General features: G+C 57.7%; 101 protein-coding genes and 3 pseudogenes (2 of these 104 cut by a window edge). 48 read left to right on the top strand and 56 right to left on the bottom strand.

Features of this window, described 5'->3' with window-relative positions; translation table 11 throughout:
* The 4 genes from ACGK9W_RS13190 to gpmM all read right to left on the bottom strand — a co-directional run.
* A protein-coding gene (locus ACGK9W_RS13190) for a divergent polysaccharide deacetylase family protein (protein WP_405417120.1) crosses the window boundary here: on the bottom strand, positions 1-710 show its 5' portion. 106 nt of this gene lie to the left of the window's left edge; only the first 710 of its 816 coding nucleotides appear in the window; the start codon lies at positions 708-710; the stop codon falls past the left edge of the window.
* Positions 707-2,113, bottom strand: coding sequence for a S41 family peptidase (locus tag ACGK9W_RS13185; protein ID WP_008169320.1), 1,407 nt, complete (start codon positions 2,111-2,113; stop codon positions 707-709). The genes ACGK9W_RS13190 and ACGK9W_RS13185 overlap by 4 nt, the downstream gene beginning before the upstream one ends.
* A gap of 97 nt (positions 2,114-2,210) precedes the next feature.
* Positions 2,211-3,344, bottom strand: coding sequence for a murein hydrolase activator EnvC (locus ACGK9W_RS13180; RefSeq protein WP_008169321.1), 1,134 nt, complete (start codon positions 3,342-3,344; stop codon positions 2,211-2,213).
* Positions 3,345-3,364: 20 nt separating this feature from the next.
* Entirely contained in the window at positions 3,365-4,912 is a 1,548-nt protein-coding gene (gene gpmM / locus ACGK9W_RS13175; protein WP_405417118.1) for a 2,3-bisphosphoglycerate-independent phosphoglycerate mutase, read from the bottom strand.
* A gap of 147 nt (positions 4,913-5,059) precedes the next feature.
* Between gpmM and ACGK9W_RS13170 the strand changes: the two genes are divergently transcribed.
* Entirely contained in the window at positions 5,060-5,476 is a 417-nt protein-coding gene (locus ACGK9W_RS13170; protein ID WP_008169323.1) for a rhodanese-like domain-containing protein, read from the top strand.
* A gap of 144 nt (positions 5,477-5,620) precedes the next feature.
* Positions 5,621-6,124 (top strand): protein-export chaperone SecB, encoded by a 504-nt coding sequence (gene secB, locus ACGK9W_RS13165; protein WP_405417116.1) that lies wholly within the window; start codon positions 5,621-5,623, stop codon positions 6,122-6,124.
* A 49-nt stretch (positions 6,125-6,173) separates the two neighbouring features.
* Here the strand turns inward: secB and trmL are convergent, their stop codons facing one another.
* From trmL to traF, 5 genes are all read right to left on the bottom strand, one after another.
* Positions 6,174-6,638, bottom strand: a complete 465-nt coding sequence (gene trmL / locus ACGK9W_RS13160; RefSeq protein WP_008169325.1) for a tRNA (uridine(34)/cytosine(34)/5-carboxymethylaminomethyluridine(34)-2'-O)-methyltransferase TrmL — start codon at positions 6,636-6,638, stop codon at positions 6,174-6,176.
* A gap of 5 nt (positions 6,639-6,643) precedes the next feature.
* Complete coding sequence (locus ACGK9W_RS13155; RefSeq protein ID WP_008169326.1) at positions 6,644-7,822, bottom strand: acetyl-CoA C-acetyltransferase; 1,179 nt, start codon at positions 7,820-7,822, stop codon at positions 6,644-6,646.
* Between the two features lie 125 nt (positions 7,823-7,947).
* On the bottom strand, positions 7,948-8,694 hold the full coding sequence (locus ACGK9W_RS13150; protein WP_008169327.1) for a pteridine reductase: 747 nt from the start codon (positions 8,692-8,694) through the stop codon (positions 7,948-7,950).
* A gap of 9 nt (positions 8,695-8,703) precedes the next feature.
* Positions 8,704-9,825, bottom strand: a complete 1,122-nt coding sequence (locus tag ACGK9W_RS13145; RefSeq protein ID WP_104270735.1) for a multifunctional CCA tRNA nucleotidyl transferase/2'3'-cyclic phosphodiesterase/2'nucleotidase/phosphatase — start codon at positions 9,823-9,825, stop codon at positions 8,704-8,706.
* Between the two features lie 175 nt (positions 9,826-10,000).
* On the bottom strand, positions 10,001-11,302 hold the full coding sequence (traF, locus tag ACGK9W_RS13140) for a conjugal transfer protein TraF (RefSeq protein WP_008169329.1): 1,302 nt from the start codon (positions 11,300-11,302) through the stop codon (positions 10,001-10,003).
* A 248-nt stretch (positions 11,303-11,550) separates the two neighbouring features.
* Between traF and ACGK9W_RS13135 the strand changes: the two genes are divergently transcribed.
* Positions 11,551-12,099 carry an LPP20 family lipoprotein gene (locus ACGK9W_RS13135; RefSeq protein ID WP_405417112.1) on the top strand — a complete coding sequence of 183 codons (549 nt, stop codon included), beginning with the start codon at positions 11,551-11,553 and terminating at the stop codon, positions 12,097-12,099.
* A 36-nt stretch (positions 12,100-12,135) separates the two neighbouring features.
* Complete coding sequence (locus tag ACGK9W_RS13130; RefSeq protein WP_014578231.1) at positions 12,136-13,341, top strand: flagellar assembly protein T N-terminal domain-containing protein; 1,206 nt, start codon at positions 12,136-12,138, stop codon at positions 13,339-13,341.
* A gap of 12 nt (positions 13,342-13,353) precedes the next feature.
* On the opposite strand, the gene ACGK9W_RS13125 is transcribed toward ACGK9W_RS13130, so the two are convergent.
* The 8 genes from ACGK9W_RS13125 to yegQ all read right to left on the bottom strand — a co-directional run bounded on the left by ACGK9W_RS13125 (position 13,354) and on the right by yegQ (position 21,547).
* Complete coding sequence (locus ACGK9W_RS13125; RefSeq protein WP_008169334.1) at positions 13,354-13,824, bottom strand: SufE family protein; 471 nt, start codon at positions 13,822-13,824, stop codon at positions 13,354-13,356.
* Positions 13,825-14,367, bottom strand: coding sequence for a putative Fe-S cluster assembly protein SufT (gene sufT, locus ACGK9W_RS13120; RefSeq protein WP_008169336.1), 543 nt, complete (start codon positions 14,365-14,367; stop codon positions 13,825-13,827).
* A 39-nt stretch (positions 14,368-14,406) separates the two neighbouring features.
* Positions 14,407-14,760: an iron-sulfur cluster assembly accessory protein gene (locus ACGK9W_RS13115; protein ID WP_008169339.1), complete on the bottom strand. Its 354-nt coding sequence runs from the start codon at positions 14,758-14,760 to the stop codon at positions 14,407-14,409.
* Between the two features lie 13 nt (positions 14,761-14,773).
* Positions 14,774-16,027, bottom strand: coding sequence for an aminotransferase class V-fold PLP-dependent enzyme (locus ACGK9W_RS13110; protein ID WP_008169340.1), 1,254 nt, complete (start codon positions 16,025-16,027; stop codon positions 14,774-14,776).
* Between the two features lie 6 nt (positions 16,028-16,033).
* Positions 16,034-17,320: a Fe-S cluster assembly protein SufD gene (gene sufD / locus ACGK9W_RS13105; protein WP_008169342.1), complete on the bottom strand. Its 1,287-nt coding sequence runs from the start codon at positions 17,318-17,320 to the stop codon at positions 16,034-16,036.
* A gap of 12 nt (positions 17,321-17,332) precedes the next feature.
* Positions 17,333-18,106, bottom strand: coding sequence for a Fe-S cluster assembly ATPase SufC (gene sufC, locus ACGK9W_RS13100; RefSeq protein ID WP_008169344.1), 774 nt, complete (start codon positions 18,104-18,106; stop codon positions 17,333-17,335).
* A 195-nt stretch (positions 18,107-18,301) separates the two neighbouring features.
* Positions 18,302-19,750 carry a Fe-S cluster assembly protein SufB gene (gene sufB, locus ACGK9W_RS13095; protein ID WP_008169346.1) on the bottom strand — a complete coding sequence of 483 codons (1,449 nt, stop codon included), beginning with the start codon at positions 19,748-19,750 and terminating at the stop codon, positions 18,302-18,304.
* A gap of 477 nt (positions 19,751-20,227) precedes the next feature.
* A complete protein-coding gene (gene yegQ, locus ACGK9W_RS13090; protein WP_053112987.1) occupies positions 20,228-21,547 on the bottom strand; it encodes a tRNA 5-hydroxyuridine modification protein YegQ in 1,320 nt (439 codons plus the stop codon).
* A gap of 158 nt (positions 21,548-21,705) precedes the next feature.
* Here yegQ and ACGK9W_RS13085 point away from each other — a divergent pair, with 158 nt between their 5' ends.
* On the top strand, positions 21,706-22,062 hold the full coding sequence (locus ACGK9W_RS13085) for a helix-turn-helix transcriptional regulator (protein ID WP_014578227.1): 357 nt from the start codon (positions 21,706-21,708) through the stop codon (positions 22,060-22,062).
* Between the two features lie 6 nt (positions 22,063-22,068).
* Here ACGK9W_RS13085 and fabB read toward each other — a convergent pair whose 3' ends face one another.
* Together fabB and fabA are read right to left on the bottom strand one after the other, a co-directional pair.
* Positions 22,069-23,280: a beta-ketoacyl-ACP synthase I gene (fabB, locus tag ACGK9W_RS13080; protein ID WP_008169352.1), complete on the bottom strand. Its 1,212-nt coding sequence runs from the start codon at positions 23,278-23,280 to the stop codon at positions 22,069-22,071.
* Positions 23,281-23,291: 11 nt separating this feature from the next.
* The gene (gene fabA, locus ACGK9W_RS13075; protein WP_008169354.1) at positions 23,292-23,801 is read right to left on the bottom strand and encodes a bifunctional 3-hydroxydecanoyl-ACP dehydratase/trans-2-decenoyl-ACP isomerase; all 510 of its coding nucleotides are present in this window, start codon (positions 23,799-23,801) and stop codon (positions 23,292-23,294) included.
* 223 nt (positions 23,802-24,024) lie between these two features.
* On the opposite strand from fabA, the gene ACGK9W_RS13070 reads away from it, so the two are divergent.
* Positions 24,025-24,540 (top strand): SRPBCC family protein, encoded by a 516-nt coding sequence (locus ACGK9W_RS13070; RefSeq protein WP_008169356.1) that lies wholly within the window; start codon positions 24,025-24,027, stop codon positions 24,538-24,540.
* Positions 24,541-24,548: 8 nt separating this feature from the next.
* Here the strand turns inward: ACGK9W_RS13070 and ACGK9W_RS13065 are convergent, their stop codons facing one another.
* Positions 24,549-25,733 carry an NnrS family protein gene (locus ACGK9W_RS13065; protein WP_273085739.1) on the bottom strand — a complete coding sequence of 395 codons (1,185 nt, stop codon included), beginning with the start codon at positions 25,731-25,733 and terminating at the stop codon, positions 24,549-24,551.
* A 122-nt stretch (positions 25,734-25,855) separates the two neighbouring features.
* Here ACGK9W_RS13065 and ACGK9W_RS13060 point away from each other — a divergent pair, with 122 nt between their 5' ends.
* Positions 25,856-26,227, top strand: a complete 372-nt coding sequence (locus ACGK9W_RS13060; RefSeq protein WP_041645567.1) for a SirB2 family protein — start codon at positions 25,856-25,858, stop codon at positions 26,225-26,227.
* 1 nt (position 26,228) lies between these two features.
* On the opposite strand, the gene ACGK9W_RS13055 is transcribed toward ACGK9W_RS13060, so the two are convergent.
* Positions 26,229-27,050, bottom strand: a complete 822-nt coding sequence (locus tag ACGK9W_RS13055) for an ion transporter (protein WP_405417104.1) — start codon at positions 27,048-27,050, stop codon at positions 26,229-26,231.
* A 211-nt stretch (positions 27,051-27,261) separates the two neighbouring features.
* Between ACGK9W_RS13055 and ACGK9W_RS13050 the strand changes: the two genes are divergently transcribed.
* Positions 27,262-27,744 (top strand): hypothetical protein, encoded by a 483-nt coding sequence (locus ACGK9W_RS13050; RefSeq protein ID WP_273069452.1) that lies wholly within the window; start codon positions 27,262-27,264, stop codon positions 27,742-27,744.
* A gap of 24 nt (positions 27,745-27,768) precedes the next feature.
* Here ACGK9W_RS13050 and ACGK9W_RS13045 read toward each other — a convergent pair whose 3' ends face one another.
* Positions 27,769-28,227, bottom strand: a complete 459-nt coding sequence (locus ACGK9W_RS13045; RefSeq protein WP_273086078.1) for an EVE domain-containing protein — start codon at positions 28,225-28,227, stop codon at positions 27,769-27,771.
* Between the two features lie 100 nt (positions 28,228-28,327).
* Positions 28,328-29,689 carry a nitrate/nitrite transporter gene (locus tag ACGK9W_RS13040; RefSeq protein ID WP_405417101.1) on the bottom strand — a complete coding sequence of 454 codons (1,362 nt, stop codon included), beginning with the start codon at positions 29,687-29,689 and terminating at the stop codon, positions 28,328-28,330.
* A gap of 309 nt (positions 29,690-29,998) precedes the next feature.
* Between ACGK9W_RS13040 and ACGK9W_RS13035 the strand changes: the two genes are divergently transcribed.
* Entirely contained in the window at positions 29,999-30,460 is a 462-nt protein-coding gene (locus ACGK9W_RS13035) for a universal stress protein (RefSeq protein ID WP_008175475.1), read from the top strand.
* Between the two features lie 46 nt (positions 30,461-30,506).
* Complete coding sequence (locus ACGK9W_RS13030) at positions 30,507-32,009, top strand: MFS transporter (RefSeq protein ID WP_008175473.1); 1,503 nt, start codon at positions 30,507-30,509, stop codon at positions 32,007-32,009.
* 105 nt (positions 32,010-32,114) lie between these two features.
* On the opposite strand, the gene ACGK9W_RS13025 is transcribed toward ACGK9W_RS13030, so the two are convergent.
* The 3 genes from ACGK9W_RS13025 to ACGK9W_RS13015 all read right to left on the bottom strand — a co-directional run bounded on the left by ACGK9W_RS13025 (position 32,115) and on the right by ACGK9W_RS13015 (position 35,681).
* Positions 32,115-32,531, bottom strand: coding sequence for a globin (locus ACGK9W_RS13025; protein ID WP_053112978.1), 417 nt, complete (start codon positions 32,529-32,531; stop codon positions 32,115-32,117).
* A gap of 162 nt (positions 32,532-32,693) precedes the next feature.
* Positions 32,694-34,286 (bottom strand): antiporter, encoded by a 1,593-nt coding sequence (locus ACGK9W_RS13020; RefSeq protein WP_405417099.1) that lies wholly within the window; start codon positions 34,284-34,286, stop codon positions 32,694-32,696.
* Between the two features lie 258 nt (positions 34,287-34,544).
* Positions 34,545-35,681: an NnrS family protein gene (locus ACGK9W_RS13015; RefSeq protein WP_039882112.1), complete on the bottom strand. Its 1,137-nt coding sequence runs from the start codon at positions 35,679-35,681 to the stop codon at positions 34,545-34,547.
* A 94-nt stretch (positions 35,682-35,775) separates the two neighbouring features.
* Between ACGK9W_RS13015 and ACGK9W_RS13010 the strand changes: the two genes are divergently transcribed.
* Entirely contained in the window at positions 35,776-36,339 is a 564-nt protein-coding gene (locus tag ACGK9W_RS13010; protein WP_008175464.1) for a Yip1 family protein, read from the top strand.
* On the opposite strand, the gene ACGK9W_RS13005 is transcribed toward ACGK9W_RS13010, so the two are convergent.
* On the bottom strand, positions 36,340-37,029 hold the full coding sequence (locus tag ACGK9W_RS13005) for a hemolysin III family protein (RefSeq protein ID WP_008175461.1): 690 nt from the start codon (positions 37,027-37,029) through the stop codon (positions 36,340-36,342).
* Between the two features lie 166 nt (positions 37,030-37,195).
* Here ACGK9W_RS13005 and wrbA point away from each other — a divergent pair, with 166 nt between their 5' ends.
* Entirely contained in the window at positions 37,196-37,795 is a 600-nt protein-coding gene (gene wrbA, locus ACGK9W_RS13000) for an NAD(P)H:quinone oxidoreductase (protein ID WP_008175459.1), read from the top strand.
* Between the two features lie 86 nt (positions 37,796-37,881).
* Here wrbA and ACGK9W_RS12995 read toward each other — a convergent pair whose 3' ends face one another.
* Entirely contained in the window at positions 37,882-38,589 is a 708-nt protein-coding gene (locus ACGK9W_RS12995; RefSeq protein ID WP_008175457.1) for a Crp/Fnr family transcriptional regulator, read from the bottom strand.
* Positions 38,590-38,762: 173 nt separating this feature from the next.
* Between ACGK9W_RS12995 and ACGK9W_RS12990 the strand changes: the two genes are divergently transcribed.
* On the top strand, positions 38,763-39,680 hold the full coding sequence (locus ACGK9W_RS12990) for an AEC family transporter (RefSeq protein ID WP_405417095.1): 918 nt from the start codon (positions 38,763-38,765) through the stop codon (positions 39,678-39,680).
* On the opposite strand, the gene ACGK9W_RS12985 is transcribed toward ACGK9W_RS12990, so the two are convergent.
* The 3 genes and pseudogenes from ACGK9W_RS12985 to ACGK9W_RS12975 all read right to left on the bottom strand — a co-directional run.
* Positions 39,677-40,330: a cation transporter gene (locus tag ACGK9W_RS12985; protein WP_008175454.1), complete on the bottom strand. Its 654-nt coding sequence runs from the start codon at positions 40,328-40,330 to the stop codon at positions 39,677-39,679. The genes ACGK9W_RS12990 and ACGK9W_RS12985 overlap by 4 nt on opposite strands.
* Before the next feature lie 86 nt (positions 40,331-40,416).
* Positions 40,417-40,875, bottom strand: coding sequence for a Cd(II)/Pb(II)-responsive transcriptional regulator (cadR, locus tag ACGK9W_RS12980; protein WP_008175452.1), 459 nt, complete (start codon positions 40,873-40,875; stop codon positions 40,417-40,419).
* A pseudogene (locus ACGK9W_RS12975) lies at positions 40,872-42,089 on the bottom strand (sensor histidine kinase); the annotation flags it as partial. The gene cadR and the pseudogene ACGK9W_RS12975, both read right to left, overlap by 4 nt.
* Between ACGK9W_RS12975 and ACGK9W_RS12970 the strand changes: the two are divergent.
* Together ACGK9W_RS12970 and ACGK9W_RS12965 are read left to right on the top strand one after the other, a co-directional pair.
* Positions 42,075-43,091, top strand: a pseudogene (locus ACGK9W_RS12970) (multicopper oxidase domain-containing protein); the annotation flags it as partial. The pseudogenes ACGK9W_RS12975 and ACGK9W_RS12970 sit on opposite strands and share 15 nt — an antisense overlap.
* Positions 43,088-43,831 (top strand): copper resistance protein B, encoded by a 744-nt coding sequence (locus ACGK9W_RS12965; RefSeq protein ID WP_053112969.1) that lies wholly within the window; start codon positions 43,088-43,090, stop codon positions 43,829-43,831. The pseudogene ACGK9W_RS12970 and the gene ACGK9W_RS12965, both read left to right, overlap by 4 nt.
* 49 nt (positions 43,832-43,880) lie before the next feature.
* Here the strand turns inward: ACGK9W_RS12965 and ACGK9W_RS12960 are convergent, their stop codons facing one another.
* From ACGK9W_RS12960 to ACGK9W_RS12950, 3 genes are read right to left on the bottom strand one after another with little or no spacing between them, the layout of a single operon-like run.
* A complete protein-coding gene (locus ACGK9W_RS12960) occupies positions 43,881-44,576 on the bottom strand; it encodes an SPOR domain-containing protein (RefSeq protein ID WP_405417093.1) in 696 nt (231 codons plus the stop codon).
* Between the two features lie 15 nt (positions 44,577-44,591).
* Positions 44,592-45,329 carry a HupE/UreJ family protein gene (locus ACGK9W_RS12955; RefSeq protein ID WP_008175443.1) on the bottom strand — a complete coding sequence of 246 codons (738 nt, stop codon included), beginning with the start codon at positions 45,327-45,329 and terminating at the stop codon, positions 44,592-44,594.
* 48 nt (positions 45,330-45,377) lie between these two features.
* Positions 45,378-45,707, bottom strand: coding sequence for a hypothetical protein (locus tag ACGK9W_RS12950; protein ID WP_405417091.1), 330 nt, complete (start codon positions 45,705-45,707; stop codon positions 45,378-45,380).
* 318 nt (positions 45,708-46,025) lie between these two features.
* Here ACGK9W_RS12950 and ACGK9W_RS12945 point away from each other — a divergent pair, with 318 nt between their 5' ends.
* Positions 46,026-46,553 carry a hypothetical protein gene (locus ACGK9W_RS12945; protein ID WP_405417089.1) on the top strand — a complete coding sequence of 176 codons (528 nt, stop codon included), beginning with the start codon at positions 46,026-46,028 and terminating at the stop codon, positions 46,551-46,553.
* A 14-nt stretch (positions 46,554-46,567) separates the two neighbouring features.
* Here ACGK9W_RS12945 and ACGK9W_RS12940 read toward each other — a convergent pair whose 3' ends face one another.
* The 4 genes and pseudogenes from ACGK9W_RS12940 to ACGK9W_RS12925 form a co-directional block, all read right to left on the bottom strand.
* Positions 46,568-48,085, bottom strand: a complete 1,518-nt coding sequence (locus ACGK9W_RS12940) for an FAD-binding domain-containing protein (protein ID WP_405417087.1) — start codon at positions 48,083-48,085, stop codon at positions 46,568-46,570.
* The gene (locus ACGK9W_RS12935) at positions 48,082-48,228 is read right to left on the bottom strand and encodes a DUF2256 domain-containing protein (protein WP_008175434.1); all 147 of its coding nucleotides are present in this window, start codon (positions 48,226-48,228) and stop codon (positions 48,082-48,084) included. The genes ACGK9W_RS12940 and ACGK9W_RS12935 overlap by 4 nt, the downstream gene beginning before the upstream one ends.
* Positions 48,229-48,313: 85 nt before the next feature.
* Complete coding sequence (locus ACGK9W_RS12930; RefSeq protein ID WP_008175432.1) at positions 48,314-48,910, bottom strand: SCO family protein; 597 nt, start codon at positions 48,908-48,910, stop codon at positions 48,314-48,316.
* A pseudogene (locus tag ACGK9W_RS12925) lies at positions 48,907-49,681 on the bottom strand (cytochrome c oxidase assembly protein). The gene ACGK9W_RS12930 and the pseudogene ACGK9W_RS12925 overlap by 4 nt, the downstream one beginning before the upstream one ends.
* A 126-nt stretch (positions 49,682-49,807) precedes the next feature.
* Here ACGK9W_RS12925 and ACGK9W_RS12920 point away from each other — a divergent pair.
* A complete protein-coding gene (locus ACGK9W_RS12920; RefSeq protein WP_405417084.1) occupies positions 49,808-51,496 on the top strand; it encodes an HAD family hydrolase in 1,689 nt (562 codons plus the stop codon).
* 29 nt (positions 51,497-51,525) lie between these two features.
* Here ACGK9W_RS12920 and ACGK9W_RS12915 read toward each other — a convergent pair whose 3' ends face one another.
* Positions 51,526-53,058 carry a cryptochrome/photolyase family protein gene (locus ACGK9W_RS12915; protein WP_273083375.1) on the bottom strand — a complete coding sequence of 511 codons (1,533 nt, stop codon included), beginning with the start codon at positions 53,056-53,058 and terminating at the stop codon, positions 51,526-51,528.
* Positions 53,059-53,263: 205 nt separating this feature from the next.
* Here ACGK9W_RS12915 and hemN point away from each other — a divergent pair, with 205 nt between their 5' ends.
* Positions 53,264-54,682, top strand: a complete 1,419-nt coding sequence (gene hemN / locus ACGK9W_RS12910) for an oxygen-independent coproporphyrinogen III oxidase (RefSeq protein WP_405417082.1) — start codon at positions 53,264-53,266, stop codon at positions 54,680-54,682.
* Positions 54,683-54,795: 113 nt separating this feature from the next.
* On the opposite strand, the gene ACGK9W_RS12905 is transcribed toward hemN, so the two are convergent.
* Positions 54,796-56,823, bottom strand: a complete 2,028-nt coding sequence (locus tag ACGK9W_RS12905; RefSeq protein WP_405417080.1) for a methyl-accepting chemotaxis protein — start codon at positions 56,821-56,823, stop codon at positions 54,796-54,798.
* A gap of 326 nt (positions 56,824-57,149) precedes the next feature.
* Here ACGK9W_RS12905 and ACGK9W_RS12900 point away from each other — a divergent pair, with 326 nt between their 5' ends.
* The gene (locus ACGK9W_RS12900; RefSeq protein ID WP_405417079.1) at positions 57,150-60,281 is read left to right on the top strand and encodes an EAL domain-containing protein; all 3,132 of its coding nucleotides are present in this window, start codon (positions 57,150-57,152) and stop codon (positions 60,279-60,281) included.
* A gap of 18 nt (positions 60,282-60,299) precedes the next feature.
* Here ACGK9W_RS12900 and ACGK9W_RS12895 read toward each other — a convergent pair whose 3' ends face one another.
* The gene (locus tag ACGK9W_RS12895; RefSeq protein WP_405417077.1) at positions 60,300-61,853 is read right to left on the bottom strand and encodes a methyl-accepting chemotaxis protein; all 1,554 of its coding nucleotides are present in this window, start codon (positions 61,851-61,853) and stop codon (positions 60,300-60,302) included.
* Positions 61,854-62,211: 358 nt separating this feature from the next.
* Between ACGK9W_RS12895 and ACGK9W_RS12890 the strand changes: the two genes are divergently transcribed.
* The 3 genes from ACGK9W_RS12890 (at position 62,212) to ACGK9W_RS12880 (ending at position 64,586) form a co-directional block, all read left to right on the top strand.
* Positions 62,212-63,207: a peptidase U32 family protein gene (locus ACGK9W_RS12890; protein WP_405417075.1), complete on the top strand. Its 996-nt coding sequence runs from the start codon at positions 62,212-62,214 to the stop codon at positions 63,205-63,207.
* Between the two features lie 13 nt (positions 63,208-63,220).
* Positions 63,221-64,114, top strand: coding sequence for a U32 family peptidase (locus ACGK9W_RS12885; protein ID WP_288366616.1), 894 nt, complete (start codon positions 63,221-63,223; stop codon positions 64,112-64,114).
* A 109-nt stretch (positions 64,115-64,223) separates the two neighbouring features.
* Positions 64,224-64,586, top strand: coding sequence for a DUF488 domain-containing protein (locus ACGK9W_RS12880; protein WP_008175419.1), 363 nt, complete (start codon positions 64,224-64,226; stop codon positions 64,584-64,586).
* Between the two features lie 77 nt (positions 64,587-64,663).
* Here ACGK9W_RS12880 and ACGK9W_RS12875 read toward each other — a convergent pair whose 3' ends face one another.
* The gene (locus tag ACGK9W_RS12875; RefSeq protein ID WP_081467548.1) at positions 64,664-64,990 is read right to left on the bottom strand and encodes a carboxymuconolactone decarboxylase family protein; all 327 of its coding nucleotides are present in this window, start codon (positions 64,988-64,990) and stop codon (positions 64,664-64,666) included.
* A 785-nt stretch (positions 64,991-65,775) separates the two neighbouring features.
* Between ACGK9W_RS12875 and ACGK9W_RS12870 the strand changes: the two genes are divergently transcribed.
* Positions 65,776-67,764: a bifunctional diguanylate cyclase/phosphodiesterase gene (locus tag ACGK9W_RS12870; protein WP_008175413.1), complete on the top strand. Its 1,989-nt coding sequence runs from the start codon at positions 65,776-65,778 to the stop codon at positions 67,762-67,764.
* Between the two features lie 10 nt (positions 67,765-67,774).
* On the opposite strand, the gene ACGK9W_RS12865 is transcribed toward ACGK9W_RS12870, so the two are convergent.
* From ACGK9W_RS12865 to ACGK9W_RS12855, 3 genes are all read right to left on the bottom strand, one after another.
* Complete coding sequence (locus ACGK9W_RS12865; RefSeq protein ID WP_288366612.1) at positions 67,775-68,266, bottom strand: SCP2 domain-containing protein; 492 nt, start codon at positions 68,264-68,266, stop codon at positions 67,775-67,777.
* A 68-nt stretch (positions 68,267-68,334) separates the two neighbouring features.
* Positions 68,335-68,994: a two-component system response regulator NarL gene (gene narL, locus ACGK9W_RS12860; protein WP_273083364.1), complete on the bottom strand. Its 660-nt coding sequence runs from the start codon at positions 68,992-68,994 to the stop codon at positions 68,335-68,337.
* 17 nt (positions 68,995-69,011) lie between these two features.
* A complete protein-coding gene (locus ACGK9W_RS12855) occupies positions 69,012-70,871 on the bottom strand; it encodes a histidine kinase (RefSeq protein WP_288366610.1) in 1,860 nt (619 codons plus the stop codon).
* A gap of 181 nt (positions 70,872-71,052) precedes the next feature.
* Here ACGK9W_RS12855 and ACGK9W_RS12850 point away from each other — a divergent pair, with 181 nt between their 5' ends.
* From ACGK9W_RS12850 to ACGK9W_RS12780, 15 genes are all read left to right on the top strand, one after another.
* A complete protein-coding gene (locus tag ACGK9W_RS12850; protein WP_008175406.1) occupies positions 71,053-72,321 on the top strand; it encodes a nitrate/nitrite transporter in 1,269 nt (422 codons plus the stop codon).
* Positions 72,322-72,441: 120 nt separating this feature from the next.
* Entirely contained in the window at positions 72,442-76,185 is a 3,744-nt protein-coding gene (locus tag ACGK9W_RS12845; protein WP_008175404.1) for a nitrate reductase subunit alpha, read from the top strand.
* Positions 76,182-77,756 carry a nitrate reductase subunit beta gene (gene narH, locus ACGK9W_RS12840; protein ID WP_008175403.1) on the top strand — a complete coding sequence of 525 codons (1,575 nt, stop codon included), beginning with the start codon at positions 76,182-76,184 and terminating at the stop codon, positions 77,754-77,756. Before ACGK9W_RS12845 ends, narH begins: the two co-directional genes overlap by 4 nt.
* A 10-nt stretch (positions 77,757-77,766) precedes the next feature.
* The gene (gene narJ / locus ACGK9W_RS12835; RefSeq protein ID WP_008175401.1) at positions 77,767-78,507 is read left to right on the top strand and encodes a nitrate reductase molybdenum cofactor assembly chaperone; all 741 of its coding nucleotides are present in this window, start codon (positions 77,767-77,769) and stop codon (positions 78,505-78,507) included.
* A gap of 23 nt (positions 78,508-78,530) precedes the next feature.
* Positions 78,531-79,208, top strand: a complete 678-nt coding sequence (gene narI / locus ACGK9W_RS12830) for a respiratory nitrate reductase subunit gamma (RefSeq protein ID WP_039882107.1) — start codon at positions 78,531-78,533, stop codon at positions 79,206-79,208.
* A 64-nt stretch (positions 79,209-79,272) separates the two neighbouring features.
* On the top strand, positions 79,273-80,079 hold the full coding sequence (locus tag ACGK9W_RS12825) for a peptidylprolyl isomerase (RefSeq protein WP_273083356.1): 807 nt from the start codon (positions 79,273-79,275) through the stop codon (positions 80,077-80,079).
* A 341-nt stretch (positions 80,080-80,420) separates the two neighbouring features.
* Positions 80,421-81,170: a Crp/Fnr family transcriptional regulator gene (locus tag ACGK9W_RS12820; RefSeq protein WP_008175395.1), complete on the top strand. Its 750-nt coding sequence runs from the start codon at positions 80,421-80,423 to the stop codon at positions 81,168-81,170.
* A 43-nt stretch (positions 81,171-81,213) separates the two neighbouring features.
* Positions 81,214-81,600, top strand: coding sequence for a putative zinc-binding protein (locus ACGK9W_RS12815; protein WP_053112952.1), 387 nt, complete (start codon positions 81,214-81,216; stop codon positions 81,598-81,600).
* 36 nt (positions 81,601-81,636) lie between these two features.
* Positions 81,637-82,038 (top strand): hypothetical protein, encoded by a 402-nt coding sequence (locus tag ACGK9W_RS12810; RefSeq protein WP_053112951.1) that lies wholly within the window; start codon positions 81,637-81,639, stop codon positions 82,036-82,038.
* Positions 82,039-82,195: 157 nt separating this feature from the next.
* Positions 82,196-84,295 carry a transcriptional regulator NosR gene (gene nosR / locus ACGK9W_RS12805; RefSeq protein WP_405421067.1) on the top strand — a complete coding sequence of 700 codons (2,100 nt, stop codon included), beginning with the start codon at positions 82,196-82,198 and terminating at the stop codon, positions 84,293-84,295.
* 64 nt (positions 84,296-84,359) lie between these two features.
* Positions 84,360-86,255 carry a TAT-dependent nitrous-oxide reductase gene (gene nosZ, locus ACGK9W_RS12800; protein WP_008175382.1) on the top strand — a complete coding sequence of 632 codons (1,896 nt, stop codon included), beginning with the start codon at positions 84,360-84,362 and terminating at the stop codon, positions 86,253-86,255.
* A gap of 225 nt (positions 86,256-86,480) precedes the next feature.
* Positions 86,481-87,749, top strand: a complete 1,269-nt coding sequence (locus ACGK9W_RS12795; RefSeq protein WP_008175381.1) for a nitrous oxide reductase family maturation protein NosD — start codon at positions 86,481-86,483, stop codon at positions 87,747-87,749.
* Positions 87,746-88,678, top strand: a complete 933-nt coding sequence (locus tag ACGK9W_RS12790) for an ABC transporter ATP-binding protein (protein ID WP_008175379.1) — start codon at positions 87,746-87,748, stop codon at positions 88,676-88,678. The genes ACGK9W_RS12795 and ACGK9W_RS12790 overlap by 4 nt, the downstream gene beginning before the upstream one ends.
* Entirely contained in the window at positions 88,675-89,505 is an 831-nt protein-coding gene (locus ACGK9W_RS12785) for an ABC transporter permease (protein ID WP_008175377.1), read from the top strand. The genes ACGK9W_RS12790 and ACGK9W_RS12785 overlap by 4 nt, the downstream gene beginning before the upstream one ends.
* Positions 89,506-89,519: 14 nt before the next feature.
* Complete coding sequence (locus ACGK9W_RS12780; protein WP_273069409.1) at positions 89,520-90,074, top strand: nitrous oxide reductase accessory protein NosL; 555 nt, start codon at positions 89,520-89,522, stop codon at positions 90,072-90,074.
* A 68-nt stretch (positions 90,075-90,142) separates the two neighbouring features.
* Here the strand turns inward: ACGK9W_RS12780 and moaA are convergent, their stop codons facing one another.
* Together moaA and ACGK9W_RS12770 are read right to left on the bottom strand one after the other, a co-directional pair.
* The gene (gene moaA, locus ACGK9W_RS12775) at positions 90,143-91,135 is read right to left on the bottom strand and encodes a GTP 3',8-cyclase MoaA (RefSeq protein WP_092032036.1); all 993 of its coding nucleotides are present in this window, start codon (positions 91,133-91,135) and stop codon (positions 90,143-90,145) included.
* Between the two features lie 144 nt (positions 91,136-91,279).
* Entirely contained in the window at positions 91,280-93,571 is a 2,292-nt protein-coding gene (locus ACGK9W_RS12770) for a nitric-oxide reductase large subunit (RefSeq protein ID WP_405417067.1), read from the bottom strand.
* 262 nt (positions 93,572-93,833) lie between these two features.
* Here ACGK9W_RS12770 and ACGK9W_RS12765 point away from each other — a divergent pair, with 262 nt between their 5' ends.
* Genes ACGK9W_RS12765 through ACGK9W_RS12755 form a run of 3 tightly spaced genes read left to right on the top strand, consistent with a single transcriptional unit; the run spans position 93,834 to position 94,940 of the window.
* Positions 93,834-94,058, top strand: coding sequence for a hypothetical protein (locus ACGK9W_RS12765; protein ID WP_008175371.1), 225 nt, complete (start codon positions 93,834-93,836; stop codon positions 94,056-94,058).
* Positions 94,059-94,081: 23 nt separating this feature from the next.
* On the top strand, positions 94,082-94,474 hold the full coding sequence (locus tag ACGK9W_RS12760; RefSeq protein ID WP_008175367.1) for a YbaN family protein: 393 nt from the start codon (positions 94,082-94,084) through the stop codon (positions 94,472-94,474).
* Between the two features lie 28 nt (positions 94,475-94,502).
* Positions 94,503-94,940: an Rrf2 family transcriptional regulator gene (locus ACGK9W_RS12755; protein WP_008175365.1), complete on the top strand. Its 438-nt coding sequence runs from the start codon at positions 94,503-94,505 to the stop codon at positions 94,938-94,940.
* A 42-nt stretch (positions 94,941-94,982) separates the two neighbouring features.
* Here ACGK9W_RS12755 and ACGK9W_RS12750 read toward each other — a convergent pair whose 3' ends face one another.
* The gene (locus tag ACGK9W_RS12750; RefSeq protein WP_008175363.1) at positions 94,983-96,056 is read right to left on the bottom strand and encodes an acyl-CoA desaturase; all 1,074 of its coding nucleotides are present in this window, start codon (positions 96,054-96,056) and stop codon (positions 94,983-94,985) included.
* A 54-nt stretch (positions 96,057-96,110) separates the two neighbouring features.
* Positions 96,111-97,214: a ferredoxin reductase gene (locus ACGK9W_RS12745; RefSeq protein WP_104270710.1), complete on the bottom strand. Its 1,104-nt coding sequence runs from the start codon at positions 97,212-97,214 to the stop codon at positions 96,111-96,113.
* 196 nt (positions 97,215-97,410) lie between these two features.
* Here ACGK9W_RS12745 and ACGK9W_RS12740 point away from each other — a divergent pair, with 196 nt between their 5' ends.
* The gene (locus tag ACGK9W_RS12740; protein ID WP_014578194.1) at positions 97,411-98,037 is read left to right on the top strand and encodes a TetR family transcriptional regulator; all 627 of its coding nucleotides are present in this window, start codon (positions 97,411-97,413) and stop codon (positions 98,035-98,037) included.
* Between the two features lie 12 nt (positions 98,038-98,049).
* Here the strand turns inward: ACGK9W_RS12740 and ACGK9W_RS12735 are convergent, their stop codons facing one another.
* Positions 98,050-99,519, bottom strand: a complete 1,470-nt coding sequence (locus ACGK9W_RS12735; protein ID WP_008175360.1) for a wax ester/triacylglycerol synthase family O-acyltransferase — start codon at positions 99,517-99,519, stop codon at positions 98,050-98,052.
* 216 nt (positions 99,520-99,735) lie between these two features.
* On the opposite strand from ACGK9W_RS12735, the gene ACGK9W_RS12730 reads away from it, so the two are divergent.
* The 5 genes from ACGK9W_RS12730 (at position 99,736) to ACGK9W_RS12710 (ending at position 105,320) form a co-directional block, all read left to right on the top strand.
* Entirely contained in the window at positions 99,736-100,620 is an 885-nt protein-coding gene (locus tag ACGK9W_RS12730) for a bile acid:sodium symporter family protein (RefSeq protein ID WP_008175359.1), read from the top strand.
* Positions 100,621-100,635: 15 nt separating this feature from the next.
* On the top strand, positions 100,636-101,016 hold the full coding sequence (locus ACGK9W_RS12725; protein WP_008175358.1) for a CidA/LrgA family protein: 381 nt from the start codon (positions 100,636-100,638) through the stop codon (positions 101,014-101,016).
* Positions 101,009-101,746: an LrgB family protein gene (locus ACGK9W_RS12720; protein ID WP_008175357.1), complete on the top strand. Its 738-nt coding sequence runs from the start codon at positions 101,009-101,011 to the stop codon at positions 101,744-101,746. Before ACGK9W_RS12725 ends, ACGK9W_RS12720 begins: the two co-directional genes overlap by 8 nt.
* Before the next feature lie 101 nt (positions 101,747-101,847).
* Positions 101,848-103,923, top strand: coding sequence for a TonB-dependent receptor (locus ACGK9W_RS12715; RefSeq protein ID WP_288366583.1), 2,076 nt, complete (start codon positions 101,848-101,850; stop codon positions 103,921-103,923).
* A gap of 38 nt (positions 103,924-103,961) precedes the next feature.
* A complete protein-coding gene (locus ACGK9W_RS12710) occupies positions 103,962-105,320 on the top strand; it encodes a TrpB-like pyridoxal phosphate-dependent enzyme (protein WP_008175355.1) in 1,359 nt (452 codons plus the stop codon).
* Here the strand turns inward: ACGK9W_RS12710 and ACGK9W_RS12705 are convergent, their stop codons facing one another.
* The 5 genes from ACGK9W_RS12705 to tmpT form a co-directional block, all read right to left on the bottom strand.
* Entirely contained in the window at positions 105,321-106,808 is a 1,488-nt protein-coding gene (locus tag ACGK9W_RS12705) for an alkaline phosphatase D family protein (protein WP_338354518.1), read from the bottom strand.
* A gap of 440 nt (positions 106,809-107,248) precedes the next feature.
* Positions 107,249-108,808, bottom strand: a complete 1,560-nt coding sequence (locus tag ACGK9W_RS12700; protein WP_338354517.1) for a SpoVR family protein — start codon at positions 108,806-108,808, stop codon at positions 107,249-107,251.
* Positions 108,805-110,094, bottom strand: coding sequence for a YeaH/YhbH family protein (locus tag ACGK9W_RS12695; protein ID WP_206748289.1), 1,290 nt, complete (start codon positions 110,092-110,094; stop codon positions 108,805-108,807). Before ACGK9W_RS12695 ends, ACGK9W_RS12700 begins: the two co-directional genes overlap by 4 nt.
* A 39-nt stretch (positions 110,095-110,133) precedes the next feature.
* A complete protein-coding gene (locus ACGK9W_RS12690) occupies positions 110,134-112,056 on the bottom strand; it encodes a PrkA family serine protein kinase (protein ID WP_008175348.1) in 1,923 nt (640 codons plus the stop codon).
* A gap of 385 nt (positions 112,057-112,441) precedes the next feature.
* Positions 112,442-113,095 (bottom strand): thiopurine S-methyltransferase, encoded by a 654-nt coding sequence (gene tmpT, locus ACGK9W_RS12685; RefSeq protein WP_008175346.1) that lies wholly within the window; start codon positions 113,093-113,095, stop codon positions 112,442-112,444.
* A gap of 93 nt (positions 113,096-113,188) precedes the next feature.
* Between tmpT and ACGK9W_RS12680 the strand changes: the two genes are divergently transcribed.
* A complete protein-coding gene (locus ACGK9W_RS12680) occupies positions 113,189-114,124 on the top strand; it encodes a D-2-hydroxyacid dehydrogenase (protein ID WP_008175345.1) in 936 nt (311 codons plus the stop codon).
* Between the two features lie 48 nt (positions 114,125-114,172).
* Here the strand turns inward: ACGK9W_RS12680 and ACGK9W_RS12675 are convergent, their stop codons facing one another.
* Positions 114,173-114,220, bottom strand: the 3' portion of a protein-coding gene (locus ACGK9W_RS12675; RefSeq protein ID WP_405417059.1) for an OmpP1/FadL family transporter. It continues 1,206 nt past the right edge of the window; only the last 48 of its 1,254 coding nucleotides appear in the window; the start codon falls outside the window, past its right edge — the gene reads right to left on this strand; the stop codon is at positions 114,173-114,175.

Below are 114,220 nucleotides of genomic sequence, written 5' to 3'. Positions count from 1 at the left end.
GCGATACCCTGCTCATCCAGCTTTGGCAGGTGCTTCTCCAGGTAATCCACGGTGACCTTGTGAGGGTGCCCTATGCCTATGGCACTGCCATTTTCCCGCGCACGCTTGATCAGCAATTTGAACTGGCGGTCCACAAACTCCTCGGTTTGCTCATGGTCGAGAAACACGTCCCGGGTCATGGTTGGAATCCGGTAGGCAGCGGCGACATCACCGGCAACGGACGAGGCGATGGTGCGGCTGTCGATAAAGTACACCGGGTAGCGGAACAGCTCCTTCATCACCCAGTCCATGGGCTGCAGCTGCTGTGTCAGCAGGCTACCCATGTGGTTGTTGACCCCCTGCACGTGTGGGATGGACTGGAGTGCCCTGCGCAGGGTGGTCACCATGTTCTGTTCGTCCATATCCGGTGTTAGGCCACCGGGGCCGAGGCCATAATTGCGGGTGTTGGCCATGGGCGCATGCAGCATGATTTCCTTGTGCTGCTTGTGGGCGAGCCTGGCAAGGCTGTCCGTATGCCTGCGATAGGGCAGGAATGCCAGGGTGAGCGGCTGATCCAGGTTTGCCAGTCGCTCACCTTCAACAAGGCTGTGACCCATGTCATCAATAATAATGGCAATGGTTGGGGGCAGAGCCGTTCTTGCCGGCTCTGCCGAAACCGCGCCGGCGGCAATGCAGAATGCCAGGGCCAGCAGAGTACTCACTACTCTCACTGATCGCTTCCTTCTGCCTTGGCGCTCTTGTTCGGGTTCAGAATCCTGATTCCCTTGAGCAGGTTCAGTGCCGAGCGTAGCTGATAATCCCGGTCGGCAAGAGAACCGGTTGCGTTCTGGGCATCATCGTTTCCATCCTGGTCCTGCCCCTCGTTCTGCCCTTCAAGGTGCCCGCTCAGATCCGCTTCGGTGAAGAACGGCTTGCTGTCGAGCTCCTTGAGTTCCGCCGGCCGTACTTCAATATCGGGTTTGATGCCGGTGGCCTGGATGGAGCGGCCATCCGGTGTGTAATAGCGCGCGGTAGTCATCTTGATGGCGTGGGTCTCATCCAGCGGAATGACCGTCTGGACGCTGCCCTTGCCAAAGGACTTTGTGCCCATCACCACAGCGCGCTCATGGTCCTGAAGCGCGCCGGCGAGGATTTCTGAAGCAGAGGCGGAGCCGCCGTTGATCAGCACGACAATAGGCGTGCCTTCCATGATGTCGCCCGATCGCGCGCTGAAGCGCAGGCGGGAACTCTGGATGCGGCCCTCGGTGTAGACGATCAGTCCGTCATCAAGCAGGGCATCTGCGGTCTCTACGGCCGCCTGCAGCACCCCGCCCGGGTTGTTGCGCAGGTCGATAACAAGGCCGTCAAGATCGCGTCCGAGTTCGTCTTCCAGTCCGTTGAGGGCATCCTTGAACTGCGAGCCGGTATCCGCCTGGAACTGGGTAATGCGAACATAACCGTAACCATTTTCCAGCATTCGGGATTTCACGCTGGTGACCTTGATAACGTCCCGTTCCACTTCGATTTCGATGGGAGCGCTTTCCCCCTCACGCATAATGGTGAGCGTCAGGATCGAGCCGGGTTTGCCCCGCATTAGCTGGACAGCCTCTTCCAGGCTCATGCCTTTAACCGGTTTTTCATCCAGCTTGATGATCAGGTCCCCCGCCTGAACCCCTGCCTTCTGCGCTGGCGTGTCGTCGATGGGGGCAATCACTTTCACAAAGCCGTTTTCCATGCCCACTTCAATGCCCAGCCCGCCGAACTCGCCGGAGGTGCTCTCTTCGAGCTCTTCGTAGTCCTTGGGTGCCAGGTAGGTGGAGTGAGGATCGAGGTCTGACAGCATGCCTTTAATGGCGCTTTCGAGGAGTTTGCGATCGCTTACTTCCTCGACGTACGCATCTTTGATGCGGCTGAATACCTCGGTGAACTTGCGGAGGTCTTCCAGTGGCAGCTGCTTCTCCGGATCCGGCAGGCTTATTTCCACGCGTTCGCCGTTCTGGATGCCTTCCAGCAGCTGCTCGGTGGCGGCGTCTTTATCCTGGGCCCAGGCCAGTCCGGAAGCGGTTGCGAAACAGGTAGCGAGAGCAATGCTGCGTAATGGCAAGGCGTGGAGTGTACTTCTGACCCGTTTCATTCACATATCCCGTTTTTATTCCGATAGTTGGACTGGTTTCCCTGACTCCGAACAGTATGGCGTTACCTGCGGCGTTTGTCAGCCCTCCCGGGGGCTCTCAGTTTGCCAGCCATCGGCCAGGGTTGTCGGGTTTACCATTGTGCCGGACTTCAAAGTAGAGCGCCGGGGAATCTGTGCCGCCGGTACGGCCCGCCTGGGCAATGGGTTCGCCGGCAGCCACCCAGTCGCCTGGGCTGGTAAACAAGCTGCTGCTGTGGCCGTACAGGGTCATGTAGCCGTCGCCGTGGTCGATGATGGTGATCAGGCCAAAGCCCCGAAGCCAGTTGGCAAACACCACCCGGCCATAGTGTATGGCACGGATCTCCGCTTCGTCCCCGGTTCCGATCAGCAGGCCGTTGCGACGGAGTTTGCCGTCGGCATAGCGCTCTCCGTAGCGGCTCAGGACCTGTCCCTTTACGGGCCAGGGCAGTTTGTTACGTAATGAGGCGAAGGGCTGGGATTCATTGGGTGAGGGGATGTTGTTGATCGCCTGCTGCACTTCCGCCAGCAGGTTTTCAAGCCGTTTGCGGTCGGATTCCAGTTCTTCCCGCTCGCTGCGCCGGTTCTGGATGTCGGCATTGAGGGCGGCCAGTGTCTGTTGGCGCTCCTTTCTCGATGCCGTCAGTTCCTGCTGGCGTTTAGCGACGTTTTCCTCAGTTCTGGCCAGTTCAACCCGGGTTGATTGCACGGCAGCCTGTGTGCTTCTGAGTTCTTGCAGGCTTTGTCTGAACGCCTCCAGGCGGTCGACTGTGTCCTTGCTAAGGTATTCGTAGTAGGTCATGGTCCGGGCGATCTTGTCCGGATCAATTTCGTTAAGCAGTACCTTTACGGCTGGCGCATCGCCTTCCATCCAGGCGGCGCGGATCTGCTTCTTGAGACTGTCCCGCTGGCGGTCAAGGGTTCGGGTGAGCTCCTGCGCCTCGCTTTCCAGTTCACGGAGCCTCTGCTGCTGCTGTTCGGCCTGCTGGCGCAGAGAGCGGCGTTCACGGGTCAGGCGGCTGATATTCTTTTCGGTCGCGGCAAGTTGCCGCTCCAGGGAGGAGCGGTCCTCTTCGGCGTCCTCCAGCCAATCGTCGATGTCCTCAATGCGTTCCTTGAGTTCCTCGATCTGAGCCGGGGTTACATCCTGTTGGGCTGTAGCCGGCGCTGCGCCCAGAAGGAGGGCGAGCGCCAGAATCGCGTGGAGTTGCAAGGGTTGGTTCCGTTCCCGGATCAGCCGATCTCAACCAGGCTGTGCCCGGTCATTTCCTTCGGTTGCTCCATTCCCATCAGGGCTAGGAGAGAGGGCGCAACGTCGCTCAGGCTGCCGTCGTTCTTCAACACAACTTTGCGGTGGCCGGTGTATACCAGTGGCACCGGGCCGATGGTGTGGGCAGTGTGAACCTGGCCTGAATTCGGATCGGTCATCTGTTCGCAGTTGCCGTGGTCAGCCGTGATCAGAGCTTCGCCGCCTACCTCATCCAGGGCCTCGACAACGCGTTTCACGCATTCGTCCAGGCATTCGGCCGCCTTGATTGCAGCGTCCAGCTTGCCGGTGTGACCAACCATGTCGCCGTTGGCATAATTGCAAACAACCAGATCGTACTTGCCGCTCTTGATCGCTTCCACCAGCTTGTCGGTTACCTCTGGTGCGCTCATTTCGGGCTGCAGATCGTAGGTCGCCACCTTGGGGGAGGGCACAAGAATGCGCTCTTCACCGTCGAACGGTGTTTCCAGGCCGCCATTGAAAAAGAAGGTTACGTGGGCGTATTTCTCTGTTTCGGCGATGCGCAACTGGGTCTTGCCCTGCTTCGCCATGTATTCGCCAAGGCCATTGGTAAGCTGTTCGGGCGGGTAGGCGCAGGAAGTTTTGATGTCCGCCGCATACTCGGTCAGCATCACGAAGTCGGCCAGTTCGGGGTGCTTCTTGCGCTCGAATCCGTCGAAGTCCTTCTCCACAAAGGTGCGGGTCATTTCCCGGGCACGGTCGGCACGGAAATTCATGAACAGTACCGTGTCGCCATCGTTGATGGTGCCTTCCGGCTCCCCGGCGGCGTGGATGCGGGTTGGTGCTACAAACTCGTCGTTCTCTCCGCGCTCGTAAGCCTGTTCCAGCCCGGATACCGGATCGGATGCGGTGAATTCTGCGGTGCCCTGGGTCATCAGGTTGTAGGCGGCTTCCACACGGTCCCAGCGGTTGTCGCGATCCATGGCATAGTAGCGGCCCACGATCGAGGCAACGCGGCCGACACCGAGGCTCTTGAGTCTGGCCGCGGCTTTCTCCAGGGATGGTTTTGCGCTGCGGGGCGGCATGTCACGGCCATCGAGGAAGGCGTGGATGTAAACTTCCTTCGCGCCACGTGCGGCGGCAAGTTCGGCAGCGGCAATAATGTGGTCTTCGTGGCTGTGTACACCACCGGGCGACATCAGACCCATGAGATGAACGGCTCGGCCGCTTTGGACAGCCTTGTCGATCGCTGAGCAGAGCACTTCGTTCTGCTGGAAAGTGCCTTCTTCCAGATCTTTGTCGATACGAGTAAGGCTTTGATAGACCACGCGCCCTGCGCCCAGGTTCATGTGGCCAACTTCCGAGTTACCCATTTGCCCTTGCGGCAGCCCAACAAACATACCCGATGTATTGATCAGGGTTTTGGGCTGGTTTTGCCAGAGTTTGTCCCAGAACGGGGTGCTGGCATTGCTGATGGCATTGTCTTCAGCCGGGTCGCGATGGCCCCAGCCGTCCAGGATAATCAGTGCAGTCGGCTTGCGCATTGCAGTCATCATTAAGTCCGGAAGTAAAATGTTAGTAAATTTACTAAAACGAAAACGAAGTTTATCTATTTTCGCATTTACTGGCCACTTTCGTCACCTTCTGTCCGGGGAGCAGGCTGTGTATAATCCCGCCAAACTCATTATCAGGGTAAATTCATGGACCGGTTGTTTGAATTTGTCGTTAACCACTACATTCTTGTGTCGCTGTTCGTGGCATTCCTGGTTGCCATTCTCATTCTGGAGTCCCGTCGTGGCGGTGCCAAGATCTCGGCCCAGGGTGCGGTCAATCTGATCAACAAGGATGAAGCCGTTGTAGTCGACATCCGGGACCGCAAGGAGTTTGGTGAGGGCCGCATTACCGGCTCGATCAACATTCCCCTGAACAGCCTGAAGAGCCGGGTTGGTGAGCTGAGCAAGTTCAAGGACAAACAGATCATCGTTGCCGACAAGATGGGCCAGCATTCTGCCATGGCGGTTAAACAGCTGAACGCGGAAGGCTTCAGCAATGTGGTTCGCCTGAACGGCGGCGTTGCCGACTGGAAAGCCAGCAATCTTCCGCTGGTGAAGAAATAGAGCGGCCCTTGATCTGAAGATCATTCTGCCGCACTGTTTCACATAAGCCGGCCCGGCGCCAACGTAAAATGTCCCGGCAGCACACTTCATAACATCCCATAACAGCGGGCCCCGAGCCCATGATCGAGAACGAAAGGACTGAAAATGGCTGAGAATCAGCAAGCCGCAGCAGGCAGTGACAACCAGAACCAACCCCAGTTTGCCCTTCAGCGCATCTATGTGAAGGACCTGTCTTTCGAGTCGCCCAACTCTCCAACTGTATTTCAGGAGCAGTGGAAGCCGCAGGTTAACCTGGATCTGAACACCTCCCACAACAAGGTCAGCGACAACCAGTATGAGGTTGTGCTTTCCCTGACCGTCACCGCGAAAGTGGGTGAGAAGGTAGCTTACATCGTCGAGATCCAGCAGGGCGGCGTGTTCCTGGTGCAGGGCATCGAAGGCCAGCAGCTGGGCCAGATGCTGGGCGCCTACTGCCCGACCATCCTGTTCCCGTATGCGCGCGAAGCGATCGACGGTATTGTGAGCAAGGGCAGCTTCCCGGCCCTGATGCTGGCGCCGGTGAACTTCGACGCCATCTATGCCCAGGCGCTCAAGCGCAAGCAGGAAGAAGCTGCTGGCGAGGCAAGCGAAGAGCAGCAGACTCACTGATCCGAACCACTGTGATCAGATATAAAAAAACCGGCTCAGGCCGGTTTTTTTATGTCGCTCCGTTAAACCCCAGCTGCCGCCAGGCCTCGTAAACCGCCAGGGCTGCGGTATTGGAGAGATTCAGGCTGCGGCTATGCGGTTGCATGGGAACCCGCAGGCGATGCTCAGGCAGCAACCCCTCGCGGACATCAGCGGGAAGGCCGCGGGTTTCCGGGCCGAACATCAGGTAGTCGCCATCCTGGTAGCTCACTTCGTGGTAATGGGCGCTGCCTTTGGTGGTGAACCCGAACAGGCGTCCGGGTTGCTCGCTGGCCAGGAAGTCCTGGTAACTCTTGTGGATCCTGACCGTTGCGTACTCGCTGTAATCCAGCCCGGCCCGCCGCATCTGTTTGTCTTCCAGGTTAAAACCCAGCGGTTCAATCAGATGCAGCTGGCAACCGGTGTTGGCGCAGAGCCGGATGATGTTGCCGGTGTTCGGCGGTATCTCCGGCTCGTACAGCACAACGTGGAGCATGAAGCTTAGCGCTCGACGGCCAGGGCAACGCCCATGCCGCCACCGATGCACAGTGTGGCCAGGCCCTTGTGAACATCGCGGCGAACCATTTCATGCAGCAGGGAGACCAGAATGCGGCAGCCGGATGCGCCGATGGGGTGGCCCAGGGCAATGGCGCCGCCGTTCACGTTAACCTTGCCGGTGTCCCAGCCCATGTCGCGATTTACAGAAATAGCCTGGGCTGCGAAGGCTTCGTTGGCTTCCACCAGGTCCAGATCTTCCGTGCTCCAGCCGGCAAGCTTCAGACACCGCTGGCTGGCCGGGATCGGGCCGGTGCCCATAATCGTCGGGTCCACGCCTGCGTTGGCGTAGGCCTTGATGGTGGCGATCGGAGTCAGCCCCAGTTCTTTCGCTTTCTCGGCACTGCAGACCATCACGGCTGCGGCGCCATCGTTGAGGGATGAGGCGTTGCCGGCGGTAACGGTGCCGTCTTTCTTGAAGGCCGCACGGAGTTTGCCAAGCCCCTCGGCAGTGACGCCGTCGCGGGGGCCTTCATCGCGGTCAACGACAATCGGGTCGCCCTTACGCTGGGGAATGGAGACCGGAACAATCTGCCCATCGAAATAGCCGGCTTCGCGAGCGGCGGCGGCCTTCTGCTGGGACGCCGCTGCAAACTCGTCCTGCTCGTCCCGGCTGATGCCGTATTTCTCGACGATGTTCTCGGCCGTGATGCCCATGTGGTAATCGTTGAAGGCGTCCCACAGGCCGTCCTTGATCATGGTATCCACCATGGACCAGTTGCCCATCCGCTGGCCATTCCGGCTGTTGGGCAGCACATGGGGCGCCTGGCTCATGCTCTCCTGGCCACCGGCGATCATCATCTCGGCGTCGCCACAGCGGATGGCCTGTACCGCCATGTGAACCGCTTTCAGCCCTGAGCCGCAGACCTTGTTGATGGTCATGGCGGGCACCGACGCTGGAATGCCGGCGTTAATGGCAGACTGGCGAGCCGGGTTCTGGCCAACACCGGCGGTAAGAACCTGACCCAGTACCACCTCGTTGATCTGGTCACCGGCAACGCCGGTTTCTTCCATTAGTGCCTTGATGACGGCGGTTCCCAGCTGGTCTGCGCTCAGGCTGGAAAGACCTCCGCCAAAGGTTCCGATAGCAGTACGGCGGGCGGCAACAATAACGACATCACGCATGGGAATTCTCCGGATCAGTGGCGCGCGCGGGATTGGGGCCGGCGCGAACAGGATTGAAAACTGCTGGCATTGTATCCGGAAAGCGGTCACCGGCCAAAGATCAGGTCCGTCATGCGCGGGTTGTACTACATGTTCAGGCTTCGGCCGCCATCAACAGAGACGATTTGCCCGGTGATAAAGGGCGCATCGCAGATCAGGAACGCAATGGTTTCGGAAATATCGTCAGGGTTGCCGGTGCGGGCCAGTGGCGTCTTCTGAAGGATTGCCTGTTGGGCGGATTGATCCATCTCGGCTTCGCCCTCTGGCCAGAGGATTGCGCCTGGCGATACGCCGTTCACGCGCACGTCCGGCGCCAGGTCTTTTGCCCAGGAGCGCGTCAGGGCAGCCAGGCCGGCCTTGGTGGCGCAGTACAGCGGGTGATCATCGATAGGCCTTTCACTGTAAATATCGATCAGATTTACGACGCTGCCGCGGTTTCGCCGAAGTTCGGCCAGGCATCCCTGAAGCAGGAAAAATGGGGCCCGTAGGTTGGTGTTCAGGATTGTGTTCCAGTCGTCTTCGGTGGCGTCTGCGGTCGGGGTGGGGTAGAAGACCGATGCATTGTTCACCAGTGCGTCCAGTCGGCCCCACTGTGCGATGGCGTCACTGGCCAGCCGGTCCACTCCAGTTAACTGGCTCAAATCCGCCTGCAGGGCGCAGGCGGAGTCGGGCCGTTGGCGGTTCATCTGCGCAATCAGTGAGTTCGCCTGCTCTTCCCGGGTCCGGTAGTGAATCACCAGGTTCCACCCTCTTTCGTGAAGTGTCCGGGCAGTCTGTGCGCCAAGACGGTGGGCTGCGCCGGTGATCAGGGCAACAGGCGTTGTGGACGGCATGATGCCTCCTCAGTGGTTGGTCGGGGCGACGGCGTCGCCGATGCGTTTCAGGCGTTCAGTCCGGATTGCGCTGCCCAGTTCCTTGCCTTTATACCCTTGCGCCAGGAGGGTTCTCGGCTCAACGCCGGTCGCCGCTTCCGAGGCGGTTCGCAGCAGGTCCAGTGTGAGGGAATCGCCCGGCAAGGCGCACTCGAGCACCTTCGTGAGTTGCGAAAAACGTTCCGGGCGGCGCCAGACGTCCGCCTGGTCGAGCAGGTCCAGAAGCGTTTCGGCTTCCGGGCTTTGCGCATCAATGTCCCGGATCTGGGGTGTGAAGGCAGTAACCAGTCGCGCCAGATTCTGACAGTCATTGGGTGCCTTCAGGGCTTTGCCCCTGTCCTTTGCAACAGGGGCATCCAGGGGGGAGAGCAGGGCCGCAAAACGCTCCTCCGTCTCGGCGTGCAAGCGGCGGTGGACGCAGCCAAGTGCCGCCATCGCGAGTTGAAAGACTTTTTCCGAAGCTAATTCCGGAATAAGAACCTCAAGGGCGCCGCAGTCACGAAGAACTTCGAAAAAGGCCTCGGGCGCCTGTTCATGCAGCGCCCGCTGGAATTCTTGCCAGACCCGTTCGGGCACCAGGTGGTCTACTTCTCCGCTATCCACCATGCGCTTCATCAGGGCCATGGTCTGGTCGCACACGGAAAATCCCAGCGGGTGAAAGCGGGCTGCGAACCGGGCTGTGCGAAGAATTCTCAGGGGGTCCTCGGCGAAGGCCTCCGAGACATGCCGAAGCTTGCGATCTTCAATATCTCTGCGGCCTTCAAAGGGGTCGACCAGATCGCCGTTTTCAGCTTTTGCCATCGCATTGATGGTCAGGTCCCGGCGCTTCAAATCCTGCTCAAGGGTGACGTCGGGCGCGCTGTAAACAGTGAAGCCGTGGTAGCCGCGCCCCTGTTTCCGCTCGGTGCGAGCCAGGGCATATTCTTCCCGGGTTCGGGGATGCAGAAATACCGGGAAGTCCGCGCCCACCTGCTTGAAGCCGTTGGCTAGCATTTCCTTTGGAGTTGCGCCGACCACCACCCAATCCCGGTCCTTGACCTCAAGGCCGAGTAATTCGTCACGAACGGCACCGCCAACCAGATAGGCCTGCATGAAATCGCTGATTCCTTTCGGGAGTGTGTCGGTGGATTATCCGGTTCCCGGGCAGGGCAGGCAAACCTGTGACGCATGAGGGCCATAAAAAAGCCCGCCCGGATTGCCCGGGCGGGCTTTGATTGGAGCTTGGGGTCAGATGAAATCTTCATCTGACCCCACTTTCAGCTTTCCATCAGAACGCGGTGCCAAGCTCCAGGGCGGCACCGGCATCTGCATCGCTGTACAGGGCGCCGATATCGAGGCGGACGCCGACAATGTTCAGTCCGAGACCTGCCGTGAACTGGGTTTTCTCTTCAATGCCGTCGTTGTCATCGTTGCTGGCCAGGTTGTGGCGAACACCCACCCGCAACTGGGCGTAACGGAAGGCGTCGAATTCGGCGCCAAGGGCTGCCCACTGGGTGTCGTCCTCAAAGCCAAAGGCTTCCTTTTTGGTCAGGTCCACTTCCGCGGTGATAACGTGGTATTCGCTCTTGTGCGCGATGCCCGCTGTAACCATCGGGTCCAGCTTTAATGTGCGAACTTCCTCTCCGAGCAAAGGCCGGCTCGCAGCGGAGTCGAGCTCCATGGGGATCAGGTTTTTAACGACAATTCCGGTGTTCCACTGGTTGGAATCACCAAAGCTGTAGGCTGCGCCCACGTCGAGGTTGAAGCCGCTCTTTTCAGTCTGATACTGGTCATCGTCGAATTCGTCATCTTCGAAACCGGAAACCGCTTCCGTGTACTGGAAGGTGCGCAGCTCCACGTATTTCGGCGACAGGCCAAGCTGGAAGCTGTTGCCATCCTGTAGCTCAAAAGCCCGTGCGAAGCTGATGCCCACTTCCCCGACGGCGGATGCCAGTATTTTTCCTTGTGATGTCAGGTTCAGGGTGCCATTCGTACTGATCTGGTCGACGGCATTCTGAACGTCCTGGGCCGTTGCTGCAGTGGCAATCGCATTCAGTGCGGTAATATCCTGATCGGACACGTCACCACGAACGGTTGCTGTCAGGTTTGCATTGGTAAACACGCCGACAGCCAGAGATTGTCCCGGCACAGCCAGGCCCAGCCCTAGACCGGCGTTCACTCGCATGGTGTCCCTGTCGAATTCGGTCAAACGGTCGCTGAGATCGGCGGCGCCGTCCTGAATACTTTGTGGGTCGTCGGTATTGGGATCAAAACCGGAAACCAGCGATTCAAGATCAGTGATTACATCCTGGATATCATCCACCTGGTCAACTGTTTCTTCCTCATCCGCTGCGCGAGCATTCACCGAGGGCAGCATCAACCCAAAATCATCGTTCCAGCTGTGGTGATCGGAGGCCATCATCGCTGGGTTATCCATCGGCGCTGATGATGGTGTTGCTACAGCGACGCCAGTGCCACCCATGGCAAAAGAGCGGGCAGACATAAACGACTGCGGGCTGGCCAGTGCAGAACTGGTGGCAATGGAAAGACCAATAGCCAGAGAAAGTTTGGTCAGGCGATATCCGGTCATGAAGAATCCTGTCAGGTAAAAAGGCAAAATAGATGTTACGTACCTGAAAGGGTAAGGCAGAACCTTATCCAGCTCATGACGCATGGGGTAACGGTTTGTTTTTGATGTGTAAACAGAGGCAGTTTTTTGCCGCATAGGGATTGCAAAACAATACGGTTGGGAGTTGTTGATCGGAATATCAGGCAGTTAGAAAAACTGGCGTAGTTTTTTCATGGGAAACCGGAAATGACGTTTTCTGGAGACACGCAATGAACCTTCGCTGGATACTTATGCCTCTGCTGGCAACAACGGTGGCTGCTTGTGCGCCGGTTGGCAGTTATCAGGGGGATAACGGCAACCAGTCCCGCCAGGATACGATGCTGGAGCCAATTACTGTGCGGGTGAGCGGTCTGGGGACCTATGAGGATGTTGCGGCCGACCGTTCAAATATCCGCAAACGTCTGATGGCCCGGCGGGCCTCCCAGCTGGACGCCTACCGGAATCTCGTTGAACGGGTCTACGGTACTGTCGTGTACGGCAGTTCCACCGTTAATGATTTTGTGCTGCGCAACGACACCTTCAGAACCTATGTGGACAGCTACATTCGCGGCGCGAAGTTGGTCGCGGTCAACGAGCACAGCGACGGTGTCTTCGAAACGGTGATGGAACTGAAGCTCGAGCCACGTTTCCGGGCCTGTGTGGCCAAGGTTGCTAATGATCAGGTGCAGGATCTCTGCCCGATTCCCATGCCGCAGGAAAATGACAGCGTGGGCGATGTGCAGAGCAAAGGCGTGGATTCCCTGTATTACCTTGATTGATCGAGAGTATAGAGAGTGTAGGGAGTATCGAGAATTATGAAACGCTTGCTGTCACTGGCTGTGCTCGGAGCTCTGGCGCTCTTCGTGGTTTCTGCCGCCCATGCGGTGGTTCTGGAAGGCGTGGGCCATGCCAATATCCACAATGGCAACCTGGAAGCCGCCCGGGCTGAGGCCCGCAAGGCCGCAATCCGGGACCTTTCCCTGCAGTATGAAGCCAGGGTTAGCACGCACGACACCATGAAAAACGGCGTGATCACTGAGTCACGGATGGATCTGGCGTCAAGCGCCAGAGCCCGGAATGTGCGGGTAATTGATGAGTACCAGAGTGGCAATCTGTTGCGGGTGATTGTCCGGGGCGATATCAGCGAGAGTCGCAGCCAGTGTGGATCTGGAGATTCCGGACGCCTGAAAAAGCGCGTCGCAGTGACCGGGTTTCCTGTCCTGTATCCGGACCAGGCCAGAGTCGGGCGGATTGATGACGCCGGCGAAATCTTGCCGCAACAACTCCAGCAGCGTTTGGTGGCTCAGGGCGGATTGCAGGTCTTTGGTGCGACAACCTCACGGATGTTCACGGATCTGCTGAACGCGCCTACGGTACAACAGGGCGACAATCGATTGACCAATGTACTGGAACTGGCCCGTGAAATGGGCGTTCAGTTCGTAGTGACAGGCGTTATCCGGGATCTTGGCGTTGCGGATCCGTCAGCGTGGGGCACCTCCGTGCTGGATAAAATGCAGCGGGGCATCGGGGCGGTAGATCAACGGCGCCGGTTTGCGGCTGATCTCGTTATCTTCGACGGCTTCAGTGGCGCGCCGGTCTATCGTCAGAGATTTGAAGCCGCGGCCGATTGGGATGCCGGGCCTGGCAGTTCAGCAGGGTTCGGCTCTGCCGGCTTCCAGAAAACCGCCTACGGTCAGGCTGTCGAGGATGTTATCGCAGACATGGCGATGGCAGTAACGGATGCATTGGCGTGTCAGCCCTTCATGACCAGAATTGCGCGGGTAGACGACTTTTCTGTAACGCTGGAATCCGGGGCTACAGCAGGCCTCAGGCCGGGTGATGAGTTGAAGATCTATCGCAGCAAGCGCTACCTGGAATCACCAGATGACTCACCAGAATTGCAGGACAGCGACTTGTCAGTGACGCTCGAAAAAGTTCAGCCGCATTTTAGCCGGGGTACCATGCCGCAACTGGGCGGCATCGTGAATATCCAGAGAGATGATATAGCGATTATCTGGTAGGGCTGACGGGCATCAATTGCTGGCGTTGGCCACCTCGGCGGCCGCAATGTCGCGGATCTTGCCAACCATCGCCCTGAGCCCGTTGCCGCGGGTCGGGGAAATGTGCCGGAACAGGTCCAGCTGCTCGAATAACTCATCAATGTCCGTGGCCAGCAGGTCCCTCGGGGTTTTGCCGTTAAGGGCGACCAGGATGATGGCAGCCAGTCCACGAACAATCATGGCGTCGGAGTCAATCAACAGGTACAGCCGGCCACTGTCTTCATCGTAATGATGAATCAGCCAGACCTGGCTCTGGCAGCCATGAACATAGTTTTCTTCAACCCGGGATTCCTCGGGAAACGCAGGAAGCTGCTTGCCCAGATCAATGATAAAAGCGTAGCGCTCTTCCCAGTCGTCCAGCAGCTCGAAGCCATCGAGAACGTCATCCAGGGTGGTGTCTTTACCCAAGGGGTTGTTCAGAAAGTCCTGTTCACTGGCAGTCATTTACAGCATTCCCAGTTCGAGTTTGGCTTCGTCGGTGAGCATTTCGTTGCTCCAGGGCGGATCGAAGGTCAGTTCAACGGTCACCTTGTCCACATTGGGCACATGCTCGAGCTTGGTTTTCACATCTTCGGTTATCACCGGGCCCATGCCGCAGCCGGCGGCAGTCAGCGTCATCAGCACGTACACATGGTTGCCGTCTTCGGTGCCATTTTCAATCCTGCACTCGTAAATCAGGCCCAGATCCACTACGTTCACCGGAATTTCCGGATCGTAGCAGTTCTGCATGGCTTCCCAGACCTGGTTTTCGTTGACGGTGCCGTCTTCCGGGGTTTCAAAGCTGCTTTCCAGGGGTTTCTTGCCGAGCGCGTCGGCATTGTGGCCTTCAATCCGGGCAAGGTTACCGTTAACAGCGACCGTAAAGGTGCCACCCAGCGACTGCGTGATGGTCACAAAGGTGTCCGACGGAATCATGATTTCGGTTCCGGAAGGAACAAGGCGGGCTTCCACCTCGCGTTTGGTCAGGACCACTTCCCGTTCTTGCATGCCTGTTCGGGCCTCGCTCTTTTCAATCTTTATATCGGATTACGCGACGGTAAAACTCTCGCCGCAACCGCACTCTGCGGTGGCGTTCGGATTGCGGAACTGGAACATGGAGTTCACGCCCTCCGTCACAAAATCGATCTCGATGCCGTTCACCAGCGGCAGATGCTCTTCTTTCACGAAAACATCGACGCCATCAATGTGAAACACCTTGTCGTCGGCGGCGGTGTCTTCCACCCATTGGGTTTCGTATTTGAAGCCGGAGCAGCCACTTTTCTTGATGGCCAGCCGAATGCCCTTGGCGTCCGGCTTTTTCTCCAGCTGTTTGCGCACGTGCTTGACCGCGCTGGGCGTCATGGTGACGGCGACGGTCGGGGTGAAGACTTCGGCTGTCATAATTCCACCTCCATCAGGCAAACAGACGCTGGACTTTCTGCAGGGCGGTAAACAATGTATCCACCTCGTCCAGAGTGTTGTAGAACGCGAATGAAGCCCTGGCTGTACCGGGAACTCCATAGAAATCCATCAGCGGCATGGCGCAATGGTGACCCGTGCGGATTGCGATTCCCTGCTGATCCAGCAGCGTGCCTATATCACTGGGGTGCAGGCCGGCAATTTTAAAGGATATAACCGGCACTTTGTTTTTTGCCGTACCGATAATCTCCATGCCGGGTACGGTTTCCACCAGCTGGTTGGCCCGCTCAAGGAGGCCGGTCTCGGCCGCTTCCATGGCGGAACGATCCAGGCCGTTCAGGTAGTCGATGGCGGCTCCCAGTCCGACTGCCTCGGCAATGGCCGGGGTGCCTGCCTCGAATTTGTAGGGCAGGGTATTCCAGGTGGTCCGTTCAAAGGACACTCGTTCGATCATCTCGCCGCCGCCCTGGTAGGGAGGCATTTCCTCCAGCAACTGGGCCTTACCGTAAAGCACGCCAATACCAGTGGGGCCAAACAGCTTGTGCGATGAGAACACGTAAAAGTCGCAGCCCAGCGCCTGAACGTCCGGCTGGTAATGAGGTACCGCCTGGGCCCCGTCCACCAGGGTGATGATGCCGTGGGCCTTGGCCTGTTCAATCAGGGCCGCCACCGGGTTCACCGTGCCAAGCACGTTGGAAACGTGGGTGATTGCCAGCACCCGGGTCTTCTCATTGAGCAGGCTGGTGAAGGACTCGAGGTCCAGCTCGCCTTCCGGTGTCACCTGAACAGGCACCACTTTCGCACCCGTGCGCTCGGCAATCATCTGCCAGGGCACGATGTTGGCGTGGTGTTCCATGTGGCTCACCAGGATCTCGTCACCAGCCTTCAGGCGCGGGGCGAGCCCATTGGCAACTAGGTTGATGGCCTCGGTCGTGCCGCGGGTCCAGATAATTTCCCGGGTGCTTTCGGCGTTCAGGAAGTTTCGAACCGTCTCGCGGGCACCCTCGAAGGCGGAGGTCGCACGGTCTCCCAGCGTATGGGCGCCCCGATGGACGTTGGAGTGCATCTCACGGTAATACCGATCCATGGCATCCAGCACAGCCTCCGGCTTCTGGGCCGACGCACCGTTGTCCAGATACACCAGGGGCTTTCCGTTTACCTGCTGGGACAGGATCGGGAAATCCCGGCGAATCGCGTCCACGTCGAAGGTGGTGCGCTTGGCGGTGCTTGCCACGGACAGATCGGTCATAACCGGTTACGCCTCCTGAAATGTCTGTTCGAAGAAGTGGTTCAGACGGCCCTGGACCGTCTCCCGCACTGCTTCAACCGGAATCTGCTCGACCAGCTCGTTGATAAAGGCCATGGTGAGCAGAACGTTCGCCTGACGCCGGCCGATACCCCGTGAAACCAGGTAAAACAGCGAGATTTCGTCAAGCTGGCCGATGGTCGCGCCATGGGCACATTTCACGTCATCGGCATAGATTTCCAGTTCCGGCTTGGTGTCAATCTCTGCCCCGTTGGACAGCAGCAGGTTCTTGTTGTTCATATCCGCATTGGACTTCTGGGCGTCCTGATGGATATGAATCCGGCCATTGAACACGGCGTGGGACTGGTCCGCTGCGATATTCCGATAGGTTTCTTCGCTGTTGCAGTGGGCAGCCACGTGCTCGATGGTGGTGTGGTTGTCGTAGTGCTGTTTGCCCTGGGTAACAACTACCCCGTTGAGCTTGCACTCAGCGCCTTCACCTTCAAGCCGAACCTGCAGATCGTGCCGGCGCAGGGGGCCACCAAACCCAACGGTATGGCTTTCAAACCGCGAGCTGCGCTGTTGCAGGACGCCGGTGGAGCCAATGTGCTGGACGTTCTCGCCTTCCATGTTCAGGCGAATGCTGGTGATGTTGGCGCCGTCGGCCACATTGAATTCAGTGACGGTATTGACCATGACCTGGGCCGAGCCGCTGGAGATGTACTCCTCCACCAGCGTAATCTGGCTATGACGGCCGGCATCCACGAAAATGCGCGGGAAAGCCGAACCGCTGGCCTCGGCCGTTACCTCGTGAACAATGAACAGCGGCTGGTCGAGCACTGCGTCCGGCTTCAGGCGAATCAGCAGGCCGTCTTCAAAACGGGCTGAATTCAGCCGGGCCATCTGAACCGCCTTGTTGTCCAGGGTGCTGTCCAGGCGATCCGCCAGATCGCTGGCTTCCTCATCGCTCAGATCGCCGAAGCTCTTGATGCTGATGCCGTCCAGATCCGGATATTCGCAGGCCTCTGGCATCATTACACCGTTAAGGAACGCAACCTTGTAGCCGGGCACTGCCAGGCCGCTGCCGGTCTTGCCATCCGCCGGCAGGGAGATGGCCATGTCGTCGGTCAGCTTCAGGTACTTGCTGGAGTATTTCCAGTTTTCGGTTTTCCGGGTCGGCAAGGGCATGTCGACCAGAGCGGTTCCACGCTGCTTGCGCAGGGCGAGCAGGGGCTCCGGCAGGGACTGCCCGGCCGGGTGCAGGAACGCGGTGGAAAGAGTGGGTGCTGGTTTCATTCCGCGACCTCCTTAGTTGGCTGAACTGTCGGCAGTTTCTTCATCCTTGATGCCCAGCCAGCCGTAGCCGCGTTCTTCCAGCTCCAGCGCCAGCTCGCGGCCACCGGATTTGATGATCTTGCCGCCCGCCAGAACGTGCACGTAGTCCGGCACAATGTGGTTCAGCAGACGCTGGTAGTGGGTCACCATCAGGATGGCGCGGTCTTCCGCGCGCAGAGCATTCACGCCGTCAGAAACAACCTTCAGGGCGTCGATATCGAGCCCGGAGTCGGTCTCGTCGAGAATTGCCAGCTTCGGCTGCAGCAGCAGGGCCTGCATGATCTCATTACGCTTCTTCTCACCACCGGAGAAGCCTTCGTTGACGCCCCGCTTCAGGAACGCCGGATCCAGATCCACCTGCTTGGAAATTTCTTTGGCGAGCTTCATGAACTCCGCCGCGTTCATCTCGTCTTGGCCCTTGTGCTGGCGCATGGCATTCACGGCGGTGCGCAGGAACTGCAGGTTGCTCACCCCGGGGATCTCCACCGGGTACTGGAACGCCAGGAAAATGCCTTCGCGGGCACGCTCTTCAGTTTCAAGTTCCAGCAGGTTGTCGCCGTTCAGGGTGATTTCACCCTCGGTAACTTCAAATGCTTCGTTGCCTGCCAGCACCTGCGACAGGGTGCTCTTACCAGAGCCGTTGGGGCCCATGATGGCGTGAACTTCCCCGGCCTTGATTTCCAGGTTGATGCCCTTGAGGATTTCTTTGCCCTCAACGGATGCGTGCAGGTTCTTGATGCTCAGCATTTGTAGCGTCTCTCTCATTTAACCGTCTGAATTCTGTTGCCTGCCCCTAACTGGGCGGAGTCAGCCATCGGGCAGGCCCTTCCGGGATACGCTGTAAATACATCCCTGTACGCTCGACGAAATCATCCCTGATTTCGACGATCCCGGAAGGGCCTGCCCGACGGCTTCTGCGATACTTTTGTGCTTGCCGTCCTGTTAACCAACGGACCCTTCGAGGCTAACTTCAAGTAGCTTGCCGGCCTCGACAGCGAACTCCATGGGCAGCTCTTTGAACACTTCCTTACAGAAGCCGTTCACGATCATGGAGACCGCCTGTTCCGGGTCGATACCGCGTTGGCGGCAAAGGAACATCTGCTCGTCGCTGACCTTCGAGGTGGTTGCCTCGTGCTCTACGATGGCCGACTTGTTCTTGCTTTCAATGTAAGGGAACGTGTGGGCGCCGCAGCGGTCGCCGATCAGGAGCGAATCGCACTGGGTAAAGTTACGTGCACCTTCCGCCCCGGGGCCGAATTTCACCAGGCCGCGGTAAGCGTTGGAGCTCTTGCCGGCGGAAATACCCTTGGAGATGATTGTGCTGGAGGTGTTCTTGCCCAGGTGAATCATCTTGGTGCCGGTGTCGGCCTGCTGGTAGTTGTTGGTCAGTGCCACGGAATAGAACTCACCAACGCTGTTTTCGCCACGCAGGACACAGCTCGGATACTTCCAGGTGACCGCGGAGCCGGTTTCGACCTGGGTCCAGGAAATCTTGGAGTTCTTGCCGATGGCGGCGCCACGCTTGGTGACGAAGTTGAAGATGCCGCCTTTACCTTCTTCATCACCCGGGTACCAGTTCTGCACGGTGGAGTATTTGATCTGGGCGTCGTCCAGGGCCACCAGTTCAACAACCGCAGCGTGCAGCTGGTTCTCGTCCCGCATGGGCGCGGTGCAACCTTCAAGGTAACTCACGTAGCTGCTGTCTTCGGCAATAATGAGAGTACGCTCGAACTGTCCGGTGTTGGCTGCGTTGATGCGGAAATAGGTGGACAACTCCATGGGGCAGCGAACGCCCTTGGGTACATAGACAAACGTACCGTCGGAGAAGACCGCGGAGTTCAGCCCGGCGAAAAAGTTGTCACCGGCCGGCACTACCGAGCCCAGGTATTTTTTGACCAGCTCCGGGTAATCCTGAATTGCTTCGGAGATAGAGCAGAAGATCACGCCGGCTTTGGCCAGTGGTTCCTTGAACGTGGTTGCTACGGAAACCGAATCGAATACTGCATCAACCGCCACGCCCGCGAGCTTCTCACGTTCGTGCAGGGGAATGCCCAGCTTTTCGTAGGTTTTCAGAAGCTCCGGATCCACTTCGTCCAGGCTCTGGGGCATGTCTTCCGGCCGCTTGGGCGCGGAATAGTACGAAATCGAGTTGTAGTCGATTTTCGGGTAGCCCACGTGGGCCCAGTCCGGCTCGTCCATCTCGAGCCAGCGACGGTAGGCTTTCAGACGCCACTCCAGCATCCATTCCGGTTCTTTCTTGAGGCCGGAAAGGCGGGCGATAACGTCTTCATTAAGGCCGGGTTCGAACGTGTCGGATTCAATGTCTGTTACAAATCCGTACTCGTATTCCCGTTTGATCAGCTCGTTCACCTCGGTGTCGGTGGTCGCCATGATCGTCGCTCCGTATTCTCTCATCGCGGGCTTGCGCCCTTAGTGTCGCCGACAGCGTCAAAGATGGGCTGTCGATCGGATGTCTTCAGTTTGGGTGTTGCAGTGGTCGCTCATCCCATGAGTACGCCCTGCAATCGCTTTTTGGATGACGGATTTCAAAGACTGTCGCTGATAAGTAAGCAGAAAATCCGCCTGAATCCATCGCTTCTGGCGAGCGATTATACAATACCAGAGTAAAATAGTCAGGTATTAATTTGTGCGTGGGGTGATTATACCTTAATCGGCCTTTGGGGCACTAAGGGGGGGGGTAATGAGGCTGATAGTCTGGTTATTGCAGGACTGCGAGGTTCGAGGTGGGCGCCAGGCGGGACTGCCTCCCAAAACACGCCGTGAACCCATCCCTGGGGGCTCGGCATTGCCATCCATGGCAATGCACGGTTTTGGGAGGCAATCCCGCTTGGCGCCTCAGACTAATTGCTAGTCGCCGGTAGCCAGGAGTCTGGTGAGGTAGCTGTGCTCCAGAGTTTGTGGAAGATTAGCCGGTTTTGGAATCCGCACGATATGCCCGCTGCCCGGCGCATAGTCCATGGCCTGGCCGTTTCGGTTCTCCATGACATTAGCCGAGAACCGGATGTTGCCGGCCGGGCTGATCAGTTCCAGTTGGTCGCCGGGGGCGAATTTGTTCTTCACGTCTATGGTCAGCCACTGGTCATCCTTGCCGGTAATGGTGCCAACCACCTGCTGGGTGCCAAGGAATGAGGAGCCCTGTTCGTAGGTCTGGTATTCCCGGGGCATATGGCGGCGCAGGAAGCCTTCGGTATAGCCCCGGTTGGAGAGGGCTTCCAATTCGTCCATCAGGTTCATGTCGAACGGCTTGCCCTGCACCGCCTCGTCGATGGCGCGACGGTAGACTTGGGTGGTGCGGGCCACGTAGTAGGTGCTCTTCGTGCGGCCCTCAATTTTCAGGGAATGAACGCCCATCTTTGCCAGTTCAGCGACGTGTTGAACGGCTCTCAAATCCTTTGAGTTCATGATGTAGGTGCCGTGCTCGTCTTCATAGGCGGGTATGAATCCGCCCGGGCGGTTGGGCTCTTCCAGCAGGATTTCTTTCGGTGCCACCTCCTGTACATCGCCGCCGCCGCAGGTGGCGATCAGGTCGCCGGTCTGGTCGTGGCCGTGCTGGACCTGTTTGTAGTTCCAGCGGCAGGCGTTGGTGCAGGCGCCCTGGTTGGCGTCCCGGTGGTTCATGTAACCCGAGAGCAGGCAGCGGCCAGAATAAGCCATGCACAGGGCGCCGTGAACGAAGACTTCGAGCTCCATCTCCGGGACCCGTTCGCGGATCTCGCGAATTTCATTCAGGGCCAGTTCACGGGAGAGGATGACTCGGCTGATTCCCTGACGCCGCCAGAACTCTACCGTGGCCCAGTTCACCGCGTTGGCCTGTACTGAAAGATGGATGGGTTGGTCTGGCCATTTTTCCCGCACCAGCATGATCAGGCCGGGATCCGACATGATCAGCGCGTCGGGTTTTTGTTCCAGTACTGGCGCCAGATCCCTCAGATAGGACCGCACCTTGTCGTTGTGAGGTGCTATGTTGGAGACAAGGTAGAACTGTTTGCCCAGTTCGTGGGCCCGTTCAATGCCCGCGCCAAGCGCTGCAACGTCTTTGAAACTGTTGTTTCTTACTCTCAGCGAATAGCGCGGCTGGCCTGCGTAGACCGCATCGGCGCCATAGGCAAAGGCGGTTTCAAGGTGTTCGGGGGTGCCCGCGGGGGCGAGCAGTTCCGGGGTTTTCATAGTGGCTCCGGGCGATTCTGAAAACGGGGCATTCTGCCGTATGCCGTCGGCCGTTCCCTTGATCCTGCTCAAAGGTCTTATTGATTGTTTTCGGCTAACATGTGTACGCTCACGGTTCGGGCTTTTCGGGCCGAAGCGTTGCAAAGGAGGAATTCAGGATGGCATCAAAGCCTCTGACGCCAGAGGTGGCGCGGGCTTCGCTGAGTGTCAGGGTCAGTTCCCTGATCAGTGTTCAGCTTGCTCGTGGCAAAGTTGGTGTGGAAGTCGTGGCGTCGCAGCTGCATATGAGCCGCTACACGTTGCACAAGAAACTGAAGCGTGAAGGGCTGACCTTCGCCCGTTTGCTGGAGGATGTTCGCCGCAGGCAGGCGCTGACCTACATGCAGGACAGGACCAAACCGCTGGTGGAGATTGCCGAGCAGCTCGGTTTTTCGGAGTTGAGCGCATTCAGCCGGGCTTTCAAGCGCTGGATGGGGACATCCCCGGCTGAATACCGCTCTGTCAGGCTATCCTGATCCGGATTAGACTTTTTTGAACACCAGTGAGGCATTGGTACCACCAAAGCCAAAGCTGTTGCTCATCACCAGGTCCAGTTTCTGGTTATCCATGCGTTCCCGAACGATCGGGTAGCCTTCGGCCCCTTCATCAAGGTCCTGGATATTTGCCGATGGAGCAATAAAGCCTTCACGCAGCATGATCAGGCTGTAAATAGCCTCATGTACGCCCGCCGCGCCAAGAGCGTGGCCGCATAGGGGTTTGGTGGAGCTCAGCGGCGGGATCTTGTCGCCAAACGTCTCTTTCAATGCTTTCAGCTCCGTGATGTCTCCGGCCGGGGTGCTGGTGCCGTGAGTATTCACGTAGCTGATTTCGCCATCCAGGTTCTTCATTGCCTGCTTCATGCAGCGCACTGCGCCCTCGCCACTCGGGGCAACCATATCTGCGCCATCGGAAGTTGCACCGAAGCCGACGAGCTCTGCCAGGATGTTTGCGCCCCGCGCTTCCGCGTGCTCCAGCGCTTCAAGGGCCAGCACACCGCCACCACCAGAAATCACGAAGCCGTCCCGATTCGCGTCATAGGTGCGTGACGCCAGTTCAGGCGTGTCGTTGTATTTCGTCGACAGGGCGCCCATGGCATCGAACAGCAGGCTCAGGGTCCAGTGGATATCTTCGCCACCGCCGGCAAACATGACATCCTGGCGCCCGAGAGCGATCAGATCGGCGGCATGGCCGATCGAATGCGCGCTGGTAGCGCAGGCAGAGGTGATGCCGTAGTTGATGCCGCGAATGCCAAATCCGGTTGCCAGTGACGCATTGATCGCACTGCCCATGGTGCGCGGCACGCGATAGGGCCCGACACGGCGGATACCGCGGTCGCGATGGGTATCGATGGAATCCAGCAGCTCAACCGTCGAGGCGCCGCCCTGGCCAAAGATGATACCAGTGGTGTCGGCCTTGATGTGCTCATCGGTCAGCCCGGCCTGCTCGATAGCCTCAAGCATCGCCAGATAGGTGTAACCGGAAGCGGGGCACATGAAACGCCACAGTTTCCGGTCAATCAATTCGGGCAGGTTCAGGTTGATCTGGCCGCAGATGTGGCTGCGCAGACCATTGTCCCGGGCTTCTTCGCTAAAGCCGATGCCAGAACGGGATTCCCTGAGTGACTGTGCGACTTCCTTCTGGTTGGTACCAAGGCTGGAAACAATGCCCATACCGGTGATTACAACACGACGCATCCTGTTAACTCCTAAAAATCATCGGTCGAGGTGAACATGCCGACCCGCAGGTCTTTGGCTGTGTAGATTTCCCGGCCATCTACTTCCATCCGGCCATCGGCAATTGCCATGGTCAGTTTGCGCCTGATCACGCGTTTGAGATCCAGACGGTAGGTGACTTTCTTGGCCGTCGGCAAGACCTGGCCAGTGAACTTCACTTCACCGGCGCCCAATGCGCGGCCTTTCCCTTCACCGCCACCCCAGGCGAGGAAGAAGCCTACCAGCTGCCACATGGCATCGAGGCCGAGGCAGCCCGGCATCACGGGATCATCAACGAAGTGCACCTTGAAGAACCACAGGTCCGGATTGATGTCGAGCTCCGCTACCAGGCTGCCCTTGCCGTAGAGGCCGTCGTCGTCCGCAATGTGCGTGACGCGGTCAAACATCAGCATCTCGTTGATGGGCAGGCGCATGGAGCCGGGGAAGAGCTCGCCATGGCCGCATTTGATCAGGTCTTCTTTATCAAAATGATCCGGGTTCATAGTGCCAGTGTCTCTGTTACAAAATGATTTCCTCATACTTTAGCTCGAATTTCGGGAGCTGCTATTGACCTTTAGTGGATGATTGCCGGTTTGAAGTTCCCCGAACTCGTCTGTTAATCCCGTTTGATGGTCATCAAGGTGCTTGTGCGACCCCGCGAATACAATCATCTATCAGAAGTCCGTTCTGTGACATCCGGAGATTCGAGACTGGCAAGGAGGGCGTATGTCCGGGAATGAGGAAATTATCGCAGGCAAGGTTCGGCGCGAGGGTGACCGGGTTTTGGTACGTCTTGAAAGAGAAACCGGGCACTTGCCTGAACGAGTCTGGAAAATGCTGACAGACTCGGTGTGTCTGGCGGAGTGGCTGGCGCCTGGAAAGCTGGATGCCAGGCTCGGCGGTCGGGTTCAGCTGGATTTCGGTAACAGTGGTATGCCGATCGATTGTCGGGTCACGGATTGCCAGCCGAATCGTCGCTTGGCCTATTCCTGGAGTTCGGGTGATTCCCCTGAGCGTCCGTTGATATGGGACCTTGATCCCATCGACGAGGGAACCCGCCTGTCGCTGACATTATTACTGCCTGATGATGAGGTGGTGCCGATTGCCTGTGCGGGCTGGGATGCTCATCTTGAGATGCTTCTGGCGGCATTGGAAGGAATCAGTATTCACTTCCCTGCCAGCCGGTTCCGCCAGGCAAGGGCAAGGTTCGAGTTGCTGGTCAGGCAGGAGTTGGCTGCCTGACCAGCGGTTCAGCCTTCACGACCATCGGGTCTGGGGCTGGCGAGGATGCCGGTGTAGCGGTACAGGAACATACCGAAGGCAAACAACCAGAGCAGGGTGCTGCTGCCAATGCCGGGGTGCCAGGGAATGATTTCGAAGGCGGTAAGCACCCGTATCAGTGCGGCCAGATGAATTGCAACGAACGCAAGCACCATGCCTTTGGGCAGCACCAATGGTCTGCCGCTGTGGCCGAGGGCGACCCGGGCAATGACCCCGAGAATCAGGCACGCGACCGCGCCGGTTCCGGCGGCGTGACTCCACGCGTTGGACGGCCAGCCCGCGAACAGTGTGCCCGCGAGCAGGAACAGGGACACCGGCACCCACAGGATGGACAGGTGCAGAATCCAGAGCAGGGGCTCCTGGCGTACGAGCCAGCCCTTCCATCCCGCCAGACGCACCAGCATAAGCCCACCGGACAGCAGCGCCAGCAAACCAGTAACGGTTTGCCAGCCAGTCACCAGGGATGCCATCAGCAGAATCAGGCTGAATACAGTTGCCATGTCCAGCGCGGGAATGGTCTTTACAGCGTTGCTGTCGAGTCCCCTCTGGCGCAACCAGCCGGTGGAAAACGCCGGAGTGATGCGGCCACCGACAATACTGATCAGTGCCATGGCCATGATCAGGGCACCATAGCTGAAGGCCATGTCGAGGCGGGTGACAAAGCCGATCTGCATCAGCCAAAGCAGGCCGAGTACCACCATGATCATCAGTTGTCGTTTTTGCCGGGCGTGCCAGATACGCCAGCCGGCATCCACCATCACCAGGGGCAGGAATGCCAGGTTTACTCCCTGAACCAGCCAAAAGGGCAGGTCAGCACCGGTTGCCAGCAGTACACGGCCGGCCAGCCAGACGCCCCAGAGCAGCACCAATCTGAATCCATGAGTTCGTTCTGTCTGGGTCCAAACACACACTGCGGTTAACAGGAACCCCGCGATCGCTCCCGACAGAAAGCCAAACAACATCTCGTGCTGGTGCCAGAATAACCCGGGCATGGCCAGTGGAAGACTGATAACACCATTGACCTGCATCACCCAGAGGGGAATGACGGCAAGGGCCAGAACGGTCATGGACAGAAAGAAAATCCGAAAGGGGTAGGAAAATAATTGGCTGACGCTGACCGGCGCCCGTTCAGGGGAAGTAGGAATGGCCCGCATAGATGTCTCCCATATACATGTATTCTGTGTATATGTTAAACCCTGACAACCGCGTTAACCATACCTGCTTGTAGGTAGATTGCGTACAATGCGGCAAAACGCCTGTTAACTAAGGAACTTTCATGACCGCGTACATGATTCTGAAACACCTGCACGTGACCACCGCGTACCTCACCATCACACTCTTTGCCCTGCGTCTGCTCCTGGACGCCGTCGGAAGACCTGGGTGGCGACAGACACCGCTGCGGTTTATTCCCCACATCAACGACACCATTTTGCTGGTGGCGGCGATCTCTCTGGTTTTTGTGGCCGGGTACGCTTCGGCCATGCCGGGTTGGCTGATTGCCAAAATTGTCTTACTGGTCGGCTACATTATTGCTGGCGTGTTCGCTCTGAAAACCACCCTCGGAAAGCCCGTTCGAATTTCCGCGGCGGTACTGGCCCTGGTGCAGGTTACGGCCATTCTTCATTTGGCCCTGGCCAAGCCGTTCTGAGTCAGCGCTTTTCGCTGATCTGCTTCGTCAGCTCCGCCAGTTGTACCTGAACGGCCTGGAGCTGGCGGGCAATCTCGTCCCGCTCATCATGGGCCTGTTGGGCCTGCTTGGCGTTCTGCTCCTCGCTCATGACCTCCAGGATCGCCCCGATCATCATGTTCAGGAAAACAAACGCAGTCAGGAAAATGAAGGTGATGTAGAAAACCCAGCTCAGCGGGTACTGCTCCATGGTGGCGTACATTACATCGGTCCAGTCCTCGAAGGTGGCCACCCGGAACAGGGTCAGCATGGCAATGGCCACATCCCCCCAGAGCTCCTCATCCACGCTGGCGAAGAACATTGAGCCCATGGCCGCGTAGATATAGAAAATGATGAACATCAGCAGGGCGATGTAGCCCATGCGAGGGATCGCCTTTAGCAGCGAGTTGATCAGAAACCGGAGTTCCGGGACCACGGATACCAGGCGCAGCACCCGGAATACCCGCAGCAGACGCCCCAGCAAAACCGCCTCGGAGTTGTCCAGAGGAATCAGGCTGCCGATCACCACCAGGGTGTCGAACAGGTTCCAGCCGTCGAACAGAAATCGCTTTTTGTTGGCGCATACACCAAACCGGAACAGGATTTCCACCAGGAAAAACAGGGTGATGGCGTTGTCCATGACGATCAGCGATTTTTCCACCAATGGCGGCAGATCATAGGTTTTGGCGCCAATGGTCAGTGCCGACAGGATGATGATGGTAATGACTGCGCCCTGAAAAACCTTGCTGGACTCAATGCGGCGGAGTTTCTCGAAACCGGAGGCGGGGCTTATTTGGGACGACATGGCAGACTTCGGCTCCAGATAATTCGGGGGGAGGGCGGAATTCTAAAGGGCTGCGACGGAATTGGATAGCCTGAATGATGGTCGGACGCCCCTGACAGCGAAGCGGCCGTAAGTAATAAGCATGATTTATTCGGCTTGATCAGAAATATTCACTCGTGCGATGGGCAAACCCTTCCCACAATCAGGTCACAAACAACAATACCAAAAGCGAGTGACATTCCATGGAAGACAGACCGGAGTTAGCCGGCTGGCGCTGGGGCTGTTCACCTTCCGCGTGCCGTTTTACCACACGCGCCTGTGCTGGTCCGAGTTCCTGCAGGGGCTGTTTGTTTCTGCCGCCACAGGCCTGGCATTGATCCCCGTGATGACCGCCTTCTTTGGCCTGAGTTTTGAAGAAGCCGTTGCACTCTCAATGATTCACGCCTCCCTGATTGCCTCGATTGCGGCGCTCAAGCGGGTCTTCGTGGATGACGCCGAACGCTTTCTGCTTGAGCAGCCAATTGCCACGGGTCTTGCCTGCGCCTACATCGCCATGTCGATTCCGAGGGATAATGCTTCCCGGGGTACGGTGGTTCTGATTGGCGCCGCGCTGGCATTCTTTGAACCCTGGATGGGGCTGTTGATTGGCGTTGTTGCGACTCTGGCACTGGTGGGCTGGGACCGTAGCCCGGATCCGATTCCTCACGACGAGTGACGCGCCGATGGCAGATCCCTGGTCTCAGCCAGCCTGGTTCAGGATGATCTGCCATTCCTCCTCGCCCACGGGCATCACAGAGAGCCGGTTACCCTTCCGGACCAGAGGCAGGTCTTCGAGCCCGGCCATGGATTTCAGTTCTTCGAGCGGGATCAACCCTGGCAGGGTGCGAACATACTTCATGTCGACAGCCTGCCAGCGAGGCTTTTCCCTGGTGCTCTTGCCATCGTAGTAGGGCGATTCCGGGTCAAACTGGGTTGGGTCCGGATAGGCGCTGCGAACAACCGTCACTATGCCGGCTATACCGATGTGCTTGCAGCTGGAGTGGTAGAGGAAAACCTCGTCGCCCTCTGCCATCTGTGCCAGAAAGTTCCGGGCCTGGTAGTTACGCACGCCGTCCCACGGGATCACACCGTCCGGGGCTTTCGCAAAATCTTCTATGCCGCATTCTGCAGGTTCTGATTTAACCAGCCACTTGGCCATGATGTTTCTCCCATTTGCCGGATCAGCCTCATTGAAGTCCCGCAATTATACGGAAAAGCCCCGCAGTGCGGGGCAACGAGAGGCAATCAATCAAGCGGGCTTATGATCCGCCGGCTGTTGGCGGTGGCGCCAGCGGGTCTTTGGGCTTTTTGCGGTTCAGTGGGTAAAACAGTTGTGGCGAGGCCAGTTCCGGCAGGTCGGTTCTTTCCTCGTTGGCGGCCCACTCCACCCGCTCGGCAGAGCGGATTGCGTAGTGCATCCACGCCAGGGCAGCTGCAACGATCACGAACATCAGCATAAAGCAGCTCTGCCAGATGCCCGTAAGGTCGTTCAGTACGCCGAAGGTCAGTGGCAGTATAAATCCCCCAAGCCCGCCAATCATGCCCACCACACCGCCTACGGCGCCGACATGTTTGGGGTAGTAAACCGGAATGTGTTTGTACACCGCTGCCTTGCCCAGTGACATAAAGAATCCGAGGATAAAAATCAGGGCCACGAACATGGGCAGGTTCATGGCCAGGGTAAAGCGGATATCGCCATCAATGCCCTGAACGACGTAGTCGGTGGGCGGGTAGCTCAAAAGAAACGTGCACAGAACCGACGCACCGAAGGTCCAGTACATCACCCGGCGGGCGCCGAAACGGTCTGACATCCAGCCGCCGAGAATCCTGAACAAGGAGGCCGGAATGGTGTAGAGCGCGGCAATGATACCGGCGGTTTTGATGTCCAGGCCGTAAACGCCAATCAGGAAGTGCGGCAGCCAGAGCGCCAAAGCCACAAAGGCGCCGAACACAAAGAAGTAGTACAGGGCAAAGCGCCAGACCCTCAGCTCCCGCAGTGGTTCCATCTGCTCCAGGAAGGTTTTGGACTTGCTGCCAGCCCGCTCTGCCGCCAGGGGATCTTCCTTGGCCAGCAGAATGAAAACAACACCCATGATCGCCAGCACCGTGGCGTAGATCTGCGCGGTGCTTTCCCAGCCGAATGCCACCAGCAGGAACGGGGCCCCGAAATTGGTTACTGCCGCGCCCACGTTGCCCGCACCGAAAATGCCCAGGGCTGTGCCCTGCCGCTCCGGTTCAAACCAGGCCGCCGTGTAAGCCACCCCCACGATAAAGGCACCACCTGCCAGGCCAACGCCCAGAGCGCCTACCAACAGCATGAGGTACGTGGTCGCGAAGGTGAGCAGGTACACGCAGGCGGCGGTGGTTAGCATCAGAATGCCGAATACCCAGCGGCCGCCGTACCTGTCTGTCCATATCCCCAGGAAAAGTCGGCTAATTGAGCCGGTAAGAATGGGGGTGGCCATCAGCAGACCCAACTGGGTATCCGACAGCCCGAGATCCTCGCTGATGCGAATCCCGATGATGGAGAAAATGGTCCACACCGCAAAGCACAGGGTGAAGGCGAAAGTGGATAAACCGAGCGCACGGTATTGCGCTGGCTTTGACGGGGTATTGGCCATGCTCCGCTCCCTCCGCTTGCTCATCAATTGAGGTCTGAAAACACTTCTTAAACCTTACCAAAACCAGGGTTTTTCCATGCGGGGCATTGGAGGTACCTCCTGCTGGGTGCAGTGGTGGTAGGCAATCAGAGGGTTTTGGGGGCAGGGGGATAGACCCCTGATTGCTCTGGTGGGGTACGCGCTCTCAGCGTTGATTTACGTCAATTATGGGCGGCCCCGGAGTGTGGGCTAATGCTGACAGATATCAATGGATGCCCCTTGAAATAGCCTTTGAAAGGGTACCGAAAGCGCCCTTTGGAGAACTCAAAAATGAAAATCATGATTGCCTACGACGGCTCGCGAAATGCCAGGTTGGCGCTGGCCCAGACCATCACCATGTTCCGCGACCTCAAACCGGTCATTACCCTCGTGGCCGTTGCCGAAAACCCCCGCGACATCACCTCGGGAAACGAGGACATGTTCCAGGAAGAGTTGAACGATCTGAAAAAGCACATCGCCGAGGCCATGGAGGTGTGTGAGCAGGAACAGATCTCCGTCGAAAACATGCTTCTGGAGGGCGACGCCCGAAAGATGTTGCTGTTCGCAGCGGAGAAAAAGGTTCATCCGGACATGCTGGTTATCGCCCGCCACAGCCATGAGCCTGACGGCGGTTTTATTGCCCGCTCACTGACTTACTTCGTGGACGAACTGGATTACATGACCTTCGGCAGCGTGAGTTCCTTCCTTGCCCGTCGCATCCAGTGCCCGCTTCTTATTCTGCCCAGCCGTTGAGTCTGGCTATAACCGTTTCTGTATCTGAAAGCCCAGGGAGGCTGACATGAAAGTCGCAGACGTTTTCCACGTCAAAAATCCGGAAGTCAGGGCTCTGCACCTGACCTGGATCGCATTCTTTATAACTTTCTACGTGTGGTTCAACATGGCGCCGCTGGCATCCAGTATGCTCAAAAGCGTCAACTGGCTCACCGCGGATGATCTTCGCCTGTTTGCCATCGCCAACGTAGCGCTGACCATACCTGCCCGGATTATCGTGGGCATGGCCCTGGACCGCTTCGGCCCCCGCCGGGTGTTTTCGGTACTAATGGTATTGATGGCCATCCCTGCCCTGGTATTTGCGTTCGGCAACACCATGACCCAGCTCCTGGTCAGCCGCCTGGTGCTCAGCTCCATCGGTGCCAGCTTTGTGGTGGGTATCCACATGACCGCCATGTGGTTCAAACCGAAAGACATCGGCTTCGCCGAAGGCTTCTATGCCGGTTGGGGCAATTTCGGCTCGGCCGCTGCGGCTATAACTCTGCCAACCATTGCACTGCACATGTACGGTGGTGAAGACGGCTGGCGCTGGGCCATCGCCCAGAGCGCAATCGTGATGGCGGCGTATGGTGTGTACTACTGGTTTGCGATTACCGACGGCCCGGCGGGCACCGTTCATCGCAAGCCGCGCAAGGCCGTGGCTCTGGAAGTCAGCAGCTGGGGGGACATGATCAAGTTGATCCTCTGGACCATTCCCCTGGTGGGCGTTCTGGGCATCCTGGTATGGCGAATCGAGAACATGGGGTACCTGAGTGCGACCGGAGCCGCTATCTGTTACGCGGTGATCGTGGCCATTGTCTGCTATCAGATTATCCAGATTCTCCGGGTTAATATTCCCTTGCTGAAACAGGGTGTGCCCGAGGACGACAAGTACCCGTTCAACAGCGTTGCAGCTCTGAACAGCACCTACTTCGCCAATTTTGGTGCCGAGCTGGCGGTGGTGTCCATGCTGCCGATGTTCTTCGAGGAAACCTGGAGCCTGAGTGCGACCGCAGCCGGCCTTATCGCTGCCTCCTTCGCTTTCGTGAACCTGGTGGCACGCCCGATGGGTGGCCTGGTTTCAGACCGTATGGGCAACCGCCGGTTTGTGATGCTCAGTTACATGTTCGGCATCTCGGTGGGCTTCGCGCTTATGGGCCTGATGAACTCTAACTGGCCGCTGATTATTGCCGTGGGTATTACCGTATTCACCTCGTTCTTCGTGCAGGGTGCCGAGGGCGCCACCTTTGGCATCATACCCTCTATCAAGAGGCGCCTGACCGGCCAGATCTCCGGCATGGCGGGCGCTTATGGTAACGTGGGTGCGGTGGTGTACCTGACCATCTTCACCTTCGTAACCCCGACCCAGTTCTTCTACATCATTGCCGGTGGCGCGTTTGTCAGTTGGTTGCTGTGCATCATGTGGCTGAAGGAGCCGGAGTCAGGCTTTGCCGACGAATACCAGGTGTCCTCTGTGGATCTCCAGATCGAAGAGGAAGAGCGTCGCCGGCAGGCTGCCGCTACCAGCTAACCCGGAACGGTTGAAGAAAAGGCCGCCGAGGCATTGCCCGGCGGCTTTTTTGCGTTTGAAGGGACATCATTTTGGGGGCCAGGCCTGTCTTACTATGACCACGGATCAGAAGTGGTCGTAGCCGAATTTCATGTAGGTGATTCCAGGGCTCAGAACCAACCGCCAGGCCAGTTCGATATCGTCGCTGCACTCCTGGTCATAGGCTCTTACGGTGTCCGTCAGGCAGTCGAGCCAGAGGTCGTAGAGGTAGGGCTTGATGCTCAGATGGCGGGCGCTGTGCAGGCAGGCAATTCGATGAAGGACATCGTCAACGTTGCCGCTGGCGTAAAAGGCTACGAGGCTGAAAAAGGATTTCTTCAGCATACTCCGCTGAACGGCCATATCGGTATTGCGAAACAGTGCCCGGACCTCGGGAGAAGACATCAGGAACCGGCGATAGAAGCCTTCAAAGAAGTCAGGCACCTCGGGTGGGGTCTGTAGGACACGCTCGTAGCTCGCGTCGAATAGCTCTTCGAAGGACATGGCAGGCTCCCTGGTTCTCTTGGGATTAAATCCAATATCCTGAATCTAGCATTTGCCAGCGTGCGCGTCATTTTGTGCAGGTAAGGAGGTAGCCTTTGATGGAAAGCAGGCATAAAAAAACCGGCGCCCTTCACGGACGCCGGCTGTTACTTGAACCCTGTATCAGGGGTTCTTGATGTACGCATCCTTGCGCAGGTAGAACCACCAGTTAACCAACAGACAGAGTGCGTAGAACACCGCAAAGCCGTACATGGCCACCTCTGGGGTGCCGGCCTGGATTTCCTGGCCCATCACCCTGGGGGCGATAAACGCGCCGTAGGCGGCAACCGCAGAGGTCCAGCCCAGAACCGGGCCTTTCTGCTGCTGGTTGAAGATGAAACCGATGCTGCGGAAGGTGGAGCCGTTACCGATACCACTGGCCGCAAACATGATGATGAACAGGATCAGGAACGGTGCAAAGTAGGCGTTCGGATCAGTGGAGTTGTAGGCCAGCATCATCACGTAGCCGGTGGCCACGGAGGCTGCGACCATCACAACCGAGATGATCTGGGTAACGATGGATCCACCCACCTTGTCGGAAATCCAGCCGCCCACCGGGCGAATGAGCGCGCCAACAAACGGCCCCATCCAGGCCCAGGTCAGTGCGCTCGGCGCATCAGGGTTGACCACACGGGTTACCGTGCCATCGGCTGCCACTTCCATCATGTTGCCGAAGATAACGGTAATGGACAGCGGCAGGGCAGCGGAGAAGCCGATGAATGATCCAAAGGTAAGGATGTAGAGCACGGTCATGGACCAGGTGTGCTTGTTGCTGAAGATTGCAAACTGGGCCTGGATGTTGGGCTTGATATCGCCGGGGATCAGCCGCAGAAGAATCAGTGTGAGCACGATGGTCAGGGGCAGGGCCAGCCACATGTTCAGCACGCTGAGGGCCCAGACGCCTGCGATGGAGGCGAGAATACCTACGCCATAGAGCCCCAGAATCTTGCCGAAGGCCGAAAGCGGGTTGCCCGGATTCGGGGTAATCACTTTCAGGTTGTTCATGCCAAACCAGCCGGCAAACGCCAGCGGAATCAGAAACACCAGCCAGATAAACCCGGCGTTCTGGATCCAGGTATCGGTACCCGCCTCAATGCGGCCAATCAGCGTGCCGCTGGGGCTCTGCAGCTGCATAGGGTCACCGGCCAGGGCGCCGAAGATACCCACGGTCATGACCAGTGGGATGACCACCTGCATGGTGGTGACGCCGAAGTTACCGAGACCGGCGTTCATGCCGAGGCCATAGCCCTGCTTGCTTTTCGGGTAGAAGGTACTGATGTTGCTCATGGAGCAGGCGAAGTTACCGCCGCCGATACCGGATAGCAGTGCCAGGGCCTGGAACACGATAAACGGTGTATCCGGGTTCATCAGGGCGATGCCGGTACCGGCAGCAGGAATCATCAGGAGGGCAGTGGTCAGGAACACCGTGTTTCGTCCGCCGGCGATCTTGATCATGAACGAGGCGGGGATCCGCAGGGTGGCGCCAGACAGGCCTGCAATCGCAGACAGTGTAAACAGTTGCTCAATGCTGAAAGGAAAACCCAGGTTCTTCATCTGGGTGGTGATCATCCCCCACATCAGCCAGACGGCAAAGCCCATCAGCAGGCTGGGGATGGAAATCCACAGGTTGCGGGAAGCAATGCGCTTGCCCTCCCGCTCCCAGAATTCTTCGCTCTCGACATCCCAGTGTTCGATGTCTGCGTTGGTTTTGGCCATGATTTTGACTCCCTCGGTTAACGTGCCCTTGGCCCCGTTTCTGGTGGCGCTCGGGCTTCTCGACACCATTGTGCAAAGCGAGGCGGGGAGTCATGCTTGATATTTCTCAAGGACAAAATGACGTGTCAGAAGGTGAGTTTTTTGATGAAAATCCAGGCGCGCTTCAGATCGATAAAATCTATTAAAATCAAATGGGTGCGATAGTGATATCCCGAAGTGGGTAGGCGTTATGGATGCTGGCGCAGTGGAGGTAGCCAATCATTTCCGGCGGTTCTGGCTATCCCGGAACAGTAAAATCGTCTGCAGCGCCACAAAACCGTAGATGCAGGACCAGCTCGCCGATGCCAACCAGAGTGCAACCGGTTCAAGAAAAGGCGCGTTGCCCGCGTAGAGTCGGGCGACTGCCGCAATGGCCATGCCCGAGGCGATGCCAACAACCTGCCAGATGGGTGGTGTCATTCGTCTGGCTCGCTGCCAGGCAAGCCGCAGCATGACACTGGTGGAAAGCGTGCCGAGGGCTCCGATTGTTATCAGGTGCATGGAGGCGACGGGATCGTTTTCTTTCAGAAGGCTTAACCCGCTTGCGCCAGCGCCTGCAGCCAGCCATAAGTAGCCAAGTGCCAGTACCAGAAGGTCTGGCCGGTTTCGGCAGTGCCAGAGCTTCCAGCGAGCAGCGCGAACCACAATCAGAAAACCCGCAACCAGCAATAACAGACCCACGGCCGGGGCCGCGACTGGCAGAAAGCTGAGCAGCAGTGCCAGCAGCAAGATGGCCAGAAGGGTTCCCTCAACATGTGGCTGAACCCGGGCCTCAAGGGGGATGCCCCGTTTCTCAAGCGTGCCGGCCACAGCCGGCGCAATGACTCGCCCGCCGATAAACGTCATCAGAAGCAGCAAACCGACAATGGCGGTTGTCAGTACCTGGCGGCTATCCAGTATTGCCGGTGCGCTTGCGGCCAGTGTGTTGCTGGCAAGCCAGAAAACGACCGACAACAGGCAAAGAAGCAGAATCAGCGGGCCGGCAATCCGGTTGCGCCATTTTTTGGCCGCCTGAAATCTCGGGACCGCGTAGCGCGCCAGCATGAGGGCGAAGGCCGGGCTTAACAGTTGGGCGGCAATACTTTCCGGCGCCAGAACCCAGCTGACCCTCGCGAGTATCCAAAGCACAAAGAGCAGAGTGAGTACCCGGCCAGGTTGGGGGCCGAGGGTGTAGCCGGCGATGAGGGCCAGGGCGAAGCCGAATATCAACTCATGGCCGTGTCCCGCACCGAGCAAACCGGGCGGCCAGCCTGTCCCGGACAGCACGCTGTATATCGACAGGGGAACCGTTAATGCGGCGAATAGTGATGCGGCAGGGAAGAATAGCCAGAACGCATGAATGTTCTTTCTTGGCATGCCTGAGTTGTCCGAAGTCATCTCGTGTCCTTGACCGTTCGGCGCACCGAAACTATCAGTAAAAATAACGCGGGAAACATTTTAAAGGTGCATCATGAATATTACACAACTTGCCCGTCTACCATTTTCCGGCAATGGCGCCTGGTCAGAGCTGCGGCGCCTTGACCTGTCCATTCCGTTCCTGGCCTGGGTGGTGGTAGTGCCGATGTCGTTTCTGCCGCCGGTGCTGCTCTACTATGCCGGAACGCAGTACGGCGACGCCTTCATGCAGGGATTCGGAGACAAGGAGTGGCGGTTTATCACCACTATCCTTTTCCTGGCAGAGTTACTCACGTTCTTCGTGATGGGCTGGCTGATCCACGCCGTTATGGATAGTCATCAATTGAAAATCAGTTATCAGGATGCCTATTTGCTGGCCGCAATTGCGCCGCTACCGCTCTGGCTGTCATCACTGGCGCTGCTGGTGCCGGTGCTGGCAGTCAGCGTTGTGGCGGTGTTTGCCGCCTTGTTCCTGTCCTGTGCGCTGGTCTACCAGGGCGTTCGCTCATTCTGCGAGCGAAGCGATAATGATGTGGTGGTCATGTCGGCCACCTACACCGTTATGTCGGCGTCTTTGCTGGCATGGGGCGTGCTGATGGCAATGGTTTGGGCGTTCTGATCAGGCCGTGTGGGGGAGGACGCCAAAATAGATGGCACTGAAGTGGCAGGCGCTGCCGCCGATTACGAACAGGTGCCAGATCGCATGCATATAAGGTATGCGGTCGGCCAGATAGAAGGCGACACCGGCGGTGTACAAAATGCCGCCGGCAATCGTCAGGTTCAGGGCTGTTTCACTCAGGTTGGCCACCAGATCGGATGAGGCGAACGTGATCAGCCAGCCCATGGCCACATAGATGCCAACCCTCGCGAGCTTGAAGCGGTTTTTGAAAATAACCTTCAGCACCACGCCGGTGATCGCCAGTGACCAGATCACCGCAAACAGTGTCCAGCCCACCGTGCCGCGCATGTTTACAAGCAGAAAGGGCGTGTAGGTGCCGGCGATCAGCAGAAAAATGGCGCAATGATCAAGGGTTTTGAACGCCCTTTTCAGTTCTGGCCGCCGGGCACCGTGATACAGGGCTGAGGCCAGATAAAGAAGAATCAGGGACGCGCCGAAAATACTGAAACTGACAATCTTCCAGGCATCCCCGAATTGACTGGCGCCCACGATCAACGCGGCCGTGCCAATAACGCTCAATATTGCGCCCAGACCATGGGTGGCGCTGTTCAGCCACTCTTCAATGCGGTGATGGTTATTATTTGCGGGGGATGGAGTTGCTGTCACAGAGCGGTCTTCCGAATTAGCCATGGCCCTAAAATACTTCAGCGTACACCTGTACGCAATGCCTGATCGTGAACATCCTGTGACCCTGTTCAGAAAAACTGAACGACCTGTCGGAAAACTTCCGATTTCTCTCGAGTCTGCCGCTGGTTAGCATGCGTATATCCGATCAAAGACAGAGGAGGTTCTCCCGATGGCAAAAGTGCTTGTGCTCTATTACTCCATGTATGGCCATATTGAGACAATGGCAAACACCATTGCCGAAGGTGCAAAAGGTGTCGATGGTGCAGACGTTACAGTCAAGCGTGTGCCGGAAACCATGGCCGACCAGGCATTTCTGGGCGCTGGCGGAAAGGCGGACCAGGAAGCCCCGGTAGCCGATCCGAAAGAGCTGGCAGAATACGACGCGATCATTTTCGGTACGCCCACCCGGTTCGGCAACATGGCCGGGCAGATGCGGACCTTCCTGGATCAGACAGGCGGTTTGTGGGCCGAAGGCAAGCTTCACGGCAAGGTGGCCAGTGTGTTTACCTCCACAGGCACCGGTGGCGGGCAGGAGCATACCATCAGCTCATTCTGGACCACACTGGCCCACCACGGCATGGTCATTGTGCCCCTGGGTTACGGCATCCCGGAATTCTTCGATATCTCGGAAGTGAATGGCGGGACTCCCTACGGAGCGTCAACTATCGCAGGCGGGGACGGCTCACGGCAGCCCAGCGAGAAAGAGCTGGCGATTGCCCGCTTCCAGGGTAAGCACGTTGCCGAGCTGGCAGTAAAACTGCACGGCTGATTCTGAAGTTTTAGCAAAGCGTTGAGCGTTTTTCAGGGCAGCAGGCGAGAGCTTGCTGCCCTTTTTTATGCGGTATCCGGTTGGCTTCAGGGCCGGCTCTTCGCAGTTGCGGTTTTCAGGCGGGAGAAAGTCGCCGGCACAACACCGAGCCATGATGCCAGTTGATTATCTGGCACCCGTTTAACCAGTTCTGGGTATTCTTCCAGCAACAACTTGTAGCGTTCTCTTGCCGGCATGGTGTGCTTGCGGAATTCTCTCATACTGGTCAGCTCGGCAATTTCTTCCGTCAGGGCAAGGGCGAACCGGGGCCAGAGCCCTTCACCGTGAGACTGGATAGCGGACCGGAACGCCGCGAAGTCAGCCACCCAGGCCGTTACCGGCGTTACTGAGGTCAGGCAAAGGGTGTTTCGTACGGTTCGGCTACGGCCAAAAACCGGCCAGACCATATCGCCTTCGGAAAAGAAGTGGTGGACGGACACCTTGCCGCTGGGTGCTTCCCGGAACAGCCGAAGGATGCCGTACTGAACCAGATAAACGTTTGCCCAGGGTGTGTCGTGCTTCTCCAGAGCGGTTTCGGGGTCAACCCTGCAAAGGTGAAACAGGCGGGCGAGGTCTGCCAGAAACCGTGCGTCGGGATCATTCTCGTGCCCTGCCAGGCGAATTCCGAAAACCCGGCTGAGGCCATTCAGCAGGGCAGCTGACTCAGGTGCGGCATCCTGCTGGATAATATCCGGGTTGTTTTCTCCCAACATGCACGGGGCGGAGGAAACGTCTGGCCTGAAGATGCTGTTCATGGCGTTGACCCTGTTATGAGTGTCAGGTGAATTATGGTATCAGAGAAACATCTTTTGAAATGACTTAAATCATTAAGCCTTTTTCACTGAGTCGATATCGCGATCTGACGAACGTTCAGTGATAGACTCCGCCTCCTGTTGCTGGAAGTTTCCCCTTTCCTCACGGAGTCCCGATGGCCGCAGCCTTTGCCCTTTTCTTCAAGCTTATTCCGCTCTACGTAACGGTCGCCCTGGGCTGGGTCGCCGGTCGTTATCTTGAGGCCAGTGGTCGTCATATCGCCGGCATCATGCTCTATATCGTGACGCCCTCAGTGGTGTTTTCCGGGGTGATGGTAGCGCCGCTTTCTCCCGAAGTTATCTTGTTGCCGTTTCTGGTATTCGGGATTTCTTCTGTGCTGGGAATTGCGCAATTAAAGCTGGCAAAGCGGGTGCTCTCCGACGGCAGTGCCAACATCATTCCCCTGTGTGTGGGTTCCGGTAACACGGGGTACTTCGGTGTGCCGGTTGCGTTGTTGCTGTTCGGTGAGGAGGGGCTGGGGCTCTACATCGTGTGCATGCTGGGCACCACGCTGTTCGAGAACTCCGTGGGCTTCTATCTGGCGGCGAGAGGGCGTTACAGCATCAAGGATTCGCTCTGGCGGGTGCTGAAGCTCCCGTCGGTATACGCCTTCCTGGCGGCCGTCGTCCTTAACCTGGCGGGCATCGGAATTCCGGATATCTTTGTGCCGCTGTTCGATAACCTGCGCGGCGCCTACAGCATTCTGGGCATGATGATCATTGGCATGAGCATCACCAGCTTTCGCGGCCTGGCGGGCAATGTCCGTTTCACGGCCCTGGCGTTTTTCGGGAAGTTCGTGGTCTGGCCACTGGTGGCCATTGTGTTCTGGTGGCTGGATTCAACCGTGCTGGGCATCTATGAGCCGGCCGTACACAAGGCCATGTTCCTGATTTCGATCACGCCGATTGCCGCGAATACTGTGGTCATTGCGACCCTGCTGGATACCTCGCCAAGGCAGGCAGCGGGTACCGTATTGCTTACCACGCTGTTTGCCCTGGCGTTTATCCCGATGATGATCTCACTTGCTTTCTAGCGGCTGCTTGACGGTGTTGCCGCCGGTTGCGCTTCGCTGGCCCTGGCTTCTGCGATATCGCTGCGGGCATGGCGCACCACGCTGATACCGGCCGTTATCGCCAGCGTACCCATGATTGCGGCAACGATCAGGTCGGGCCAGGCAGTTCCGGTACCGAACACACCGAGTGCGGCCACCATAACGGCGATGTTGCTGATGGCATCGTTCCGGCTGCACAGCCAGACCGAACGCATGTCGGAATCCCCTTCACGGAATTTGAACAGTATTGCGGCCACGCTCACGTTGGCGGTAAGTGCCAGCAGACCAACCGCCCCCATGGTCAGCGGCTCCGGTGTAATGCCTGCCTGCACCACCCAGACGGCCCGGGCCCAGACCACCAGGCCAAACACCGTCATGGTGATGCCCTTAACCATGGCTGCGCGCCCTCGCCAGAGCATACCCATGGAGAGGACGGTGAGGGACAGAATGTAGTTGGCGCTGTCGCCGAAGAAATCGATGGCATCGGCCATCAGCGAGACAGAGCCCGATGACAGACTGGCGATGCCTTCCACAACAAACATGGCCAGGTTCACCCACAAGGCGATCCATAACGCCCGGCGGAAGCCCGGGGCAGGGGATTTTGGTTCGGGGGCAGAGCAACTGCACGCCATAAAGACCTCCTTGGTTCAGATAGTCTTATTGAAAACCCTGTAGTAGCTACAGGGTCAACAGTTGCTGCAGAAAATTTTGAGATTCGTCAGTTCTGGCCCGGCCCATGGGTACCGGGAACGTGGTTGTGGCGGTCCTCGGGCTCTGGAGTCTCGAGCTCCGTGCTAAGCCCGCCGAGGATGCCGCATTCGCGCACTGTGCGGCCATCGGAGCAGGCTTCCTGAAGTTGCTCGAGAGTTTCTTCAAGGCTCGCCAGCTCCTTCAACCGTTCCCGTACATGAGTCAGATGGCGAGCCAGCAGGGCGTCTACTTCGCTGCAATCCGCTTCCGGTTGCTCGGCCAGCCGGATCAGCTCGCGGATCTCGTCCTGGGCCATGTCCAGGTTGCGACAGCGTTTGATAAAGAGAAGGCGTTCCAGATGGGCGTTGCGATACGAGCGGTAGCCGCTGGCGTCCCTGTCCGGTTCCGGTAGCAAACCGATTTTTTCGTAGTAGCGGATGGTTTCAACAGGAATGGCCGTTGTCTTTGCGAGTTCACCGATCTTCACTGCCTGATACCCCCGGTAGTACCCGGAAAATGGACCGTTGCCTTGAATCCTCCGGTCGAGCCGGAGCTGAAATTCAGGGTACCACCATAGCGGTCTGTAATCTCCCGCACGATGGCCAGCCCCAGGCCATGCCCCGGCGTTTGTTCATCCAGACGCAGCCCGCGGGTGCCGAGGGTGTCCAGCGCGTCGGGAGGAATTCCGGGGCCATCGTCCTCAACGGTGATGGCAAATCCTTTCCCATCCTCGTGCAGACCAAGTTCCACGAACCTGGCGGACCACTTGCCGGCATTGTCCAGAAGGTTGCCCAGAACCTCATTCAAGTCGTGCTCTTCGATGGGCCAGCGTCGTTCTTCGGTCAGTACGGTCGACATTTCAAAGGATTTTGCCGGATACAGCCGGCCGAGCATCCAGAGAAGGTCTCGGGCCTGCTTCAGAGGGTAGGCGCTTTTGCCGACCTGTGGACCCGCGAACCGGCTGCGCCGCATTTCTGCCTCAAGTTGTCTGTCGATATCATCGAGCCTGCCGGCCATTTGTTGTCTTAGGGTGTTGGGGAGGGGGCGGTCGGTATCTTCCAGAATCTGGCGAACGGCAGCGATGGGCGTTTTAACGCTGTGGGAGAGATTCGCCAGCGCATCCCGGGAGCGCTCCAGCCGCTGGTCCAATGAGTCGAGCAACTGGTTGAGCTGCAGTACAAGAGGTTGGAACTCCTCGGGGGCCCTGACATCAATCCGCGATATCTCGCCATCCTGCAGCCGCTTTAATGCGGCCTTGAGGCTTACTACGGGGCGCATGGACAGGTTGATACCCAGCCAGAGTGTGCCAACCAGCAGCAGGATCAGCAGCAGGGAAACAACGGCCGTCCAGGCGTGAAGCTCGGCCTGGCTCCGGCTCAAGGCACCAAGGTCTTCGGAAACGATCACCACGATGGGCTGGTCGTCCACGCGAAAGGACTTCCGGTAAGCAAGGATATCCGAGGGCGCCTCCGCAATTTCGGCGCCACTGACCCGCAGTGTACCTTCCTCGCCGGACTCCACCAGTGGCATCAACAGCGGTGCCCAATTCTCGGGGGAGATGATGGTCCGGGTGTCGGAATGGATAGCGAATGCGTGGTGAAAAACTTCCTGGAAATAATCACCGGTCTGTAGGGTGTCCAGCCTACCACTGGAATCGCGAATCTGGTGTTCCAGAAAAGCGACTTCGTCTTTGAGCCGGGTGAACGGATCCGTCTGCGCTTCATCAACTCTTCCGCCATGACCTATTTCGACGTTCGCATTCCCGGTCTGGAAATGACCGTGGTCCAGGCGGATGGCAACAATGTGCAGCCGGTGAACGTGGACGAGTTCCGCATTGGCGTGGCAGAAACCTACGATGTGATCGTTCGCATCACGGATAGGAAAGCCTGCACCATCTTTGCCGAATCCATGGGCCGCTCGGGCTTTGCCAGGGGGACTCTTGCGCCGGAAGAGGGGATGACGGCAGAAGTGCCGGAACTTCGGGAGGCGCCATTGCTGACCATGGCCGATATGGCCGGGCATATGGATCATGGCGATATGAATCATGGAGACATGAGCAAAGACGCCATGGGCGGCATGAACGACGACGGCATGGACAGTGGTGAAATGGCCGGGATGGATCACAGTGCCATGGGCCATGGCAGTATGGGCGGGAGCGATGGAGCTTCCATGCCGGAAGATCCCTTTTATGCCAGTGGCAGCGGGTTGATGCCCACCGCCAGCAATGGTGGAAAGTTCCTGTCCTATGCCGATCTCAGGGCACAGAACCCGTTGTACGACCACCGCGAGCCAACCCGCGAGATTGAATTGCGCCTTACTGGCAACATGGAGCGCTATGAGTGGAGCATCAACGGCATCAAGTATGAGGATGCCGACCCCATCGTCCTGCAGTATGGCGAGCGGGTCCGCTTCAAATTCGTCAACGAAACCATGATGACCCACCCCATGCACCTGCACGGTATGTGGTCGATCCTTGATGTGGGCGAGGGCAAATGGAACCCCCTGAAGCACGTGATCAGCGTGGCGCCAGCCACCACTGTCTATATGGAAACGGAGGTGGATGCACCGGGTGAGTGGGCGTTCCATTGCCATCTTTCCTACCACGCCGCCTCCGGCATGTTCCGCAAGATCGTGGTTGAAGGTGGCCCGGACAGCACCGTTGCCGAGGGCAAGCCAAGCGGCACACAGGGAGGTGAATCATGAGTCGGTTAACAGCCTCCATGTGCGGCCTGACTCTGGCCGTGACTGCAATGTCCACACCAGCGATTGCCCAGGACGATCCGGCCAAAAAGACCCAGACCGCCAAGAGCTTCTGGGGTGTGTCTGCGGAGAAGTTTGAGTACCGGTATAGCGATTCGGACGAGGAGCTGGCGGTTATTGAAGGCGATGCCTTTTATGGCACCGATGAACTGAAATTCCGCTGGTTGTTCGAGGGCGAGTGGGAAGAGGGTCACAATGCCTGGGAAACCCTGGAAAACCAGTTTGTTGCCCAGACTCCGGTGGATGATTTCTGGGATGCCAAGGCCGGAATCCGCATAGATACCCCGGAAGGTCCGGACCGGGTCTATGGCGTGCTTGGGGTCACCGGGCTGGCACCCTACTGGTTCGAGGTAGACACCAACCTTTATGTCAGCGATGAAGGCGACGCCTCGGCGGACTTTGAGGCGGAATACGAGTTGTTGGTCACCAACTTCTGGATCCTGTCGGCTTCGTTCGAGACTCTTGTGGCGTTTTCAGAGGATCGGGAGATTGGTGTCGGCAAGGGGCTCAATTCCACCGAGTGGGGGCTGAGGCTGAGTTATGACCTGATTGACCGGGCCTTCTCGCCCTATGTGGGCGTGGTACACGAGCGCAAGTACGGCGACACTGCTGATCTGGCAGAAGCCGGGGGCGGAAGCACAGAAGACTGGTTTGCCGTGATTGGCGCGCGAATCGCCTTCTGATCTTTCGGATAGCGTGCCGGGGCAGAACCCACCCCGGCACATTCGCGCCTCAGAGCACTTTCTTCAACTGGCCATAGTCTCCGCCAGTGCGCAGTACCAGAGTGATGTTATTGTCGTTACGGTTCCGGAAAAACCACCCGTGGTCGCCGGTAAAGGCGGCCTCAAGCTCTCCTTCATCTTCAGGAACACCTCGGCCCTTCTCGTAAGAGATGGATTGGCCGCTACCGTTGCCGTGGGTGTCGTAGTTGATAGGGCCGCCTTCAGACGCCCAGGAGTATCGGGCCACAGCCCCTTCCTCCATAGTGAGTTTGAATTCGGTTCCCTCGCCCGGCGTCAGCACCACGCGTACTTCATCCTGCCATTGCGGTTCGACAGCTACTGGTTCAGCCGCGGGCTCTGGTTTCGCAGCCGTGATCTCTGCTTCGGGCGCAGAGACCGATTCATCTGAAGGCTCGGCCATGACAGGCTCCGCGACTTCCTGAGGCCCTTGTGCAGACGACGATTGAACGGCAACCATCTCGGCCTCCGCGTCGGCGGCGGCTTCCTCGGCCAGCTGTTCCTTGATTTCACCCATTTCGGTCAAGCCCAGCAGTCGTCCGGCTCCGGTCGGATCGAGCGCGTACTCCGCGGGCATCACAACGGTAACCAGCAGTACCAGCGCCACGATGGCCGCAACAATGGTTGATCGAATCAGTTTGGCGGTACTTGGCAGTTCTTCTCGATTAGGTATGTCAGTGTTGTACATAAAGGTTCTCCAGAATCAGGCGACGAAATAACCGGTAAGCTGATAGCCGAATAGCAGGAAGCCTGCACTCATCATGGCCACATTCGCGGTGTAGGCGTGACGGAAAAAGCCGTCGGTTTTGCGCCAGAAATTGATGGCAATCAGGATCATGGCCAGGGCAATGAGCTGTCCGATTTCCACGCCTACATTGAAGGCGAGAAGATTCGGAATCAGCCCGTCCGGCGAGATGTCGTACTCAAGGATCTTGGTGGACAACCCGAAGCCGTGGAAAAAACCGAAGATGAGCGTGGCGGCTTTGGTGTTGGGCTGAAAGCCAAACCAGCGCTGATAGGCGCCGATATTGTCCAGTGCCTTGTACACGATCGACAGGCCGATAATCGCATCGATGATGTAGCTATTGATGCCGACGTTGAAGTACACGCCCAGCAGCATCGTGGTGGAATGCCCCAGGGCAAACAGGCTCACGTAGATAGCGATGTGCTGCATGCGGTACAGGAAGAAAATGACCCCCAGCAGAAAGAGCAGGTGGTCGTAACCGGTGACCATGTGTTTGGCACCGAGGTAGGTAAAAGCAATCAGGTTTATGCCGGTAATCTCCTGAATGTATCCCTTGTCGCCCTGGGCGACGGCATGGGCCAACGCATCCGCGCTGAGACCGAGCAGGCCCAGTGTCAGGAATATCCAGAAAAAACGATTTCCGCCGGCAGCAACCCGCGCCCAAGGGCGAGGTTTGCCAAGCAAAGTTGACAGCATAGTAACTCCGTAGAATGGGTTTTCGTTCAGCTGCTAAGGCAGCATTGCTCAGATAAACGTGCAGAGCTTTGGCGGGCGGTCGAGCCGGTAACGAAAACTGCGGGGATTCTCTCCAGCAAAGGGAACAGGGCGCCGGAGTGAAGGTGTCAGGTTGGAGAATACCGGCATTTTCAACCGGTCTGCGGACTCGTGGGAGTGGTTGCCAGAGTCATGATGAGAGTGGCGGTCTTGATGGTCTTGCACGCTGTGGCTGTGATGATCATGACTGTGGCCGTGATGGCCTTCGTGCAGGATGTTGGCTTCAGTCAGCTCCGGTACTCCATGGGATAACGTTTCTCCCATGACTGAGAAGGTCATGCCGATGAGCGCAATCAGCATGACAATAATCGGTATTCTTTTTTTACGGTTAACGGCCGTAATCATAAGAACCAGCTTCTGAACTCAAGCTCCGTAAGTGCGTTAATCCGCAATGGGGCGATGCAATGGTTGGTAACGAGAGAATACCATTCCCAGCCAGTTTTTAAGGAATTAAAACAATGAAATGTGATTGCTCTTAAACGTTTGCGGTTCAACTGGATGACCCAGATCAATCTGTATGCTGTTAACCACTCTTGATGGATACTTTTCAGTTTCAATTCAGTTTCATGGTCTTTACTCATGGTGATGCACATTGTTGCAGCCAATAAGGAGGATCTCATGAACAGATTAAGTCGTTTCGTTGCCTGTTCCGTGTTCGTCGCCTTGCCTGCCTTTGCTTTTGCTCAGGGCAACTCCGGGCAAATGCCAGGTGCTGGCATGATGAATCAGGAACAAGTGCAGCAGATGAATGAAAACATGGCACGCATGCAGGCCATGATGCAGGAAATGCGAAACGCCGACTCCAACGCTGAACGCCAGAGACTGCGCGAGCAACACATGGAATACATGCAGGAGCACATGCAGATGATGCGTGGCGGCATGATGGGCCCCGGGATGATGGGCCAGGGCATGATGGGCAATGGTCAGGGAATGATGGGTAATGGCCAGGGCATGATGAACAACCAGGGCATGATGAACAATCAAGGCCAGGGTAAAAAGCAGTCTGGCCATGCCCAGGGCAACCGTTCTGGTGGTCCGGGGATGGACAACGAGCAGCGCCTGGAAATGATGGAAAACCGGATGAACCAGATGCAGATGATGATGGAGCAAATGCTGGAGCATCAGCGGCAACTGAACCGCAACTGATGCGGGTAAGCGGTCTAGTCGAACAGTGACAGCTGATCGGATTGCTGCTTCGATGGCACGCGGGGGCGTTTCTGAACAGGTCCCTTGCGACTGCCGTGTCGTAGCAGCACCCGATCTGTTTCTGTCTTGCTAACACGCTGCTTGCGAAAGTCGCCAACCGCCTTACGGGCAACCCGGGCCGCCTGTTCATGATCGCACACCGGCGAGATGTAGGTGTTGCCGCCGTAACGCTCTTTCTGGGCCGGTGTCATTAACCAGGGGGTGTGGATCATTTCACTGGGCACGCCAGCCAGCTCGGGTATCCAGCGCCGGATGAACTCGCCATCGGGGTCCAGTTTCCGGCTTTGCAACACCGGGTTGTAGATTCGTAGGGCATTGATGCCGGTCAGGCCGGACTGCATCTGGGTCTGGGAGTAGTGAATGCCAGGCTCAAAATCGGTAAACAGCCGGGCCAGGTGAAGGGCGGGATCGCGCCAGTGCAGCCACAGCTGATAACTGGCGATTGCCATCAGCATGGCCCGCATCCGGAAGTTGATCCAGCCCGAATGATTAAGTGCACGCATGCTGGCATCCACCAGGGGCCAGCCCGTCTGGCCTTCCTGCCAACGCTGCAGGCGTTCGGTATCATTGGGCCCGGTTTTTAGCGCCTCCATTTCCCGGTGCATGGCCCGGAATTCCAGCTCCGGTTCGTCCTCCAGTTTCTGGATGAAATGGCAGTGCCAGTGCAATCGCGACCGGAAACTGGTCAGGCTTTTCTTTTTCCGGGGCAGGGTGTTGCGGTGATTGCCGGTGGCCTTGGCCTCCTGGTAAATCTCCCGCAGGCTGACGGTGCCGTAGGCAATGTGCGGGCTGAGGCGCGAGCAGGCCCTGACCGCAGTATTCGGGCTGGAGATGTTGTACTGGTAGCCGACGCAGCGGCGGTCGAGGAAAGAGGTGAGTAGTTTTTCGCCTCGGGTGCTTCCTCCGGCCTGACGGTCCGGGCAGCTATCAGGCAGTGTGAAGTCCCGGCTGTCGTAGCCACTGGCATCGCCCTCGATGCCTTTCATTTCCGGTATTCTTGCTGGGGCCTCTAGCAACCGCTGACGCATCAGCTCGGTCCAGGCTCTGTCCCAGACATTCCGGTCGCCCAAGCGGCGAACCACACCGAACTGGTTCCACTCGCGGAATTCCACCTGGTTTTCCGAGCACCAGCCAATGACTGCCTTGTCTCGCTCGAAGGTCCAGTGCCCGCCGGTTTCCTGGTGGCAGAACACGCGTTTGACGTCTTGCCTGGCCTGAAGCTGTTTCAGCGTATCAATCACCGACCCTCTCATCACCAGGAGCCGGCTGCCGGCCTTTCGCAACTGCCGGTCAAGATCGTCCAGGGAGTCTCTGATAAACGCCCATTGACGGCCGCTGGTGTCCGGCAGTTGCCAGTATTCGTCCTCGATCACATACAGCGGTATGACCGGTTCGCCCAGGCTGGCCGCTGCCACCAGGGGGGCATGATCCCGGGTACGCAGGTCGCGCTTGAACCACACCACGGTGGTCATGAGAGTGCGTTCCGCTCGCGCCGGCAACGTTCGCTGCAGTAGCGAACATTTTCCCAGTCTTTCGCCCATTTTTTGCGCCAGGCAAACGGGCGCTGGCAGACCGGGCAGGTTTTCTCCGGGAGATTGAGTTTCTTATGGGGCACCAGTGTCTTCCATTCGGGATGTAGGGCTTTCTACGTCTGCTCCGCAGGGCGGGATCAGCGCCCGAGGCGGCGACAGGTATGGGTATCAGGAGCGTGATCCCTGTGCCAGCTGGGCCAGATCTTCACTGATCTGCTCTGGCGACAGTCCGGGTCGCAGGAGCAGCCGGGCGTTGCCGTCGCGATCGAAAACGTAAACGGCGCTGCTGTGTGAAACGTTGTAGTTGCCGCTGGCGTCGGGTTCGTCGTAACCGAAGGTGGTCCGGTAGCGTTTGGCGAGTTTTCGAAGCGCGGGTTCTTCTGCAGTCAGGCCAACGACCCGATCGCCGAAGAAATTCACGTAACTGGCCAGGCGTTCCGGGGTATCCCTGCGCGGGTCAACGCTTACGAACAGGGTGGTGACGTCGTCCCGATACTTTTCGGGAAGTTGCTGAACCGAGCGGCGCAGATCAGTCAGCGTGGTCGGGCAGACATCCGGGCAGGAGGTGAAGCCGAAATACACCAGGCGGATGTTGCCCTGCGAGTCTGCGGGAGTGACAGTGTTTCCGTCGGTGCCCTGGAGCTGGAACTGGAGCCTGGGCATCAGGCCCGAGATGTCCTTGCCATGCCAGCTTTCCTCATTCCCGGCACAGCCGGCGAGCATCAGGGCAACGAAAACAGGCCATAGTGGCAGCGTTCTGTTCATGCGTTTCCTCCTGCCATCGAGCGGCTTTTGGGGAATTTGCCATCTTCATGCATGGCCCGGCGGAGCACAATCAGGATGCCAATGATGCTCATCATGGCCGGGGGAATCCAGGTCAGCAGACCGCCCAGTAACTGGTCGGTTTCCGGGGGCATGGGCCAGGCCCGGCCGCAGACTTCGTAGACGTCATAAACCATGCCGCGGGAAAACACGATCCAGGCCCCGAGAATCATCTGGGGGATCGCCACCAGCGCCAGCAGGAGTATACGTTTGCCGTAGCCCAGGGCACTGGTGATGGCCGGGGAGCGGGGATCGAAGATCAGCCACCAGAACAGCAGGCCGTCCAGCAGCATGCTCCAGTTCATGATCCAGTACAGCTGCCGGCTGAGCATGGCGTCAAAATGGATGGACGGCCTAAATCCAGCCCAGCGGCTGCAGCCAGTAGCGAACAGAAAGTGAGATCTTCTGGTACCAGAATCGCATCACGGGCAGTGGATTGGACAGCGCAATCAGGCTCGGCCCCTAGTGGTGAAGAATCAGGTGCTGGCCCCGATGGACGAAAAACATGTACTGGGAGTAGTAATCAAATCGGGTCTGCATCACCGCGTAACAGAGCATGACCCCGAGCGTGAAAGTGATGATGCGGCCCGATCCCGGCCGGTCCTGCTCCGGCATCCTCAGTAGCCCGACACCATAAAACCCGAGCACCAGCATATAACTGAGCAGGGTCAGCGGTGAAAAATCATAGGGCAGCAGGTAGCTCGATACTGGCATGGATCAGACTCGATGCGTGCACGCATTGGAAACCGGGTTTATCTTTCTTGTCAGTACCGCCGAGTTTTGCCGGCCCGGCGGCGGATTTCAAGGCCGGCTTCAGGAAACTTCTGATGGAGGCGGAGCATGGCCCGATTCTGTGATTCCATTTCAGCGCCGTCAGTGCTGATTTTCGACTGGCATGGCACCCTGGTAGACACCCACGATGCCATGTTCAGTGCTATGGAAGACATGTTGCCGCAGTTGGAGGATCTGGGGCTGGTGGAGCGGCTGCTGCCGGAGGATAAATGCCGAACATCGGATGATGCCCGCCTGGTGCGTTACATCCGTATCTTCCGGCGCCTGCATCCGCGCATTCTGGCGGAGCGCCGGGTGTCGAGGACCGATATTTTCAACGCCATCTTCGGGGATGACAAAGAAGCCAAGCTGATCGCTCACAAGGCCTACAACGAGGCCTATCGCCGCTATTTCGGGCAGGTAAAACCGTTCCAGCCCGGCGCCTATGAGTATCTCTCCGCCCTGAAAGCCATGGGTATCCGGCTGGCGGTATCCACCAACCGGAACCGGGAGTTTCTGGATCGGGAATTACAGACGGTGGACGAAGGCCGATGGCGGAACCTGTTTGATGCCACGGTGTGTGCCGACGACGTAACCGAGTATAAACCCGATCCGGAGGTGATTCTCAAAGCGCTTGAAAAGCTCGGTCTGCCAGCGGATGAAACGGCCTGGTATGTCGGCGACAGCTACGTCGACATGCTCACCGCCAACAAGGCCGGCGTCTCGGGCGTGTTCTACAACGGCGCCTGCTGGGAATCCGGCCGGATCGACAGCTGGTTTTCGCACCGGGACGCGCCCGCGGCCATTCTGGACAGCTTTGAGGACCTCATGGACCTTTTAGCCCTGCTTGAGCGGAGCCAGCCGGAGGCCTTCGAACAAACGCCTGCCGAGGTTCGCCCCCGGCCGTTTCCGCCGCCACAGCGACCCGAGCCAAGAATTGAGCCGGACTGGCACCCGGCGGTGGTCAAGCTCATCCGTCCGGCAGTCATCCTGTTCGACTGGCACGCCACCCTGGTAGATACCCTCGACGCCATGTACCACGCGGTGGACGACATGCTGCCGGATTTCCACAAGCTGCAGCTTATGGACCGTATGGTGGCGCCGGAAGACAGCAAAACCCCGGAAGATGTGAAGCTGGTGGCCTACGTGCGGGAGTTTGCGAAGCTGCATCCGAAGGTGAAGGCAGACCGCAAGATTTCCCGAACCGATATCTTTGAGGTGTTGTTCGGGGATGACCAGGAAGCCAAGCAGATTGCCCACCAGGCGTTCAACCACCACTACCGGAAACACTACGGTACCGTGAAGGCGTTTGAGCCGAAGGTGCGCGAAGTTCTGGAAGGGTTACGGCGGCTGGGCATCCAGGTGGGTGTCATTACCAACCGGGACCGCGAGTTTTTCGAGCACGAACTGGCGGCGGTGGAGGATACCGGCTGGACGCATCTGTTTGATGTCGACGTCTGCGGCGACGATACACCCCTGCGCAAGCCCCACCCGGATCAACTGCTGCTGGCGGTCCAGAAACTGGATTACCCGCCCGACCCGAGTGTGTGGTACGTGGGCGATAGCACGACTGACGTTATTGCCGCCAAGCGCGCGGGCCTGACCTCGGCATTCTTCAACGGGGCCCAGTGGGATCTGCCCTGGCTGAACAAGATTTTTCCGGGTACCCACAAACACCCGGATAAGCCGGATGTGGTGGTCAACGACTTCTCGGAGTTCTGGGCTCTGGTGTTGGCCTGTGAAGTCGGACCGCCCTGAGCAAAAGATCAGGACGCCAAAGTTCTGACCTAGAGCTTTTCAATATTGGCGATCAGATTCTCCGCGCGCTTGAGCAGCGCTTCCCGTTTCTCGGGCTTCTGCTTGTCCCAGTTCCGGTACATCATGCCCATACGCGGGTTTTTGGCAAAGTCGTCCCGATGGCGATCGATGAAATGCCAGTACAGGGCGTTGAACGGGCAGGCGTCATCTTCGGTGGCCTTGTTCACCTTATAATGACAGTTGGCGCAGTGGTCCGACATGCGCTGGATGTACTTGCCGCTGGCGGCATAGGGCTTTGAGCCCAGGTAGCCGCCATCGGCGTGCATCACCATGCCAAGCACGTTGGGCAGTTCCACCCAGTCGTAGGCATCGGCGTATACCGCAAGGTACCAGTCGCAGATCTCCTCCGGCTTGATGCCGGCCAGCAGCGCGAAGTTGCCGGTAACCATCAGGCGCTGAATGTGGTGGGCGTAGGCGTTACGACGGGTGGCATCAATGGCCTTGTGCATGCACCGCATCCTGGTGTCCCCGGTCCAATAGAACCAGGGCAGGGCGCGGGTGTTGCCCAGGCGGTTTTCTTTGGCATATCCCGGCATGTTCATCCAGTAAATGCCCCGCACGAATTCGCGCCATCCAAGGATCTGCCGTATAAAGCCCTCCACCGCGTTGATCGGCGCCCGCCCCGAATACCACGCCTGAGCTGCCGCTTCGCAAATGGCCAAAGGGTCCAGAAGCCCGGAATTGATATAGGGCGACAGGATGGAGTGAAACAGCCAGTCCTCGGTATCGGAAATCGCGTCCTGATAATCCCCGAAACAGGGCAGAGCGAAATCGATGAAGTGCTCAAGCGCAGCTTCTGCGTCCTCGGCCGTTACAGCAAAATGGAAATCGCCGGTGGTGCCGAAATGATCGCCGAAATGCTCGTCCACCAGACCGATCACATCCCGGGTAATGGCATCCGGCTCTATCCGGAATGGCGCCGGCGCCGGCGGTTTGCCGGTCCATTTCTTCCGGTTGTCCGCATCGAAGTTCCACTGCCCGCCCTCGGGCTCACCCTCAGATGTCATCAACAACCCGGTCTTGCGCCGCATCTCCCGGTAGAAGAATTCCATCCGCAGCTGCTTGCGGCCCTCTGCCCAGTCGGCAAACTCCTGTTTGGATGCAATAAACCGTGTATCCGGCCGGATCTCCACCGGCACCCCGAGGCGTTCGTGCCAGCCACTGATCTGCTCATGCAGTCGCCATTCGCCACACTCGGTGGTGATTACTTTTTCCGCATTGAGCCGCTTCACCTGTTCGCCAACCACGGCCTCAAGGCTCTGGTGTTGGTTGTCCGGATGATAGGCCTGGTAATGAACCTGCCAGCCATCGCTCTCCAGTTGCCGGGCAAAGTGACGCATGGCACTGAACAGCAGCACGATTTTCTTCTTGTGGTGGTTGGTGTAGCTGGCCTCGTCGTGTACCTCCGCCATTACCACCAGATCCCGGTCCCGGTCGGCGTTTTCGAGTGCGTTGATGTCTCTCGTTAATTGGTCGCCGAGGATCAGAATCAGGTTGGCCATGGTGAGGAATTCTCCAGTCAGTATGCTGCGGGCTATGCCCACAAAGGGGTAAACCAAGTACGCCAAGAGCCCAAGGGTGGTTCAGTAACCGGACTGGTAAACTGAAACCATCAGTCACCTGACCCGAATCAAAAAACCAGTCAAAGGATTGCCCTAAAATGCCGGCAAATCCTGGATGCCCCCGTTTTACCCCAGAGCGCCTATTATGACCTCCACACCCGCACTCAAAGCCCAAGACTCAACACTGCCAGAATTCATCTGGGATGACGCCCTGATTCGCCGCTACGACCTCAGCGGCCCGAGGTACACCTCCTACCCCACGGCCGTGGAGTTCAACCAGAACTACCCCATTGAAGACATGGTCAAAGCTGCGGCTCGCAGCAAGGCCAGTGGCCGGCCGCTGTCGCTGTATACCCACCTGCCGTTCTGCGCGCACCTCTGCTACTACTGCGCCTGCAACAAGGTCATCACCAAAAAGCGTGACAAGGCCATGCCTTACGTAGAGCGGGTGCTGAAAGAGGCGGCCATTCAGTCAAAACTGTTCGGGGCCGACCGGCCAGTGACCCAGCTGCACTGGGGCGGCGGTACTCCCACGTTCCTGCCAAAAGATGTGATGGAACACCTGATGGCGGGTTACGGGGAGCTGTTCAACCTGCAAACCGGTGAAGAGCGGGATTACAGTGTGGAGATTGACCCGCGGGAAGTGGATCAGGATACCCTGCCAACCCTTTGGAACCTCGGCTTTAACCGGATCAGTCTGGGGGTACAGGATGTAAACCCGGAGGTTCAGAAAGCGGTCAACCGCATCCAGCCCCGGGCCATGACCGAAGCCGTGCTCAATGAGGCGCGGCGCATCGGCTTCCGTTCTATTAACCTGGACCTGATCTACGGCCTGCCGTACCAGACGCCGGAGAGCTTTGCGGAGACGCTGGAGGCGGTGATCGAGATGTCGCCGGACCGGCTGTCAGTGTTCAGCTATGCCCACCTGCCGGAGCGTTTCTATCCGCAGACCCGGATTCAGGGCGACACCCTGCCCAGCCCCCAGCAGAAGCTGGCCATCCTGCACAACACCATCAACCGCCTTCTGGAGGCCGGCTACGAATACATCGGTATGGACCACTTCGCCAAGCCGGATGACAGCCTGGCCGTTGCGCAACGGGAGGGGCGCCTGCACCGGAATTTCCAGGGCTACACCACCCACTCCGAATGCGATCTGGTCTCCCTTGGCGTTTCCGCGATCGGTCAGACAGATGATGCCTATTTCCAGAACAATCACGACCTGCCTTCCTGGGAGGCGGCCATTGATGCGGGCCAGCTGGCCATCACCAAAGGCGTCAACCTCACTCGGGACGACCGAATCCGCCGCTGGGTGATCGGCCAGCTGATTTGCCAGTTCCGGCTGGACCGTCAGCTGTTTGCAGATGTCTGGCAGGAAGATCTGAACCGTTATTTTGCCGATGAGCTCAGCCGTTTGAAGCCGATGATTCAGGATGAGTTGATTGCTGATGATGGCAATGCCCTTCAGGTTCAGCCCGCCGGCCGGCTGCTAATCCGGGCCATCTGCCAGATTTTTGATTTGTACCGCAAAGAGGGCGCCAGCCAGCGGTTCTCACGGATTATCTGATAGTAGCGGCAGGGTCGGGGTCAGAAGAGTGCTTTCTTCTGACCCCATGTTCATTTGCAGAGCCAAAAAAGGGGCTGCCCGTTACCGGACAGCCCCTTTCACGGTTGCTGGCATTAGCTGTAGGCCGGCACCTTGAACTCGTTGGCCAGGTCCTGCAGGACCCTGGCCAGCCGTGCCTGCTCGCCGGTCACCTGGGTGATTTCCTGGGAGCCGGTGAGGGTCAGGATCGCCGCTTCACTGACCGATTCCATATTGCCCGCCAGTTCCCGGGTAACCGCGACCTGCTCTTCGGAGGCGGTGGCAATCTGGCTGGCCATATCGGAGATGCTGTTCACATCGGTCAGGATATCGGCGAAGGTCTGTTCCAGTTCTGACGCCTGCTCGCTGGTGGCATTCGCCAGTTTGTGGCTTTCCACAATCGAACGGCTGGCACTGTCGGTAATGCTCTGGAAACCGTTGATAATCTCCTCAATTTGGGTCGTAGACTCATGGGTCTGTCGTGCCAGGGTCCGGACTTCGTCGGCAACCACGGCAAACCCTCGGCCGTGCTCGCCTGCGCGGGCGGCTTCAATCGCTGCGTTCAACGCCAGCAGGTTGGTTTGATCGGCAACCTTCCGGATTACGTCCACCACGTCGGCGATAGTTGAGCTGCGGTTCTCCAGTTCTTCGATTACCTCATTCACCTTCTGAACCGACTTCGCCAGGGAACGAATACTCTTCACGCTACCGTGCAGCACCTGCTCGCCACTGCGGCTTTTCTCCATGGCACTGCGGGCAGCATCGGCCACCTGCTGGGTGTTCCGGGAGATTTCCTCGGAGGTGGCCGACATTTCTTCGGTCGCCGCAGCCACCTGCTCGATCTGTTGCTGCTGGTTTTTCACCTGGCTGGCGTTCTGGCCGGCCGTAGAACTGGTCTCTTCCGTGGCAGTGGCCAGCTGGACGCTGGATTTGTCGATGTGCAGCAGGGCATTGCCAAAGCGTCCGAACAGCTCGTTAATGGCCTTGCCAATGGTGCCCACCTCATCATGACTGGAAATGTCGATGCTTCGAGTCAGATCTTTGTTGTCCATAGCAAAGCGAACGCCCTCAAGCAGTCGGCCGACTTGCAGGTTGATGGCACGGATAATGATGAACACCAGCAGCAGCACGGCCAGGACGGCGCCCGCTGACAGCGCTGACGCTAAGATCAGGTCACCACGGGCCGCTGACACTTCGCGATCAGCCAGTGCCATGACGCCAGTCAATAGATCGGTGCGCATGGCATTCAGAGAGCCAATCCGTTTGGTGGTTGTGGCAAACCATTCGGCGGCATCCAGGGCATACATGCCGGAAGGGCTGCTGAAAAGGGTGGCGCGTTGCGCCTCCAGTGCCTGACGCTCGCCAGAAACTGACTGTGATTCCAGTAAGGCGCGCCTTGGGTCATCACTCGTCAATAGAGTGATCGCGCTATCCAGATGTGCATCCTGTTGTCCGGCCAGGCTGGCAACCTGACGGAGTGTCGGCAGATCAAACTCGCCACTACGAATGAGTGATGCGCCTATCGCACGTTCCCGTCCGGCTCTCTCCGCGAGTTCGGCCAGGGCATGGTAGGCTTTTACGTCCCGAGTCAGTTGCGGGTCGGTTGAGCGACGCACGATCATGCCAATCCGGTCGATCAGCGCGACGATGGTATCGGTGTAATACCGGGCGGATTCCACCGGCGCAATCGAGCGACTGTCTACCGAGCGACGGATGGATGCGAGGTTGGCGAGGCTGCGTTCAACGTTCGCAATGTTTGCCTCGACGGTATTGTCAAAAACGGTTTCAGCGGTGAGCGCCTGGATCTCTCGACGATAGGTTGCAATCCTCGCATCCGTTTCCCGCCGTTGTTCGGCCAGTGCATTTTCGACGCGCTTGCCCGCCTCTTGGTTGGTGTCGCTGGCAAGCAGCACGGCTGATCGGCCCCGCTCCTTCTGGAGTGACTCTGTCAGCGGGTCACCTGTCTTTGCCAGGTCAACCATGGCACCGAGTTTTTGCATATCGCTGAGCTTGCCGTAGTTCGATGTAATGCTGTCGACGGCGAAAAAGACGATCACCAACAGGGCCGGCACTACCAGAGTAGTCAGCTTGCCCCGCATGGAGAGGTTGTTGATGATGTGCATTGTCTTGCCTCTGTTGAGTAGAAACTGCACGTATTATCAGCGAACGACAGAGCGGTCTCTATTCACGATAAGGGGTAACGAGGAGGTAGATGTTCGTGTGTAAGATCCTGTAAGAACTTGTTAGTCAGCTGTTTTTGCGTTGGTTTTCTGCGGAGTCTTGAGGGAACATGGAGTATCACCTCTTGGGTATTCAGCCTGTTACCCGCCGCACAGTGATTTGAGTCAAAACCTCTCTTTTTTTCGTCCGTTATTTTCGAGGCTGCTACAAGTATGCGGGCAGGTGCTAGTCTTTTATTCAATTGATTCAATTCGGGAAGCTCTTTGCTATGAAACAGCGGCCATTGGCCAGATACCTTTCACGTCTCATCTGGCTGGGCGTCACCCCCCTGATTCTGGTTGCCGCCGGGATAGCTGCGCATACGGTAATGGGGCACCAAGAGGACATGAGAGAGCGGGCAGTTTTCCTGGTAAATGATGCCGTCGCAGATGTCGACAACTATCTGGATGCCAGGATAAGGGCTTTGGGAATACTGGCAGACTCTGAATTTGTCGATACCCCCTCTCAGTGGAATCAGCTTTACAGGCTTGCCCGAGATTTTCACAATAATTTTGGAAGCCCGGTTCTGTTTGCGGATGTGGGTGAACCAATGAAGATGCTGTTTAACACCCGATCCCCCTTTGGAACGTCATTGCCTCCGGTGCCAAAACCGGCTGGTCATGCGGCAGCCCCCAGAGCGCTGGAAACTCGGGCGCCGGCAGTCGGCGATACCTTTACCGGTCCCATCACTGGAACCAGATTGGTTGCTATTGCGGTTCCCGTTCTAAGGAACGATGCGGTTCAGCATCTTCTGATAAGCCCGATGGATGTCTCCGAGTTCCAGATTCGCATCGCAGAATTGGAATTACCCGGCGGTTGGTCTTTAAGCCTGATTGATGGCACAGGCGAAGTTATTGCGAAAAACTCACCAAACAGTGTTCAGTCCGGGTCGGAGGATGGTGCATGGGTGAGCACCAGTGAGCCGATCGGGCTTGCTCCCTGGACGATCAGGATTGATATCCCGGAGTCTGCATACAGCGCACTGTTTTGGAGAGAGGTCCTGGCTCTGCTGTTGATCATCGGGTTAGCGATTGTGCTGGGAGCTGTGCTGGGCTCGGCTGCGGGAAGGCCGATCATTCGTCAATTGCAGTCGCTCGCCATTTCCAATCCAGACAGCGTTCTATCCCCCATCCAGGAAATTTCACAGGTCCAGGAGCGACTGAAGCAGGACTTCCGGCAAATCCGGGACAGTGAACAGCGACATCGGGAGTTATTCGAGGCCAATCCTCATCCCATGTGGGTTTATGATCTCGAAACCTTGAACTTTCTGGAGGTTAATGAAGCGGCGATTTACCAGTATGGGTACAGCCGTGAAGAATTTATGGGGATGACTATCAAGGATATTCGTCCGTCCGAAGACGTTGTTAGGCTTCTCGATAACGTGACAAAAGTAACAGAGGGCCTTAATGATACCGGTAGTGTCTGGCGCCACAGGACCAAGGGAGGGAGGTTGCTGGATGTTGAGATTATGTCCCACTTTCTGCTCTTCCAGGGCCGTCGGGCCGAGTTGGTGTTGGCTCATGACGTAACGGAGCAGAAGCGCGCGAAACGATTACTCAAGGACAATGCCAGGCAGCAGTTGCTGGTTGCCAGGCTCGGTCAGCTGGCGCTATCCGTTGACGGTGTCGATAAGGTTATCGAAAGCGCGTCCGAAGCTACTGCCGAAGGTTTGGGTACTACGTTCAGCAGGATTGCGTTGTTTGATCCTCAAAGGTCTGCCTTTGTCATGACCGCCGGCCTGGGTTGGGGCGCCGGGTGGGTAGGCCGAGAACTGGTCGACCAGGCTGAGGTTGCCCGTGCGCTGGCTGTGGTTCGAACTTCTGAACCTCTGACAGCTGACGATGTAATGAACGACGTCCGTTTCGCTGAGTCGGACCTGATAAAAAGCCACCACATTGCCAGTGGCGTGGACATTCTGATTGGTCAAACAGATAAGCCGTTGGGGGTTCTGGGCGCATACAGCGACTCGCCGAGGAGTTTTTCGGAGCAGGATGTCAGGTTTCTGCAGGGTATCGCCAATACACTTGCTGCGGTTATCGAACGTCATCAGTCTCATGAGCAGCTCAACTACATGGCCGTTCATGATGCCGTTACGGATCTTCCGAATCGGTTGTTAATGACGGATCGCCTTGATGTCGCCCTCCATCATGCAGAGCGCTCGAGCTTGAAGGTGGCGCTGCTTCTTGTCGATCTCGACCGCTTCAAGAACGTGAATGATGTTTTCGGCCATACTCTCGGTGACCGCTTGCTGCACGAAGTCGGGCAGAGGCTCTCTCATTGCGTACGAGCTGATGACACCGTGAGCAGGCAAAGTGGGGATGAGTTTATTGTTGTTCTTCCTGAAATAGAGGAAGAGCAGGACGCGGCACGTATTGCTGAGAAAATCATTCGGGCTGTTTCACGCCCTTTTACCATTGATGGTCAGGAGATTATTCTGGGCGTCAGTGTCGGGGTTGTCTGTTTTCCGGACAATGGTGAGGACTCCGAGACTCTGCTCAGGAATGCGGATGCTGCAATGCATGTGGCTCAGGGATTGGGGCGGAATCGGTATCAGTTTTATTCACCCGCAATGAATGAGCGTGCTCTGGAATTGATCGGGCTGGAGGGAGACCTTCGGTTCGCTCTGGAGAAAGACGAGCTTTTTCTCGTGTACCAACCTCAGATCAGTCTGGAAAGTGGCAAGATAGTAGGCCTCGAAGCACTTGTTCGCTGGCGCCATCCAGCCCGAGGGCTCATCTCGCCGGCCCAGTTTATTCCCATTGCAGAGGAGAGCGGACTAATCGTCGATATCGGCGCCTGGGTTCTTCAGGCTGCCTGTCGACAGCATGTGAGCTGGGTAGATGCTGGGCTGATATCCGGCACGATTGCGGTGAACGTGTCGGCTCACCAGTTCCGTCAGCCTGATTTCATAGATACGATTGAAGAAACGCTCACCCGTTGTGGGCTGCCTCCCGAATATCTGGAACTCGAGTTAACCGAGAGTGTGGTAATGCACGGTATCGAGGATGCTCTTAGGAAGCTGGAAGAGCTGGATCAGATCGGCATCAAGTTGGCCATTGATGATTTTGGCACGGGCTATTCCAGCCTGAGTTATCTCAAACAGTTTCCCTTGTTCCGTTTAAAAATAGATCAATCTTTCACGCGGGTATTACCAGAGGACCGGCAAGGTGGAGCCATTGCGAAAGCTATCATCCAGATGGGCCATACGCTTGGTCTCGAGGTGATCGCTGAAGGAATAGAAACATTTAAGCAAGAGCAATTTCTGAAAGCCCTTTCCTGCGACTCCGGTCAGGGCTATTTGTTCGCCAAACCGCTCAGCGCAGAGGAGTGTGGCGAGTTCTTGAAAGGTCGAACGAAGTGATCCAGCCCGTCTGCGTGCTCACTTGAAGCGCACAACAAGTTCGTGCAGATCTGCTGCGATCTGCCCAAGCGCCTTGACGCTATCGGTTGATTCCTGACCTTTCAAAAGGTTTTGCTGGGCGAGGCCGGAGATGTTCTCTACCTGGGCGTTGATCTGGTCTGATACCTGCGCTTGTTCCTCCACTGCAGCAGCCATCTGCAATGCCATGTCAGCAATTTCGCTGACCGCGTCGCCAATATTGGCAAGAGTCTTTTCTGTATCGAGCATCTTTTTAAGGCCAACGTCGGCAGCCTCTGCGCCTGCAGTTGCAACGGATACAGACCTTTCCGAACGAGTGAGAAGGCTGTCGACGATGCTGTGGATTTCCTGAGTCGACTCCTGCGTCCTTCGGGCAAGGTTTCTGACCTCGTCGGCCACTACGGCGAAGCCACGGCCATGTTCGCCGGCACGGGCCGCTTCAATAGCCGCGTTCAGAGCAAGCAAGTTGGTTTGATCGGCAATCTGTTCAATGAGGCCGGCTGCAGAAGCAATCTTATGACTCTGGTCAGCCAGCTCGGATACCGACATTCGTATGCCATCAACCGTCTCCTTGAGTTGCTCAATGGCGGTGCGTGTGGCTTCAACAACAGCGCGTCCTTTCACCGCCTGGTTGCGGGATTCTTCAGCACGGTTCGCTGTCGTTTGCACATTCGAGGAAACCTCCGCAATGGTTGTCGACATTTCATGAACCGCGGCAGCAACCTGCTCAGTCTCCGCTTGTTGTCGGTTCAGCGATTCCTGTGTCTCCTGCGCGATCTCCATGCCGGCCATTGAGCGTGAACTGACCTGTGCAGCCGAGTCTTCAATTCGTGTTAGCACGGTATCAAGGTGAGCCTTTTGGGCCAGAACCGCTACTTTAATCCGGCCCTTATCCGGACGATCATCCGTGTAGCTCTTGGCGGCCAACGTATCGGTGAAACTGGCGCCAAGCAGTTCCCGAAGCTCTGTCTGTAAACGGTTCTCTGACATCTGCTTCCAGAGAGCACTCCCGAACACGGCCACAATCAAAAATCCCAGGGCGCCGGTCGAATAACCGATTGCAGCTGCACCAATAGCAATTGCAGCAGTAATCGCAGCAGCGACATAGGTGATGGGCAGACGATCCACAATCGTGACCAGCTTTTGGCCTCGGCGGATTCGAGCGTACAGTTCAGCGGCACGGTCAACATCTTTTCTCTCGGGACATGAGCGAACGGACTCATAACCAATCACCTCGCCACCCTCTGTAATAGGGGTTACGTAAGCGCTTACCCAGTAAAAATCCCCGTTCTTGCAACGATTCTTTACAAGCCCCATCCAGGGGCGCCCGGCTTTGAGGTGAGACCACATGTTTTCGTATGCTTCAGGCGGCATATCTGGGTGCCGCACGATATTGTGTGGCTGACCAATCAGCTCCTCTCGACTGAACCCGCTAACCTCTACAAATGCGCTATTGCAGTGTTTGATCTTCCCTTTTAGATCGGTGGAGGAAATAAGCTTTTGGTTTTTTGGAAAGTGTTTTTCGTTTTGGGTAATTGGGAGATTTTTGCGCATACAAGGAAAATCCTCGAGATGGGCGGAGTGGTGTGGTTGGGAGTAGCCTGTTTTCCGCGCATCCGCGCATCCGCGCATCCGCGCATCCGCGCATAGATAGACCTTTATCAGGACTAAATCTATGTGCAATTGGTAACTAAGTTTAAAAAGATGTAAAAATAATAAGTTTTAAAAGAATTTTATTGGTATATAAAAGCCATCGATAACAGTAAATTAGGTAATAAAATAGTTTGACGGCAGAAAACCAGCAAAATAAATAAAAAAAATGGTTGGATGGATCTTGGTGATGTCATAAGTCAAGGCAATTGACTGACTCTGACATTAGGGTTTTGTCTGCACTAAAGAAGCGGAGAAGCCAATGGAACTCGTGTGCCCGGCCGGCAGCCTCCCGGCCCTGAAAACCGCCGTTGATAACGGCGCCAACGCCGTGTATTTCGGCTTTAAAGATAGTACCAACGCTCGTCAGTTTGCCGGCCTGAACTTCAACGACAAGCGTGCTGCCGAAGGCATTGAATACGCCCATCTCCGGGGCGCGAGAGTTTTCTGTGCCATCAATACCTACCCGCAGCCGGATGGCTGGGAGCAATGGAAGGGGGCGGTGGACCGCGCCGCAAGTCTCGGCGTGGACGCCATTATCCTGGCCGACATGGGCCTGCTGGATTATGCCGCCAACCGATATCCGCAAATCCCCCGGCATCTATCGGTTCAAGGATCTGCCACCAGCCACGAAGCGCTCTCCTTCTACAAGGATAACTTCGATATCCGCCGGGCCGTGCTGCCCCGGGTTCTGTCGCTGGACCAGGTTCGTGGTGTGGCAAAACACAGCCCGGTGGAACTGGAAGTGTTTGCCTTCGGTAGTCTGTGCATCATGGCCGAGGGCCGCTGCTACCTGTCTTCCTATCTGACCGATGAGTCCCCCAATACCCGTGGCGCCTGCTCTCCCGCCAAGGCGGTCCGCTGGCAGGAGACTCCGAACGGGCTTGAATCCCGCCTCAACAATGTCCTGATTGACCGTTATGGCCAGGGCGAATCCGCCGGCTACCCGACTCTGTGCAAAGGCCGCTTTGAGGTTGAGGGTCATGTTTATCACGCCATTGAGGAGCCGGTGAGCCTGAACACCCTGGACCTGTTGCCAGAACTTCAGGCACTGGGTATCAGTGCCGTGAAGATTGAAGGTCGTCAGCGTAGCCCGGCCTACATCGCAGACGTAGCCAGAACCTGGCGCCATGCCCTGGACAATCTTGAGGCCGGCACCGACGGCTTTACTGTTGAGCCTCAGTGGCAGCAGACGCTGGCGGGGCTTTCCGAGGGCGGCCTGACCACACTGGGCGCCTACCATCGCAAATGGAAATAAGGTTTCACCATCCATGCTGAAGTTATCCTTGGGGCCGATCCTGTGGTTCTGGTCCAGGCAGACCGTTTTCGATTTCTATGTCAATGCCGCCGAGTGGCCGGTGGATACCATCTATCTGGGCGAAGTGGTGTGTTCCCGCCGGCGGGAACTGAAACCGGATGACTGGCTGGATCTGGCCCGTGATCTGAAAGCCTGTGGCAAGAATGTGGTGCTCTCCACGCTCACGCTGATTGAGTCGGAGGCCGATTTGCGTCGCCTGCGCCGGTTCTGTGAGCAGAATGAATTCCTGGTAGAGGCCAACGATCAGAGCGCCCTGCAGGTGGCCATCCGGAACAGGATTCCGTTTGTCACCGGCCCGTCCATGAACATCTACAATACCGCTACCCTGAAAATCCTGGCAAAGCAGGGCTTGCAGGGCTGGAATCTGCCAGTGGAGCTGGGCAAGGAAACCCTCGAGCAACTCATCAAGGAGCTGAAAGGCGAGGAACTGGATTTGCCCGCTGAGGTGTTTTCCTGGGGCTTCCTGCCCCTGGCCTGGTCCTCCCGTTGCTTTACCGCCCGCCATTACAACCTGCCCAAAGACAACTGCGAGTTCCGCTGCCTGCAGCACCCGGACGGCATGGAGTTGCGCTCCCGGGAAAGCCAGGAGCTGTTCCGCATCAACGGCATTTCCACCTTGTCTGGCTCCCGTTACGACCTGATGCGGGAGTTGCCGGATATGGAGCGTATGGGGGTAAGCACCGTGCGCCTGAGCCCGGAACATCAGGGCATGGAGGAGGTGGTCAGACGCTTTGATCAGGTCCGCCGGGGAGAAGTACCAGCCTCCGACCCGCTGCAACTGGTGGAGGCACCGCCGTGCAACGGGTACTGGTATGGCAAGCCGGGGATGGACCTGATCCCGACTTGATATAGATAAACCGCCCCTGCGACTTTTGCTGGTTTTTGTTAGCGTCGTTTGCTGAGATTGCTCTATATCCCGAGTTTTATTCTCTGGAAAATCCGGGAGGAATGCGCTTATGGATATCCGACTGAAACGCGCTTATGCAGAACCCTCAACCTCAGATGGCCCACGGCTGCTTGTTGACCGTATCTGGCCTCGGGGAGTGGCCAAAGAAGATGCGGATATAGCTCACTGGCTGAAGGGTCTGGCGCCGTCAACTGAACTGCGCAAGTGGTTCGGTCACGATCCCGAAAAATGGCCGGAGTTTCGGGAGCGGTACCTTGAAGAGCTGACATCAGGTGATGCCAGCGAGGATCTTGAGGCACTTAAGAAGCTGCTTGAGCAACATGACCGCATAACGCTCGTGTTTGCTGCGAAGGATACCGAGCACAACAATGCTGTGGCGCTCCGGGATTATATTTTGAATGACCAACTCTGAATCATTGGAGAATGGCGGCCCGTTGGGCCGTCCAGATTGCTGAAAACGCTCGCACCTTCTTGGTCTGTCGGCGAACCTTATTCCTGGCTGAGCGCTTCCTGAGCCCACTGCCAAGCGGCAACCGTCGCCGGAAAGCCTATCGAATTCATGCCCAGCACCAGCGCGTGCTCGATTTCCTCACGTGTGAGGCCCAGTTCCAGACTACGACGAATGTGGGACTTCAACGCGGATTCGCGACCCGCACCAACGCAAACGCCGAGCTTTACCAAAGCGCGCATTTTTTCATCCAGAGGGCCAGCATCGGCGAGGGCTTTACCAAGCTGTTTATGCGCTTGTTGCAGCTCTGGAAACCGTTCGCTGAAGGCAACGAAAGTTTTGGGGAGTTCGCTGTCGTGTTTATTCATTTGATTGCCTCGTTTGCGGGTTCCGCCAAGCCTCCGTGGTCGGTTTCACCGGTGAAGAGATTCTGATATTAAACGAAAACCTTACCTGACATTGCAGGATTATAGAATCGGTAAATGCATTCAGATAATGCAGCCTCTGCCGTATCCAGGCGTCAATAGCGTCAGTTTGCACATGCTAATCGACCAACTATTCGTGTTGGCGGCTTATTTGCAATTTTTCAGAGAAATTACCAGTGTTCAGCGAGATTAGGCTGCGGCTTCTACTCGGTCCCGCCCATTGGCTTTGGCCTTGAACAACGCCATATCCGCTCGCATTAAAGCTTGGCACGGCAGCTCATTGGGGGAAACTTCAGCAACCCCCAGACTAATCGTCTGATGGCCGACCAGGGGAAACGACATTTCCTTAATCCTTTTTCGCAAAGCATCTGCCAAAAGCAGAGCGCCCCAGAGGCTCACGCCAGCAGCATTGGCCCAGACAATGTTGAGATGTTGTATATCAAAAACCCAGAGTGGGGTTTGTAATCGGTCAGCCACCAAAGTGGGTGGTTGTAACGTCCTGTGGGAGTTTTGGGATAGGCTGTTCATCGGTTCAACGAGATTGAGTTCCAGAGTTTGCTGTTTAATTTTCGCCCACTATCAGCGTCGTTGCGATACCCATAACAGGTCCACCTAATCATGGGTAAGTGCAGACTTAACTGACTAGTCGCGCTGAACGATTCGGCAGGTTGTTGTCTGCGTCTTGCGCTATTCTGTGACTACCGGCTTTTCGATAGAGGTGATATCAGTTGGCGAAATCACAGTTTGACGGATCAACGACTTTCGAGATTTTTCCCTGGAACAGGAATTTTGAGACCGGGTTTGGGGATATTGATGATCAGCATAAAGCCCTGGTGGAGATTCTGAATCGACTAGCGTGGCATTTTGCCTCAGATGCTTCGGAAATGACGGCAGATCGGGTAATGGACGAACTGCTGTCTTATGCATCCTATCACTTCCAGTTTGAAGAGCAGATCTGGGATCGCGCCCTGGGCGATTCGGAAATGGCCAAGAATCACCACGACAACCACCAAATGTTTTTTGCGCGAATTCAGATGCTCAAGCAAGGGCCTGGATCCCACGAAGAAAAACTGACCGAGCTATTTGACTATCTTACCAAGTGGCTGGCTTTTCATATTCTTGAATCAGACCGACGTATGGCGCTTACCATTCGGGCGATGGATCAGGGGCTAACGGTCGGAGAGGCGAGCGAGAAGGTGGATTCCGAGTTGAGCGGTTCCATTTCTGTGCTGGTCAGCGCGCTGCTCGAAATCTATGGCAAATTGTCTGCAAGCACCATTCAGTTGATGCGGGAAAAAATGGCGCGACTGCGAACCGAAGATGAACTGCACCGTCTTCAGCAAGAGCAAATAAAGGAGGCCTTGGATAATCAGGCCAGCGAATATCAAATACAACTGGAAGCGCTCGCATTTGAGGATCCGTTGACAGGCTTGTTAAACAGAAATGGAATCGTTCAAGCACTCAGGAAGCAGTTACAAGGAATAGGTCAGAGTGGGTCGGGCTGGTCGGGTGCTGTGGTTGCTATTGATCTTGATGATTTTGTGATGATCAATGCCACGCTCGGCGAAGACACCGCCGATTATTTCCTCAAGCTTCTCACGCGACGTTGGCTTGATTCAATCCCGTCGGGAGCCCGCCTCGCCCGAACAGGGGGCGATGAGTTTATACTGCTACTACCAGATACGAGCGAAATAGAATCCACGCTCGAAGCTCTGCGCCTATCGGGCCTGCAGGCCTTTCATTTGAATGATCAGCAAGTGATCGTCGAATTCACGGCCGGTATCGTGTTTGTCGTGGAGCAGACGGTTTCGGATGCTGATAGTTTGCTTCGCAAAGCGAACCAGACACTGTTCCTTGCCAAGCACGAAGCGAAAGGCGACTGGCTATATCTGGATGCTGAAGAACAGGGCCGTTACCGTGCCAGAGAGATAATTCTGTCAGGAATCCGTGAGGCCCTTACCAGAAACAATTTCCGGCTCCTGTATCAGCCCAAAGTTAACCTGCGAACGGGCGAGATCGTCGGGGCTGAGGCGCTGATACGCTGGCAACACCCGGACAAAGGGTTGATGTCTCCGGGCAAGTTTCTGCCGGCAATTGAACACCACAATCTGAGCATCTCAGTTGGGGAGTGGGTTCTGCGGGAATCGCTGCGGCAAATGCAACGTTGGGATCAGCAGAACCTCGAACTGAAGGTGAGCGTTAACATTGCTGCCTTGCATCTGCAGTCCGAGGCGTTTCCTGAGACCCTGACAAATATTCTCAAGGAATTTCCGGACATCAATCCCTCTCGACTGGATCTTGAGATTCTTGAATCCGCAACGCTGGGTGATCTGGGGCAGGCCGTGGCTACCATCTCAGCGTGCCAGGCTCTGGGTGTGGTTTTCTCACTCGATGATTTTGGAACCGGCTACTCTTCATTGTCGTATCTTAAACAGCTGCCAGTAGAAACTCTGAAACTCGACAGGGAATTCGTTTCTGGCGCCGAAAATGATCTGGAAAACCACTCGATACTCCGGAGTGTTATCGAGTTGTCCCGGGTATTTCGCAAACAATTTATTGCGGAAGGTGTGGAGACGGTTCGTCAGGGTGAAATCTTGCTGGAGCTTGGTTGTGAGGTCGCACAGGGCTATGCCATCTCGCCGCCAATGGAGCCCGAAAAGCTGCCAGCATGGGTTGCCAGTTGGCGGCCCTTTCCCGAATGGCTAAAACATCGCTAACGCAAGAGAGCTATTGCCGCAATAGATTTCGCAGACTGAGACACCACTCCAGGCTATCCAGCAGGTTTTTTACGCCCAGGCCCAGCTCCGTGTCGCCTTCAATAACCAGCCTCCTCTGGAAAAACAGCTGGTCGGGGTCCTGTCGACGTTCCGCCAGGGTTCTGAAGGCGGTCAGCGAGCCCCGGATGGTTGCCTCCCCGGGGCCGTCGATCACCCGGAGTCGGCCGGCCCAGAAGCCAATGGTGATGCCGGGTTGTCCGCCGTTCACCTCTAGGCGAATCCGGCGGCCTTCGAAGTCATCGAATTCTCCGTCATCAATGGCCTGGGCAAAAATGCCATTCAGCGGCGCTTCTGCAGCCAGCTGCTTGAGGGGCACCGGGATTCTGCGATCAATAGCGCCTAGCATGGGCGCGGGGGAGGGCAGGTACTCCCGAAGGACGGAAACCGTTTGCCCAATCAGGGGAGAGTTCAGGGAGGCAATGGAAGGTAGTGAAAAAGCCATGCTTTACTCCGGGCGGTCAGTAACCGGCACAGAGTAAAGCAAAGTGCTCTGGAACGATTTGATATAACTCAGCCCTTGTGGAGGCCTTCTTCCACTGCCCAAACGGCCACTTCCACCCTTGAGCGCAGGTTCAGTTTCTTCAGCAGGTGTTTCACATGGACTTTCACGGTGCCGTCGCTGATGTCGAGCTTGCGACCAATCATCTTGTTTGAAAGGCCCTCTGCAATCAGCCGCAAGATATCCTTCTCCCGCGGTGTCAGGCTGTCGAAATCCGGGCGTGATGCCTGTTGGGGCTTGTTGGAGCGCAGGGCCTCGGCCAGCAGGGTAGTCAATCGGTCACTGATCACCATTTTGCCGACCGCCGCCTGATGAAGCTGGTTGATCATGTCTTCCGGTTCCATGTCCTTCAGCAGGTAGCCGTCCGCACCGGCCCGGAGTGCCGCCACCACGTCATCCTCCTGGTCCGACACGGTGAACATCACAATGCGGGAGCTGATGTTCTGTTCCCGAAGTCTTCTGAGCGCTTCGATGCCGTCCATTTCGGGCATGTTCAGGTCCATCAGGATCAGGTCGGGCTCCAGTTCGGTGGCCAGCCGGATGCCGTCGGCAGCGTTACTGGCCTCCCCGGCCACGCTCATATCGTCTTCCATATCGATCAACTGTTTGATGCCCTGGCGAAGAAGCGGGTGATCGTCGATCAACAGAATACTTGCGGGTGACTCAGACATCGGGTTCTCTCTTTTGGTCAGGCATTTGATGCTTCTGTGGGAATCAGGTTTCGGCTTTTGGGAACAAATCCCAGGGTGACTTCCACACCCCCTTCATCCCGGTTGCTTACTTCGACCTTGCCGCCCAGGGTCCGGGCGCGGTCCTGCATGATGATCAGGCCATAATGATTGACGGGCTGGTCGCTACCGGGCAGGCCCTTGCCATTATCCCGGATCCGCACCCGTACTTGTGGCGATTCGAACAGAACATCCACGGTTATGTCCGTGGCATCTGCGTGTTTGACCGCGTTGGCCAGGCCTTCCCTCACAATCTGCAGGGTATGGATCTCTTCATTTGGCGACAGGGTCTGGGGCGGCAGATTGTACTGCAGCCCAACCGGCTTACCCAGCCGCTCGGAAAATTCTTCAATGGTCTTCTGCAGGGCAGTAGCAAGATCCGGCGTGTCCAGCTTCAGCCTGAACGTCGCCAGCAGCTCCCGCAACTGGCGATAGGCACTGTTCAGGCCGGTACTGAGTTCGTCGAGAATCGCCTCGTGAGTTTTTTGTTGCTCGCCGTCGATGTTAAGGCGGCGCAACCGGGCAACCTGCATTTTCAGGTATGAAAGTGACTGTGCCAGGGAATCATGAAGTTCCCGGGCGATCACTGTGCGTTCTTCAGCAAGCGTCTGCTGCTGCTCCTCGGTAATCTGCCGTTCCAGGAAAATGGCCGTGGCCAGCTGGTCGCTGAGGGTTTCCAACAGCCGCCGGGAGGTTTTCGAAAGACCTTCCTCAGCCGGGTACCAGACCTCCAGTGTACCCAGCAGCTGTCCGGGGGTACGGATCGGTAGCAGGAGCCGCCGACCGTCGTTGGATTCCACGGGAAGCTCGTCATAGGCCTCTGGCGTCACCAGGCAGGCATTGCAGTGGTGATCACGGCAGTAGAAGGGCCGTTCCCGGCTGGCGGTCGTGATTGCTTGAATTGGCTCTGAGGATTCCTTGTCATGGAGATAGAGGCGGATCGGGCCAATGCCCAGTAGCTGCTCAAGCTCCTGAAGCATGGGGATCGCCCCATTGCACAGGTCGTGTTTGGCAAACAGGTCCCGGCTTGCGGAATGCAGGAGTTGAAGGGCCGCGTGGCTCCTTTCAAGCTCTTCCGTTTTCAGGCGGGCCCTTTCTTCCAGCTCGTAATAGGTCAGTGCCAGCTCGCTGGTCATCTGGTCAAAGGCCTGGCCAAGTTGTGCCAGCTCGTCGGAGCCGCTCAGGTTGGCCTTACGGGAAAAGTCCTGGTCGCCCACGGCGATGGCGATGCTGACCAGCTTGCGCAGTGGCCGCAAAATACGGTTTTTCAGATCGATGAACAGCGCCACGATGATAAGAATGGAAAAAGCCAGGCTGATGATCTGAATCAGGTGCAGCAGGTCAATACGGGCTTCGGTTCGCTGTTCCAGCATATTGACCAGCTGGTCTACGTTATCAACGTATTGCTGCGTTGAAGCGAGCATGGCCGCGGAAATGGGGGTGCTCTGGTCGTGTTCCTGCAGGGCAGGCCGAAGCACGGTTTCCCAGGATTGAAGAATGGCCTCGTACTGGGCGGCCAGAGGATGGTCACGGTTCTCGGGGATGGCGTCGGTAATGCTGGCGTCAGCCAACTTGGTCTCGTAGCGCTCCAGCATCTGCCCGATTGAGCGCTCCCCGGATTCTGAAACGACAGGCCCCGCGCTCCGGGCAAGCAACTGAAAGGCCCCCATGCGCAGGGCGCCCGCCAGATTGATCGCGGTGGCATTGCCTTCGATGCTTTTGGAAACCGCAAGCGTGGTCGCCATGCTGACAAGGGCTGTCACCACCACGGCGCCAACAACGAGGGCGATTCGGTTTACAAGCGGGCTTCTGGATTTCATTCAGTCTCTTGCGCATCAATGCGTGTGGCGGGGGTGGGTGAATTATGCCCCGCACCAAGATTCGGTGATACCTCCTTGAGGATAGTCAATTACCCCAATAGTTGGTAACCCATCATAATCTTTGACCCTTTTATGATCAAAAGAAGAAACTGAAAAACAGGTTTCCAGAAGAGCGACAGTAATGAAGTCCGAAACGGATCATGCAGATGACCGGCTGGCGTCATTGGCAGTGGTGCTGCCGTTGGCGGTGGCGGGCTTTGTTGTTGCTGCCGGGTGCTGGACTCTGTTTGCGGTGGCCGGAGTCCATCTGCGTTCGGAGCTGGCTCTCAGCGACTTGCAGTTTGGATTCCTGCTGGCGATGCCGATGGCGGTGGGCGCGGCGCTGGCCGTTCCAGCGGGCCTGGCGGCGCAGAAATTCGGCGCCCGCCGGATCATGCTGATTTGCCTGGCCGGACTCGCAGCCTGCATGGTGATACTTCTGACCACCGATACCTTCCCCGGGTACCTGATTGCCGCCGGCGGCCTCGGGCTGGCGGGTGGATTCTACAGTGCCGGGTTGCAGTTCGTGACAGGACACTGTGAATCTAGACGCCTGGGCCTTGTGCTCGGGGTGTTTGGCGCCGGTGTGACCGGCGCGGGATTCAACTACTACCTGGTGCCACTGTTCCATGAGGCCTTTTCCTGGCACGGGGTGCCGCTGGCCTATCTGATCGTGCTGTTGCTGGTGCTTGCGCTGCTGGTCATGCTTACCGATCCGGAAGACGCCGAGGCGGACCCGACCGCCGAAACCTCAGTCCGGGTGCTGCTCCACCGCATGCAGACGAGGCGGGCCGGTCAGCTTTGTGGCTATTTTGGCGTTGTCGCCGGCAGCTTCTTTGCGTTGGCTTTGTGGCTGCCGGATTATTTGTCGTCACAGTTCGATCTGTCAGTGGATTCCGGCGCGCGCCTGGCTCAATGGTTTGTGATTCCCGGGGCCCTGGCCCAGATTGTGGGAGGCGGATTTGCCGATCGGTTCGGCAGTGCAAGGGTTGTCAGCCGAGCACTGATGGTCTGTCTGATGGCGCTGTTTGTTTTGTCCTACCCACCCATGACCCTGTTTATCCAGGGCGTTGACGCCACTATCCGGGTTGAATTTGCCCTGCCCATGCAACTGGAGGGTGTGTTTGTCGTCACGCTCGGGCTGGCCATGGGCTGCACCATGGGTAGCCTCCAGCGGCTGGTTATTGTTGAAAATCGTTCGGTGGCGGCCTTTGTTGCCGGCTTGCTGCTGGTGAGTGCCTGTTCCGTAGCCTTTGTTCTGCCGGTGATTTTCAGCAGCGTTAACCACTGGCTGGGTATCCGCAGTGCGGTCTTCATGATTCTCTTCCTGCTGCTTGTGGGCTGTCTTTTCCTGTTTGCCCGGGAAAGTCGCCGACACGAGCGTGAACACCTACTCCACCCGGGGATATAAGCCACCTACCCCCAGGGTGGTAGAAACGGGTTATGAGGTAGTAACCACGCAGATTTCGCGGTTTTTCTCACACACAATGGTCTCAAATCGGAGAAACGATCCGGCAGACGGAGAGAGACCATGAGTCATTTGATCGATAAACTGAGTTACTTCAGGAAGAAGCGCGAGCCGTTCGCGAACGGACACGGCGAAACCCACGAAGTCAGCCGCGAGTGGGAAGACAGCTACCGCCAGCGCTGGCAGCACGACAAAGTTGTGCGCTCCACCCACGGCGTAAACTGCACCGGCTCCTGCAGCTGGAAAATTTACGTCAAGAACGGCCTGGTTACCTGGGAAACCCAGCAAACCGACTATCCCCGTACCCGTCCGGATCTGCCTAACCACGAGCCCCGTGGCTGCCCCCGTGGTGCCAGCTACTCCTGGTACATGTACAGCGCCAACCGGCTGAAATACCCGCTGATGCGCAAGCATCTGATGAAGCTTTGGCGTGCCGCGCGCATGCAGTTCAATGATCCGGTGGAGGCCTGGGCTTCTATCGTGGAAGACCCCAAGAAAACCGCTGAGTACAAGCCCCGCCGTGGCATGGGCGGGTTCGTGCGCTCAAGCTGGGATGAAGTCAACGAGCTGATTGGCGCCTCCAACGTTTACACCGCCAAAAAGCATGGCCCAGACCGCATCATCGGCTTCTCGCCGATTCCTGCCATGTCCATGGTCTCCTACGCAGCCGGCAGCCGTTACCTGTCCATGATCGGTGGCGTCTGCATGAGCTTCTACGACTGGTACTGCGACCTGCCGCCGGCCTCCCCGCAAACCTGGGGTGAGCAGACCGACGTGCCTGAATCCGCAGACTGGTACAACTCCGGCTATATCATTGCCTGGGGCTCCAACGTACCCCAGACCCGTACCCCGGACGCCCACTTCTTTACCGAAGTTCGCTACAAGGGCACCAAGACCGTCGCCATTACTCCGGATTACGCCGAAGTCTCCAAGCTGTCCGACGAGTGGATGAACCCCAAGCAGGGCACCGATGCCGCTCTGGGCATGGCCATGGGCCACGTGATCCTGAAAGAGTTCCACGTCGACAACCCCAGTGAGTACTTCACCGACTACGTGCGTCGCTACACCGACATGCCTTACCTGGTCATGCTGGAAGAGAAGGATGACGGCAGCTTCGTGCCGGGCCGCTTCCTGCGCGCCAGTGACCTGGTGGACGGGCTGGGTGAAGAAAACAACCCCGAGTGGAAAACCATCGCGATCGATGAGGCCTCCGGTGAGCTGACGGCGCCCAATGGTTCCATTGGCTACCGCTGGGGCGAAAAGGGCAAGTGGAACCTGAAGCAAACCGCCAAGGGCTCCGACGTCAACCTGCAGCTGTCCATGGTCGAGAAGCACGATGACGTTGTGGACGTTGCCTTCCCGTACTTCGGTGGTATCGAGCACGACCACTTCAAGCACGTGGAAATCAAGGACATCCTCAAGCACAAGCTGGGTACCCGCAAGGTGCAGCTGGCGGACGGCTCCGAAGGGCGCGTGGTCACCGTTTACGACCTGATGGTGGCCAACTACGGCATCAGCCGTGGCCTGGGCGAGGACGACGGTGCCACTTCCTATGACGAAGTGAAGCCCTACACCCCTGCGTGGCAGGAAAAGATCACCGGCGTCCCCGCCGAGAAAGTGATCCGTATTGCCCGTGAGTTTGCCGACAACGCCGACAAGACCAAGGGCCGGTCCATGGTCATCGTCGGTGCCGGTATGAACCACTGGTACCACATGGACATGAACTACCGCGGCCTGATCAACATGCTGATCATGTGTGGCTGTATCGGCCAGAGCGGTGGCGGTTGGGCTCACTATGTAGGCCAGGAAAAGCTGCGTCCGCAGACCGGCTGGCAGCCCCTGGCCTTTGGTCTGGACTGGCAGCGTCCGCCCCGGCATATGAACTCCACCTCCTTCTTCTACGCCCACTCCGGTCAGTGGCGTTACGAGAAGCTGGGTGTCGATGAGATCCTGTCGCCGTTGGCGGACAAGTCCAAATTCGGCGGCAGCCTGATTGACTACAACGTGCGCGCCGAGCGCATGGGCTGGCTGCCGTCTGCCCCGCAGCTCAACCGCAACCCGCTGGGTATTGCTGCCGAGGCGGAAAAAGCCGGAATGGAAGTGTCGGACTATGTGGCGCAGTCCATGAAGGACGGTTCCCTGGCGTTTGCCAGTGAGGATCCGGAAGCGCCCCAGAACCATCCGCGCAATATGTTTATCTGGCGATCCAACCTGCTGGGGTCCTCCGGTAAGGGCCACGAGTACATGCTCAAGTACCTGCTGGGTACCAAGAGTGGCCTGCAGGGCAAGGATCTGGGCCACGAAGGTGGCGCCAAGCCGAAAGAGGTCAAATGGCATGACGAGGCGCCGGAAGGCAAGCTCGACTTGCTGGTGACCCTGGATTTCCGTATGTCCACCACCTGTCTGTATTCAGACATCGTTCTGCCAACGGCCACCTGGTACGAGAAGAACGATCTGAATACCTCCGACATGCACCCGTTCATCCACCCGCTGACCGCCGCTACCGATCCGGCCTGGGAAGCGCGCAGTGACTGGGAGATCTACAAGGGCATTGCCAAGGCGTTCTCCAAGGCCACCGAAGGCCACCTGGGTGTCGAGAAAGACGTGGTTACCCTGCCGCTGCTGCACGACGCTCCGGCCGAGCTGGGCCAGCCGTTTGATGTGAAGGATTGGAAGCGCGGCGAGTGCGACCTGATCCCGGGCAAGACCGCGCCCAACTTCATCACCGTTGAGCGGGACTACCCGAACACCTACGCGCGCTTCACTTCGCTTGGTCCTTTGATGGACAAGCTGGGTAACGGTGGCAAGGGCATCAACTGGAACACCGAGAAGGAAGTGAACTTCCTCAAGGATCTGAACTACACCCACATCGAGGGGGCGAACGCAGGCCGTCCGAAGATCGAGAGTGCCATTGATGCAGCCGAGGTCATCCTGACACTGGCCCCGGAAACCAACGGCCAGGTTGCGGTGAAAGCCTGGGCTGCGTTGTCAGAAATGACCGGCCTGGACCACACCCATCTGGCGAAGAACAAGGAAGAGGAAAAGATCCGCTTCCGGGATATCGTGGCGCAGCCGCGCAAGATCATCTCCAGCCCGACCTGGTCTGGTCTGGAAGACGAGCATGTCTCCTACAACGCCGGTTACACCAACGTCCATGAGCTGATCCCCTGGCGCACCCTGACTGGTCGTCAGCAGTTCTACCAGGACCACGAGTGGATGCGCGCCTTCGGCGAGAGCCTGCTGGTGTATCGCCCGCCGATCAACACCAAGACGGTCAGCAGCATGATCAACCAGCGCAGCAACGGCAACGCCGAGAAAGCGCTGAACTGGATCACGCCGCACCAGAAGTGGGGTATCCACAGCACCTACAGCGACAACCTGTTGATGCTGACCCTGTCCCGCGGTGGCCCGATTGTGTGGCTGAGTGAGGACGACGCAAAAGAACTGGCCATTGAGGACAACGACTGGATCGAGCTGTTCAACGCCAATGGCGCCATTGCAGCCCGGGCGGTTGTGAGTCAGCGGGTGATGCCCGGCATGGTGATGATGTACCACGCCCAGGAGCGGATCGTGAACATTCCGGGCTCGGAAATTACCGGTACCCGTGGCGGTATCCACAACTCGGTCACCCGGGTGTGCCCGAAGCCGACCCACATGATCGGCGGCTACGCCCAGTATTCCTACGGCTTCAACTACTACGGAACCGTAGGTTCCAACCGCGACGAATTCGTGGTGGTTCGCAAGATGCACAACGTCGACTGGCTCGACGGTGAAGGCAATGACACTGTTCAGGAGGCTGTAAAATGAAGATCCGTTCCCAAGTCGGCATGGTGCTGAACCTGGACAAGTGCATCGGTTGCCACACCTGTTCAGTCACCTGCAAAAACGTATGGACCAGCCGTGAAGGCATGGAATACGCCTGGTTCAACAACGTCGAGACCAAGCCCGGTATCGGCTACCCGAAAGAGTGGGAGAACCAGGACAAGTGGAAGGGCGGCTGGATGCGTGACAGCTCCGGCAAGATCCGCCCGAAGATCGGTGGCCGTTTCCGGGTACTGGCGAACATCTTCGCCAACCCGGACCTGCCCCAGATCGACGACTACTACGAGCCGTTCGATTTCGACTACCAGCACCTGCACACCGCTGGCGACAGCAAGCACCAGCCGGTTGCCCGGCCGCGCTCGCTGATCTCCGGCCAGCGCATGCAGAAAATCGAATGGGGTCCCAACTGGGAAGAAATCCTGGGTACCGAGTTCGCCAAGCGCCGCAAGGACAAGAACTTTGACCAGGTACAGGCGGATATCTACGGCCAGTTCGAAAACACCTTCATGATGTACCTGCCGCGCCTGTGCGAGCACTGCCTGAACCCGGCGTGTGTTGCCAGCTGCCCGAGTGGTGCCATCTACAAGCGTGAGGAAGACGGCATCGTCCTGATCGACCAGGACAAGTGCCGTGGCTGGCGGATGTGTGTCTCCGGCTGCCCGTACAAGAAGATCTACTTCAACTGGAAAACCGGCAAGTCCGAGAAGTGCATTTTCTGCTATCCGCGGATCGAAGCCGGCATGCCCACCGTGTGCTCCGAGACCTGTGTTGGCCGGATTCGCTATCTCGGTGTGCTGCTTTACGACGCAGACCGCATCGAGGAAGTGGCCAGCGCCCCGGGCGAGCATGAACTCTATGAAAAGCAGCTGGAAATCTTCCTGGATCCGTTCGACCCGAAAGTGATCGAGCAGGCGAAGAAAGACGGCATCCCGATGAACGTGATCGAAGCCGCCCAGCAGAGCCCGGTGTACAAGATGGCGGTGGACTGGAAACTGGCCCTGCCGCTGCACCCGGAATACCGCACCCTGCCCATGGTCTGGTACGTGCCGCCCCTGAGCCCGATCCAGTCCGCGGCGGAAGCCGGCAAGGTCGAATTCGACGGCATACTGCCGAAGATCGAAAGCTTGCGGATCCCGGTGAAGTATCTGGCCAACCTGCTTACAGCTGGTGACGAGAAGCCGATTGTCCGGGCTCTCAAGCGGATCATGGCCATGCGTCTGTACAAGCGTGCCGAGACCGTTGAAGGCAAGGAAGACCTGCGCGCCCTTGAAGAAGCCGGTCTGACCAAGGCCCAGGCGGACGAGATGTACCGCTACCTGGCCATCGCCAACTACGAGGACCGCTTCGTGATTCCCACCAGCCACCGCGAGCTGGCGAAAGAAGCCTTCCCCGATGCCACCGCCCATGGCGAGCGCAACGGTTGCGGCTTCAGCTTCGGTGAAGGCTGCAACGGCGACAGCAAGTTCAACATGTTCGGTGGCCGCAAACAGACCACCAGCATGGTCCAGAAGCTGTCGACCGTGAAGCAGGTTGACCCGAAACAGCTGCAGGAATAAGGAGGCCAAGATGCAACTCTTAAAAGTACTGGCCCGGGTGCTCGAGTACCCGACCGAAGAACTCCAGGCCTCCAAAGATGCCCTGATTGCCGCTGTCCTTGAGGACAGCCGGCTGCCGAGGCAGAACAAGGAGCAACTGCTGCGCTGCGTGGAAATGGTCTGCGATGGCGACCTTCTGGACATGCAGGAGAACTACGTGGGTATGTTCGACAAGGGCCGGGCCACGTCCCTGCTGCTGTTCGAGCACGTGCACGGGGAATCCCGCGACCGTGGCCAGGCCATGGTGGACCTGATGGAAGAATATCGCAGCAACGGTCTGGAAATCGACGCCAGGGAACTGCCGGACTACCTGCCACTGTTCCTGGAATACCTCTCAACCCGACCCTGGGACGAGATCCGGAACTGGTTGGAGGACATCCACCACATCCTGGGCTTGCTGGGTGAGCGTCTGTACCAGCGGGAAAGCTTCTATCACGTGGTGATGGACTCGCTGCTGACCCTCTCCGGGCGTGCGGCAAACCGCCAGGAGCTGGCCCGGATCGTCGCCTCGGAAGAGCGCGACGACACCCCGGAGGCTCTGGACAAGGTCTGGGAAGAGGAAATGGTGAAGTTTGTTGATGATCAGGGCAGCTCCTGCAGTACCGGCAGTGTTGTAGGCCAACGCCGCCGGGAACTGGAACAGACCCAGACCATTCACCTGAGTGATCAGCTGATGACGGACGCAACACCCCGTCAGGCAGGGCGCGCCTGAGGGCGCAGGAGGAAACGGAAATGATGTCCTATCTCAATACACTACTGTTCGGGGTTTATCCCTACATTGCTATCGCGATCCTCGTGATCGGCACCTGGGCCCGTTACGACCAGGGCCAGTTCACCTGGAAAGCCCATTCCAGCCAGATGTTGCGCAAGAAAAACATGGTGATGGCCAGCGTGCTGTTCCACGTCGGCGTACTGGTGATCTTCTTCGGCCATCTGGTGGGCCTGCTGACACCGCACGCGTTCTACGAGCCGTTCATGACACCCGGCACCAAGCAGATCATGGCGATCGTGGTGGGTGGTATTGCCGGCATCATGGCTATCATTGGCGGCGGCATGCTCGCCTGGCGTCGTCTGACTGATCCACGTATCAAGGCCAGCAGCACCTTTGCGGACAACATGATCATCGTCATCCTTGTCATTCAGCTGGCACTCGGCCTGCTGACCATTCTGCCCACCATGGGTCACCTGGATGGCAGCACCATGCTCAAGTTCTCTGCCTGGGCCCAGGGCATTGTCACCCTCCAGGGCGGCGTGGCCGGCTACATTGCCGACGTGCACTGGATCTACAAGACCCACATCTTCCTGGGCCTGACCATCTTCGTACTCTTCCCGTTTACCCGACTGGTGCACATGCTCAGTGTGCCGGTGGAGTATTTCGGACGGAAGTACCAGGTGGTTCGCAAGCGCGCTTGATGCAAATGAAAACGGGGTCAGATGAAAGCGTTCGTCTGACCCCATGTTTACTGAGGTTATTGCTATGCAACTCATCCCCGTCGGCGACGCCGAAAAGCCCAGAAACCAGTTCCCGCCGGTCACCGTGGGTGAAACCCTCATCGGCGAAGACGACATCGCCCGGGAAATGCAGCACCACCCGGCCGAAGAAGTGGCCGAAGCCTGGCACGACGCTGCCAGAAGCCTCGTCATCCGCGAGCTCCTCCTGCAACAGGCCAGCCGCCTCAAGCTCGACGACATCGCCGACGAGGAAGACCGCATTGCCCGGGTACTGGAACTCGAACTCAACGTCCCGGACCCCACCGAACAGGACTGCGAACGCTTCTATAACGCCAACCCGGCCCGCTTCCGCAGCCCAACGCTGATGGCCGTCAGCCACATCCTCCTCGCTGCTGCCCCGGACGACGTCCAGGAACGCATCCGCCAGGAAGAAGCCGGCCAACAGCTGCTGTCGTCCCTCATCGACGGCCGCTCCCAGTTCGCCGAACTGGCCAAACAATACTCTGCCTGCGAATCCCGCCACCAGGGCGGCAGCCTCGGCCAGATCAGCAAGGGCCAGACAGTGGACGAATTCGAGCGCCCCGTCCTGTCCCTGGAAGAGGGCCTGAACCCGGAACTGATCGAAACCCGCTACGGCTGGCACATCGTCCGCGTCGACCAACGCATCGACGGCCAGCAGCTCCCGTATGAGCACGTCAAACCCCAGATCCGACAGTACCTGAGCGAGAGTGTAACCCGCCGGGCGTTTCGTCAGTACCTGCAGGTTCTGGCAGCGGAAACTGGCGTAGAAGGAGTAGATCTCGAGCTGCCCGACTCGCCACTAATGCAGTAAAAGGCGCGCGACCAAAGCCTGGAGACTGGCAGGAACCCCCTTTCCAAAACTGTCTGCAGCCATGGATGGCTGCAGTCAAGCGCCACATGGATGTGCCGCAAGGAGCGTGTTTTGGAAAGGGGGTTCCTGCCAGTCTGTACTCGATGTTCAGTGCGCCAGGCGCCAGACCTAGCGGTAGCCTTTTCGACTCAAATTAGTTAGCAAAAAAACACTTTGAGTTAGATCAATTACTCCCGAATAACCCCCCGACTACCCCCATGGGGGGAGCGATTTTCCCCCAGTATCCTTCTACTATTTAAATCATGATTTCGCATGCATGAATATGCAGAGAGGATACACCAATGGCACTGACCCAAACGGCCGAAACCCGCTACACCAAACCCGTGCTCGTCGCCGTCAACAAACCCTTTGACGACGAAGACGGCCTCCAGGCCCTGCGCAGCCATCCACTGTTCTCGGAACTCAATGGCAAAGACCTGCAGCACCTGATCCAGCAATCCCGAAGAATCCGCCTTGGCCATCACCAGCTGCTCTATCGCCAGGACATGCCGGCGCACCATTTCTTCTTCGTGATCTCCGGCCGCTTGCGTCTTTACCGCCTGGACTCCTCCGGCATCGACCGAACCCTCGACAGCATCGCCCCTGGCGACTGCTTCGCCGAAGTCATGATCTATGCCGATCCGCCCCGGTATGCCTGCTACGCCGAGGCCCTGAAATCCAGCGAGGTTCTGATGATCCCCGTGAAAGCCTACCAGGACATGCTGGAAAGCAACCCGAAATACGCCCAGGCAGCCCTGCGGCATTACGCCAAACGCGCGGTTTCCCGGTTCCACGACCTGGAAATCATGACCGTACAGAACGCCCGTGACCGCCTGATCCGCTACCTGATCGACCTGCTGCCCAATGGCGCAGATGAGGGTGGAGAAGTCGAGTTGCCGCTACCCAAGTGCCTGGTGGCCTCCAGGCTGGCCATGCAGCCGGAGACTTTCTCCCGGATTCTGGCGGACCTGAAAGCCAACGGCCTGGTGCGGGTCAACCGCAGCCGACTGTTCATCTCGGATCCGCAGCGTCTGATTGAGATCAGCCAGTAACGGATCACATTCAAACCTCCAGGCTTTTTGGAAAGGGGGACAAGTGACATCGAGAAAGCAACGTCCACTGATTTACTCATGTTCCGGCTGCTCTGATGTGGCGCAGCTGGCCAACAATGTGGCGGTAAGGCTCGATCATGCCGGTGAGTTCGAAATGTCCTGCATCTCCGGCGTCGGCGGCAAGGTGCCGTCCCTGGTGAAAACAGCCAGGTCCGGTCGCCCGATCACCGTTATTGATGGCTGCCCATTGCACTGTGCCCGGGCCTGCCTCGAGAACATCGGTGTTGAGCCCGATGAGCATGTCCGGCTCTACGAATTCGGCTTCAAGAAACATTATGGACAGAGCTACGGCGAAGATGCCGTGGAAGAAGTGTGCGACGAAGTCCGCAGGCTAACCTCGTCCGACCAGCTCATTGCCCGCCAGGCGTAAATCGCAGCGGCCCGGTACCAGTAAGGATTCACCAAAATGATCAGCAGTTACAGTGACCTGATTCAGGCCTCCTATAGCCAGCAGGAACCCCAGCGTCTGCTATTCGTGTTCTGTCGGGCGGAGTTGCCGGATGAGGCCTCCCCGGAGGAAAAAGCCGCTTTTGAACGCGGCGAAGGCGGCGCCCTGACGCCGGTGGTCTGCGTCGATAAAACCCCTGATGAAGCACCGGATTTCGATGTCCTGCATGAAGAATCCCGTGCCACCGGCCAAGCCTGGGATGTGGTGTTCGTTGCCGCCATGTCCGGCCGGGGAGGCACGCCTCCATCCAGTGATGAAGCGCAGCAGCCACTGACCATGATGGTGGAGTCTATCCGCCTCGGCCATATCAGTAATTACCTCCCGCTCGATTCAAACGGAAACGCTGTCAGCCTGGGCTGACAGCGGGTATCTGATCGATTCGTCAGCCAGGTGTATTCAATAAGAGGTATTTGATTTTCCTCTAATTTGCCTAGGCTTAAGCAATAAGGCGCTTTTTTTCAGGGAGTCTTCAGTGTCCGTTTTTTCCCGCTTCGTTTTTCTCTTTTTCGCATTGATCATGGCCATGGCCCTGAATGCAGCGCCTTTGGCCAAGTATGAGCCCGTTGCCGGTCGTCAGGTTATCAAGCAGGCGTTTCCGGATGTCACCCGGGTCATTCCCCGCAAAGGCAATCGAGCGATCCAGGAGCTCTATGCCCGCAAGGAACTGGTGGGCTATGCCTATCAGTCCCTGGATTTTGTCCAGACGCCCGCCTACTCAGGAAAGCCGGTCAATGCCATGGTGGTGCTGGATATCGAAGGCACCATCAAGGCTGCCAAGGTCATCCACCATGACGAACCCATTCTTCTGGTGGGTATACCTGAAAGTAAGATGCACGCCTTTACCAATCAGTACACGGGCCTCAAAGCCGACCAGCGGGTAACCGTGGGCGGAACCTCTTCGGAACGAAAGGTGGCCGTTGACGGATTGTCCGGGGCCACTGTGACCGTGATGGTGATCAATGAAGTGATCATGCGCACTGCCCACCGGGTGGGAGTGGAACTGGGCATGGTTGAAGGCGAGGATGGAACCCGTCCGCCTCTGGCGACCGTCGACAAACAGGCCTTTGAACAGAAAACCTGGCAGGAACTGACCGGTGACGGCTCGGTGCGCCGGTTAATGCTTACCAAGGGCCAGGTGGATGATTCCTTCAAGGGGACGGAAGCCGAAGGCGTTGATACCGCGGGCCCGGAGGAACGCAAAGAGCCGCTGATTGATCTGTATGCCGCTTACCTGGATGCGCCCACCATCGGCCGGAATCTGCTGGGCGAGAGCCAGTACCAGTGGCTGACATCCGAGCTGGAGGAGGGCGAGCATGCCATTGCCGTGATGGCCAACGGTGAATACTCCTTCAAGGGGTCAGGTTATGTTCGCGGCGGCATCTTCGATCGCATCCAGATCCGTCAGTTCGGCGACACCTTCAATTTCCGTGACCTGGATTTCTACCGGCTAAGCGACGTCTATGCCGAGGGCATGCCGGAATTCACGGAGATGGCGATCTTCATCATTCGCCAGCAATACAACTTCGATCCCGGTACACCGTGGACACTCGAGCTCACGGTGAAGCGCCAGACCGGGCCGCTGGACAGCGAATTCCAGGTATTCCCGCTGGAGTACCAGCTGCCGGAGCAGTATTACACCCGTCCGGAGACAGTTGTCTCCGAGGAAGAATGGCTGGAGAGCCAGCCCATGTGGGTGCAGGTGTGGTACCAGCGGGAGTTCCAGATTGTGGTGCTCGGTATTGGTATCGGCGTGCTGATGTTTATCCTGTTCTTCCAGGACTGGCTGGTGAAAAAACCCAGAATCATGCGTTGGATCCGCCACGCATTTCTGACCTACACCCTGTTCTTCATCGGCTGGTTTGCCATGGGGCAGCTGTCCATCGTCAACGTGCTCACGTTTGTGAACAGCCTGATCAGTGGCTTCAGCTGGGAAACCTTCCTGATCGACCCGGTGATTTTCATTCTCTGGGCCGTGGTGGCAGGCATCATCCTGCTCTGGGGCCGGGCGGTTTACTGTGGGTGGTTGTGCCCGTTCGGCGCGCTGCAGGAACTGCTGAACGAAATTGCCCGCAAGCTGAAAGTACCCCAATACACCGTGCCTTTTGCCGTGCACGAGCGGCTATGGGCCATCAAGTACATCATTCTGCTGGTGTTGTTCGGAGTGTCGCTGGATTCCATGGCGACCGCCGAACGGCTTGCAGAGGTGGAGCCGTTCAAGACCGCCATCACCCTGAAGTTTGATCGCAGCTGGCCTTTCGTGACTTACGCCGTGTTGCTACTGGTGGTCAACCTGTTCACCCGCAAAGTGTTTTGCCGCTACATGTGTCCGCTGGGCGCGGCTTTGGCACTGCCAAGCAAACTGCGAGTGTTCGACTGGCTCAAACGCCGCAAGGAATGTGGCAATCCTTGCCGGCTGTGCGATCACGAGTGTGAAGTTCAGGCGATCCACCCGGACGGCCACATCAACTACATGGAATGCCATTACTGCCTGGACTGCCAGATGACCTATTTCGATGACCACAAGTGCCCACCGCTGATCGTCAAGCGACGCGGCAAGCGCCGTGGCCATAACGCACCAGGCCACCCGGAGGAAATACCCGTGGTTCAGGTGTCTTGAGTAGTCCCATAAAAAGAAAGCACGAGAAGCAAAACCGCCATTACCAATAACGGAGTTGGATGTTATGAAAAAAAGAGATGATCTGACCAAGGATACCCAGGCGCTTCCCGAGAGCGGGCAGAGTCGCCGCCGGTTCATGGGTGCCGCGGCACTCGCCGGTGTTGCCGGGGCAACCGGCCTTGGTGCTGCAGTGATGTCACGGGAATCGTTCGCGGCTGCCGCCGAAGAAGCCCGCAATAAATACGTTGTGCACCCCGGCGAACTGGACGAGTACTACGGTTTCTGGAGTGGTGGTCACTCCGGTGAAGTACGGGTCCTGGGCATCCCATCCATGCGGGAACTCATGCGTATCCCCGTGTTCAACGTGGATTCTGCGACAGGCTGGGGGATTAGCAACGAGAGCAAAGACGTATTGGGCCATGACAATACCCACCTGAACGGTGACTCCCACCACCCGCATATTTCCATGACGGATGGCCGTTACGATGGCAAGTATCTGTTCATCAATGACAAGGCCAATACCCGGGTTGCCCGTATCCGTCTGGACATCATGAAGTGTGACAAGATCACCGCCATTCCCAACGTTCAGGCCATCCATGGTCTGCGGCTGCAGAAGGTGCCGAAGACCAAGTACGTCTTCTGTAACGGGGAATACGTGATCCCGCACCCGAACGACGGCAGCGATACCAGCCTTGAAAACAGCTATACCATGTTCAATGCGGTGGACGCGGAAACCATGGAAGTGGCCTTCCAGGTGATTGTGGATGGCAACCTGGACAACACCGATGCAGACTACACCGGCAAATACGCCTGTGCCACCTGCTACAACTCGGAGAAGGCACTGGATCTGGCCGGCACCATGCGCAACGATCGGGATTGGGCCGTCGTGTTCAACATCGAGCGCATCGAGAAGGCAGTCCGGGACGGTAACTACAAGACCCTGGGCGACTCCAAGGTGCCTGTGGTGGACGGTCGTGCAGGCTCGGACCTGACCCGCTACATCCCGGTTCCCAAGAACCCGCATGGCCTGAATACCTCCCCGGACGGCAAGTACTTTATTGCCAATGGCAAGTTGTCGCCAACGGTCACCATTATTTCGATCGAGAAGCTGGATGACCTGTTCGACGGAGCGATTGAGCCCCGTGATACCGTGGTGGGTGAGCCAGAGCTGGGTCTTGGGCCCCTGCACACCACATACGACGGTCGGGGTAACGCCTACACCACTCTGTTTATCGACAGCCAGGTGTGCAAGTGGAACATTGCCGATGCCATCAGGCACTACAACGGCGAGGACGTGAACTACATCCGCCAGAAGCTGGATGTGCATTATCAGCCGGGCCACAACCACGCGTCTCTGACCGAATCCCGGGATGCCGATGGCAAGTGGCTGGTGGTGCTGTCGAAGTTCTCCAAGGACCGGTTCCTGCCGGTTGGACCTTTGCATGCGGAGAACGACCAGCTGATCGATATCTCCGGCGAGGAGATGAAGCTGGTTCACGATGGCCCGGCCTTCGCCGAGCCCCACGACTGCATTCTGGTCCGTCGTGATCAGATCAAGACCAGGAAGATCTACGATCGTGACGATCCGTTCTTTGCCTCTGCCGTTGAGCAGGCCAAGAAGGATGGCGTTACTCTGGAAGCCGACAACAAGGTTATCCGCGATGGCAACAAGGTTCGTGTTTACATGACCTCAATTGCGCCGCAGTACGGGATGACGGAGTTCAAGGTGAAGCAGGGTGATGAGGTGACCGTGTATGTGACCAACCTGGACACCATTGAGGATGTGACCCACGGTTTCTGTATGGTGAACCATGGTGTGAGCATGGAGGTCAGTCCGCAGCAGACGGCTTCGGTGACCTTCAAGGCGGATCGTCCCGGGGTGCACTGGTACTACTGCAACTGGTTCTGTCATGCGCTGCATATGGAGATGCGCGGTCGCATGATTGTAGAGAAGGCCTGATTTAGGTCGGTCTTGCCGGGGCCTGATGATCGGGCCCTGGCAAGCCTGCTGCTTGGGTGTGGCAAACCGATGGCAAAGGGCTTTCCGAAACACGCCCGCGAGTACGTCCCTGTAGGGCTCGGATCGGGCCATCCATGGCCCTCTACGGTTTCGGAAAGCCCTTTGCCATCGATTTGCTCGAAGTAAAGTGCAGTTCGCCAATTTCCTTACTCTTGAGAAACGTTGATGTATCGAATTTTGCGTTATGGAGTGGCCCTGACAGTCGCTCTGTTATCGCTGACCGCGCAAGCGGACCTGCAAGAACAGCTTGATGCCCTGGAACCGGGCGCGAGCTTTGAGCTTCCCCCTGAACAGATTTCGTCTCTGGCAATCCGGGTGCCCGGGGTGTCTGTGTCTTGCCATGCCGAGACGGTGATTGACCCCGGCGGGCAGGGCAATGCGGTGGATATCGTCGCCGAGAGGGTGACGTTTTCCGGATGTGCCGTTCGCAACTGGGGCAGCAATCTGAACGAGCTGGATGCGGGGATTTTTGTGGCTCGGGAGGCCAGGGGCGCGGTGGTTGAGAACAATCGTTTGCAGGGGCCGGCGTTCGGGGTGTGGCTGGATGCAACGCCGGATGTGACGGTCCGCGATAATCGGATTCGCGGTGATGACAGTCTGCGTCCGAATGACCGGGGCAATGGGATTCATCTGTTCAATACCACCGGCGCGCTGATTGAAGGCAATGACATCCGTCGGACGCGGGATGCGATTTATATGGAGACGGCGAATAACAATACGATCCGGGTCAATGAGATGGCGGATCTGCGTTATGGCATCCATTACATGTACTCGATGAATAATCTGCTGGAGAACAATGTCACCCGTAACACGCGAACCGGTTATGCGCTGATGCAGAGCAAGCGTCTGAAGGTGATTAACAACCGGTCGGTTAATGATGAGAACTACGGGATTCTGATGAATTTCATTACTCAGTCAGAGCTGCGGGGGAACGTGGTGACGGGCGTGTCCCAGGGGCAGACCGCCGGTGTTGCCATTGAGGGGGCTGAAGGTAAGGCGGTGTTTATCTACAACTCGCTGTACAACACCTTTGAAGGCAATGTCTTTGCCGACAGTAATATCGGAATTCATCTGACGGCGGGTTCGGAAGACAACGAGGTTTTTGGCAACGCGTTCGTGAACAATCAGCGTCAGGTGAAGTATGTCGCCACCCGCACGCAGGAGTGGTCCAGTGACGGTAAGGGCAATTACTGGAGTGATTACCTGGGCTGGGACCGGGATCAGGATGGCGTTGGCGATGTGCCCTATGAGCCCAATGACAACGTGGACCGGCTGCTGTGGAAATACCCGGAAGCCAAGGTTCTGATGTTCAGCCCGGCGGTGGATACCCTGCGCTGGGTGCAGGCTGCGTTTCCGGTGGTCAAGTCCGCCGGTGTGACCGATTCCCATCCCCTGATGCGGATGCCCGCAGAGCTTCAACCGGAGAACCGATGAGCTGTTTTCGTCTTGAGAATGTGAGTTACCGGTACGACAAGAGCCCGGTCCTTACGGGGATCGACCTGACTCTGGAGCCGGGGGAGATTCTGGGGTTGTTCGGCCATAACGGGGCCGGTAAGACAACCTGTATCAAGCTGATCCTGGGGCTCATGAACCCCAACCAGGGATCGGTTTCCGTGCTTGGCGGCCATGCCGGCGATCCGCAGGTAACCCAGCACATCGGTTACCTGCCGGAGAACGTGATGTTCTATCCGCAGCTGACCGGTCGGGAGATTCTGAACCATTTCGCCCGGTTGAAGGGCGCGTCCCTGCAACAGGTGCCGCAACTGCTCGAACAGGTTGGCCTTGGCGATGCGATGGGTGCCCGCACCAAGACCTACTCGAAAGGCATGCGCCAGCGTCTTGGTCTGGCCCAGGCGCTGTTGGGTAAGCCCAGGCTGCTGATGCTGGACGAGCCTACGGTGGGGCTGGATCCGGTCGCCACGGCAGACCTGTACCGGTTGCTCCGGGAGCTGCGTGATGGGGGCACGGGCATTGTGCTGTGTTCCCATGTCCTGCCCGGTGTCGAGCCTTACATCGATCGTGCGGCCATTCTCACCGATGGCGCACTGAAGGCCGCTGGCGATCTGGCCGCACTGAGGCGGCAGGCGAATATGCCGGTAACCCTGTCTCTGGAACCAGCCAACAGTATCTCGGCGCTGGAACATGTGATCGACAGGGCCTCGAGCAGCAGTGGCCTGATCATCAAGACCGATAGTGGGCGCCTGCGGGTGGATGTGCAGCCGAGGGAGAAAATGGCCCTGCTGAATGCAGTGATGGCATCGGGGGAAGTGGCAGATCTCAGCATTCATCAGCCCAGCCTGGAAGACATCTACGTGCACTTTATCGGTTCCGGTGGCCTGGCCCACCGGGGAGGCAGTCAATGAACAGTATCTGGACCATTGCCCGCAAGGAACTCAGTGACAGCCTGCGCAACCGCTGGCTGATGGCCATTTCCCTCGTGTTTGCGACTCTGGCCCTGGGCATTGCCTGGTTTGGCGCTGCAGCCTCGGGGCAGGTGGGGTATGCCTCCACGCCGGCCACCATTGCCAGTCTCGCGAGCCTTGGAATCTTCCTGATCCCGTTGATTGCACTGCTGCTGGCCTACGATGCCATCGTCGGGGAAGAAGAGGGTGGAACCCTGCTGTTACTGCTGACTTACCCTCTTAGCCGAAGCCAGCTGCTACTCGGAAAGTTCCTGGGCCATGGCCTGACTCTCGCGCTTGCCACCGTGATTGGTTTCGGCGTTGCCGGCGTGGCCATTGCGGTGCTGGTGGAAAACGTTGCTATCGCCAGTCTCGCGGCAGCCATGCTGCGGTTTATTGGCTCCACCGTTCTGTTGGGATGGGGATTTATTGCCCTTGCCTACGTGATCAGTGTGCGGGTCAGCGAAAAGCCCATCGCCGCCGGCCTGGCCCTGGCGATCTGGTTCTTCTTCGTGCTGATCTTCGACCTGATGCTGCTGGGCACCCTCGTGGCCAGCGAAGGCCAGTTCAGTGCTGAACTGTTGCCCTGGCTGTTGATGCTCAATCCCACGGATGTCTACCGCCTGCTCAATATCGTTGCCTTCGGCGATACCGCCCAGCTCAGCGGCGTCCTCAGTCTCGGTGCCGATCTGCCCATCGGCGCCACCGGCCTGTGGATCGGCCTGGTGCTGTGGTTTGCCATCCCGCTGGCAGGCGCCCTGTTACTTTTCCGAAACCGTCGTATCTGAACGGAGTTATCCCGATGAACAGAAGTAAACTCAACTGGCTCCTCGCCGCTCTGGCAGCCATAACCCTCACCGCCTGTTCGGGCAATGAGGAGCAGACCATGGCCAAACCCGAACCGGTGCATTTCGAAAGCGGCGATGAATGCCACGTCTGCGGCATGGTGATCTCCAATTTCCCGGGCCCCAAGGGTGAGGCCATAACCGAGAAAGAGCAGCACGTCCGTAAGTTCTGCTCCACCAAGGACATGTTCGCCTGGATGCTCCAGCCGGAGAATGAAAACCGTGATCACACCCTCTACGTCCACGACATGACCCAGACCGAGTGGGAGCATCCGGACGACACCGCCCTGATCGACGCCCGGGACGCTTTCTTCGTGGTTGGCTCTGACCGCTCGGGCGCCATGGGGCCGACGCTTGCCTCCTTTGCGACCGAGGAAGCCGCCCACGGGTTCATGATGGAACATGGCGGTGAGGTTCTGAAATACAGTTCGATCACCATGGAGCATCTGAATACCGGCCTGGCGAAGCATGGTATGGATGGTATGGACGGAATGGACGGAATGGACCACTAGAAATGAAAAAGGGTCAGATGAAAGCTTTCATCTGACCCTTTTGTTGTGCTGGTTGCTGTGCCGGCCGCTTAGCCGCCGGTCATGTTCATGAACCGGAGGATCTGCACATCCCCGTTGCTGGAGAAGTGATGCCGCTCCGGCTTCAGATCCATGGCATTGATAATGGTTTCCCGCAACTTGTCATCAGTCACCGGATTGCCCCGTAGCACCCTGCGCAGATCCACCGAGTGCTCGTTACCCAGGCACAGCAGCAGCCGACCTTCGACGGTCACCCGCACCCGATTACAGGTAGAACAGAAGTTGTGGGAATGGGGAGAAATGAAACCGACCCGGGTCTCGCTGTCTTCCATGCGGTAATAACGGGCGGGACCGCCGGAATCCTCGGTAGCGGGCACCAGCTCGTGATGCTTGCGGATGATGTCCCGAACTTCTTCGCTGGTGCAAAGCGCCAGGCCCCGATCGTGTTCGGAAATCTCACCCAACGGCATCTCTTCGATAAAGCTGATATCCACCTTTTTCTTGCGGGCGAACTCGATCAGCTCCGGGATCTCCTCGTCGTTGCGGCCCTTCATCACCACTGTATTGATCTTGATGCCCCGGAAGCCAGCTTCCCGGGCAGCATCAATACCGTCCAGCACATGTGACAGTTTGCCGGTGCGGGTGATGTTGCGGAATTTGTCGGCGTCCAGGGAATCCAGGCTGATGTTCAGGCGATGCATCCCCGCCTTGCGCAGAGGCTCGGCCATGGTGGTGAGCTGGCTTCCATTGGTGGTCATGGCAAAGTCGCGCAGACCGTAAGTGCCAATCTCCTTTACCAGCTCCAGGATATCCTTGCGTACCAGCGGCTCGCCGCCGGTCAGACGAATTTTTTCGGTACCCAGGTCAACGAAGTTGCGGGCAACGCGGGCGATTTCTTCCAGGGTGAGAACCTGCTGGCGGGGCAGGAAAGTCATGTCCTCGGCCATACAGTACACGCAGCGGAAATCGCACCGGTCAGTGACGGACAGACGCACGTAGTTGACGGTGCGACCAAAACGGTCTGTCAGCTTGTTCTGGGGCATCGGGTTGGTCCTGTTGCTGATTGTTTTTTAACCTGAGTATAGACCAAGTATTGCAGATCGGATCACCAATTCCGATACCCCTCGGGAGGTAAGCCTGCTGTCAGGTAATTCAGAGTGGGCCGTCCCTGGCCCGGGCTCTTTTTTTCAGGCGCTGAGCTCGCTGGTTGCGCCGCTTTCATCGGTTTCGAGGGCAACCGGCTCCAGATCCGGGAAGAAAACGCCCTTCACGACTTGCCAGGTTACGGCGAGTGCGCCAACGATGAAGACCACGTCGCCAACGGTTCTGACCCAGCGCAGGGTTTGCAGGATATCGCTCTGCATGAAGGCTTCACTGCGTGCGTACCACAGGCCCTCGCTGGCGCTGGCAATGAACTGGATAAAGCCGACCGGCAACAGGCTGGTGAACAGCATCAGGACCAGGCCAATATTCAGCCACCAGAAACCTACCTTCATCAGCCGCTCGTCAAAGATGATGCGCGGACGGATGTAACGCAGGATCATCAGTGCGAAGCCCAGGGCCAGGAACCCATAGACACCGAACAGGGCCGCGTGGGCGTGGGTGGGCGTGGTGTTCAGGCCCTGGATGTAATACAGCGCGATTGGCGGGTTGATCATGAACCCGAGCACGCCGGCACCCAGCATGTTCCAGAAGGCAACCGCCACAAAGAAGGTCAGCGGCCAGCGAATATTTTCCATCCACGGTGCGCGGGACTTCAGGCGCCAGTTTTCCCAGGCCTCGTATCCCAGGACCACAAGTGGTACCACTTCCAGTGCACTGAAGGTGGCGCCCACTGCCATTACCGGCGTGGTCGTGCCGGAGAAGTACAGGTGGTGGAAGGTGCCGGGCACGCCCCCGAGCATGAACAGGCTGGCGGATGCCAGGCTGGCAGATGTTGCCACGGTGCGGGACACCAGGCCCATGCTGCAGAAGATAAAGGCTAGGGCAGTGGTTGCGAACACTTCAAAGAAGCCTTCGACCCACAGGTGGACAATCCACCAGCGCCAGTACTCCATGATCGAGATATGAGTACGCTCGCCGTAGAAGAAGCCGGCACCATAGAACAGGCCAATGGCAACCACCGAAGCGGTCAGCAGGGCCAGCAGGTTCTTGTCACCAGGCTGGCGCAGGGCGGGAACAATACTGCGCAGCATCAGCACCAACCAGAACACGATGCCGAGGAACTTGCCGATCTGCCAGAGGCGGCCAAGGTCTACATACTCGTAACCCTGGTGGCCCAGCATGAAGCTGAGATTGGCCGGCATGATCTGGTTGATGGCGAGGAAGTTGCCAATAAACGAACCGGCAACCACAGCAACCAGGGCCCAGAACAGCACATCAACACCCAGTTTCTGGAATTTCGGATCCTTGCCGCCATTGATGATGGGGGCGAGGAACAGACCAGCGGCGAGGAAGCCGGTGGCAATCCAGAACATGGCGGACTGAATGTGCCAGGTACGCATCAGGGAGTAGGGGAACCACTCGGAGGTCTCGATGCCGTAGAAACCCTGACCTTCAACCGTATAGTGGGCAGTGAAGCCGCCAAGCATGACCTGGAAAGTGAACAGGCCAACCACCAGCAGAAGATACTTGCCCAATGCTTTCTGGGAAGGCGTAAGCCCGACTGCACTCAGTGGATCCTTCAGTGGCGCCTGCGGTTCCTCATCCTCCTTGCGAAGGAAGGCCCAGGCCCAGATCAGACCACCGACACCGGCAATCAGGAGAACCACACTGATTAACGACCAGACCACGTTCTCGCCGCTAGGCCTGTTATCGATAAGCGGTTCGTGGGGCCAGTTGTTGGTGTAGGTAACCTCGCTGTCCGGGCGTTCGGTAGCAGCGGCCCAGGCAGTCCAGAAGAAAAACTCGGTCATCCGCTCGCGACGCTCGGCGCTGGGCAGGGTGTTTTCCTTCATGGCGTAGTTTTCGCGGGTTGACTGCAGTTCCGGAGCGTCGCTGAACAGTCGGCTGTAGTAGTCGGCTGTTCTGGCAATAGCTTCGCTCCTGCGCTCGGAAAGCTGCAGAGTGCTGGTAGCGGCGTCGTAGGTATTGGTGCGGTACTCGGTCTTCAGGTCGTACTGCAGGGCGTTCTGCTGCTGCCCGCTGAGGCTGTGCCATTCCTGCCCGTACTCTTCCAGGGCTGCGATTTCCAGCCAGGTTTCCAGTTCACGGTGCAGCCAGTCGGCGGTCCAGTCCGGTGCCTGGTAGGCACCGTGGCCCCAGATCGAGCCAAGCTGCATGCCTCCGACGGACTGCCAGGCAGTTTGTCCATCAAGAATGCTTTCCTCGGTCATCAGGGTGTCGCCGTCGGCGGACACAACGCGATCCGGGATGGGCGGTGCTTCGCGGTACACCTCGGCACCGAAATACCCCAGGAGCGTGAAGGTTACTGCCAGGATTCCGATCAGCAAAAACCAGAGGCGGCGGTACTTAGCCATGGTGCGCTCCTCCCAGTCGGGTCGGGTAGGCGTCTTTCTGTTTCATAACACTGTCTCCTCATTAAACATTTATTTAAGATAAATCTTTATGCAGGAATTTTGATTTGATGCATTTAAGGTGTCAAATTTATTTTGTGGGTATATCGGAAGTCGTAGATGGGTAAGGGAAGGTTTTTAGGTGGGTGACTTTCTACGGTTTGATTTTTTTCTGGTGCCGGCTTAGCATTAAGATGTATTTATAGTAAATGTTATAGGTGGATTCATGAGTGAATACGAAAAGTGGCTTTTCACAGCAAACAGCACCCTGGGACTGTCAGTGTTGGGTTTGATGGTTACAATTCTGCTTGCATACCCGTTGGCGGGCGCGCTTGCACTGTCTGTGCAAATTGCTGCCCACATCGGAACCCTGGTTTTTGCGGTCGGTATCAAGGTGGCCTATGTGGCGCGTCTGGTTTTTCTCAGCCGTTTGGGCAGACCTGTCCATTGAATCCCGGTAGAATAGATGCAGTTATGAACCTTGGTGAGAACCCCGTGATGGGCGATCGTTTTGGGAAAACCGGATTTCGTATTCTTGCGTATATCTCGATTACGCTGGCTGCTGCAGGAGTGGTTCTGCCGTTGTTGCCCACAACACCCTTCGTTCTGCTGGCCGCATTTTTTGCCAGCAAGGGGTCTCCGGCTTTTGCTCAGTGGCTTGAAGACCATCCCAGGTTTGGTCCTGCCATTGATCAGTGGCGTACACGCAGGGCAGTGCCGGCACGGGCGAAGGTGCTGGCGTGCAGCATGATGGCCCTGAGTTGGGGGATGCTGTTTGCGTTGGGAGCGTCAGCGATGGTGTTGGGCATTTCTGGCGTATTTTTGTGCGGCACCGCCTGTTATCTGGTAACCCGACCTTCTTATTGAACGATTGCACACACGACTGGAGTATTGAATGCACATCACCCGCTACACGGATTATTCACTTCGAGTACTGATATATCTGGCAGTTCAGGGTGATCGTCTGGCGACCATTCAGGAAATCGCTGACAGCTATGACATTTCCAAAAACCACCTCATGAAGGTGGTGCACCAGCTGAACAAGAAGGGCTACATTGAAACCATCCGGGGCAAAAAGGGTGGAATGCGTCTGCATCGGGCGCCCTCGGATATTAACGTTGGTATCCTGGTACGGGAAACCGAACAGGACCTGAGCATCGTGGAGTGCTTTTCCTCCAAGAACGCCTGCAAGATAACCCCCGTGTGTGGCCTGAAATCGATGTTCGGTGAGGCGTTGAAGGCCTTCCTGGAAGTGCTGGACAAGTACACCCTGGCCGATGTTATCCAGGATCAGCACAGGCCCCAGCTCTTGAGATTACTTCAGATAGCCTGACGCGGCCAGGCGCGCCCTTGGCGCCTGGCCGCTCCAGCCCTGTCAGGCCGCTCTGGCCATTCCCATCAACTTCTCCGGCAGTGAATGTCGGAGTATGCGTTTGACTACCGTGCCGTACTGCTTGGCAAAACTGCCGGTGTTGTAGTGAATGCCGTGCTTTCGACACACCGCCTGTACCTTCCCGGAAATCTCCGGATACCGGTGGGCGGGCAGGTCCGGGAACACGTGGTGTTCCACCTGGTAGCTAAGATGGCCGCTCAGAATATGAAGCCAGCGGCCCCCGGTGAAGTTTGAGGACCCCGTGAGCTGGCGCAAATACCAGTGGCCCTTGCTCTCGCCCTCGCATTCCTCCTCTGTGAAGGTTTCCGCATCCTGGGTAAAGTGGCCACAAAAAATCACCGTGGATGACCAGAGATTACGGATCAGGTTGGCGCCCACATTCCCCGCCAGAACAATCGGAGCCACCGGAAAGGTAAGCAGCGGGAAGAAAACGTAGTCCTTGAAGGCCTGGCGGCCACCCTTGCGGGCGAATTGCTTCAGGAACGGCAGTTTTTCCCGCCAGCTTATTTCCCGGCTTCGCAGCTTCTCGGTTTCAAGTTCGTGCAGGCCCACGCCCCATTGGAAGAACACGCTCAGCAGAATGTAATTGATGAACTGCAGCGTGTGCCAGGGTTTCCAGGGCTCGTCATCGGTCAGTCGTAAGACGGCGTAGCCGTAGTCACGGTCCTTGCCGATGATGTTGGTGTAGGTGTGATGTTCATAGTTATGGGTACGGCGCCAGGAGTCACCTGTGCAGACCGTATCCCACTCGTAGGTCTGGGAATTCAGGCTCGGGTCGTTCATCCAGTCATACTGGCCGTGCATGACATTGTGACCGATCTCCATATTTTCCAGGATCTTGGCAATGCCGAGGGTTGCCGTGGCAGCAACGAACACCGGCGGAAGGAAGCCGAATGGCATCATGATCCGGCCACCGGCCTCAAGACTCCGGTGCAGCCGGATCATTCTCCGGATGTAACGTGCGTCCCGTTCTCCGAGGTCCGCCAGAACCTCCTCCCGGATCGCGTTCAGATCGGTTTCAAGTTCTGCGAGTTGCGCTTCGGTCATCTTTTTCATGGTCATACTCCCTGCGGTGCGCTCAGGCCCCGCAATAAAATCGGATGTGGGTTCTTAAAGGTCGAGTGAGACCGGGCCGCGGGGAACGGAGATACAAAGTTGGACAGTCTCCTCGCCGGGGCCGGAAGTTTGGCCGGTCAGACGGTTGATGACGGTACCCGTGGTTTTCCGGCAACTGCACTGGTGGCAGATGCCCATGCGGCATCCGTGGCGCGGTGTCAGTCCGGCGGCCTCGGCGATTTCCAGCAGGGTGGCATCGCCCTCGGAATCGACCATCATCTGGCTGCTCTCAAACTGAACCTCACCACCGAGTGTTTCGTTTCCAAGGTTGGCACTTGGCACTGAAAAGAACGTGCTGTGGATATCCGCGTCAGCAAAGCCTCTCTCGGAGAGGAGGCCCTGGGCCAGATCCATCAGGCCTTTGGGGCCGCAGAGATAGACCTGCCGAGCCTTGATGCCTGGCACTGTGTCCAGATCCTGGCCACGCAGGTAGCGGGGTTCCCTGGACTCGTTGGTGGCGATGATATTAAGCGTGAGGGCGCTATAGCGTGCCTTCAGGGCCAACAGTTTCTCCCGGGCAATAACGTCATCACGGGTTCTGACGAAATACAGCAGAGTCACCGGTGCCCGGTAATCCTGGGCCGCCATGGTCTCAAGCTGGCTCAACACTGGCGTGATGCCGCTGCCACCGGCAATAAACAGCACCGGTTGGGCCGGTTCTGGTATCAGAAAATCACCAAAGGCTTCGCCCAGACCGATTACCGCCCCAGTTTGCAGGTGATCGTGAAGCCAGTTGGTCACCAGGCCGCCGGGAAGGCGTTTGATGGTCAGCGTGACCAGTCCCTGTTCCTGCCAGAGCAGGGGTGAGCTCGAGAGGCTGAACGTACGGTTTCGGCGTACTCCATCCACTTCAACACAGATGTTCACATGCTGGCCCGCGCGGAAGCCCGACCAGCGCCTGGCCGGTTTCAGAACCAGTGTCTTGGTGTCCCCGGTTTCAGAAAGGATCTGCTCCACTCTGGCCGGTGTGTACTCTTGTACCCACATGGGGTTGATGCGTTCCAGCAGTGGGTCAAAAAACGCTTCCGGGTCATCCCGGTTGAATAGCTGCCTTCCGAGCCAGTGAAGGGCTTTTTGCTGGGTCTGTTTCGCTAACATGATCGTTGCCTCCCTGAGGCTTTTCGCTGTCCGTGTGTACAAGTGTTCACTTATGTGTACGAATGTACACACGACTACGTAAACTGACAACGGCTGAGCTCGTAATGGCTCAAAATGACAAGCATTCTGTACTTTTATTTTTTGGGATGTGTACACTTGTGAACCATTGGCTAACGGCAGGCGGTATGGGCACAGGATGGCGGAAAAACAGCGAAGAAAGCCCGGTGAAACCCGCGAGAAACTGATGACCGCGGCGTTAACCCTGGTAGGCAAGGGCCGGCATTTCGCCAGTCTTGGTATCCGGGAGGTGACACGTCAGGCAGGCGTGGTGCCCACCTCGTTTTACCGGCATTTCCGCAATATGGACGATCTGGGGTTGCAGCTTGTGGATGAGCTGGGCCTGGTGCTACGCAGGATGATGCGAGAAGCCCGGGCGAATGTGTTGCAGGCGGACAAACTGATTGAAGAGTCGGTGGCCATCTTTATCAGCCACGCGCAGGCCAACCGGAGTTTCTTTCTGTTCATGGCCCAGGGGCTGGCCGGTGAGAGCAGGGCAGTGCAGGAAGGTATCCGGAGCGAGATGCGTTTCTTTGCCAGTGAGCTTGCGAATGATCTGCGCAGGTTGAGGCTGGTGGACCATCTGACCGATCAGGATCTGGACATGACCTGTGACCTGGTGGTGCGCAGTGTCGCCTTCAGCCTGACTGATCTGCTCGGCGTATCCGCCGACGACGACTACCAGATCGAGCAGATCAGGAAGCGGACCACCCGCTTCCTGCAACTGATTTTCGTGGGCGCCGCTCACTGGCAAAGCGCGGGCTGATTGTCCGTTGTATCAGTCCGCTTTACTCTTTTTCGTTGGCTGTTTGCGTGGCGCACTGGGCTTGGCCACAGCTTTCGGTTTGGCCTTTGGCGGAAGAATCAGGCTTTCCAGTTCGTCCAGTGCTTCACCCGTGTAAACCGCAAGTCTCTGCATGCTTGGCAGGGTATCCCTGCAGCCCGTATAGCCGAAGTTCAGTGAACCGTCATAGCTCAGGCAGGTGATGTTCAAAGCGCCACCGTGAGTAATCAGCGAGACAGGGTACATGGCTTCCAGTTTCGCGCCCTCGTAGTAAAGCGTTCTCTGGGGCCCCGGCACATTGGAGATCGTAACGTTAAATACCGGCCGCATGCGACCGCCAAGGCCGGACATCAGCTGCAGTATATAAGGCGACATCAGGAGCATGGTGTACTGGGTGAGCGCGCTTTTGGGCAGCTTCTGCAAATGCTCTTTGGCCCTTCGCGTTGACGCCTTGATGTTTTGCAGGCGGGTCAGCGGATCGGCTTCGTCGGTCGCAAGCGAAGAGATCATGAAACTGATCTGGGTGCCTGTCCCTTCGTCATCGGACGGCCGGATGTTGACCGGTATGCCGGCGGTGAGGGGAGCGTCCGGCAGTTCATTCTGTTCCAGCAGAAAACGCCTGAGGGCAGTTCCGCACAGGTACAGAACGATATCGTTGAGGGAAGCGCCGGAAACGTGGGCAAGTTCCTTGATCCTGTCGAGCTGATAATGCTGGGTGGCAAACCGGCGCTGGCCGGTGACCCGATGATTGATCTTGGAGACGGGCCCGGTGAACGGCGCCGTCAGACCGTCCTCGGGGTGGCGGACCGAATGCACCAGCCGGTTGCCCGCCTGCAGCAGACGCGGTGCCATATCTGCCTGCAGTTTCAGGGCATCCATGGCCTGTGAAACCGCACCGGGCACGCTGGCCTCGGAATCGGATTTGCTGCCGCGACGGCGCTCCGGCCGAACCGACCAGGGTGGCGGCATGTCCCGTTTGTCGGGATCGGTTGTCAGTACCCGTTGCATCAGGCGTACACCACTGATGCCATCAATCATGGAATGATGCATCTTGGTGTAGAGCGCAAAACGGTTGTTCTCGAGGCCCTCGATAACGTGGCATTCCCAGAGTGGGCGGGCAAAATCCAGGGGGTTGGAGTGCAGGCGCGATACCAGTATGCCCAGTTCCCGTTCACCGCCGGGGCGCGGGAGTGCCGAGTGACGCACGTGGTAATCCAGATCGATTTTCTTGTCGACTTTCCAGCCCGGCGCCAGTACCCGACCCAACAGCCCGGACCAGGCAAGCTTTAAACCCCAGGGGGGCGCGACATCGCCGGTTTCCTTCATGCGGGTCACCATGTCCCGGAGGAAGGTTTCAGGGGCGCCCTCCGGTAGCGAAAAGATCTGCAGGTTGCCCACATGCATGGGGGTGTCTTCAGATTCTACGGCCAGCCAAGAGGCATCCAGCGTTCCCAGGCGTTTCATTCCTTGTGCGTCTCCACCAGTATCCACGTATTTTAGTTATCTGCTGCAAGTATACTTGCAACTGCTTCGTGACACGATGTTTCAGGTCATAAAGTTCCCCGGTTTTGCAGTGCTTTATCGCCTCAAACGTTTGCCGTTTTAGTCTCCCGAAAGAGGCGAGTGTGTGCTACTTTTCATCGGTTGGTTGCAGTAAAAACAAAAACATCCGGAGGCGTTGTGGAATCCAGCCCGCTTATCTCGGCAGGTCTGCCGATTGCTCTGTTCATCATAATGATCGGTATCGGCATGACCCTGACGATACGAGACTTCCGCCAGGTGGCGGTGTATCCGAAAGGGATGATCGTCGGCACCATTGCCCAGATTCTCGTCATGCCCCTCATCGCCTTCATGCTGGCCACGTTGCTGGCGGTTCCGCCGGCCATAGCGGTCGGACTGGTGATCATCGCTGCCTGCCCTGGAGGCACCACCTCGAATCTGTTTGTGCTGCTCTCGCGGGGGAACATTGCCCTCTCCATAGTACTGACCGTCAGCGCCAGCCTGATCACCATTCTTACCCTGCCGCTGTTTACCAATATTGCCCTTCAGTACTACATGGGAACCGAGGAAGACATTGTGCTGCCGGTCTGGAAAACCGTGGGCATGCTGATTGGCATCGTGCTCTTCCCGGTCGCCATCGGGATGGTGGTTCGTACCCGCAAGCCGGAGGTTGCCCGCAAGGCAGAAAGCATTGTGAGTATCTTCGGCGGTATCGTGCTGGCGGTGCTGATCGTGGCGCTGGTGTACGGTGTTCGCGACCAGATCTGGGAGCTCCTGAAGCAGGCGGGGCCGGCAACCATCCTGTTGAATCTGGCCGGTATTGGTCTCGGCCTGGCGGCCGGCCGGATGGCGGGTCTGACCCAGCGGGAATCCCTGGCAGTGGCGGTGGAGCTGGGTGTAAAGAACGGCACCATTGCCCTCATGGTCACTCTGACTCTGCTGGAATCCAGCGCCATGTCGATCCCGGCTGCGGTCTACGGGGTGCTGATGTTCCCCATCGGCTTTGTTCTCGCCATGTATGGTCGAAGCATCATTCCCATTTCGACGGTACAGAGCAAAAACTGACTGGAGTCCTGCGTTATGCAGTTCCTGAACGGCATTACCCTTCTGCTTGTCTACCAGTTGATAGGGGAGATTACAGTTCGCTTGCTCGGTGTTCCCATCCCCGGGCCCGTACTTGGCATGGTGATGCTGTTCGTAACTTTGATGATACGGGGCAAGGCGCCGGAGTCTGTCGATCAGGCGTCCACGGCCTTGCTCAGTCATCTCTCGCTTCTTTTCGTTCCGGCGGGCGTGGGCATGATGGCGCATTTTGGCCGCATCGCCGACGAGTGGGTCCCCATAACCCTGGCGCTGCTGTTAAGTACCGTGATAACCATGGTCGCCACCGCGCTGATCATGCAGGTGACCACCCGCTGGTTTGCAAAGCCGCTGGCCGAAAAGGAGGGCGGCGATGAATGAGCCGGGTCTGAAAGACATCTGGGTCTACCTTTCGACGTCCCCGCTCCTCGGACTGACCATTACCCTGGTGGCCTATGGTCTGGCCTACCGGCTGTACCTGAAAACCAACTCCAATCCGCTGGCCAATCCGGTGGTCACATCGGTGGCCATGCTCATCATCCTGTTGCTGGCCACCGGCACCTCCTACAGTGACTATTTTGAAGGCGGTCAGTTCGTTCACTTTCTGCTGGGACCGGCGACGGTGGCGTTGGCCGTTCCCCTGTATCAGCAGTTTTCCAGGCTTCGACAACTCTGGTTGCCGGTAACGATTTCGCTCTTCTGCGGCGTTGTCATCGCCGCCGGCAGCTCCATTGGCCTGGCTCGGCTTCTGGGTGGGTCCCCGGAGATCCAGATGTCCCTGGCGCCGAAATCGGCAACGGCACCGGTGGCCATGGGGATTTCCGAAAAAATCGGCGGGCTTCCGTCGCTGACTGCTGTATTGGTGGTCATCACGGGTATTACGGGCGCCGTTCTGGGCACCAAGTTGTTTGAATGGATCCGGGTTCGCGATGACACCGCCAAGGGCATTGCCATGGGCGTTGCGGCCCACGGTATCGGGACCGCCCGGGCATTTCAGGTAAGTTCGCAGATGGGCGCTTTTTCCGGGCTTGCGATGGCGCTTTCCGCCTTCGCTACCGCCTTGCTCGTGCCCTGGCTGGTCGATCTGCTTGAAGCCTGGATCCCCGCCTGAGCCGGCTCTTCCGATGGATTCAATGGGATAACTCCATTTCCCCATCGCTGGCGTACCCGTTATCAAGAGAAACCTTGATAAGCGAACCCTGAGGAGGCCCCTTGAGCAGGAATAACTACCTGGCAGTGCTTGTTCTGTCACCGGTGTGGATGTCGAGCTCGCTTCCGGCGATTGCACAGTCGTCATTGGACAACGATGAGGAGCTGGTGCTTCAAGTAACGTCACCAAGACTGGTTCGGGATCTGTACGAAACGCCCGCGGCAGTCTCGGTCATCAACGCACCCGATATCCGTGAGGGTCAGCAGCGTCTGCAACTGGATGAATCCCTCAATACCGTTCCGGGCCTGTTTTTTCAGAACCGCTACAACTTCGCCCAGAATCTCAGATTGTCTACTCGCGGATTTGGTGCCAGAGCACCCTTCGGTATTCGGGGTATCCGGATTCAGGTGGATGGTATCCCCTACACGCTGCCCGATGGCCAGTCCCAGATCGATGCCATTGATCTGGATTCCGCCCAGCGAATCGAGGTCATTCGGGGGCCTGCCTCCGTTCAGTATGGGAATGCCGCGGGCGGTGTGATTGATATTTCCACTGCGTTGGGTGATGAGCTGCCCCAGGGCGGTCGGCTGCGGCTCGATGGCGGCAGTGACGACTATCGCAAGGCCGCGATACAGGGAAATGGCGTTGATGGTGATACCAGCGGCATAGCAACGCTTTCCTGGCTGACCTTTGATGGCCACCGGGAGCAGAGCAAGGCAGAGAAAGCACTGTTCAACGCCCGTGTGGCACGGGATCTGGATTCTGGACGGCGGATAACCGCCACATTCAACGCGCTGCATAACCCCAAATCCGAAGATCCGGGTGGGCTCACCCTGGCCCAGGCCGAAGAAGATCCGGAGCAGGCCACCGCATTGGCCAAGAGGCTGGACAGCAGCCAGACCGTGAACCAGCAGACCCTGGGTGTAAGATTTGAAGACTCGGGCGTCCTTCCCGGCCAACTCACCCTCGATACCTTCTACACTCACCGGGATTTCGCACAGCAGTTGCCGTTTCCCGGAAGCAGCCGCATAGCCTACGACCGGCACTTTTACGGCATCAGTTCCCAGTATCAGCAGGAATCGACGCTGGCCGGATTGCCTCTGGTGTGGGTAACCGGCCTGGATGTTCACCATCAGTCCGACGACCGGCGCCGCTATTCGGTGTCTATCGATGGCGATATCACCGGCCAGACCCAGGCGGAAAACCAGAGTGCTACCAATGTGGCGGTGTTTGGCCAGGGCGACCTGGCGCTGAGCGACGCACTCAACGTCTCCCTTGGCGTGCGGTTCGACCGGTTGCGTCTGGCCATTGACGACGACTGGCTGCAAGACGGTAACGATGATTCGGGCAACCGGACTTTCCGGGAATACAGCGGCGTTGCCGGTATCAGCTACAAGCTGGCACCGGCGCACCAGGTATACGCCACCCTCGGTACGACGTTCGAGTCACCCACCTTTACCGAGTTTGCCAATCCGAATGGCGGCGGCTTCAATCCCGAGCTGGAGCCGCAGCAGGCATTGAATCGCGAGATGGGTATGCGCGGCATGCTTGGCCGTGGCCTCAGCTATGACATGGCCCTGTTCTCCATCCGGGTGGAGGACGAGATCCTGCCCTTTAACGTGGGCGATCAGACCTTCTACGAAAACGCCGGCGAAACCCGTCGCAATGGTTTTGAACTGGGTCTGGCCTGGGACCTTTCGTACGCCTGGCGGGTAACCAGCGCGCTGACCCTGGCGGATTACGAGCTAAGGGACTTTGTGGATGAGCAGGGCAACGACGCCAGCGGCAACGCTATTCCAGGTCTGCCGGAGCAACTCTGGGTGAGCGAGCTGGAGTGGCGCGGTGCAGCCGGTCGTTTCGCGGCTCTGGAGTGGCAGTATGTGGGCGAGTTCTACGCCGAAAACAGCAACCAGACCCTGGTGAGTGACTATTGGCTGGTCGGTATGCGTGCCGGCGATTCAGTACGGATGGCGGATCAGGCCCTGAACCTGTATGCCGGGATCCGCAATCTGCTGGATCAGGACTACTTCAGTAACGTGCGGATAAATGCCAATGCGAACCGCCCTGTGGAAGACCGGGGCTATTTCGAACCCGCCCCGGGAAGAACTTTTTATGCGGGCCTGGAATGGGTATTCTGAGGGGCGATAACAACACAAACAGTAGGGATTTTTAATTCATGCAAACCAAGTTCCTTCTCGAAGAAAGCCAGATGCCGAAATACTGGTACAACCTGCAGGCGGACCTCCCCGAGCCGCTGCCGGCCGTCTTGCATCCGGGTACCCAGCAGCCGGTGGGCCCATCGGATCTGGAACCGTTGTTTCCGATGGCGCTGATCGAACAGGAAGTGACCACCGAACGGGAAATAGAGATTCCTGAGCCGGTGCGTGATGTCTACAACCTATGGCGTCCGGCGCCGCTTTATCGGGCCCATCGCCTCGAGAAGGCCCTCGGCACGCCGGCAAAGATTTTCTACAAATACGAAGGCGTGAGCCCGGCCGGCAGCCACAAGCCGAACACCGCGATTCCGCAGGCCTTCTACAACCGCGAAGCGGGCATCCGCACCCTCACCACCGAAACCGGTGCAGGGCAGTGGGGCACATCGCTGTCCTTTGCCGGCTCTCTGTTCGATATCGACGTTACGGTGTTCCAGGTTAGGGTTTCCTACAACCAGAAGCCCTATCGCCGAGCGGTCATGGAAACCTACGGCGCCAAATGTGTGGCTTCGCCCTCGGAGCTGACCGAGTTTGGCCGCAAGGTGCTGGCAGAGACTCCGGACCACAATGGTAGTCTGGGCATCGCCATCTCCGAAGCGGTGGAACTGGCGGTCAAGGACCCGAACACCAAGTATGCCCTGGGCTCGGTTCTCAACCATGTGTTGCTTCACCAGAGCATCATCGGCCTGGAAGCCATGCAGCAGATGGAAATGGCGAACTGCTGGCCCGATGTGATTGTGGGTTGTACTGGCGGTGGTTCCAACTTTGCCGGAATTGCTTTCCCGTTTATGGGGCACGCCCTGAGAGGCGGCGAGAAATCCCGGATTGTGGCGGTAGAGCCCTCGGCCTGTCCCACGCTGACCCGGGGCAAGTACGCCTACGATTACGGTGATACTGCCCACATGACCCCGCTGACCAAGATGCATACCCTGGGCTCCGGCTTTACACCGCCGGGCTTCCACGCCGGCGGTCTGCGGTACCACGGTATGGCACCCCTGGTTTCACATGCCAAGGAGCTGGGGCTGTTTGATGCGGTGTCCTACACTCAGCGGGAGTGCTTCGAGGCCGGCGTTCTGTTTGCGAGGAACGAAGGTATCGTGCCGGCTCCGGAGGCCAACCATGCGGTCAAGGGTGCCATTGACGAAGCCCTGCGCTGCAAGCGGGAAGGCAAGGATGAGGTGATCCTGTTCAACCTCTGCGGTCATGGCCATTTTGATATGGCAGCCTACACCTCCTACTTCGCCGGTGAACTGAGCGACCACGAGTACGACGAACAGGAACTGGCCATGGCCCTGTCCGGGCTGCCCTCGGTCAACGCCTGATCAGTCGTCTTTCGCCCGCTGTTTGAAAATCGTACCCCCGCCGCCGGCATCCAGTTGTCGGATGGCGGTGGGTGCGCCCTCGTCATCCAGTCGCACGTCTCCGATGCCCGCGCCGTTCCACAGTCGCTCGCCGGCCTCGCGGCCCTCGGGTAGCCTGGGGGAAATCCACATGCGCCGTCTCTTGGTGAACCAGTTAAGGGGCGACCAGGGTGCGAACAGCCAGCGATTGAGCCGGTCCAGCCATTCCAGCAGGGCGTTGGGGAATTCGTTCTTGATGCCGCTACTGGTGATCTGCCAGACGCGGGGACCGTTCTGTTTGTGGCGCACCCTCACATCGTAGGCAAACGAATAGTGAACATCGCCTGAGAGAATCACGAAGTGTCTGGGCGTTCGGGGGTGGCCGAAGATATTCAGTAGCACACTGGCCGCGCCCCGATGCGCCATCCAGTTTTCAGCATCCACCAACAGCGGCTTGCCAAAGAAGGTAAACACCCGCTGGATCATCTCGATGAGCTTTACCCCGAACATTGGCGCCGGCGAAACCACCACGACGGCATCCTCGCCCATGATTTCGTGTTGAAAATCGGTCAGTGATTCCCAGTCCATCAGTCCGGAGGGGTGACTGCGCCGGATTTCGCTCCGCCAGCGATGGGTGCGGGTGTCCAGCACCACCAGTCTGGGTGATGTTGGCAGGCTGAAGTGCCAGTGTTGAAAGTGGAACAGCTGGTCGATCAGATCATCCTGAATGGCCGTATCCAGCTCGTGTTGCCCGTTGCTGGACTCGAACAGCCTCTGACACTGTTCGATCAGTTGGCCGAAATTGCCAGGCTGGTTGCCCCAGCCCTGGCACAAAAGATAGCCCAGCAGGGCATTGCCAATAATGCGCCGGGAAAAGGGGTGTTCGTAAGCGGTGGTTTCCCAGAGCGCGGAGAGATTCCAGTCGTCCGTCACGTCATGATCGTCAAAGATCATATAGACGGGCACGTTGGCCATGGCCCGCGCTGCCTGCGGAAGGCTCTTGCGGAACTCGTTGATGGCGGCCTGTTCTTTCCGATAGCGCGCCAGCTCGTCCGGGTCATCGACCGGTTCAGCACTGGTCACACACGCCCAGGGTTCCGGGGACCAGACCAGCAGATACATGGCCATCACCTCGGCAAAGGAAATCAGGTGATTGCCCGCATTGGCCGTGGTGAACACCGGTTTGCGGACGCCACCGAAGAAGCGCTCGGTCAGGTCTTCATTGAATTCGGATTCCGGCAGCAGTTCATCCCGGTGGTAATAGGCATTCGCCACCGAAGTCAGTTCCTTGCTGTGCGAAAGCGAGGCGCCTTCCAGTACCTCCTGGTAAAGGCCCAGTTGGTGAATGACACACTGGATGGCATGTAACATCGGGCCGGCCACATCATCGGCGTAAACCTGGTCGCCGGTCATAAGTAGCAGAGACGGAACGTCCTCAAGCTTCTGTGCCTTCTGCAGTTCTTCATCCACTCGAACCAGCCCATCAGGAGAGGGGTGGTGGGGTCTTCGGCAAGAGCCGTGGAGTATTCGGTCCAGCCTGGATTTCAGGGTAAAGCCTGGCCTCTCCCGGCCCTCGGGGCAGAGATGTGGAGCCCACGTCCGGATCCACTGGCAAGCCTCTGAGCCTTCGGCGGTGAGCCCCAGGTCGTATTCCAGCCGGGTGTCCTTTGGGAGAGTAGCCTCAGGCGTAATGGTCAGCAGGTTCAGCCAGGCTCGGGTACCAATTCTGAGTCGTGAAAACTCTGAATCGGCTAACGGACGATCCAGCAGGAGCTCTGTGCCTTTGAATACCTGAATTGCGAACTCTGACTGTTCGCTGGTTACCAGCCACAGAACAATAGAGTCCGGCGCGGAATGACGTAAAATTGGGCCGGCCAGTACCGGCCCGAATTTGCCATCTGGCTCCAGATTCAGTCCTCCTCAAGTTCTCTTGGCGGGCAGTGGTGGTCTTCCACAACCGTGCCATCGTCCACGCTCTCGAGGTGCACATCAAAGCCCCACAACCGGTGCACGTGCCGCAGGACTTCATCAGTTTCCTTGCCCAGGGGGACGCGGTCCACGGGAATATGGCGCAGGGTCAGTGAGCGATCGCCGCGCACATCCACATTCCATACCTGGATGTTGGGTTCGCGATAGCTGAGGTTGTACTGGCGCGCCAGTTTCTCTCGCAGGTCCCGGTAGCCGGGGTCATCGTGGATGGCGGTTACCCGGTACACGTCTTCCTGGTCATCATTCTGGATTGCGAAAAGTTTCAGATCCCGCATTACCTTGGGGGAGAGGAACTGCTGGATGAAGCTCTCGTCCTTGAAGTTCTTCATCGCAAAATGAAGGGTTTCCAGCCAGTCGCTGCCGGCGATGTCCGGGAACCACTCACGGTCTTCGTCTGTCGGGTTCTCGCAGATCCTGCGCAGATCCGTAAAGATGGAGAATCCCAGGGTGTATGGGTTAATGCCCGAATACCACGGGCTGTTGAATGGCGGCTGGTACACCACCGCCGAGTGGCTCTGGAGAAACTCGAGCATGAAGCCGTCGGTCACCAGCCCCTTGTCGTACATGCGATGCAGCAGGGTGTAGTGCCAGAAGGTGGCCCAGCCTTCATTCATGACCTGGGTCTGGCGCTGGGGATAGAAGTACTGCCCAAGCTTCCGCACGATGCGGATGATTTCCCGTTGCCAGGTTTCCAGCAGGGGCGAGTTCTTCTCGATGAAGTAGAGAATGTTTTCCTGGGGCTCTTCTGGATAGCGTTTGCGACGCCTTACCGGGTCATCGTCCTCGTCAAGCTTCGGTATTGTCCGCCAGAGATCGTTGATGCGCCTCTGCTGGTATTCTTCCCGCTCTTTCTGGCGCCGCACTTCTTCCGACGCCGATATCGGGGCTGGCCGCTTGTAGCGGTCTACCCCATAGTTCATGAGGGCGTGGCAGGAATCCAGGATCTCCTCCACGGCGTCCACGCCATAGCGCTCCTCGCACTCCGCCACGTAATGACGGGCAAACACCAGGTAATCGATGATCGCGCTGGCGTCGGTCCAGGTGCGGAACAGGTAGTTACCCTTGAAGAAGGAGTTGTGGCCATAAGAGGCATGGGCAATAACCAGCGCCTGCATCGGCAGGGTGTTTTCCTCCATCAGGTAGGCGATGCAGGGATTGGAGTTGATCACGATCTCGTAGGCCAGGCCCATCTGGCCGCGCTGATAGCCCTTGGATGTGCTGAGAAACTGTTTGCCGAAGGACCAGTGATGGTAGCCAACCGGCATGCCCACGGAGCTGTAGGCGTCCATCATCTGCTCGGCGCTGATCACCTCGATTTGGTTCGGGTAGGTGTCCAGGCCGAACTCGGCGGCGCACTTGGCAATCTCGTCATCGTATTCCTGGATCAGCTCGAAGGTCCACTCAGAGCCCGTGGAGATCGGCTCCCGGGCCCTGGGCTGATCGCTTTCGGGCGGATTGGGTCGGTCCATGAGGTTAGTCATGCGGCTTTCCTCTCGAACAGCTGGCGGAATACCGGGTAAATTTCACCGGGGTCGGCGATCTGCTGCAGGGCAAAGCTCTGGGGGAATTGCTCCTGGATCTTCTCGTATTCATACCAGAGCATCTGATGGTCCTGCGGCGTGATTTCCACATAGGCAAAGTACTGCACCAGTGGCAGGATATTGTCGGCCAGGATCTTGCCGCACACCGGCGAGTCATCGTTCCAGTTATCACCGTCGGACGCCTGCGCTGCGTAGATGTTCCATTCAGCCGGGGAATAACGGGACTCAATAATCTTGTGCATCAGCTTGAGGGCGCTGGAGACAATCGTGCCCCCGGTTTCCCGCGAATAGAAGAACTCTTCCTCGTCCACTTCCTTGGCGCTGGTGTGGTGCCGGATGAAGACCACTTCGATCTTCTTGTAGTTCTTCTTGAGGAACAGGTACAGCAGGATGAAAAACCGCTTGGCGATGTCCTTGTGCATCTGGGTCATGGATCCGGATACATCCATCAGGCAAAACATCACGGCGCTGGTGGCCGGCTGCGGTTTTTTCAGGTGCTGGCGATAGCGCAGGTCGATTTCATCAATGAAGGGAATGCGGCGAACGTTTGCTTTCAGTCGCGCGATTTCCTCCTCGAGTACCTGGATCTGATCCTCATGGCTGAACGCCGGGTCCAGATCCTCTGGCGCCGATTTCAGCGCTTCAAGCTGCTTTTCCAGATCCCGGATCTTCTTCTTGCGCGCCCCTCCAAGGCCCAGCCTGCGCGCGTGGGCCCCGCGCAATGAGCGTACTACATCCAGCTTGGCCGGCACCCCATCGGTGCTGAAGCCAGAGCGGACATATTTGAACGCTTCGGTATCCTTGAGTTTCTTGCGGGCCAGGTTCGGCAGTTCGAGATCGTCGAACAGAAAATCCAGGAATTCTTCCTGGGTAATCTGGAAAGCGAACTCATCCATGCCTTCGCCGTCCGGGCTGGCCTGCCCCTGCCCGGAGCCCTGGCCCCCACCACCATCGGGCTTGGGAATGGTGTCACCGGCCACAAACTCCTGGTTGCCCGGATGCACCATCTCCCGCTTGCCGCCCTGGCCATGGTGAAAGATGGGTTCTTCAATGTCGCGAGACGGAATACTGACTTTCTCGCCCCGCTCTATATCGGTGATCGAGCGTTTCTGAACAGCATCCGACACCGCACGTTTGATGTGGTGTCGGTAACGGCGCAGGAACCGTTCACGGTTCACTGCGCTCTTGTTCTTACCGTTCAGTCGCCGGTCGACTATGTGGGTCATTCCCATGGCGTTACTCCAGCTCAGTGAATGGTCACTGACTTAGTGAGACTTGCGAACCCGCAGGTACCATTCAGCCAACAGCCGCACCTGCTTCTCCGTGTAGCCTCGGTCGACCATACGCTCGACGAACTGCTTGTGCTTGTTCTGATCTTCCTGACTCGCTTTCGGGTTGAAAGAAATCACAGGCAACAGATCCTCGGTGTTCGAGAACATTTTCTTCTCGATCACGGCGCGCAGTTTCTCGTAGCTGAGCCAGGACGGATTCTTGCCACCGTTGTTCGCCCGGGCCCGCAGGACGAAGTTGACCACTTCGTTGCGGAAATCCTTCGGGTTGGAAATGCCCGCCGGTTTCTCGATTTTTTCCAGCTCTTCGTTGATTGAGGAGCGGTCGAGGATCTCGCCGGTATCCGGATCCCGGTATTCCTGATCCTGAATCCAGAAATCGGCATAGGTGACATAACGGTCGAACAGGTTCTGGCCGTATTCGCTGTAGCTCTCGAGGTATGCGGTCTGGATTTCCTTGCCGATAAACTGCACATAGTGCGGTGCCAGGAATTCCTTGATGAACCGGAGATACTTCTCGTGAGTTTCAGCAGGGAACTGCTCCTGTTCGATCTGTTTTTCAAGAACGTAGAGCAGATGCACCGGGTTGGCGGCCACTTCAGTGGTGTCGAAATTGAACACCTTGGACAGGATCTTGAAGGCGAAACGTGTGGAGAGCCCATCCATACCTTCCATCACGCCGGCGGCGTCACGGTACTCCTGGATCGATTTGGCTTTCGGGTCCGTGTCCTTGATGTTCTGGCCGTCATAAACCCGCATCTTGGAGAAGATGCTGGAGTTTTCCGGCTCCTTGATGCGCGACAGCACGGAGAACTGGGCCAGCATATCCAAAGTGTCGGGCGCGCAGGGAGCACCTTCCAGGGAGCTGTTGCTCAGCAGTTTCTTGTAGATCTCGATTTCTTCCGTAACCCGAACACAGTAGGGCACCTTGACGATATAGACCCGGTCAAGGAACGCCTCGTTGTGTTTGTTGTTGCGGAAGGTCTGCCACTCTGATTCGTTGGAGTGGGCCAGGATCACGCCATCAAAGGGCACCGAGCCCATGCCTTCGGTGGTGTTGTAGTTGCCTTCCTGGGTCGCGGTCAGCAACGGATGCAGGACCTTGATGGGAGCCTTGAACATCTCCACGAACTCCATCAGGCCCTGGTTGGCCTTACACAGGCCACCGCTGAAGCTGTACGCATCCGGATCATCCTGGGAGAAATCCTCCAGCATGCGGATGTTGACCTTGCCCACGAGGGCGGAAATGTCCTGGTTGTTGTCGTCCCCGGGTTCGGTTTTGGAGACAGCGACCTGGTCGAGTACCGACGGATACATTTTCACAACGCGGAACTGGCTGATGTCGCCGCCGAATTCGTGCAGCCGTTTAACGGCCCAGGGCGACATGATGTTTTTCAGGTAGCGAGCGGGGATGCCGTATTCTTCTTCCAGAATCTGGGCGTCTTCGGCCGGATCGAACAGGCCAAGTGGAGATTCGTTCACTGGCGAGCCCTTGATGGCGTAGAAGGGCACTTTTTGCATCAGTGACTTGAGCTTTTCCGCGAGGGAGGATTTACCACCGCCCACGGGACCAAGCAGGTAAAGAATCTGTTTCTTTTCTTCCAGGCCCTGGGCAGCATGGCGGAAGAAGGAGACGATGTTTTCTACGGCGTCTTCCATGCCATAGAACTCGGAAAACTCGGGGTACCGCTTGATGACCTTGTTGGAAAATATCCTTGAAAGCCTCGGATCTTTCGAGGTGTCGACGAACTCTGGCTCGCCGATGGCAATTAACATTCTCTCAGCGGCCGTGGCGTAGGCCGTTGGGTCCTTTTTGCAGATCTCCAGGTATTCCTCAAGACTGTATTCTTCTTCCTGAGTACTCTCATACCGGTCTTTGAAGTGCTGCAGTATGCTCATAGATCGCCCTCGCTCGCTGTATCTTCAGCTTTCAGTTCACGCAATTTCCCCGTTGCAGTCAGTTCCGCCCGTCCGGGCGGTTTAGTTAGTTATGGGTGGAAGGAATGGATACTTACAAGCCTGTGCACGATCTTGTCGAGGTCGGCTTGCTTACTTTGAGCTTAGTTCACGGTTCGGGAGTTGGACAGTGTGTGAGTGGTTAAGGTTCATTAAATTATGTTAGGCGGGTGTGTTGGTTTTGTAGCCTTCTGGCGGAGGGGGCTGGAGTGCACCGGGTGGCTTTCTGACAACGAATTGGCAACTCGCTTCGCTCAGACATCAAATTCGTTGTCAGAAAGCCACCCGATACACTCCGATCAGGCCTCCGGGGGGATGCCCCGGGAAGCTAGAGTTTGGTTAAACGGAAGACGCTTTCAGATGCGTTTTCCAGGCCTTTTCTCTTTGTAAACGGATGATCCTTGGCCAGGGTATTGGTCAGGATGTGCTCGATTTTATAGTCGTCCTGGTAAAGTTCCCGCACTTCCTCGTCACTGACGTTGAACGGCGGGCCCTTGATTTCGGTGTCGTAGTCCAGGGTGATGAGCAGGATTCTGGTGCCGTCGGGGATTATGGCGGTAAGGTGGTTTACGTAGTCTCTGCGCATGTGGGGCGGCAGGGCGATCAGGGCGGCCCGGTCGTAGACCAGTCGAACGTGTTTGAGGTCTTCCGGAACCAGTTGGAAGAAGTCGCCGCACCAGAGCTGCAGGTTGTCGTGTTTGAAGGTTATGAAGGGTTCGCCGGGGTGAACTTTGGCTTTCTCGCCGGCTTCTTCGAAGAAGTCCTTGCAGGCCAGTTCGCTCAGCTCTACACCGATGATCGGATGGCCGCGGTCGTGGAGCCACCACATGTCGTGGGCTTTGCCGCAGAGGGGCACGAAAACGGCGTCGGTGCCTTTGCCAGCCAGTTCCGGCCAATGGTCGTGGAGATACTGGTTAACCGTGCCCTCGTGGAAACCGATTTCTTTTTTGGCCCAGCGTTCGTGCCAGAATTCATGTTCCATGGTTCATACCCTGTTCGTGCTTGGACATGTTGAGTTTTGGACGTTTAACCAAGTCTACCCTAATCTGTGGCCATCTGGATTCAGGAGAAAAGTATGAAAGCTGTGTTTCTTGATGCCAAAACTCTTGGCGACGATGTGGATCTCTCGCCCATCGAGTCGGTGACCGGCGGGTTGGAAAAGTATGATCGGACCACGCCGGATCAGATCCTGGAACGCATCCGGGGGTTCGATACCGTGCTGGTCAATAAAGTAGTGCTCACCCGTGAGCATTTCGAGGCCTGCCCCGAACTCAAGACCATCGCCGTGGTGGCGACCGGATTGAATAACATCGATCAGGCGGCGGCGAAGGATCACGGCATCAAGGTCATGAACGTGACCAACTACGGCCGCTCAACGGTGGCGCAGCACACCATGGCGTTGATGCTGGCACTGGCCACTCGGCTTCTGGATTACACCCGCGATGTCCAGGCAGGGCGATGGGGCAAAAGTGACATGTTCTGCCTGATGGATCATCCGATCATGGAACTGGAGGGGCGCACTCTTGGTATTGTCGGTTACGGTGATCTGGGGCAGGGCGTGGCGGAGCGGGCTGCGGCCTTTGGTATGAAGGTTCTTCTTGGAGCTCGGCCCGGGCAGGAACCGGGTGTGGTCGATGGCTATTCGCGAATTCCACTGGACGAATTGCTACCCCAGGCAGACGTGCTCTCGCTGCACTGCCTGCTGACCGACGAGACCCGGGATCTGATCGGTGCCCGCGAACTGAAAATGATGAAGCCCGACTCGTTGCTCATCAACACCAGCCGCGGAGGCCTGGTAAACGAACAGGCGCTTGCGGACGCGCTGCGCGCCGGTGAGATCGGCGGTGCCGGTTTCGATGTGTTGACCGAGGAACCGCCCCGCAACGGCAACCCTTTGCTGGCGGACGATATTCCCAATCTGATTATGACCCCGCACTCGGCCTGGGCCAGTCGGGAAGCGCGGCAGAGGATCGTCGGCATCACCGCTGTCAATCTGAAATCTGTGCTGTAACAGGAAAGCCCCGGAAGATCCGGGGCTTTGCAGACTGGCCTTGGGAGATCAGTATTTCCAGCCCACGCTCACCGAGGCACCCAGCTGGTACATTTC

The organism is Marinobacter flavimaris, assembly GCF_045057155.1.
GTDB lineage: Bacteria > Pseudomonadota > Gammaproteobacteria > Pseudomonadales > Oleiphilaceae > Marinobacter > Marinobacter manganoxydans.
Note: the sequence above shows the minus strand (reverse complement) of the source record. Positions and strands in the feature narration are given on the sequence as shown.

Bases quoted from the DNA above. Each gene is read 5' to 3' on its own strand.
- ACGK9W_RS13185 (WP_008169320.1), bottom strand. From the start codon at position 2,113: ATGAAACGGGTCAGAAGTACACTCCACGCCTTGCCATTACGCAGCATT.
- gpmM (WP_405417118.1), bottom strand. From the start codon at position 4,912: ATGACTGCAATGCGCAAGCCGACTGCACTGATTATCCTGGACGGCTGG.
- ACGK9W_RS13170 (WP_008169323.1), top strand. From the start codon at position 5,060: ATGGACCGGTTGTTTGAATTTGTCGTTAACCACTACATTCTTGTGTCG.
- secB (WP_405417116.1), top strand. From the start codon at position 5,621: ATGGCTGAGAATCAGCAAGCCGCAGCAGGCAGTGACAACCAGAACCAA.
- trmL (WP_008169325.1), bottom strand. From the start codon at position 6,638: ATGCTCCACGTTGTGCTGTACGAGCCGGAGATACCGCCGAACACCGGC.
- ACGK9W_RS13155 (WP_008169326.1), bottom strand. From the start codon at position 7,822: ATGCGTGATGTCGTTATTGTTGCCGCCCGCCGTACTGCTATCGGAACC.
- ACGK9W_RS13150 (WP_008169327.1), bottom strand. From the start codon at position 8,694: ATGCCGTCCACAACGCCTGTTGCCCTGATCACCGGCGCAGCCCACCGT.
- ACGK9W_RS13145 (WP_104270735.1), bottom strand. From the start codon at position 9,825: ATGCAGGCCTATCTGGTTGGCGGTGCCGTTCGTGACGAATTACTCGGC.
- traF (WP_008169329.1), bottom strand. From the start codon at position 11,302: ATGACCGGATATCGCCTGACCAAACTTTCTCTGGCTATTGGTCTTTCC.
- ACGK9W_RS13135 (WP_405417112.1), top strand. From the start codon at position 11,551: ATGAACCTTCGCTGGATACTTATGCCTCTGCTGGCAACAACGGTGGCT.
- ACGK9W_RS13130 (WP_014578231.1), top strand. From the start codon at position 12,136: ATGAAACGCTTGCTGTCACTGGCTGTGCTCGGAGCTCTGGCGCTCTTC.
- ACGK9W_RS13125 (WP_008169334.1), bottom strand. From the start codon at position 13,824: ATGACTGCCAGTGAACAGGACTTTCTGAACAACCCCTTGGGTAAAGAC.
- sufT (WP_008169336.1), bottom strand. From the start codon at position 14,367: ATGCAAGAACGGGAAGTGGTCCTGACCAAACGCGAGGTGGAAGCCCGC.
- ACGK9W_RS13115 (WP_008169339.1), bottom strand. From the start codon at position 14,760: ATGACAGCCGAAGTCTTCACCCCGACCGTCGCCGTCACCATGACGCCC.
- ACGK9W_RS13110 (WP_008169340.1), bottom strand. From the start codon at position 16,027: ATGACCGATCTGTCCGTGGCAAGCACCGCCAAGCGCACCACCTTCGAC.
- sufD (WP_008169342.1), bottom strand. From the start codon at position 17,320: ATGAAACCAGCACCCACTCTTTCCACCGCGTTCCTGCACCCGGCCGGG.
- sufC (WP_008169344.1), bottom strand. From the start codon at position 18,106: ATGCTGAGCATCAAGAACCTGCACGCATCCGTTGAGGGCAAAGAAATC.
- sufB (WP_008169346.1), bottom strand. From the start codon at position 19,750: ATGGCGACCACCGACACCGAGGTGAACGAGCTGATCAAACGGGAATAC.
- yegQ (WP_053112987.1), bottom strand. From the start codon at position 21,547: ATGAAAACCCCGGAACTGCTCGCCCCCGCGGGCACCCCCGAACACCTT.
- ACGK9W_RS13085 (WP_014578227.1), top strand. From the start codon at position 21,706: ATGGCATCAAAGCCTCTGACGCCAGAGGTGGCGCGGGCTTCGCTGAGT.
- fabB (WP_008169352.1), bottom strand. From the start codon at position 23,280: ATGCGTCGTGTTGTAATCACCGGTATGGGCATTGTTTCCAGCCTTGGT.
- fabA (WP_008169354.1), bottom strand. From the start codon at position 23,801: ATGAACCCGGATCATTTTGATAAAGAAGACCTGATCAAATGCGGCCAT.
- ACGK9W_RS13070 (WP_008169356.1), top strand. From the start codon at position 24,025: ATGTCCGGGAATGAGGAAATTATCGCAGGCAAGGTTCGGCGCGAGGGT.
- ACGK9W_RS13065 (WP_273085739.1), bottom strand. From the start codon at position 25,733: ATGCGGGCCATTCCTACTTCCCCTGAACGGGCGCCGGTCAGCGTCAGC.
- ACGK9W_RS13060 (WP_041645567.1), top strand. From the start codon at position 25,856: ATGACCGCGTACATGATTCTGAAACACCTGCACGTGACCACCGCGTAC.
- ACGK9W_RS13055 (WP_405417104.1), bottom strand. From the start codon at position 27,050: ATGTCGTCCCAAATAAGCCCCGCCTCCGGTTTCGAGAAACTCCGCCGC.
- ACGK9W_RS13045 (WP_273086078.1), bottom strand. From the start codon at position 28,227: ATGGCCAAGTGGCTGGTTAAATCAGAACCTGCAGAATGCGGCATAGAA.
- ACGK9W_RS13040 (WP_405417101.1), bottom strand. From the start codon at position 29,689: ATGGCCAATACCCCGTCAAAGCCAGCGCAATACCGTGCGCTCGGTTTA.
- ACGK9W_RS13035 (WP_008175475.1), top strand. From the start codon at position 29,999: ATGAAAATCATGATTGCCTACGACGGCTCGCGAAATGCCAGGTTGGCG.
- ACGK9W_RS13030 (WP_008175473.1), top strand. From the start codon at position 30,507: ATGAAAGTCGCAGACGTTTTCCACGTCAAAAATCCGGAAGTCAGGGCT.
- ACGK9W_RS13025 (WP_053112978.1), bottom strand. From the start codon at position 32,531: ATGTCCTTCGAAGAGCTATTCGACGCGAGCTACGAGCGTGTCCTACAG.
- ACGK9W_RS13020 (WP_405417099.1), bottom strand. From the start codon at position 34,286: ATGGCCAAAACCAACGCAGACATCGAACACTGGGATGTCGAGAGCGAA.
- ACGK9W_RS13015 (WP_039882112.1), bottom strand. From the start codon at position 35,681: ATGCCAAGAAAGAACATTCATGCGTTCTGGCTATTCTTCCCTGCCGCA.
- ACGK9W_RS13010 (WP_008175464.1), top strand. From the start codon at position 35,776: ATGAATATTACACAACTTGCCCGTCTACCATTTTCCGGCAATGGCGCC.
- ACGK9W_RS13005 (WP_008175461.1), bottom strand. From the start codon at position 37,029: ATGGCTAATTCGGAAGACCGCTCTGTGACAGCAACTCCATCCCCCGCA.
- wrbA (WP_008175459.1), top strand. From the start codon at position 37,196: ATGGCAAAAGTGCTTGTGCTCTATTACTCCATGTATGGCCATATTGAG.
- ACGK9W_RS12995 (WP_008175457.1), bottom strand. From the start codon at position 38,589: ATGAACAGCATCTTCAGGCCAGACGTTTCCTCCGCCCCGTGCATGTTG.
- ACGK9W_RS12990 (WP_405417095.1), top strand. From the start codon at position 38,763: ATGGCCGCAGCCTTTGCCCTTTTCTTCAAGCTTATTCCGCTCTACGTA.
- ACGK9W_RS12985 (WP_008175454.1), bottom strand. From the start codon at position 40,330: ATGGCGTGCAGTTGCTCTGCCCCCGAACCAAAATCCCCTGCCCCGGGC.
- ACGK9W_RS12965 (WP_053112969.1), top strand. From the start codon at position 43,088: ATGAGTCGGTTAACAGCCTCCATGTGCGGCCTGACTCTGGCCGTGACT.
- ACGK9W_RS12960 (WP_405417093.1), bottom strand. From the start codon at position 44,576: ATGTACAACACTGACATACCTAATCGAGAAGAACTGCCAAGTACCGCC.
- ACGK9W_RS12955 (WP_008175443.1), bottom strand. From the start codon at position 45,329: ATGCTGTCAACTTTGCTTGGCAAACCTCGCCCTTGGGCGCGGGTTGCT.
- ACGK9W_RS12950 (WP_405417091.1), bottom strand. From the start codon at position 45,707: ATGCTGATTGCGCTCATCGGCATGACCTTCTCAGTCATGGGAGAAACG.
- ACGK9W_RS12945 (WP_405417089.1), top strand. From the start codon at position 46,026: ATGAACAGATTAAGTCGTTTCGTTGCCTGTTCCGTGTTCGTCGCCTTG.
- ACGK9W_RS12940 (WP_405417087.1), bottom strand. From the start codon at position 48,085: ATGACCACCGTGGTGTGGTTCAAGCGCGACCTGCGTACCCGGGATCAT.
- ACGK9W_RS12930 (WP_008175432.1), bottom strand. From the start codon at position 48,910: ATGAACAGAACGCTGCCACTATGGCCTGTTTTCGTTGCCCTGATGCTC.
- ACGK9W_RS12920 (WP_405417084.1), top strand. From the start codon at position 49,808: ATGGCCCGATTCTGTGATTCCATTTCAGCGCCGTCAGTGCTGATTTTC.
- ACGK9W_RS12915 (WP_273083375.1), bottom strand. From the start codon at position 53,058: ATGGCCAACCTGATTCTGATCCTCGGCGACCAATTAACGAGAGACATC.
- hemN (WP_405417082.1), top strand. From the start codon at position 53,264: ATGACCTCCACACCCGCACTCAAAGCCCAAGACTCAACACTGCCAGAA.
- ACGK9W_RS12905 (WP_405417080.1), bottom strand. From the start codon at position 56,823: ATGCACATCATCAACAACCTCTCCATGCGGGGCAAGCTGACTACTCTG.
- ACGK9W_RS12900 (WP_405417079.1), top strand. From the start codon at position 57,150: ATGAAACAGCGGCCATTGGCCAGATACCTTTCACGTCTCATCTGGCTG.
- ACGK9W_RS12895 (WP_405417077.1), bottom strand. From the start codon at position 61,853: ATGCGCAAAAATCTCCCAATTACCCAAAACGAAAAACACTTTCCAAAA.
- ACGK9W_RS12890 (WP_405417075.1), top strand. From the start codon at position 62,212: ATGGAACTCGTGTGCCCGGCCGGCAGCCTCCCGGCCCTGAAAACCGCC.
- ACGK9W_RS12885 (WP_288366616.1), top strand. From the start codon at position 63,221: ATGCTGAAGTTATCCTTGGGGCCGATCCTGTGGTTCTGGTCCAGGCAG.
- ACGK9W_RS12880 (WP_008175419.1), top strand. From the start codon at position 64,224: ATGGATATCCGACTGAAACGCGCTTATGCAGAACCCTCAACCTCAGAT.
- ACGK9W_RS12875 (WP_081467548.1), bottom strand. From the start codon at position 64,990: ATGAATAAACACGACAGCGAACTCCCCAAAACTTTCGTTGCCTTCAGC.
- ACGK9W_RS12865 (WP_288366612.1), bottom strand. From the start codon at position 68,266: ATGGCTTTTTCACTACCTTCCATTGCCTCCCTGAACTCTCCCCTGATT.
- narL (WP_273083364.1), bottom strand. From the start codon at position 68,994: ATGTCTGAGTCACCCGCAAGTATTCTGTTGATCGACGATCACCCGCTT.
- ACGK9W_RS12855 (WP_288366610.1), bottom strand. From the start codon at position 70,871: ATGAAATCCAGAAGCCCGCTTGTAAACCGAATCGCCCTCGTTGTTGGC.
- ACGK9W_RS12850 (WP_008175406.1), top strand. From the start codon at position 71,053: ATGAAGTCCGAAACGGATCATGCAGATGACCGGCTGGCGTCATTGGCA.
- ACGK9W_RS12845 (WP_008175404.1), top strand. From the start codon at position 72,442: ATGAGTCATTTGATCGATAAACTGAGTTACTTCAGGAAGAAGCGCGAG.
- narH (WP_008175403.1), top strand. From the start codon at position 76,182: ATGAAGATCCGTTCCCAAGTCGGCATGGTGCTGAACCTGGACAAGTGC.
- narJ (WP_008175401.1), top strand. From the start codon at position 77,767: ATGCAACTCTTAAAAGTACTGGCCCGGGTGCTCGAGTACCCGACCGAA.
- narI (WP_039882107.1), top strand. From the start codon at position 78,531: ATGTCCTATCTCAATACACTACTGTTCGGGGTTTATCCCTACATTGCT.
- ACGK9W_RS12825 (WP_273083356.1), top strand. From the start codon at position 79,273: ATGCAACTCATCCCCGTCGGCGACGCCGAAAAGCCCAGAAACCAGTTC.
- ACGK9W_RS12820 (WP_008175395.1), top strand. From the start codon at position 80,421: ATGGCACTGACCCAAACGGCCGAAACCCGCTACACCAAACCCGTGCTC.
- ACGK9W_RS12810 (WP_053112951.1), top strand. From the start codon at position 81,637: ATGATCAGCAGTTACAGTGACCTGATTCAGGCCTCCTATAGCCAGCAG.
- nosR (WP_405421067.1), top strand. From the start codon at position 82,196: ATGGCCATGGCCCTGAATGCAGCGCCTTTGGCCAAGTATGAGCCCGTT.
- nosZ (WP_008175382.1), top strand. From the start codon at position 84,360: ATGAAAAAAAGAGATGATCTGACCAAGGATACCCAGGCGCTTCCCGAG.
- ACGK9W_RS12795 (WP_008175381.1), top strand. From the start codon at position 86,481: ATGTATCGAATTTTGCGTTATGGAGTGGCCCTGACAGTCGCTCTGTTA.
- ACGK9W_RS12790 (WP_008175379.1), top strand. From the start codon at position 87,746: ATGAGCTGTTTTCGTCTTGAGAATGTGAGTTACCGGTACGACAAGAGC.
- ACGK9W_RS12785 (WP_008175377.1), top strand. From the start codon at position 88,675: ATGAACAGTATCTGGACCATTGCCCGCAAGGAACTCAGTGACAGCCTG.
- ACGK9W_RS12780 (WP_273069409.1), top strand. From the start codon at position 89,520: ATGAACAGAAGTAAACTCAACTGGCTCCTCGCCGCTCTGGCAGCCATA.
- moaA (WP_092032036.1), bottom strand. From the start codon at position 91,135: ATGCCCCAGAACAAGCTGACAGACCGTTTTGGTCGCACCGTCAACTAC.
- ACGK9W_RS12770 (WP_405417067.1), bottom strand. From the start codon at position 93,571: ATGGCTAAGTACCGCCGCCTCTGGTTTTTGCTGATCGGAATCCTGGCA.
- ACGK9W_RS12765 (WP_008175371.1), top strand. From the start codon at position 93,834: ATGAGTGAATACGAAAAGTGGCTTTTCACAGCAAACAGCACCCTGGGA.
- ACGK9W_RS12760 (WP_008175367.1), top strand. From the start codon at position 94,082: ATGAACCTTGGTGAGAACCCCGTGATGGGCGATCGTTTTGGGAAAACC.
- ACGK9W_RS12755 (WP_008175365.1), top strand. From the start codon at position 94,503: ATGCACATCACCCGCTACACGGATTATTCACTTCGAGTACTGATATAT.
- ACGK9W_RS12750 (WP_008175363.1), bottom strand. From the start codon at position 96,056: ATGAAAAAGATGACCGAAGCGCAACTCGCAGAACTTGAAACCGATCTG.
- ACGK9W_RS12745 (WP_104270710.1), bottom strand. From the start codon at position 97,214: ATGTTAGCGAAACAGACCCAGCAAAAAGCCCTTCACTGGCTCGGAAGG.
- ACGK9W_RS12740 (WP_014578194.1), top strand. From the start codon at position 97,411: ATGGCGGAAAAACAGCGAAGAAAGCCCGGTGAAACCCGCGAGAAACTG.
- ACGK9W_RS12735 (WP_008175360.1), bottom strand. From the start codon at position 99,519: ATGAAACGCCTGGGAACGCTGGATGCCTCTTGGCTGGCCGTAGAATCT.
- ACGK9W_RS12725 (WP_008175358.1), top strand. From the start codon at position 100,636: ATGCAGTTCCTGAACGGCATTACCCTTCTGCTTGTCTACCAGTTGATA.
- ACGK9W_RS12720 (WP_008175357.1), top strand. From the start codon at position 101,009: ATGAATGAGCCGGGTCTGAAAGACATCTGGGTCTACCTTTCGACGTCC.
- ACGK9W_RS12710 (WP_008175355.1), top strand. From the start codon at position 103,962: ATGCAAACCAAGTTCCTTCTCGAAGAAAGCCAGATGCCGAAATACTGG.
- ACGK9W_RS12700 (WP_338354517.1), bottom strand. From the start codon at position 108,808: ATGACTAACCTCATGGACCGACCCAATCCGCCCGAAAGCGATCAGCCC.
- ACGK9W_RS12695 (WP_206748289.1), bottom strand. From the start codon at position 110,094: ATGACCCACATAGTCGACCGGCGACTGAACGGTAAGAACAAGAGCGCA.
- ACGK9W_RS12690 (WP_008175348.1), bottom strand. From the start codon at position 112,056: ATGAGCATACTGCAGCACTTCAAAGACCGGTATGAGAGTACTCAGGAA.
- tmpT (WP_008175346.1), bottom strand. From the start codon at position 113,095: ATGGAACATGAATTCTGGCACGAACGCTGGGCCAAAAAAGAAATCGGT.
- ACGK9W_RS12680 (WP_008175345.1), top strand. From the start codon at position 113,189: ATGAAAGCTGTGTTTCTTGATGCCAAAACTCTTGGCGACGATGTGGAT.